This is a genomic window from Pantoea sp. AS-PWVM4 (assembly GCF_000468095.1).
In the GTDB taxonomy this organism is placed as follows: domain Bacteria; phylum Pseudomonadota; class Gammaproteobacteria; order Enterobacterales; family Enterobacteriaceae; genus Pantoea; species Pantoea phytobeneficialis.
This window is the reverse complement of sequence record NZ_ASZC01000005.1, coordinates 173,015-286,716: the sequence shown is the minus strand read 5'-3', so window position 1 is coordinate 286,716 and position 113,702 is coordinate 173,015. Positions and strand designations below refer to the sequence as shown.

General features: G+C 54.5%; 108 protein-coding genes, 3 tRNA genes, 1 rRNA gene and 1 other RNA gene (1 of these 113 cut by a window edge). 63 read left to right on the top strand and 50 right to left on the bottom strand.

Going from position 1 to position 113,702, the window contains the following annotated elements; translation table 11 throughout:
• The first annotated feature begins 8 nt into the window (after nucleotides 1-8).
• Nucleotides 9-124 (top strand): 5S ribosomal RNA (rrf, locus tag L579_RS07235).
• Nucleotides 125-325: 201 nt separating this feature from the next.
• Here rrf and L579_RS07230 read toward each other — a convergent pair.
• The 14 genes from L579_RS07230 to msrP all read right to left on the bottom strand — a co-directional run bounded on the left by L579_RS07230 (nucleotide 326) and on the right by msrP (nucleotide 13,395).
• Nucleotides 326-1,087, bottom strand: a complete 762-nt coding sequence (locus L579_RS07230; RefSeq protein WP_021183610.1) for an amino acid ABC transporter ATP-binding protein — start codon at nucleotides 1,085-1,087, stop codon at nucleotides 326-328.
• An 8-nt stretch (nucleotides 1,088-1,095) separates the two neighbouring features.
• Complete coding sequence (locus tag L579_RS07225) at nucleotides 1,096-2,196, bottom strand: amino acid ABC transporter permease (RefSeq protein WP_021183609.1); 1,101 nt, start codon at nucleotides 2,194-2,196, stop codon at nucleotides 1,096-1,098.
• Nucleotides 2,197-2,211: 15 nt separating this feature from the next.
• Complete coding sequence (locus L579_RS07220; protein WP_021183608.1) at nucleotides 2,212-3,390, bottom strand: amino acid ABC transporter permease; 1,179 nt, start codon at nucleotides 3,388-3,390, stop codon at nucleotides 2,212-2,214.
• Between the two features lie 66 nt (nucleotides 3,391-3,456).
• Entirely contained in the window at nucleotides 3,457-4,482 is a 1,026-nt protein-coding gene (locus L579_RS07215; RefSeq protein ID WP_013510735.1) for an amino acid ABC transporter substrate-binding protein, read from the bottom strand.
• A gap of 545 nt (nucleotides 4,483-5,027) precedes the next feature.
• On the bottom strand, nucleotides 5,028-5,324 hold the full coding sequence (gene fis, locus L579_RS07210) for a DNA-binding transcriptional regulator Fis (RefSeq protein WP_003855228.1): 297 nt from the start codon (nucleotides 5,322-5,324) through the stop codon (nucleotides 5,028-5,030).
• A 24-nt stretch (nucleotides 5,325-5,348) separates the two neighbouring features.
• Entirely contained in the window at nucleotides 5,349-6,314 is a 966-nt protein-coding gene (gene dusB / locus L579_RS07205) for a tRNA dihydrouridine synthase DusB (RefSeq protein WP_036625605.1), read from the bottom strand.
• 293 nt (nucleotides 6,315-6,607) lie between these two features.
• Nucleotides 6,608-7,489, bottom strand: coding sequence for a 50S ribosomal protein L11 methyltransferase (prmA, locus tag L579_RS07200; protein ID WP_021183606.1), 882 nt, complete (start codon nucleotides 7,487-7,489; stop codon nucleotides 6,608-6,610).
• An 11-nt stretch (nucleotides 7,490-7,500) separates the two neighbouring features.
• Nucleotides 7,501-8,946, bottom strand: a complete 1,446-nt coding sequence (gene panF / locus L579_RS07195; protein ID WP_021183605.1) for a sodium/pantothenate symporter — start codon at nucleotides 8,944-8,946, stop codon at nucleotides 7,501-7,503.
• Entirely contained in the window at nucleotides 8,936-9,178 is a 243-nt protein-coding gene (locus tag L579_RS07190) for a YhdT family protein (RefSeq protein WP_021183604.1), read from the bottom strand. The genes panF and L579_RS07190 overlap by 11 nt, the downstream gene beginning before the upstream one ends.
• Before the next feature lie 74 nt (nucleotides 9,179-9,252).
• Entirely contained in the window at nucleotides 9,253-10,599 is a 1,347-nt protein-coding gene (gene accC / locus L579_RS07185; RefSeq protein WP_021183603.1) for an acetyl-CoA carboxylase biotin carboxylase subunit, read from the bottom strand.
• Between the two features lie 11 nt (nucleotides 10,600-10,610).
• A complete protein-coding gene (gene accB, locus L579_RS07180) occupies nucleotides 10,611-11,081 on the bottom strand; it encodes an acetyl-CoA carboxylase biotin carboxyl carrier protein (RefSeq protein ID WP_021183602.1) in 471 nt (156 codons plus the stop codon).
• A gap of 21 nt (nucleotides 11,082-11,102) precedes the next feature.
• On the bottom strand, nucleotides 11,103-11,555 hold the full coding sequence (aroQ, locus tag L579_RS07175; protein ID WP_021183601.1) for a type II 3-dehydroquinate dehydratase: 453 nt from the start codon (nucleotides 11,553-11,555) through the stop codon (nucleotides 11,103-11,105).
• 232 nt (nucleotides 11,556-11,787) lie between these two features.
• Complete coding sequence (gene msrQ / locus L579_RS07170) at nucleotides 11,788-12,390, bottom strand: protein-methionine-sulfoxide reductase heme-binding subunit MsrQ (protein ID WP_021183600.1); 603 nt, start codon at nucleotides 12,388-12,390, stop codon at nucleotides 11,788-11,790.
• Nucleotides 12,391-13,395: a protein-methionine-sulfoxide reductase catalytic subunit MsrP gene (gene msrP / locus L579_RS07165; protein WP_021183599.1), complete on the bottom strand. Its 1,005-nt coding sequence runs from the start codon at nucleotides 13,393-13,395 to the stop codon at nucleotides 12,391-12,393.
• Nucleotides 13,396-13,690: 295 nt separating this feature from the next.
• On the opposite strand from msrP, the gene csrD reads away from it, so the two are divergent.
• From csrD to tldD, 8 genes are all read left to right on the top strand, one after another.
• Complete coding sequence (gene csrD, locus L579_RS07160) at nucleotides 13,691-15,637, top strand: RNase E specificity factor CsrD (RefSeq protein WP_021183598.1); 1,947 nt, start codon at nucleotides 13,691-13,693, stop codon at nucleotides 15,635-15,637.
• A gap of 310 nt (nucleotides 15,638-15,947) precedes the next feature.
• Nucleotides 15,948-16,991: a rod shape-determining protein MreB gene (gene mreB / locus L579_RS07155; RefSeq protein WP_003855260.1), complete on the top strand. Its 1,044-nt coding sequence runs from the start codon at nucleotides 15,948-15,950 to the stop codon at nucleotides 16,989-16,991.
• A 195-nt stretch (nucleotides 16,992-17,186) separates the two neighbouring features.
• A complete protein-coding gene (mreC, locus tag L579_RS07150) occupies nucleotides 17,187-18,212 on the top strand; it encodes a rod shape-determining protein MreC (RefSeq protein ID WP_021183597.1) in 1,026 nt (341 codons plus the stop codon).
• On the top strand, nucleotides 18,209-18,697 hold the full coding sequence (mreD, locus tag L579_RS07145) for a rod shape-determining protein MreD (RefSeq protein WP_013510723.1): 489 nt from the start codon (nucleotides 18,209-18,211) through the stop codon (nucleotides 18,695-18,697). Before mreC ends, mreD begins: the two co-directional genes overlap by 4 nt.
• 8 nt (nucleotides 18,698-18,705) lie before the next feature.
• A complete protein-coding gene (locus tag L579_RS07140) occupies nucleotides 18,706-19,299 on the top strand; it encodes a Maf family protein (protein WP_021183596.1) in 594 nt (197 codons plus the stop codon).
• Nucleotides 19,289-20,758: a ribonuclease G gene (gene rng / locus L579_RS07135; protein WP_021183595.1), complete on the top strand. Its 1,470-nt coding sequence runs from the start codon at nucleotides 19,289-19,291 to the stop codon at nucleotides 20,756-20,758. Before L579_RS07140 ends, rng begins: the two co-directional genes overlap by 11 nt.
• A 166-nt stretch (nucleotides 20,759-20,924) precedes the next feature.
• Nucleotides 20,925-24,740 carry an AsmA2 domain-containing protein YhdP gene (gene yhdP / locus L579_RS07130; RefSeq protein ID WP_021183594.1) on the top strand — a complete coding sequence of 1,272 codons (3,816 nt, stop codon included), beginning with the start codon at nucleotides 20,925-20,927 and terminating at the stop codon, nucleotides 24,738-24,740.
• Between the two features lie 65 nt (nucleotides 24,741-24,805).
• Nucleotides 24,806-26,251 carry a metalloprotease TldD gene (tldD, locus tag L579_RS07125; RefSeq protein ID WP_021183593.1) on the top strand — a complete coding sequence of 482 codons (1,446 nt, stop codon included), beginning with the start codon at nucleotides 24,806-24,808 and terminating at the stop codon, nucleotides 26,249-26,251.
• Between the two features lie 142 nt (nucleotides 26,252-26,393).
• Here the strand turns inward: tldD and aaeR are convergent, their stop codons facing one another.
• Nucleotides 26,394-27,311, bottom strand: coding sequence for an HTH-type transcriptional activator AaeR (aaeR, locus tag L579_RS07120; protein ID WP_036625599.1), 918 nt, complete (start codon nucleotides 27,309-27,311; stop codon nucleotides 26,394-26,396).
• Between the two features lie 269 nt (nucleotides 27,312-27,580).
• Here aaeR and aaeX point away from each other — a divergent pair, with 269 nt between their 5' ends.
• The 4 genes from aaeX (at nucleotide 27,581) to L579_RS07100 (ending at nucleotide 31,140) form a co-directional block, all read left to right on the top strand.
• Complete coding sequence (gene aaeX, locus L579_RS07115; RefSeq protein ID WP_013510717.1) at nucleotides 27,581-27,784, top strand: p-hydroxybenzoic acid efflux pump operon protein AaeX; 204 nt, start codon at nucleotides 27,581-27,583, stop codon at nucleotides 27,782-27,784.
• 8 nt (nucleotides 27,785-27,792) lie between these two features.
• Complete coding sequence (gene aaeA / locus L579_RS07110) at nucleotides 27,793-28,722, top strand: p-hydroxybenzoic acid efflux pump subunit AaeA (RefSeq protein WP_021183591.1); 930 nt, start codon at nucleotides 27,793-27,795, stop codon at nucleotides 28,720-28,722.
• Nucleotides 28,723-28,731: 9 nt separating this feature from the next.
• Nucleotides 28,732-30,684 carry a p-hydroxybenzoic acid efflux pump subunit AaeB gene (gene aaeB, locus L579_RS07105; RefSeq protein WP_021183590.1) on the top strand — a complete coding sequence of 651 codons (1,953 nt, stop codon included), beginning with the start codon at nucleotides 28,732-28,734 and terminating at the stop codon, nucleotides 30,682-30,684.
• Nucleotides 30,685-30,870: 186 nt separating this feature from the next.
• Entirely contained in the window at nucleotides 30,871-31,140 is a 270-nt protein-coding gene (locus L579_RS07100; protein WP_036625663.1) for a barstar family protein, read from the top strand.
• Between the two features lie 57 nt (nucleotides 31,141-31,197).
• Here the strand turns inward: L579_RS07100 and yhcN (L579_RS07095) are convergent, their stop codons facing one another.
• The 4 genes from yhcN (L579_RS07095) to argR form a co-directional block, all read right to left on the bottom strand.
• Nucleotides 31,198-31,461: a peroxide/acid stress response protein YhcN gene (yhcN, locus tag L579_RS07095; RefSeq protein WP_013510713.1), complete on the bottom strand. Its 264-nt coding sequence runs from the start codon at nucleotides 31,459-31,461 to the stop codon at nucleotides 31,198-31,200.
• Between the two features lie 103 nt (nucleotides 31,462-31,564).
• Nucleotides 31,565-31,837 (bottom strand): YdgH/BhsA/McbA-like domain containing protein, encoded by a 273-nt coding sequence (locus tag L579_RS07090; protein WP_013510712.1) that lies wholly within the window; start codon nucleotides 31,835-31,837, stop codon nucleotides 31,565-31,567.
• An 89-nt stretch (nucleotides 31,838-31,926) separates the two neighbouring features.
• Nucleotides 31,927-32,190 carry a peroxide/acid stress response protein YhcN gene (yhcN, locus tag L579_RS07085; RefSeq protein ID WP_021183588.1) on the bottom strand — a complete coding sequence of 88 codons (264 nt, stop codon included), beginning with the start codon at nucleotides 32,188-32,190 and terminating at the stop codon, nucleotides 31,927-31,929.
• A 491-nt stretch (nucleotides 32,191-32,681) separates the two neighbouring features.
• Nucleotides 32,682-33,152 (bottom strand): transcriptional regulator ArgR, encoded by a 471-nt coding sequence (argR, locus tag L579_RS07080; protein ID WP_013510710.1) that lies wholly within the window; start codon nucleotides 33,150-33,152, stop codon nucleotides 32,682-32,684.
• Nucleotides 33,153-33,581: 429 nt separating this feature from the next.
• On the opposite strand from argR, the gene mdh reads away from it, so the two are divergent.
• Nucleotides 33,582-34,517 (top strand): malate dehydrogenase, encoded by a 936-nt coding sequence (mdh, locus tag L579_RS07075; RefSeq protein ID WP_021183586.1) that lies wholly within the window; start codon nucleotides 33,582-33,584, stop codon nucleotides 34,515-34,517.
• 35 nt (nucleotides 34,518-34,552) lie between these two features.
• On the opposite strand, the gene mscM is transcribed toward mdh, so the two are convergent.
• The 3 genes from mscM to rsgA form a co-directional block, all read right to left on the bottom strand.
• Nucleotides 34,553-37,894, bottom strand: a complete 3,342-nt coding sequence (mscM, locus tag L579_RS07070; RefSeq protein WP_021183585.1) for a miniconductance mechanosensitive channel MscM — start codon at nucleotides 37,892-37,894, stop codon at nucleotides 34,553-34,555.
• Nucleotides 37,895-37,908: 14 nt separating this feature from the next.
• The gene (asd, locus tag L579_RS07065; RefSeq protein WP_021183584.1) at nucleotides 37,909-38,805 is read right to left on the bottom strand and encodes an archaetidylserine decarboxylase; all 897 of its coding nucleotides are present in this window, start codon (nucleotides 38,803-38,805) and stop codon (nucleotides 37,909-37,911) included.
• Between the two features lie 217 nt (nucleotides 38,806-39,022).
• A complete protein-coding gene (gene rsgA, locus L579_RS07060; RefSeq protein WP_021183583.1) occupies nucleotides 39,023-40,072 on the bottom strand; it encodes a small ribosomal subunit biogenesis GTPase RsgA in 1,050 nt (349 codons plus the stop codon).
• Nucleotides 40,073-40,174: 102 nt separating this feature from the next.
• Here rsgA and orn point away from each other — a divergent pair, with 102 nt between their 5' ends.
• From orn to L579_RS07040, 4 genes are all read left to right on the top strand, one after another.
• Nucleotides 40,175-40,723: an oligoribonuclease gene (gene orn / locus L579_RS07055; RefSeq protein WP_021183582.1), complete on the top strand. Its 549-nt coding sequence runs from the start codon at nucleotides 40,175-40,177 to the stop codon at nucleotides 40,721-40,723.
• A 162-nt stretch (nucleotides 40,724-40,885) separates the two neighbouring features.
• A tRNA-Gly gene (locus tag L579_RS07050) sits at nucleotides 40,886-40,961 on the top strand.
• Between the two features lie 26 nt (nucleotides 40,962-40,987).
• Nucleotides 40,988-41,063: transfer RNA gene (locus L579_RS07045), tRNA-Gly, on the top strand.
• A 25-nt stretch (nucleotides 41,064-41,088) separates the two neighbouring features.
• Nucleotides 41,089-41,164: transfer RNA gene (locus L579_RS07040), tRNA-Gly, on the top strand.
• A gap of 425 nt (nucleotides 41,165-41,589) precedes the next feature.
• Here L579_RS07040 and queG read toward each other — a convergent pair.
• Nucleotides 41,590-42,729 carry a tRNA epoxyqueuosine(34) reductase QueG gene (queG, locus tag L579_RS07035; RefSeq protein WP_021183580.1) on the bottom strand — a complete coding sequence of 380 codons (1,140 nt, stop codon included), beginning with the start codon at nucleotides 42,727-42,729 and terminating at the stop codon, nucleotides 41,590-41,592.
• Between queG and nnr the strand changes: the two genes are divergently transcribed.
• The 15 genes from nnr to L579_RS06960 all read left to right on the top strand — a co-directional run bounded on the left by nnr (nucleotide 42,728) and on the right by L579_RS06960 (nucleotide 60,677).
• Complete coding sequence (nnr, locus tag L579_RS07030) at nucleotides 42,728-44,245, top strand: bifunctional ADP-dependent NAD(P)H-hydrate dehydratase/NAD(P)H-hydrate epimerase (protein WP_021183579.1); 1,518 nt, start codon at nucleotides 42,728-42,730, stop codon at nucleotides 44,243-44,245. The genes queG and nnr overlap by 2 nt on opposite strands.
• A 3-nt stretch (nucleotides 44,246-44,248) precedes the next feature.
• Complete coding sequence (gene tsaE, locus L579_RS07025) at nucleotides 44,249-44,725, top strand: tRNA (adenosine(37)-N6)-threonylcarbamoyltransferase complex ATPase subunit type 1 TsaE (protein ID WP_021183578.1); 477 nt, start codon at nucleotides 44,249-44,251, stop codon at nucleotides 44,723-44,725.
• Complete coding sequence (gene amiB / locus L579_RS07020; RefSeq protein ID WP_021183577.1) at nucleotides 44,722-46,371, top strand: N-acetylmuramoyl-L-alanine amidase AmiB; 1,650 nt, start codon at nucleotides 44,722-44,724, stop codon at nucleotides 46,369-46,371. The genes tsaE and amiB overlap by 4 nt, the downstream gene beginning before the upstream one ends.
• A gap of 43 nt (nucleotides 46,372-46,414) precedes the next feature.
• Nucleotides 46,415-48,256, top strand: a complete 1,842-nt coding sequence (gene mutL / locus L579_RS07015) for a DNA mismatch repair endonuclease MutL (protein ID WP_036625594.1) — start codon at nucleotides 46,415-46,417, stop codon at nucleotides 48,254-48,256.
• Nucleotides 48,249-49,199, top strand: a complete 951-nt coding sequence (gene miaA, locus L579_RS07010; protein WP_036625591.1) for a tRNA (adenosine(37)-N6)-dimethylallyltransferase MiaA — start codon at nucleotides 48,249-48,251, stop codon at nucleotides 49,197-49,199. The genes mutL and miaA overlap by 8 nt, the downstream gene beginning before the upstream one ends.
• A gap of 102 nt (nucleotides 49,200-49,301) precedes the next feature.
• Nucleotides 49,302-49,613: an RNA chaperone Hfq gene (gene hfq / locus L579_RS07005; RefSeq protein WP_021183576.1), complete on the top strand. Its 312-nt coding sequence runs from the start codon at nucleotides 49,302-49,304 to the stop codon at nucleotides 49,611-49,613.
• 80 nt (nucleotides 49,614-49,693) lie between these two features.
• The gene (gene hflX / locus L579_RS07000) at nucleotides 49,694-50,974 is read left to right on the top strand and encodes a ribosome rescue GTPase HflX (protein WP_021183575.1); all 1,281 of its coding nucleotides are present in this window, start codon (nucleotides 49,694-49,696) and stop codon (nucleotides 50,972-50,974) included.
• Nucleotides 50,975-51,054: 80 nt separating this feature from the next.
• Nucleotides 51,055-52,296: an FtsH protease activity modulator HflK gene (gene hflK / locus L579_RS06995; RefSeq protein WP_021183574.1), complete on the top strand. Its 1,242-nt coding sequence runs from the start codon at nucleotides 51,055-51,057 to the stop codon at nucleotides 52,294-52,296.
• A gap of 3 nt (nucleotides 52,297-52,299) precedes the next feature.
• Nucleotides 52,300-53,304 carry a protease modulator HflC gene (gene hflC, locus L579_RS06990; RefSeq protein WP_021183573.1) on the top strand — a complete coding sequence of 335 codons (1,005 nt, stop codon included), beginning with the start codon at nucleotides 52,300-52,302 and terminating at the stop codon, nucleotides 53,302-53,304.
• A 58-nt stretch (nucleotides 53,305-53,362) separates the two neighbouring features.
• Nucleotides 53,363-53,560 carry a DUF2065 domain-containing protein gene (locus L579_RS06985; RefSeq protein ID WP_013510694.1) on the top strand — a complete coding sequence of 66 codons (198 nt, stop codon included), beginning with the start codon at nucleotides 53,363-53,365 and terminating at the stop codon, nucleotides 53,558-53,560.
• A 169-nt stretch (nucleotides 53,561-53,729) separates the two neighbouring features.
• On the top strand, nucleotides 53,730-55,028 hold the full coding sequence (locus tag L579_RS06980) for an adenylosuccinate synthase (RefSeq protein WP_036625588.1): 1,299 nt from the start codon (nucleotides 53,730-53,732) through the stop codon (nucleotides 55,026-55,028).
• A 191-nt stretch (nucleotides 55,029-55,219) separates the two neighbouring features.
• Complete coding sequence (gene nsrR, locus L579_RS06975; RefSeq protein WP_021183570.1) at nucleotides 55,220-55,663, top strand: nitric oxide-sensing transcriptional repressor NsrR; 444 nt, start codon at nucleotides 55,220-55,222, stop codon at nucleotides 55,661-55,663.
• 16 nt (nucleotides 55,664-55,679) lie between these two features.
• A complete protein-coding gene (rnr, locus tag L579_RS06970; protein WP_021183569.1) occupies nucleotides 55,680-58,118 on the top strand; it encodes a ribonuclease R in 2,439 nt (812 codons plus the stop codon).
• A gap of 110 nt (nucleotides 58,119-58,228) precedes the next feature.
• Nucleotides 58,229-58,963 (top strand): 23S rRNA (guanosine(2251)-2'-O)-methyltransferase RlmB, encoded by a 735-nt coding sequence (rlmB, locus tag L579_RS06965; RefSeq protein WP_021183568.1) that lies wholly within the window; start codon nucleotides 58,229-58,231, stop codon nucleotides 58,961-58,963.
• Nucleotides 58,964-59,048: 85 nt separating this feature from the next.
• Complete coding sequence (locus L579_RS06960) at nucleotides 59,049-60,677, top strand: isovaleryl-CoA dehydrogenase (RefSeq protein WP_021183567.1); 1,629 nt, start codon at nucleotides 59,049-59,051, stop codon at nucleotides 60,675-60,677.
• Here the strand turns inward: L579_RS06960 and bsmA are convergent.
• Both bsmA and L579_RS06950 read right to left on the bottom strand, forming a co-directional pair.
• A complete protein-coding gene (gene bsmA, locus L579_RS06955; RefSeq protein ID WP_021183566.1) occupies nucleotides 60,651-60,977 on the bottom strand; it encodes a biofilm peroxide resistance protein BsmA in 327 nt (108 codons plus the stop codon). The two genes, L579_RS06960 and bsmA, sit on opposite strands and share 27 nt — an antisense overlap.
• A gap of 55 nt (nucleotides 60,978-61,032) precedes the next feature.
• The gene (locus L579_RS06950; protein ID WP_021183565.1) at nucleotides 61,033-62,964 is read right to left on the bottom strand and encodes a methyl-accepting chemotaxis protein; all 1,932 of its coding nucleotides are present in this window, start codon (nucleotides 62,962-62,964) and stop codon (nucleotides 61,033-61,035) included.
• 161 nt (nucleotides 62,965-63,125) lie between these two features.
• On the opposite strand from L579_RS06950, the gene yjfP reads away from it, so the two are divergent.
• On the top strand, nucleotides 63,126-63,875 hold the full coding sequence (yjfP, locus tag L579_RS06945; RefSeq protein WP_021183564.1) for an esterase: 750 nt from the start codon (nucleotides 63,126-63,128) through the stop codon (nucleotides 63,873-63,875).
• Nucleotides 63,876-63,924: 49 nt separating this feature from the next.
• On the opposite strand, the gene L579_RS06940 is transcribed toward yjfP, so the two are convergent.
• On the bottom strand, nucleotides 63,925-64,131 hold the full coding sequence (locus tag L579_RS06940) for a hypothetical protein (protein WP_021183563.1): 207 nt from the start codon (nucleotides 64,129-64,131) through the stop codon (nucleotides 63,925-63,927).
• 388 nt (nucleotides 64,132-64,519) lie between these two features.
• On the opposite strand from L579_RS06940, the gene rpsF reads away from it, so the two are divergent.
• Genes rpsF through rplI form a run of 4 tightly spaced genes read left to right on the top strand, consistent with a single transcriptional unit; the run spans nucleotide 64,520 to nucleotide 65,959 of the window.
• A complete protein-coding gene (gene rpsF, locus L579_RS06935; protein ID WP_013510684.1) occupies nucleotides 64,520-64,915 on the top strand; it encodes a 30S ribosomal protein S6 in 396 nt (131 codons plus the stop codon).
• Between the two features lie 48 nt (nucleotides 64,916-64,963).
• On the top strand, nucleotides 64,964-65,239 hold the full coding sequence (priB, locus tag L579_RS06930; protein ID WP_051337944.1) for a primosomal replication protein N: 276 nt from the start codon (nucleotides 64,964-64,966) through the stop codon (nucleotides 65,237-65,239).
• 4 nt (nucleotides 65,240-65,243) lie between these two features.
• Complete coding sequence (rpsR, locus tag L579_RS06925; protein WP_000135199.1) at nucleotides 65,244-65,471, top strand: 30S ribosomal protein S18; 228 nt, start codon at nucleotides 65,244-65,246, stop codon at nucleotides 65,469-65,471.
• Nucleotides 65,472-65,509: 38 nt separating this feature from the next.
• Nucleotides 65,510-65,959 carry a 50S ribosomal protein L9 gene (gene rplI, locus L579_RS06920; RefSeq protein ID WP_021183561.1) on the top strand — a complete coding sequence of 150 codons (450 nt, stop codon included), beginning with the start codon at nucleotides 65,510-65,512 and terminating at the stop codon, nucleotides 65,957-65,959.
• Nucleotides 65,960-66,005: 46 nt separating this feature from the next.
• Here rplI and L579_RS06915 read toward each other — a convergent pair whose 3' ends face one another.
• Nucleotides 66,006-66,650, bottom strand: coding sequence for an OapA family protein (locus L579_RS06915; RefSeq protein ID WP_021183560.1), 645 nt, complete (start codon nucleotides 66,648-66,650; stop codon nucleotides 66,006-66,008).
• Nucleotides 66,651-66,866: 216 nt separating this feature from the next.
• On the opposite strand from L579_RS06915, the gene fklB reads away from it, so the two are divergent.
• Entirely contained in the window at nucleotides 66,867-67,487 is a 621-nt protein-coding gene (gene fklB, locus L579_RS06910) for an FKBP-type peptidyl-prolyl cis-trans isomerase (protein WP_021183558.1), read from the top strand.
• A 37-nt stretch (nucleotides 67,488-67,524) separates the two neighbouring features.
• Here the strand turns inward: fklB and L579_RS06905 are convergent, their stop codons facing one another.
• Nucleotides 67,525-69,471, bottom strand: coding sequence for a bifunctional 2',3'-cyclic-nucleotide 2'-phosphodiesterase/3'-nucleotidase (locus tag L579_RS06905; RefSeq protein ID WP_021183557.1), 1,947 nt, complete (start codon nucleotides 69,469-69,471; stop codon nucleotides 67,525-67,527).
• Between the two features lie 284 nt (nucleotides 69,472-69,755).
• Here L579_RS06905 and cysQ point away from each other — a divergent pair, with 284 nt between their 5' ends.
• Complete coding sequence (cysQ, locus tag L579_RS06900) at nucleotides 69,756-70,502, top strand: 3'(2'),5'-bisphosphate nucleotidase CysQ (protein ID WP_021183556.1); 747 nt, start codon at nucleotides 69,756-69,758, stop codon at nucleotides 70,500-70,502.
• Between the two features lie 67 nt (nucleotides 70,503-70,569).
• On the opposite strand, the gene L579_RS06895 is transcribed toward cysQ, so the two are convergent.
• Entirely contained in the window at nucleotides 70,570-71,124 is a 555-nt protein-coding gene (locus tag L579_RS06895) for a YtfJ family protein (RefSeq protein ID WP_021183555.1), read from the bottom strand.
• Between the two features lie 318 nt (nucleotides 71,125-71,442).
• Between L579_RS06895 and L579_RS06890 the strand changes: the two genes are divergently transcribed.
• A complete protein-coding gene (locus L579_RS06890) occupies nucleotides 71,443-71,649 on the top strand; it encodes a DUF1107 domain-containing protein (protein WP_021183554.1) in 207 nt (68 codons plus the stop codon).
• Nucleotides 71,650-71,695: 46 nt separating this feature from the next.
• On the opposite strand, the gene L579_RS06885 is transcribed toward L579_RS06890, so the two are convergent.
• Nucleotides 71,696-73,039 carry a hemolysin family protein gene (locus L579_RS06885; protein WP_021183553.1) on the bottom strand — a complete coding sequence of 448 codons (1,344 nt, stop codon included), beginning with the start codon at nucleotides 73,037-73,039 and terminating at the stop codon, nucleotides 71,696-71,698.
• Nucleotides 73,040-73,514: 475 nt separating this feature from the next.
• Between L579_RS06885 and L579_RS06880 the strand changes: the two genes are divergently transcribed.
• From L579_RS06880 to L579_RS06865, 4 genes are all read left to right on the top strand, one after another.
• Entirely contained in the window at nucleotides 73,515-75,230 is a 1,716-nt protein-coding gene (locus L579_RS06880) for an autotransporter assembly complex protein TamA (RefSeq protein ID WP_200864656.1), read from the top strand.
• Entirely contained in the window at nucleotides 75,227-78,997 is a 3,771-nt protein-coding gene (locus tag L579_RS06875) for an autotransporter assembly complex protein TamB (RefSeq protein WP_021183551.1), read from the top strand. The genes L579_RS06880 and L579_RS06875 overlap by 4 nt, the downstream gene beginning before the upstream one ends.
• A gap of 2 nt (nucleotides 78,998-78,999) precedes the next feature.
• Nucleotides 79,000-79,356 (top strand): gamma-glutamylcyclotransferase family protein, encoded by a 357-nt coding sequence (locus tag L579_RS06870; RefSeq protein WP_036625570.1) that lies wholly within the window; start codon nucleotides 79,000-79,002, stop codon nucleotides 79,354-79,356.
• A gap of 147 nt (nucleotides 79,357-79,503) precedes the next feature.
• The gene (locus L579_RS06865) at nucleotides 79,504-80,985 is read left to right on the top strand and encodes a glucosyltransferase domain-containing protein (RefSeq protein WP_021183549.1); all 1,482 of its coding nucleotides are present in this window, start codon (nucleotides 79,504-79,506) and stop codon (nucleotides 80,983-80,985) included.
• A gap of 72 nt (nucleotides 80,986-81,057) precedes the next feature.
• On the opposite strand, the gene ppa is transcribed toward L579_RS06865, so the two are convergent.
• The 3 genes from ppa to L579_RS06850 form a co-directional block, all read right to left on the bottom strand.
• Complete coding sequence (gene ppa / locus L579_RS06860; RefSeq protein ID WP_021183548.1) at nucleotides 81,058-81,588, bottom strand: inorganic diphosphatase; 531 nt, start codon at nucleotides 81,586-81,588, stop codon at nucleotides 81,058-81,060.
• 100 nt (nucleotides 81,589-81,688) lie between these two features.
• The gene (locus L579_RS06855; RefSeq protein ID WP_021183547.1) at nucleotides 81,689-82,138 is read right to left on the bottom strand and encodes a DUF441 domain-containing protein; all 450 of its coding nucleotides are present in this window, start codon (nucleotides 82,136-82,138) and stop codon (nucleotides 81,689-81,691) included.
• Between the two features lie 70 nt (nucleotides 82,139-82,208).
• Nucleotides 82,209-82,622 carry a lysozyme inhibitor LprI family protein gene (locus L579_RS06850; protein WP_021183546.1) on the bottom strand — a complete coding sequence of 138 codons (414 nt, stop codon included), beginning with the start codon at nucleotides 82,620-82,622 and terminating at the stop codon, nucleotides 82,209-82,211.
• Between the two features lie 173 nt (nucleotides 82,623-82,795).
• Here L579_RS06850 and L579_RS06845 point away from each other — a divergent pair, with 173 nt between their 5' ends.
• Nucleotides 82,796-84,355 carry a methyl-accepting chemotaxis protein gene (locus L579_RS06845; RefSeq protein ID WP_036625642.1) on the top strand — a complete coding sequence of 520 codons (1,560 nt, stop codon included), beginning with the start codon at nucleotides 82,796-82,798 and terminating at the stop codon, nucleotides 84,353-84,355.
• A 70-nt stretch (nucleotides 84,356-84,425) separates the two neighbouring features.
• Here L579_RS06845 and fbp read toward each other — a convergent pair whose 3' ends face one another.
• Nucleotides 84,426-85,433 (bottom strand): class 1 fructose-bisphosphatase, encoded by a 1,008-nt coding sequence (gene fbp, locus L579_RS06840; protein WP_021183544.1) that lies wholly within the window; start codon nucleotides 85,431-85,433, stop codon nucleotides 84,426-84,428.
• Nucleotides 85,434-85,602: 169 nt separating this feature from the next.
• Between fbp and mpl the strand changes: the two genes are divergently transcribed.
• Entirely contained in the window at nucleotides 85,603-86,958 is a 1,356-nt protein-coding gene (mpl, locus tag L579_RS06835; protein WP_021183543.1) for a UDP-N-acetylmuramate:L-alanyl-gamma-D-glutamyl-meso-diaminopimelate ligase, read from the top strand.
• Between the two features lie 122 nt (nucleotides 86,959-87,080).
• Here mpl and yjgA read toward each other — a convergent pair whose 3' ends face one another.
• Nucleotides 87,081-87,626 carry a ribosome biogenesis factor YjgA gene (gene yjgA / locus L579_RS06830; protein ID WP_021183542.1) on the bottom strand — a complete coding sequence of 182 codons (546 nt, stop codon included), beginning with the start codon at nucleotides 87,624-87,626 and terminating at the stop codon, nucleotides 87,081-87,083.
• 115 nt (nucleotides 87,627-87,741) lie between these two features.
• Here yjgA and pmbA point away from each other — a divergent pair, with 115 nt between their 5' ends.
• The 11 genes from pmbA to L579_RS06775 all read left to right on the top strand — a co-directional run bounded on the left by pmbA (nucleotide 87,742) and on the right by L579_RS06775 (nucleotide 97,183).
• Nucleotides 87,742-89,082 carry a metalloprotease PmbA gene (gene pmbA / locus L579_RS06825; RefSeq protein WP_021183541.1) on the top strand — a complete coding sequence of 447 codons (1,341 nt, stop codon included), beginning with the start codon at nucleotides 87,742-87,744 and terminating at the stop codon, nucleotides 89,080-89,082.
• A gap of 69 nt (nucleotides 89,083-89,151) precedes the next feature.
• Nucleotides 89,152-89,538: a cytochrome b562 gene (gene cybC / locus L579_RS06820; protein ID WP_021183540.1), complete on the top strand. Its 387-nt coding sequence runs from the start codon at nucleotides 89,152-89,154 to the stop codon at nucleotides 89,536-89,538.
• Between the two features lie 254 nt (nucleotides 89,539-89,792).
• Nucleotides 89,793-90,125: a hypothetical protein gene (locus L579_RS06815; RefSeq protein WP_021183539.1), complete on the top strand. Its 333-nt coding sequence runs from the start codon at nucleotides 89,793-89,795 to the stop codon at nucleotides 90,123-90,125.
• Between the two features lie 19 nt (nucleotides 90,126-90,144).
• On the top strand, nucleotides 90,145-90,507 hold the full coding sequence (locus L579_RS06810) for an SFCGS family glycine-rich protein (protein ID WP_152521872.1): 363 nt from the start codon (nucleotides 90,145-90,147) through the stop codon (nucleotides 90,505-90,507).
• Between the two features lie 2 nt (nucleotides 90,508-90,509).
• Nucleotides 90,510-90,809, top strand: coding sequence for a DUF4312 family protein (locus L579_RS06805; protein WP_013510658.1), 300 nt, complete (start codon nucleotides 90,510-90,512; stop codon nucleotides 90,807-90,809).
• A gap of 27 nt (nucleotides 90,810-90,836) precedes the next feature.
• Entirely contained in the window at nucleotides 90,837-91,613 is a 777-nt protein-coding gene (locus L579_RS06800; RefSeq protein ID WP_021183537.1) for a DUF4311 domain-containing protein, read from the top strand.
• A 12-nt stretch (nucleotides 91,614-91,625) separates the two neighbouring features.
• Nucleotides 91,626-92,267 carry a DUF4310 family protein gene (locus L579_RS06795; RefSeq protein ID WP_021183536.1) on the top strand — a complete coding sequence of 214 codons (642 nt, stop codon included), beginning with the start codon at nucleotides 91,626-91,628 and terminating at the stop codon, nucleotides 92,265-92,267.
• Between the two features lie 9 nt (nucleotides 92,268-92,276).
• Nucleotides 92,277-93,410, top strand: a complete 1,134-nt coding sequence (locus tag L579_RS06790; RefSeq protein ID WP_021183535.1) for an amidohydrolase/deacetylase family metallohydrolase — start codon at nucleotides 92,277-92,279, stop codon at nucleotides 93,408-93,410.
• Nucleotides 93,394-94,515, top strand: a complete 1,122-nt coding sequence (locus tag L579_RS06785) for a DgaE family pyridoxal phosphate-dependent ammonia lyase (RefSeq protein ID WP_021183534.1) — start codon at nucleotides 93,394-93,396, stop codon at nucleotides 94,513-94,515. Before L579_RS06790 ends, L579_RS06785 begins: the two co-directional genes overlap by 17 nt.
• The gene (locus tag L579_RS06780; protein ID WP_021183533.1) at nucleotides 94,512-95,249 is read left to right on the top strand and encodes a 2-dehydro-3-deoxy-phosphogluconate aldolase; all 738 of its coding nucleotides are present in this window, start codon (nucleotides 94,512-94,514) and stop codon (nucleotides 95,247-95,249) included. The genes L579_RS06785 and L579_RS06780 overlap by 4 nt, the downstream gene beginning before the upstream one ends.
• Nucleotides 95,250-95,272: 23 nt before the next feature.
• On the top strand, nucleotides 95,273-97,183 hold the full coding sequence (locus tag L579_RS06775) for a BglG family transcription antiterminator (protein WP_021183532.1): 1,911 nt from the start codon (nucleotides 95,273-95,275) through the stop codon (nucleotides 97,181-97,183).
• Between the two features lie 149 nt (nucleotides 97,184-97,332).
• Here L579_RS06775 and L579_RS06770 read toward each other — a convergent pair whose 3' ends face one another.
• Complete coding sequence (locus L579_RS06770; protein ID WP_013510651.1) at nucleotides 97,333-98,232, bottom strand: LysR family transcriptional regulator; 900 nt, start codon at nucleotides 98,230-98,232, stop codon at nucleotides 97,333-97,335.
• Nucleotides 98,233-98,360: 128 nt separating this feature from the next.
• Here L579_RS06770 and L579_RS06765 point away from each other — a divergent pair, with 128 nt between their 5' ends.
• On the top strand, nucleotides 98,361-99,062 hold the full coding sequence (locus L579_RS06765; protein ID WP_021183531.1) for a pirin family protein: 702 nt from the start codon (nucleotides 98,361-98,363) through the stop codon (nucleotides 99,060-99,062).
• A gap of 29 nt (nucleotides 99,063-99,091) precedes the next feature.
• On the opposite strand, the gene dolP is transcribed toward L579_RS06765, so the two are convergent.
• Genes dolP through L579_RS06745 form a run of 4 tightly spaced genes read right to left on the bottom strand, consistent with a single transcriptional unit; the run spans nucleotide 99,092 to nucleotide 102,685 of the window.
• Nucleotides 99,092-99,664, bottom strand: a complete 573-nt coding sequence (gene dolP / locus L579_RS06760; protein ID WP_021183530.1) for a division/outer membrane stress-associated lipid-binding lipoprotein — start codon at nucleotides 99,662-99,664, stop codon at nucleotides 99,092-99,094.
• Between the two features lie 14 nt (nucleotides 99,665-99,678).
• Nucleotides 99,679-100,266: a DnaA initiator-associating protein DiaA gene (gene diaA / locus L579_RS06755; RefSeq protein ID WP_013510648.1), complete on the bottom strand. Its 588-nt coding sequence runs from the start codon at nucleotides 100,264-100,266 to the stop codon at nucleotides 99,679-99,681.
• Between the two features lie 14 nt (nucleotides 100,267-100,280).
• Complete coding sequence (locus L579_RS06750) at nucleotides 100,281-100,676, bottom strand: YraN family protein (RefSeq protein ID WP_013510647.1); 396 nt, start codon at nucleotides 100,674-100,676, stop codon at nucleotides 100,281-100,283.
• Nucleotides 100,634-102,685 (bottom strand): penicillin-binding protein activator, encoded by a 2,052-nt coding sequence (locus L579_RS06745; protein ID WP_021183529.1) that lies wholly within the window; start codon nucleotides 102,683-102,685, stop codon nucleotides 100,634-100,636. Before L579_RS06745 ends, L579_RS06750 begins: the two co-directional genes overlap by 43 nt.
• 62 nt (nucleotides 102,686-102,747) lie before the next feature.
• On the opposite strand from L579_RS06745, the gene rsmI reads away from it, so the two are divergent.
• Together rsmI and rnpB are read left to right on the top strand one after the other, a co-directional pair.
• On the top strand, nucleotides 102,748-103,611 hold the full coding sequence (gene rsmI, locus L579_RS06740; protein WP_021183528.1) for a 16S rRNA (cytidine(1402)-2'-O)-methyltransferase: 864 nt from the start codon (nucleotides 102,748-102,750) through the stop codon (nucleotides 103,609-103,611).
• 33 nt (nucleotides 103,612-103,644) lie between these two features.
• Nucleotides 103,645-104,023, top strand: an RNA gene (gene rnpB, locus L579_RS23010) — RNase P RNA component class A.
• A 133-nt stretch (nucleotides 104,024-104,156) separates the two neighbouring features.
• Here rnpB and L579_RS06735 read toward each other — a convergent pair.
• The 10 genes from L579_RS06735 to L579_RS06690 all read right to left on the bottom strand — a co-directional run bounded on the left by L579_RS06735 (nucleotide 104,157) and on the right by L579_RS06690 (nucleotide 110,911).
• The gene (locus L579_RS06735) at nucleotides 104,157-105,131 is read right to left on the bottom strand and encodes a glutathione S-transferase family protein (RefSeq protein ID WP_021183527.1); all 975 of its coding nucleotides are present in this window, start codon (nucleotides 105,129-105,131) and stop codon (nucleotides 104,157-104,159) included.
• Between the two features lie 67 nt (nucleotides 105,132-105,198).
• The gene (locus tag L579_RS06730) at nucleotides 105,199-105,609 is read right to left on the bottom strand and encodes a DoxX family protein (RefSeq protein WP_036625565.1); all 411 of its coding nucleotides are present in this window, start codon (nucleotides 105,607-105,609) and stop codon (nucleotides 105,199-105,201) included.
• Nucleotides 105,610-105,819: 210 nt separating this feature from the next.
• Nucleotides 105,820-106,104, bottom strand: a complete 285-nt coding sequence (locus L579_RS06725) for a YqjK-like family protein (RefSeq protein WP_021183525.1) — start codon at nucleotides 106,102-106,104, stop codon at nucleotides 105,820-105,822.
• On the bottom strand, nucleotides 106,101-106,499 hold the full coding sequence (locus L579_RS06720) for a phage holin family protein (protein WP_200864654.1): 399 nt from the start codon (nucleotides 106,497-106,499) through the stop codon (nucleotides 106,101-106,103). Before L579_RS06720 ends, L579_RS06725 begins: the two co-directional genes overlap by 4 nt.
• A gap of 2 nt (nucleotides 106,500-106,501) precedes the next feature.
• Nucleotides 106,502-106,807: a DUF883 family protein gene (locus L579_RS06715; RefSeq protein WP_021183523.1), complete on the bottom strand. Its 306-nt coding sequence runs from the start codon at nucleotides 106,805-106,807 to the stop codon at nucleotides 106,502-106,504.
• 25 nt (nucleotides 106,808-106,832) lie between these two features.
• Nucleotides 106,833-107,207 carry a DUF1090 family protein gene (locus L579_RS06710; RefSeq protein WP_021183522.1) on the bottom strand — a complete coding sequence of 125 codons (375 nt, stop codon included), beginning with the start codon at nucleotides 107,205-107,207 and terminating at the stop codon, nucleotides 106,833-106,835.
• Between the two features lie 172 nt (nucleotides 107,208-107,379).
• Nucleotides 107,380-107,748 carry an EnvZ/OmpR regulon moderator MzrA gene (mzrA, locus tag L579_RS06705; protein WP_021183521.1) on the bottom strand — a complete coding sequence of 123 codons (369 nt, stop codon included), beginning with the start codon at nucleotides 107,746-107,748 and terminating at the stop codon, nucleotides 107,380-107,382.
• Nucleotides 107,748-108,422, bottom strand: a complete 675-nt coding sequence (locus L579_RS06700; protein ID WP_013510637.1) for a DedA family protein — start codon at nucleotides 108,420-108,422, stop codon at nucleotides 107,748-107,750. Before L579_RS06700 ends, mzrA begins: the two co-directional genes overlap by 1 nt.
• A gap of 322 nt (nucleotides 108,423-108,744) precedes the next feature.
• A complete protein-coding gene (gene exuR, locus L579_RS06695; protein ID WP_021183520.1) occupies nucleotides 108,745-109,518 on the bottom strand; it encodes a transcriptional regulator ExuR in 774 nt (257 codons plus the stop codon).
• Between the two features lie 91 nt (nucleotides 109,519-109,609).
• Nucleotides 109,610-110,911 carry an MFS transporter gene (locus L579_RS06690; RefSeq protein ID WP_036625639.1) on the bottom strand — a complete coding sequence of 434 codons (1,302 nt, stop codon included), beginning with the start codon at nucleotides 110,909-110,911 and terminating at the stop codon, nucleotides 109,610-109,612.
• A gap of 396 nt (nucleotides 110,912-111,307) precedes the next feature.
• Here L579_RS06690 and uxaC point away from each other — a divergent pair, with 396 nt between their 5' ends.
• Complete coding sequence (gene uxaC / locus L579_RS06685; protein WP_021183518.1) at nucleotides 111,308-112,723, top strand: glucuronate isomerase; 1,416 nt, start codon at nucleotides 111,308-111,310, stop codon at nucleotides 112,721-112,723.
• Nucleotides 112,724-112,725: 2 nt separating this feature from the next.
• Nucleotides 112,726-113,702, top strand: the 5' portion of a protein-coding gene (locus L579_RS06680) for a tagaturonate reductase (protein WP_036625560.1). It continues 472 nt past the right edge of the window; the window shows 977 of its 1,449 coding nt (coding positions 1-977); the start codon lies at nucleotides 112,726-112,728; its stop codon lies off the right edge, out of view.

The window sequence follows — 113,702 nt, the reverse complement described above, 5'->3', positions numbered from 1 at the left end:
AGAATTTGCCTGGCGGCTGTAGCGCGGTGGTCCCACCTGACCCCATGCCGAACTCAGAAGTGAAACGCCGTAGCGCCGATGGTAGTGTGGGGTCTCCCCATGCGAGAGTAGGGAACTGCCAGGCATCAAATAAGTGAAGAAGCCCTGAACGAAAGTTCAGGGCTTTTTTACGTCTGCGTATTTCGTAGCGGCGCGATTTATCGCGCATTTTTCAGCGTCCGGAACAATAAAAAGCGCGCGATAAATCGCGCCGCAACACCATCAGACAATAAAAAACCCCCTGCCGAAGCAGAGGGTTGGTAAAAAGCATCGCCAGATACTTCTCTTAATGAATAACCTGCGAGAGGAATGCACGGGTACGTTCAGACTTAGGATTAGCAAAGAACTCTTGCGGTGGTGCTACCTCGACAATCTCACCACGGTCCATAAAGATCACCCGGTCAGCCACGGTGCGTGCAAAGCCCATCTCATGCGTCACGCACAGCATAGTCATGCCATCTTCTGCCAGACCAATCATGGTATCGAGTACTTCTTTCACCATTTCCGGATCAAGCGCAGAGGTAGGTTCATCAAACAGCATAATTTTGGGTTTCATGCAGAGTGAGCGGGCAATGGCTACACGTTGCTGCTGACCACCGGACAGTTGCCCCGGAAATTTATGTGCATGTTCAGCAATACGTACGCGTTGCAGGTAATGCATCGCCAATTCTTCTGCCTCTTTCTTCGGCATTTTACGCACCCAAATCGGAGCCAGGGTGCAGTTCTGCAACACGGTCAGATGTGGGAAAAGGTTAAAGTGCTGGAATACCATGCCGACTTCGGTTCTTACACGCTCAATATTGCGCACATCGTCATTCAGATGGATGCCATCGACGACAATACGGCCCTGCTGATGTTCTTCCAGATGGTTGATACAGCGAATGGTAGTCGATTTTCCTGAACCTGACGGACCGCAGAGGACGATACGCTCACGCGGCTTCACCTGTAGGTTAATGTCTTTCAGCACATGGAATTGGCCGTACCATTTATTCACGTTTTCGAGCGTAATCATCATTGCGTCAGCAGAATTAGTCATAGATTGTGTCATGTAAAACCTCAGTGCGATTTACGCCCGGTGTGAAAGCGCTTCTCCAGATACTGGCTATAGCGCGACATGCTAAAACAGAAAATCCAGTAGACGAGGGCAGCAAAAACATAGCCTTCTGTCGACATCCCAAGCCATGTGGGGTCAACGGTTGCCTGCTGCACGCTACTGAAAAGATCAAACAGGCCGATGATGATCACCAGGCTGGTATCTTTAAATAACGCGATAATGGTGTTTACCAGACCAGGAATGGTCAGTTTGAGCGCCTGCGGCAGAATCACCAGAATCTGTGTTTTCCAGTAACCCAACGCCAGTGATTCGGCGGCCTCATACTGTCCCTTAGGTAACGCTTGTAAGCCACCGCGTACCACTTCCGCTACATAGGCAGACTGGAACAAAATCACCCCGACTAATGCACGCACCAATTTGTCGATGGTGGTGCCTTCTGCCATAAACAGCGGCAGCATCACTGAGGACATAAACAGCACGGTAATCAACGGTACGCCACGCCAAAACTCGATAAAAATCACCGAGAGAGTGCGTACAACTGGCATCTTCGAACGACGCCCCAGCGCCAGCAAAATACCCAAAGGCAGGGCACCGGCGATCCCGACCGACGCGATAATTAACGTCAGCGTCAAGCCACCCCACTGACGAGTTTCAACGCGGTCGAGGCCAAAATAGCCGCCATACATCAGAAACCAGACGATGATCGGATAGGCCACCGCCCAGCAGGCGATATAGCGGCCACGTTGTGGCATCGATTTGATGAACATCGGGATGATTGAAAGCAGGCCAATCACCAGCGCCAGGTTTATACGCCAGCGCAGCTCATGCGGGTACAGCCCATACATAAACTGACCAAAGCGCGCATGGATAAACACCCAGCAGGCACCTTCTTTGGTACAGTCGGCACGGGTTGATCCAATCCAGTTGGCCTGGAAGACCAGCCAGTTCAGCGCGGGCGGAATCACGCTCCAGATAATCCAGAAGCAAAGCAGCGTCAGCAGCGTGTTAAACCAGCTGGAGAACAGGTTTTTACGTGCCCAAACCCAGGCTTTGCTGACGGGATTGGTTGGTACTGGCGGTGTTTCGTGTGTGGTAACAGACATAATAATCCCGTTCTCTTAACGCTCAACCAGCGCGATTTTGCGGTTGTAGAGGTTCATCAGCAGTGAAATGACCAGGCTGATGATCAGGTAGACCGCCATGGTGATCGCAATCGTCTCAATCGCTTGTCCCGTCTGATTCAGTACCGTACCGGCAAACAGCGACACCATATCCGGATAGCCGATAGCGGCCGCCAGTGAGGAGTTTTTCACGATGTTGAGATACTGGCTGGTCAGCGGTGGAATGATCACGCGCATGGCCTGGGGAATAATCACCTGGCGCATGGTGACGGGATTTGGCAAACCAAGCGAGCGGGCAGCTTCATTCTGTCCATGGGGTACCGATTGAATACCTGAACGAATCACTTCTGCGATAAAAGAAGAGGTATAAATCGACAGCGCCAGCGTGAGCGAAGCCAGCTCAGGGATCATCACGAAGCCACCACGGAAGTTAAACCCGCGCAGTTCCGGCACATCCCAGTGCGTTGCCGCACCGAACATCGCATGAGCGATCAAGGGAAACAGAATGATCATCGCGCTGGCAATCGGCCAGGTACGGCGCAGCTGACCGGTTTTAAGCTGATGTTTGCGGTTAAAGCGGAACAGTCCCACGCTGACGGCAATCGCCAGCATCAACGCTATAACAAATGGCCAGGTGCCGGGCGCATAGGTCGGCCAGGGGATATAAAGCCCACGATTGCTGACAAATGCCAGATCGAAGGCGTTCAATGCCTGGCGTGGGCCGGGTAGATTACGCAGCACCGCAAAGTACCAGAAGAAGATTTGCAGCAGCGGCGGAATATTACGGAACGTCTCGATATAAATCGTAGAGAGCCTGCGCAGCAGCCAGTTATCTGACAAACGCGCGAGACCGATAAAAAATCCGAGAATAGAAGCGAAGATAATACAGAGTGCGGAAACCAGCAGGGTGTTGGTTAACCCCACCATAAACACGCGCGCGTAAGTATCTCCCTCGGTGTAATCAATCAGATGCTGGACGATACCGAAACCGGCACTACGTTCCAGAAAGCCGAAACCCGATGTGATGCCACGATTGGCCAGGTTGATCACTGTATTGTGGATGAGATATCCCACTACAGCGAGCACGGCCACAATCGCGACGATCTGGTAAAGCCAGGCGCGAACCGTAGGATTACCGAACGAAAAATCCCTTTTTACGGTTGGGCGTTGTGACATGTTGAAACCTCAGTGAAGAAAACGCATTGGGCACCGCAGGGTGCGGTGCCCGACTGGAAGGCAGAATTAACGTACCGGCGGAGCGTACTGGATACCGCCCTGATTCCAGAGCGCATTTTGACCACGCGCGATTTTCAGAGCACTGTCTTTACCGACGTTGCGGTCAAAGCTTTCCTGGTAGTTACCCACCTGTTTGATGATGTTGAATGCCCACTTGTTGTCGAGCTTCAGGTCTTTGCCGAAGTCGCCTTCAGCGCCCAGCAGGTGAGCCATGTCCGGGTTAGACGGTTTGGCTGCCAGCTGATCAACGTTTTTAGAGTTGATACCCATCTCTTCCGCATTCAGCATGGCGTACAGTGACCATTTAACGATGGTGAACCAGTCATCATCACCACGACGTACTACCGGGCCTAGCGGCTCTTTGGAAATCACTTCCGGCAGAACGATAAATTCGTCTGGTTTGCCCAGCTTGATACGCAGCGCATACAGCTGAGACTGGTCAGAAGCCAGGGTGTCACAACGACCGCTGTCGAGCGCTTTCGCTGACTCATCAGAACGGTCGAAAGTCACAGGGGTGTACTGCATGTTGTTGGCTTTGAAGTAATCCGCCACGTTCAGCTCAGTATCAGTACCGGCCTGGATACATACGGTGGCGCCATCCAGCTCTTTAGCGCTTTTGAGACCGGCTTTTTTATGGGTCAGGAAGCCGATACCGTCGTAGTAGTTCACGCCTGCGAACAGGAAGCCCATGCCGCCATCGCGTGATGAAGTCCAGGTGGTGTTACGGGACAGAATGTCCACTTCACCTGATTGCAGTGCGGTGAAACGCTCTTTTGCTGTCAGCGGGGTGTATTTCACCTTGCTGGCGTCACCAAATACGGCAGCCGCAGCGGCGCGGCAGACGTCAACGTCGATACCGGTGAATTTGCCGCTGGCATCGGCATAAGAGAAGCCAGGCAGGCCATCACTGATACCGCACTGAACAAACCCTTTCTTCTTAATTGCATCCAACGTGGTGCCTGCATGCGCTTGCTGAGCAACAGCGAACAGAGAAGCTGCGGCGACCAGGGTGGAGAGCATCATCTTTTTCATAAAGCATCCTGTGTGGCGAAATCGTGTTGTTATGTGGTTGTGTTGCACACTTTTAAGTGCGCTTTTCCTGTCTGTGGCGGTCAGCCATTCCAGACTCTGCAAAGCTGATGCCAGGTTTGCAGAATCCTGAATTCATTAGAAAGATCTCTTCATAACCTGAAGCATTCAGAAAGTTCCGACTACTATCGCGCACCAAAAGGAAGCAAAGCGAGTCGCCTCGATCACAAACAGTGCAAAAAGTTTCACTATATGGAAGCAGTGTGAGCGGGTACGCAGGACAAAATGTATGAATTTGCACGTTTGCGGCTGGAGCGGTTCAGGATCACAGAGAAACAGGGCTGGTGGGCAGAGATGCAGAGAAAAGTCGAGGAGAACTGAGCCAAAATGGGACATTAAGCGAAGGGGTTTCGCCGTGGAATATCACTGGAGCAATTGCAACTAATGTTACCATTATGGTGACAATTGTTTCATGCGTTGTTAACGGCGGGAAACAGAAACAAAAACGCCAGCCCGAGGGCTGGCGTTATCGCAGCAACAAACTGAAATCAGTTCATGCCGTACTTTTTCAGCTTCTTACGCAGAGTACCACGGTTGATACCCATCATCAGAGCTGCACGGGTCTGGTTGCCACGGGTGTACTGCATCACCATGTCCAACAGAGGCTGCTCGACTTCAGCCAGTACCAGTTCATACAGGTCACTAACATCCTGACCGTTCAGTTGAGCAAAATAGTTCTTCAGTGCCTGTTTAACCGAATCACGCAGAGGCTTTTGCGTCACCTGATCCTGTGAGTTAACGGTAGAAACGGTCAGTACGTCAGAATTTACGCGTTGTTCGAACATAGTTCTTTCAGCTCTTTATTTCGTTTACGCAAGATTTTCGAAGTATGCCTCCAACGCCTCCAGCTGTTCGCTGGCATCCTCAATGGCGTTGAATGTGCGCCGAAACTGGTCATCAGGGGCATTTTCCTGCAAATACCAGGAAACGTGTTTTCGGGCAATACGGTATCCCTTGCGCTGACCGTAAAAGTCGTGCAGCTCCCGTATGTGTCCAATCAGCATATGCTTCACTTCAGCCAGCGGCTTCGGTGCCAGCAGCTCCCCTGTGTCCAGATAATGCTGGATTTCCCGGAAGATCCACGGTCTTCCCTGAGCAGCGCGACCGATCATCAGAGCATCGGCTCCTGTATAATCGAGCACTGCTCTGGCTTTATGCGGGTCAGTAATGTCTCCATTCGCGATAACCGGAATGGAAACGCTCTGCTTAACTGTCCGAATGCTGTCGTATTCAGCTTGCCCTTCAAACAAACAGGCGCGAGTGCGTCCATGAATGGTGAGGGCCTGAATGCCACAGCGTTCAGCCAATTGGGCAATCTCTACACAATTACGATTTTCTTTGTCCCAGCCAGTGCGAATCTTCAGCGTAACGGGTACATCAACTGCATTTACTACCGCGGTGAGAATAGACTCAACCAGTTGCGGATGTTGCAGCAGCGCAGAACCCGCCATCTTACGATTCACTTTCTTCGCCGGGCAGCCCATGTTGATGTCAATGACCTGCGCGCCTGACGCCACATTAATGCGCGCGGCAGCCGCCATTTCATCGGGATCACAACCGGCTATTTGCACGGCACGAATACCGGGCTCGTCACTATGCACCATACGCAAACGGGACTTGTCACTGGCCCATACTTCCGGGTTTGATGACAACATCTCGGAGACTGTCATGCCAGCGCCGTTCTCGTAACACAAGGTGCGGAATGGCTTGTCGGTAACCCCGGCCATAGGCGCAGCGATGAGTCGATTACGAAGCTGATAATGTCCAATGCGCATGAAAAAGAAGTGACCCTAACTGTTCGCAAGGCGGCGTATATTACGCATTTTTTCACGAAGATGAAAGGCCAAACTTTGAACAATTAGCAGGTAAAGATCAAGGAAATCGGACCGATCAGTAACAACTATAAGAAATACCTATATTATTCAGGTAATTAAAAAAATACGCTGAAATTGTGAACAAAAGTTTTTCTGAAAACTTGAGCCAAATCACAACATAAAAAACGCCACATCACCGGATTCGCAAGAGATGTGGCGGGGAGTCAAGAGTGAATGGTGCTAATTATGCGGTATTAGCGACGTACACCGGTGATGCGACACCACTCTTCTTTTTCGGCCACCGGGTCGAGAGCAAAACGCTCGGTATAGGCTTCACACACGCTTTCCGCCTGGCTGGCCAGCACGCCTGATAAGCCGAGATGTCCACCGGCTTTTGGCAATACGCTAATCAACGGTGCCAGCTCACGCAGCGGGCCGGCAAGGATATTGGCGACCACCACGTCGGCCTGCAAGTTCTCTGGCTGCTGGTGAGGTAAGTACAGGGACAGGCGGTCGGCGACGCCATTGCGTTCAGCATTATCACGGCTGGCCTGAATCGCCTGCGGATCGATATCAATACCGATCGCCTGGGCTGCACCCAGTTTCAGGGCCGCGATAGCCAGAATGCCGGAGCCACAGCCGAAATCGATCACGGTTTTGCCCTGCAAGTCGAGACCATCCAGCCAGCTCAGGCACAACGAGGTGGTTGGGTGTGTCCCGGTGCCAAATGCCAGGCCGGGATCCAGCATCACGTTGACGGCGTTTGGATCCGGCACTTCACGCCAGCTCGGACAAATCCATAAACGTTCACCGAAGCGCATGGGGTGGAAGTTATCCATCCATTCGCGTTCCCAGTCTTTGTCTTCGATCTGTTCGATTTTATGGCGGAAACCCTGGCCGAGCAGCGGATGCTGGCTTAACTCTGCAACCACGTCGCTCATGTCAGTTTCGGCATCAAACAGGCCAATCACATCGGTATCGCCCCATAAAAGCGTTTCGCCCGGCAGCGGTTCGTAAACCGGGTTATCGTGGGTATCCTGAAAAGTGACGGATACTGCGCCGCTCTCCATCAGTGCATCACTCAGAGTCTCGGCGTGCTCACCAGAGCTGTTAATTTTAATTTGAATCCACGGCATAGCGTTTCTCTTTATTCCAGGGCCGCGTCAGGTTGGTCAGACGCGGTGCCAAACAGATTACCGACCAGAAAGGCCAGCAGGCTAAGGATTAGTGAAGGAACGATAGGGTGGAAGCCCCACAGCTCCAGTTTCAGGCTGGCGAGCAGCGTGTAGCATGCGGCGCCAACCACCATGCCGCTAATCGCACCGGCAGCGTTAGCGCGTTGCCAATACAGACCGAGCACCAGCGGCCACAGGAACACCGCTTCCAGGCCGCCGAAGGCCAGCAGGTTCAGCCAGATGATCATATCCGGCGGGTTCCATGCTGCCAGCAGCAGCAGGATGCCCAGCACAAAGGTAATGGTGCCGGAGAGCAGACGCAGACGCGCCTCATTCTCGCTGTGCTGCGGCGCAATGCGCAGATACAGATCCTTGATCAGGGTAGCGGAGGATTGCAGCAGCTGCGCGTTAATGGTCGACATGATCGCCGCCATTGGCGCAGCAAGAAAGATCCCTGCGGCCATAGGCGGTAAAACGGTGATCATCAGTGTCGGGATCACACGATCGGGAACGGTAAGATCCGGGATGATCGCCCGACCCAGCGCGCCAGCCAGATGCATGCCCAGCATCAGGATCACCACTACAATGGTGCCGAGGATAATGCCGCGATGCATCGCTTTGCTGTCTTTATACGAGATACAGCGCACGGCGGTATGCGGCAGACCAATCACGCCAAAGCACACCAGCACGGCAAACGAACTCAGGAAGGTGGGGGTGATGACATTACCCACCCCTTCTGGTGATACCAACTGTGGATCGATGGTGCGCAGTTTCGTGACGGCCGTCTCCAGCCCACCGGCCTGATGAATAACGGCAAACAGCAACAGGAAGGTGCCAATCAGCATCACCAGCCCCTGCATCGCGTCATTCAATACGCTGGCTCGGAAGCCCCCGACGGCGGTGTAGAGTGCGATGGTGCCACCAAAAATTAGCAGTCCGGTGTCGTAAGGAATGCCCGCAGCGGTTTCCAGCAGACGTGCGCCACCAATAAACTGCACTGTCATCGCACCGATAAACGCCGTCAGTAGGCTCAGGCTGGCCAGCCAAATCAGCAGCGGGCTGCGGTAGCGCCCATATAACATGTCATTGAGCGTCACGGCATTGTAGCGGCGCGCCAGAATGGCAAATTTCTTTCCCAGTACGCCGAGCGACAGCCACACGGCGGGCACCTGAATCATTGCCAGCAGCACCCAGCCCAGCCCATATTTGTAGGCTGCACCCGGCCCGCCAATAAAGGAACTGGCGCTGATGTAGGTAGCGGTGATGGTCATTGCCAGCACAAAGCCGCCCATCGAACGGTTGCCGAGGAAATATTCGGTGAGGAAGTTACCCTCGCGCTGCTTGCGCATGGCAAAAACCGACAATCCGGCGATCAACACCAGATAGGCCAGCAGGGGAAGAATGATTTCACTTTCCATCGTTGTCCTCCAGTGACATATCGCGGAAAACCACCCGCACCATCAGCCAGCACAACGCAATAAACAGCACAGGGGCAAACAGGCAGGAGAGTTCAAACCAGCGTGGCAACCCGGTGATACCGGTGGCATCGCCACCCAGCCAGGCGGAAAGCCCCCAAACGGCGAGATACGCCAGCGCCAGATACAACGCCCAGCGCGCCTCTTTATTCGCTTGCACAAAACGCCAATCCATCATGCAACCTCAAAGGCAACAAAAATGAAAAAGGCCGGTTTAACCGGCCTCAAAGGATCTCTGCGCTGCAAGAATTACTCTTGCAGGCCGAGTTTTTTCTCCAGGTAGTGGATATTGGTCCCACCCTGCTGGAAGTTTTCGTCGGACATGATTTTCATCTGCAGTTCGACGTTGGTCTTGATACCGTCGATGATCAGCTCCGCCAGCGCATTCTTCATGCGCGCAATCGCCACGTCACGGTTTTCACCGTAGGTGATCAGCTTGCCGATCATGGAGTCGTAGTACGGCGGCACGCTGTAACCGGCATAGATATGCGATTCCCAGCGCACTCCGAAGCCACCCGGCGCGTGGAAGCGCGTGATCTTGCCCGGACTCGGCAGGAAGGTGTTCGGGTCTTCGGCGTTGATACGGCATTCCACCGCATGACCGCGGATCACCACATCTTCCTGACGGATGGACAGCGGCTGACCGGCAGCAATGCGCAGCTGTTCTTTGATCAGGTCAACACCGGTGATCATCTCAGTGACCGGGTGTTCTACCTGAATACGGGTGTTCATCTCGATAAAGTAGAACTCGCCGTTTTCGAACAGGAACTCAAAGGTGCCCGCGCCACGGTAGCCGATATCGACACAGGCTTTGGCACAGCGGTCGCCGATAAAGCTACGCAGTTCCGGGGTGATACCCGGTGCCGGCGCTTCTTCCACCACTTTCTGGTGACGACGCTGCATCGAGCAGTCGCGCTCCGCCAGATAGATGGCGTTGCCCTGACCGTCGGCCATCACCTGGATTTCGATATGACGCGGATTCTCGAGATATTTCTCCATGTACACCATGTCGTTGTTGAAAGCCGCTTTGGCTTCCGCTTTCGTCATGTTGATGGACTGCTCAAGATCCTTGTCGCTGCGCACCACGCGCATACCACGACCACCGCCGCCACCGGAGGCTTTGATGATCACCGGGTAGCCGATGCGTTTGGCGAAGGCACGGTTTTTCTCCATGTCTTCCGTCAGTGGGCCGTCAGAACCCGGTACGGTCGGTACACCCGCTTTTTTCATCGCGGTGATCGCCGATACCTTGTCACCCATCAGGCGGATGGTGTCGGCTTTCGGACCGATAAAGATAAAGCCGGAGCGTTCGACCTGCTCGGCAAAATCGGCGTTCTCAGACAGGAAGCCATATCCCGGATGGATCGCGACCGCGCCGGTGATTTCGGCGGCGGAGATCAGGGCCGGAATATTGAGGTAACTTTTGACCGACTGCGCCGGACCGATGCAGACGGTTTCGTCAGCCAGCAGTACGTGCTTCAGGTCGCGGTCTGCCGTGGAGTGAACCGCCACAGTCTTGATGCCCAGCTCTTTACAGGCACGCAGAATGCGCAGCGCGATCTCACCGCGGTTAGCAATGACAATTTTATCCAGCATGGTTCGCCTCGTTATTCGATGACAACCAGCGGCTCGTCAAATTCAACCGGCTGGCCACTTTCCACCAGAATCGCTTTCACCACGCCGGATTTATCGGCTTCGATCTGGTTCATCATTTTCATCGCTTCAACGATGCACAGGGTGTCGCCGACGTTAACTTTCTGGCCGACTTCGATAAAGGCTTTCGCATCCGGGCTTGGGGTACGATAGAAGGTGCCGACCATCGGTGAACGCACGATGTGACCAGTGATTTCTGGTTTGGCAGCTTCAGCGGCTACTGGGGCAGCAGCTGGGGCAACAGCAGCGGCCAGAGGAGCCATCTGCGGTGCAGGTGCAGCATAAGCCTGCTGCATAACAGGATAACCGACATTGGCAGGTGAACGGCTGATGCGAACGGACTCTTCGCCCTCAGAGATTTCCAGCTCAGCGATGCCGGACTCTTCAACCAGTTCGATCAGTTTCTTAATTTTACGAATATCCATGAGTGTGGTTCCGTACTCTGTTTAATTGGAATGTGTCAGGCGTTTGACCGCCGTTTGTAAAGCCCACGAGTATCCATCAACGCCAAGTCCACAAATGACGCCGGCAGATACATCGGAAAGATAGGAGTGATGGCGGAACGGTTCGCGGGCATGCACGTTCGTGAGATGCACCTCGATAAAAGGAATGCTCACCGCCAGCAGGGCATCACGCAGCGCGACGCTGGTATGCGTGAACGCGGCAGGATTGATGATGATGTAATCCACATTGCCTCTGGCCTCATGGATACGATCAATCAACTGAAACTCCGCGTTCGATTGCAGATGACTCAATTTCACATGGTGCTGATCGGCCTGTTGCGTCAGATCGCTGACAATTTGCGCCAGTGTCGTGTGACCATACTTCTCAGGCTCGCGCGTACCCAGTAAATTCAGGTTGGGTCCGTTCAAAAGCAGTATGTGAAATTTGTGCGCCATCTTGCTGCTATCTCCTGCAATTATTCAGGCATCGCGTAAAATACCGCGACATTCTTGCTTTGTCACTCTTCGGAGTGAAAAAGAAGACGTGTCTTGCAATAAAGCCGGGCATTATATCCGTTTCGTCGCAATTCGCAGCAAAATACTGGTCTTATCTGCGAAGATGATCGGATGCGGCCTGAAGGCCACACCTTTTAACAGAAATTGCAGCCGGAAGACAACCTTGCAGGAATTATCTGGACAGGAGTTTTCGCAACTTATTGTAACGCCAGGCTAACAGCAGTAGCGCCAGCAGGGCATAGATCAACGGCTGTGGTGACAGGACTTTAACAGACCAAAGATAGTGAATGGGGGCGAGGATCGCCACCAGATAGATACCATTATGCAGCGTTTGCCAGCGCCGTCCCAGTTTGCGTTGGGCGCGTTGGAAGGAGGTGACGGCCAATGCGAACAGGATCACCCAGCAGATAATCCCCAATGTCAGATAGGGACGGGAAACCAGTTCGCTGCCGAGTAATCGCAGATTATCGACGCCAAGTTCCAGCAGGTAGTAGCTCGTCAGGTGCAGACAGGCCCAGGCAAAGCACCACAAACCCAGCAGGCGGCGGGTACGAATCAGCAGCGGTTGTTTGGCATAGCGGGTTAACGGGCTGACCAGCAAGGTCGCCAGCAACAATTTAAGCGCCATTCTGCCGGTAAAATGTTGGATATCTTTGGCCGGATCGGCACTTAACCAACCCTGATTAGCGGCGAAAAACAACCAGACGAACGGTAAAAAAGCCGCCAGGTGCAGCACCACTTTAAGCCAGGTGATATGACGTAATGTCAGACGCACTCAATAGTTCTCCCGTAAATCCAGCCCGTGATACAACGAAGCGACCTCTTTGGCATAACCGTTAAACAGCAGCGTTGGTTGCCGTTCTACCTTCAAAATACCTCCCGGACCGATAAAACGCTCGGTAGCTTGTGACCAGCGCGGATGGTCAACATGCGGGTTAACGTTGGCATAGAAACCATATTCATTTGCGGCGATCTGGTTCCAGGTGGTGGGCGGCTGATCGTGCGTCAGGGTAATTTTGACAATCGACTTGATGCCTTTGAAACCATACTTCCACGGTACCGTCAGGCGGATTGGGGCACCATTTTGCGGAGGTAACGCTTTGCCATACACGCCGGTGCTGAGCAGAGTGAGCGGATGCATGGCTTCATCCATACGTAGCCCCTCAACATAGGGATAATCCAGTCCACCGCCAATAAAGCGGTCTTTCTGACCGGGCATTTGATCCGGGGCATATAACGTCTGGAACGCAACAAAACGGGCTTTGCTGGTGGGTTCTGCCAGTTTCAGCAGCTTGTTCAGCTCAAATCCCACCCAGGGGATCACCATTGACCAGGCCTCTACGCAGCGCATGCGATATATCCGCTGCTCCATCGCAAAACGTTTAAAGATGTCATCCATATCCAGCGTGATCGGTTTGGCGACTTCACCTTCAATACGTAACTGCCAGGGATCGGTTTTTAATGTCCCGGCATTGGCCGCCGGATCGGCCTTATCCAGGCCAAATTCGTAGAAATTATTGTAGCCTGCGACTTTATCGAATGGCGTTAACGGCAAATCGGCCTGCCAGGCGGGCGGTTTACTAAATTGCAGTGCTTTACCGGCCGGGGCTGCGGGACGATCGTTACCTTTAAACCAACTCAGGACATCGGCCTGGGCGCCGCCCGACAGGCTGGCAGCAACGGTACCTAATCCGAGCGCTTTCAGCACCTGACGACGCTGCATATTAAAGATGCTTTCTGGCGTGACATCAGCTTCAGAAAGGGAATGCTTTGTCTTCATGGAATTCTCCGGCTGCATAAATAAAGCAAGCATGATCAAACCCTGCGCAGCCTGCCAGTAAGTGCGGAAAAATGTGAAATTTCCTGGTTGCGCTTATCTTGAGAATAGGACGAAAAAAATCTGGTGAAAGTCAGGTGGACGATGTTTGTCGTTATACTCGCCTTTGTCTGCACCGCGATCTCGGCGGAACGCTGTTTCAGACGGTGATTTATGCTATTTTGCTCAGGTTTGCGCCAGTGAGGCTCGTGCAGACGGTTCTTTTCCATTCATAACCGCAGTGATTACAGGCACAGGGATGCGATTAACCACGAAGTTTTCTGCGTTTATTACATTATTAAGCTTACTGGCGATGTTACTGATGCTGGTCGGCTGCGCTTTTAGTTTTATCTGGCTATCACAGCAGCGCGTTGAAACCCGCGTACAAACGCTGGCTACCGAAGTCGACAAAGCCCTGCTCACCCAGTCGCCCCAGGATCTGACGCAATGGCTGACGCGTCTGATGCCGGTTATCAATGCTGAACAACTCGAATTACACAGCGGTGACCGCACGTTGTTTCGCCTGGCTCGCCATGAAAACCCGATGCTGGAGGATGAGCCAAACCGCTTTATTCAGTTTGATCTGCCGCTGGTGCACTCATCCGGTCTGTCGCTGCGCGTTGTGGTACTGGACCCGGCCAAAACCTGGTTTCGTTCCTTCACGGGTGCCTACACCTTGATCGTTATTTTTAGCGTGGTGCTGATCATGGCCTCGCTGTTGGTGATGACGCATCGCTGGCTGAACCGTCACTGGCGCAATATGGAGCGGTTGGAAGCGCGCTCGGAACGTATTCTGGCGGGCGATCGTCAGTCGCGCGTTGGAGAGGCGCCGGAATGGCCGCCCAAAGCCAGCCACGCCATTGATCTGCTGCTACATGATTTACGCGAAGCAGGCGAACAGCGACTGCGTATCGACACTTTAATTCGCACCTTTGCCGCGCAGGATTCCCGTACCGGTCTGAATAATCGATTGTTCTTCGACAACCAACTGGCGACCCTGTTAGAAGATCAGGAAGATGTCGGCACGCATGGCGTGGTGATGATGGTACGTTTGCCCGATCTCGAAACGCATCATGAAACCCTCGGTCCGGCACTGGCTGAAGAGTATCTTTTTGACCTGATTAACATGTTGTCGACCTTTGTGCTGCGTTATCCTGGCGCCTTGCTGGCGCGCTATTTCCGCAGCGACTTCGCGGTGCTGCTGCCGCATCGCACCCTGAAAGAAGCAAACAGTATTGCCGATCAACTGATCAATGCGGTGGATTCATTGCCACCGATGCGCATGCTGGATCGCGATGATCTCATCCATATTGGTATCAGCGCCTGGCGCAGTGGGCAAAGCGTGCCGCAGGTGATGGAAAATGTTGAAATGGCGACCCGTCGTGCGGCGTTGCAAGGGGGGAACAGCTGGTCAATTGGCGAGGGCAACCCTCTTGAGATGGGACGTGGCAGCGTGCGCTGGCGCACCTTGCTGGAGAACACCCAGAGCCGTGGTGGACCACGTTTGTATCAGAAGCCCGCCGTGTTGTTGGACGGTAAAGTCCATCACCGTGAAATGCTGGCTCGCGTCTTTGATGGTGATAAAGAAGTGGTGTCGGCGGAGTTCATGCCGTTGGTACAGCAACTGGGCATGGCTGAAAGCTGGGACCGTCAGATGGTGACCCGTATCGCTGCGTTATCAGAGGTGTGGCCCGATGAAACGCTGGCGTTGCCGGTGAATATTGATTCACTGGTACAGCGTTCTTTTCAGCGCTGGTTGCAAAAACTTTTACTCCAGTGCAGTAAATCGCAAAGAAAACGCTTTTTATTTGAACTTGCCGAGGCGGATGTTTGTCAACACATCAACCGTTTAGTGCCGGTTTTCAAAATGCTCAGTGCGTTTGGTTGTCGCATCGCCGTCAACCAGGCGGGGTTAACGGTAGTAAGCAGCGCCTACATCAAGCAATTTCCCGTTGAGTTAATCAAACTGGACCCCGGTCTGGTGCGCAATATTGAACGACGCACGGAAAATCAGCTTTTTGTGCAAAGCCTGTTGGAGGTGTGTAAGTCCACGCCGACTAAGGTATTTGCGGCTGGCGTACGTACGCGTGCGGAGTGGCAAACGCTGGCGGGGCTTGGCGTATCCGGCGGGCAGGGCGATTTCTTTGCGCCGTCGCTGCCGGTAAACAGTAACGTGAAAAAGCATTCGCAACGTTACCGGATATAGTCCTTCTAAGCCTGATAACGACGCTGATAGTTGTTTCCAGGTGTAAACGTGAAGTTTCTCGATCTCCAGCATGATGGGAAATGTTAGATTTTATGTCCAGAATCGCCCGTGCTGGCTGGGCGAATAGCCGTAAAAGCGGCGGCTTAGCGCCGTTTATCGTTAGCTAACCGTGGCATACAATGCTGTAAAATTTAGCTAGCACATTTTTTCACCGAAGCGGAACGTTTTTGCGCCTTGTAGCGGCTTCGCGTGGTTGGTAAAGTAGGCGGATTTTATTTTCCGCCCCCAGCTTGCAGGATTATCCCTTAGTATGTTTAAAAAATTTCGTGGCATGTTTTCCAATGACTTGTCCATTGACCTGGGTACCGCGAATACCCTGATTTACGTAAAAGGACAAGGCATCGTGCTAAACGAGCCTTCCGTGGTTGCCATTCGTCAGGATCGTGCCGGCTCCCCAAAGAGCGTAGCCGCCGTTGGTCATGACGCTAAACAGATGCTTGGTCGTACACCAGGCAATATCGCCGCTATTCGCCCGATGAAAGACGGCGTTATCGCTGACTTCTTCGTGACCGAAAAAATGCTCCAGCACTTTATCAAGCAAGTGCACAGCAACAGTTTTATGCGCCCCAGCCCACGCGTGCTGGTGTGTGTGCCGGTGGGTGCAACCCAGGTTGAACGCCGTGCCATCCGTGAATCTGCGCAGGGTGCAGGTGCTCGTGAAGTATTCCTGATTGAAGAACCGATGGCAGCCGCGATTGGTGCCGGTCTGCCGGTATCTGAAGCAACCGGTTCGATGGTGGTTGATATCGGTGGTGGTACCACTGAAGTGGCCGTCATCTCGCTGAACGGTGTGGTCTACTCCTCTTCAGTACGTATTGGTGGTGACCGCTTCGATGAAGCTATCATTAATTATGTACGCCGCAACTACGGCTCGCTGATCGGTGAAGCGACCGCTGAGCGTATCAAGCATGAGATTGGTTCTGCGTATCCGGGTGACGAAGTGCGCGAAATCGAAGTGCGCGGACGTAACCTGGCTGAAGGTGTGCCACGCGGCTTTACGCTGAACTCCAATGAAATCCTGGAAGCGTTGCAGGAACCACTGACCGGCATCGTGAGCGCGGTAATGGTGGCACTGGAGCAGTGCCCGCCAGAACTGGCTTCCGACATTTCCGAGCGCGGTATGGTGCTGACGGGTGGTGGCGCGTTGCTGCGTAACCTCGATCGCCTGCTGATGGAAGAAACCGGTATTCCGGTGGTCGTGGCCGAAGATCCACTGACCTGCGTAGCGCGTGGTGGTGGTAAAGCGTTGGAAATGATCGACATGCACGGCGGCGATTTGTTCAGCGAGGAGTAAATCCTCATCGGCTGTGACCCTGGTCAAATTGCGCAGGGAATTAGCGCCTGACCCCTTATTCAGGCTGTGGGAGCGCATGTAATCAGCGTACCTGCAATTTGAAGAAAGGGGATATGACTATGATGCGTCCAGCCATGGAGGCGCAGGTCTTAACACCCGCGCTTCTTCCCTGATGTCGAGGAACACGCAGATTTTATGAAGCCGATTTTTAGCAGGGGGCCATCCCTGCAGTTGCGCCTTTTTCTGGCAGTCATTGTGGCGATCGCGATTATTATCGCTGATAGTCGCGTGGGCTCTTTTTCCCAGATCCGCAACTACCTGGACACCTCGGTCAGTCCCTTTTACTTCCTGGCAAACGGGCCAAGAGAGCTGCTTGACGGCGTCTCTGCCACGCTGGCATCTCGCCAGCAGTTGGAGCAGGAAAACAAAGCGCTGCGCCGTGAACTCTTCCTGAAGAACAGCGACCTGCTCATGCTGGGGCAATACAAGCAGGAAAACGCGCGTCTGCGCGAGCTGCTTGGCTCACCGCTGCGTCAGGATGAACACAAAATGGTGACGCAGGTGATCTCCACTGGCACCGATCCCTACACCGATCAGGTGGTTATCGACAAGGGCAGCGTAAACGGCGTTTACGAAGGCCAGCCGGTGATCAGCGATAAAGGTGTTGTCGGACAGGTGGTGGCGGTAGGTCAGGTGACCAGCCGTGTGCTGCTGATCTGTGATGCTTCCCATGCGCTGCCTATTCAGGTGCTGCGTAATGATATCCGCGTGATTGCGGCCGGTAACGGCTGTAATGAAGACCTGCAACTCGAACATTTACCGGGCAACATCGACATTCGTGTGGGTGATGTGCTGGTGACCTCGGGCTTGGGTGGTCGCTTCCCGGAAGGTTATCCGGTGGGTGTGGTGTCATCGGTGAAAGTGGATACGCAGCGTGCGTACACCATTATCCAGGCCCATCCAACGGCGGGCTTACAGCGTCTGCGCTATCTGCTGCTGCTGTGGGGTGCCGATCGTAACGGCGATATGCCAATGGCGCCGGATGAAGTGCATCGTGTCGCTAATGAACGTTTAATGCAGATGATGCCGCAGGTGTTACCGCCCGCCGGTGAAATGGGGCCACCTGCACCAGCCAGTCAACAAATGGGACCACCCGCACCTGCCAATAGTGGCAGTAGTTCGCAGGTAACACCGGCGAACTCGCGTGGAGGCCAGCCTTGAGTAGCTATCGCAGCCAGGGCCGATGGGTTATCTGGCTGTCCTTTCTGATTGCCCTTATCCTGCAAATCATGCCCTGGCCCGAACAAATCTATATGTTCCGGCCATCATGGTTGTTGCTGATCCTGATCTATTGGGTACTGGCGCTGCCACATCGGGTGAATGTGGGTACTGGCTTTGTGCTGGGTGCCATCATGGACCTGGTGGCAGGCTCAACGCTGGGCGTACGTGCGCTGGCGTTGAGTATTATCGCCTATCTGGTAGCCTTTAAATTCCAGCTTTTCCGTAACTTAGCGTTGTGGCAGCAGGCATTAATGGTTATGGTGCTATCGCTGGCGGTGGATGTTATTGTTTTCTGGGCGGAATTTTTGGTGATCAATGTCTCCTTTCGTCCGGAAATCTTCTGGAGTAGCGTTGTCGACGGCATTCTCTGGCCCTGGCTATTCTTATTAATGAGAAAGATTCGCCGTCAGTTCGCTGTTCAGTAAGGAAAACTATGATAACCCTGTACCTGGCTTCCGGTTCACCGCGTCGACGTGAGCTGTTGACGCAGCTTGGCCTGCAATTTGAACGTCTGATCACGGATGTGGAAGAGCAGCGTCAGCCTGAAGAGGCTGCTGAAGCCTATGTCTGCCGTCTGGCGCGTGATAAAGCTTCGGCTGGTGTGAAGGTTGCCCCGCAGGATCTGCCGGTACTGGGTGCTGACACCATCGTGGTTTTGAATGGCGAAGTGCTGGAAAAACCACGCGATGCCGACCATGCTCAGCACATGCTGAGTAAGCTTTCCGGGCAGACACATCAGGTTATGACCGCAGTGGCGTTGGCCGATCGTCAGCGACAGCTGGATTGCCTGGTTGTTACAGACGTGACTTTCCGCAAGATCACGGCAGAAGAAATTGCGCACTATATCGCCAGTGGCGAACCGATGGATAAAGCCGGCGCTTACGGGATACAGGGCATTGGCGGAAACTTTGTCCGCAAAATTAATGGAAGCTATCACGCAGTGGTGGGTTTACCGCTGGTTGAGACCGGAGAGTTGCTCAGCAATTTCCAGTCGCTGCGTGCGCTAAGGGGACAAGATGACGGCTGAACTGCTGGTAAATGTGACACCCTCTGAAACGCGCGTCGCCTATATTGATGGCGGCATTTTGCAGGAAATCCACATCGAGCGCGAAGCGCGCCGTGGCATTGTGGGCAACATCTATAAAGGACGCGTCAGCCGTGTGCTACCCGGCATGCAGGCGGCGTTTGTCGACATTGGCCTTGATAAGGCTGCCTTTCTGCACGCTTCCGATATCATGCCGCATACCGAATGTGTTGCCGGTGATGAGCAGAAGAATTTCAGCGTACGCGATATTGCCGAACTGGTGCGTCAGGGGCAGGACCTGATGGTGCAGGTGGTCAAAGATCCGCTTGGCACCAAAGGTGCACGCCTGACCACCGACATTACCCTGCCATCGCGTTATCTGGTATTTATGCCGGGAGCCTCACACGTTGGCGTTTCTCAGCGTATTGAAAGCGAAGCGGAGCGCGAACGCCTGAAAGCGGTGGTGGCCGCCTATTGTGATGATCTTGGTGGCTTTATCATCCGTACTGCTGCTGAAGGCATTGGCGAGGAGGAGTTGGCGCAGGATGCTGCATTCCTCAAGCGTTTGTGGACCAAAGTCAGTGAACGCAAAAAGCGTAACCAGACCCGTTGCCTGCTGTATGGCGAACTGGCGCTGGCGCAGCGTGTGTTGCGAGATTTCGCCGGGGCCGCGTTGGACCGCATCCGCGTAGACTCGCGTCTGACCTGCGATCTGCTGGTGGAATTCACCGGTGAATATATCCCGGAGATGGCCAGCAAGCTGGAGCTGTATAGTGGCAAGCAACCCATCTTTGATCTCTACGATGTGGAGAATGAGATCCAGCGTTCGCTTGATCGCAAAGTTGAATTGAAGTCCGGCGGTTATCTGATCATCGATCAAACCGAAGCCATGACCACCATCGACATCAATACCGGTGCGTTTGTTGGCCATCGCAATCTGGACGAAACCATTTTCAACACCAATATCGAAGCGACACAGGCAATTGCTCGTCAGCTACGGTTGCGCAATCTTGGCGGCATTATCATCATCGATTTCATCGATATGAGTAACGATGACCATCGCCGCCGGGTGTTGCATTCGCTGGAAAGCGCGTTGAGTAAAGATCGGGTTAAAACCGGGATCAACGGTTTCTCGGCGCTTGGGCTGGTTGAGATGACCCGCAAACGCACGCGCGAAAGTATCGAGCATGTGCTGTGTGCTGATTGTCCGGTGTGCAAAGGACGCGGCACGCTGAAAACGGTGGAAACTGTTTGCTACGAGATCATGCGTGAGATCGTGCGTGTCCACCATGCCTACGATTCAGACCGTTTCCTGGTGTACGTGTCACCGGCGGTGGGGGAAGCGCTGAAGAGCGATGAATCACATGCGTTAGCCGAAGTTGAGATCTTCGTCGGCAAACAGGTGAAAGTCCATGTTGAGCCGCTCTACACGCAGGAGCAGTTTGACGTTGTGATGATGTAATTTTCTTGTTAATGCTGGCCTTGCACGACGTTTTGTCATGGAATCGGGCTAAAAATACCCCCTTTTTTGGGTTAACATGCGCTTTCGTCCCGATTGTTCCGCACTGATAACGGTCAGGGCATGAGAGGTATCGATCCGTAATCCGGCGGAAGACAAGGAGAGGTGTGTGAGGCGGTTGCCGAGGATTTTGTTACTGCTGCTCGCCACAATCATCGTTATTGTGGCGCTGCTGGTCAGCGGGCTGCGCCTCGTCATGCCGCATCTCAACAGCTACCGCAGCGACATTTTGCAAGCCGTATCGCGCGTCACTGGCGTGCCGGTACAGGCCAGTGAGTTGCAGGGCCGGTGGGAAAACTTCGGCCCCACGTTACAGATCCGCGATCTGCACATTGCCCTGAAAGATCAGGGGCAAATGCATATTGGTCGGGTCAACCTGGCGCTGAATATCTGGCAGTCGTTGCTTCAGGGGCGCTGGCAGTTTCGTGATCTCACCTTCTGGCAGATGCGCCTTGAACTCAATCGCCAACTCCTGACCAGCGATGAACAGAAAAACAGCTTCAAACCCACGCAAATCAACGAACTTTTCCTGCGGCAGTTTGACCACTTCGACCTGCGTGACAGCAGTATCCGTTTTCTCACGCCCTCCGGACAACACGCCGAGCTGGCGATCCCTCGCCTGACCTGGTTGAACGAAAAAACGCGCCACCGTGCGGAAGGGGAAGTGAGCCTGTCCAGTTTTACCGGGCAGCATGGCGTGGTACAGGTACGTCTTGACCTCAGCGATAATAATGGCTTGCTGGATACCGGGCGTATCTGGATGCAGGCGGATGACGTGGATGTGCGTCCGTGGATTGGCCGCTGGCTGCGTGATAACACCAGCCTCGAAAGTGCACGTTTCAGCCTTGCTGCGTGGGTCAACCTGCGTGATGGCGATGTCTATGCTGGCGATTTGCTGTTACGTCAGGGCGGGGCGCGCTGGCGTGGCGATCAGGGCGATCATCAGTTGCAGGTGGACGGCTTAACGGCCCATCTGTCGCGCTTCCAGAATGGCTGGATGCTGTCCGTACCACAAACCCGTCTCAGCACCGATGGTGTCGCCTGGGCACCGGGACATTTCTCGCTGCTGTGGAGACCGGAAGATAAACAGTTGCTTGGGGCGAATAACGCGCCGGAAATCCGCGTGCGTGCCACCCAACTGGATCTGCAACGTCTGGCACCGCTGGTGCCGCTGTTCCAGCCCCTCTCTCCGGCGATGTTTGATAACTGGCGGGCGCTACAGCCGCAGGGGCAGATTGAAGCGCTGGCGCTGGATATTCCGTTGCAGCAGCCGGAGCAAACCCGCCTTCAGGCCAAATGGCGAGATTTAAGCTGGCAGCACTGGGAGCTGTTACCGGGCATCAGCAATCTGAGCGGCAGCGCCAGCGGTAGCCTGAGTAATGGCATGCTGGATGTAGCGATGGGGCAGGCAGAAGTGCCCTACGGCGACATGTTCCAGGCTCCGCTACAAATTCAGCAGGTTACCGGCAAGCTTAACTGGCGACATGATGGCAATGGCCTGACCCTGGATGGCCATCAACTGGACGTGAAGGCGCGTTCGCTATGGGCGCGCGGGGATTTTCTTTACCAGCAAAATCTCGGCAAAGCCCCGCGTCTCGATATCCTGGCGGGTATTCGTGTTACCGATGCCGGTGATGCCTGGCGTTATTTCCCGGAACCGCTGATGGGCCACGGCCTGACCCACTATCTCAGCGATGCCATTAAAGGCGGTCAGGTGGATAACGCCACCTTGCTGTTTGCCGGCGATCCGACACTCTTCCCGTTTAAGCATAACGACGGCATGTTTGAAGTGTGGGTGCCGTTACGTCAGGCTACCTATCAATTCCAGCCCGGCTGGCCGGCAATCAATAATCTCGACATTGACCTCGACTTCGTCAATGACGGCCTGTGGATGAAGGCCGAACAGGCGAAACTGGGAGAGGTGGACGCCCGCAATATCAGCGCGATCATCCCGGATTACCTGAAAGAGAAGCTGATTATTGACGGCGATCTGAGTGGTGAGGGCAAGCAGATTGCCGATTATTTCGAGCAAACGCCGCTCAAACCGACGCTGGGGGCCGCCCTGCAACAATTGCAGATTAAAGGCAACACCCGCGGCCATCTCAATCTCGACATCCCGCTGGATGGCGAGCTGGTTCATGCCAGCGGTAATGTGGTGATGAACAATAACAGCTTGCACATCAAACCGTTGAATACCACGCTGAACAACCTGACCGGGCGCTTCCGTTATAACAATGGCAACCTGGAAAGCGAGGAGATGCAGGCGAACTGGTTCGGGCAGCCGGTGGGCGTCAGCTTCAGTACCCAGGAGAACCCGGACAACTTTGGCGTCAACGTTAAGCTGCTGGGCGACTGGCAGCTGGCGAAGCTGAAGATGCTGCCCGCGACAGTCACCAGCCAATTAAGCGGCAACCTGGCGTGGCAGGGGAATGTCGACATCACTCTGCCGCATAAAGGTGGGGCCAGCTACAAGGTTGATCTGAGTGGTGATGGCAAAGATGTAAGCAGTCACTTACCTGCTCCGCTGGATAAGAAAGCGGGAGCGGCGATGCCGGTGACAATCTCCGCCAATGGTAATCTCAACGGATTCGAACTGAGTGGTAGCGTGCTGGGAAATCATCGCTTTAACAGCCGCTGGCTGCTGGAACCTCAATTGCGGGTCGATCGTGGTATCTGGCTCAATGATACAAAAACCACGCCGAAGCTGCCGGAAAATCGCGGCATGGTGCTGAATTTGCCGGAAATTAACGGTGAAGCCTGGATGGGATTGCTGGCAGGCACCGGTGGTTCGCGCAATGCGCAGGGGGAAACCAGTGTCGGTGGTGCGTTGCTGCCGGGTGATGTCACGTTGCATACACCGGCGCTGACCCTGGCGGGCCAGCAGTGGCATGATGTCAATGCGACGGTGACTCAGGGGCCGACCGGTAACACTCAGGTACAGTTGGATAGCCGCGAAGCACGCGGTAGTCTGGTGACTGCGCAAAATGCTCCGTGGCAGCTGGCGCTGAGTTACCTCTATTACAATCCGGAATGGGCAGGAAAAGAGGGTGAAACATCATCACCTTTCAGTGACAACACCACAATTAACTTCTCTGGCTGGCCAGCCCTGCAATTGCGCTGCCAGGAGTGCTGGCTGCGCGGGCAGAAATTTGGCCATATGCAGGCGCTGCTGCAACCGCGTGGCGATACGTTAGCACTTACTAACGGTTCGGTGGACACCGGTAGCTCGAAGCTGAGTATCAATGGTGAGTGGGTGAATAAACCGGGTGAGCAGCGTACTTCTCTGAAAGGGACGCTGAGTGGCAAAAACATTAACGATGCCACCAACTGGTTTGGCGTGAACACCCCGCTGCGTGATGCGCCTTTTAAAGTCGACTACGATTTGCACTGGCGTTCTGCGCCGTGGCAACCTTCAGAGCCGACGCTGAGTGGCACGCTGAAATCCCATTTTGGTAAAGGTCAAATCGCCGATGTGAATACCGGCCGTGCCGGACAGTTGCTGCGTTTGATGAGTTTTGATGCGTTACTGCGTAAGTTGCGTTTTGATTTCAGCGACACCTTCAGTCAGGGCTTCTTTTTTGACTCGATCAACGGCACCGCATGGATTGAAAATGGCGTGATGCATACCGATAACTTGCTGGTGGATGGTCTTGAAGCGGATATCGCCATGCAGGGTAAAGTGGACCTGGTGAAACGCGAGATTGATATGGAAGCGGTGGTGGCACCCGAGATCTCTGCCTCCGTGGGCGTCGCAACCGCGTTTGTGATCAACCCGGTGGTCGGCGCGGCGGTATTTGCCGCCAGTAAAGTGCTGGGACCACTGTGGAGTAAAATTTCGCTATTGCGTTACCACATCAGCGGCCCTCTGGATAAGCCGGAAATCAATGAAGTGCTACGCAAACCGCGCGAAAACGACAAGAAGTGAATTTGACGCCGTCGGGGAATTGCCGCAGGCTATGAAATATCTGAGCGTAAAATGAGTGAGAAACGATGACTCTGAATCTGGTAAGTGAGCAGTTGCTAACTGCGAACAGCATTAATCAGCAGGACCTTTTTTCCCTGTTAGGGCAGCTTTCAGAACGTCGTCTGGACTATGCCGATCTCTATTTTCAGTCCAGTTTCCACGAATCCTGGGTGCTGGAAGACAAAATCATTAAAGACGGCTCGTATCATATCGATCAGGGCGTCGGCGTTCGCGCGGTCAGCGGTGAGAAAACCGGTTTCGCCTATGCTGACCAGATCACCCTGAATGCTTTGCGCCAGTCGGCTGAAGCCGCACGCAGCATCGTACGCGAGCAGGGCAATGGCAAAGCCCATACCCTTTCGGCTGTGATCAACCGCTCGCTGTACGCACCGGTCAATCCGCTGGATAGCCTGACGCGTGAAGACAAAATCGCCCTGTTGCATCGCGTGGATAAAGTGGCGCGCGCCGCTGATCCTCGTGTCCAGGAAGTGAATGCCAGCCTGACCGGGGTTTATGAGCAGGTGCTGGTGGCAGCGACCGATGGCACGCTGGCCGCTGATGTGCGTCCGTTGGTTCGTCTGTCGATCAGCGTTCAGGTGGAAGATCAGGGTAAACGTGAACGCGGCTCCAGCGGCGGCGGCGCACGTACCGGTTATGAATTCTTCCTCGCCGATGAAAGCGGTGAAGTGCGTGCAGATGCCTGGGCGCGTGAGGCGGTGCGGATGGCGCTGGTGAACCTCTCGGCGGTTGCTGCTCCGGCAGGGACGCTGCCGGTGGTACTGGGCGCTGGCTGGCCGGGCGTGCTGCTGCACGAAGCGGTTGGACACGGTCTTGAAGGCGACTTTAACCGTCGTGCCACCTCGGTGTTCAGCGGCAAAATGGGCCAGTTGGTGGCGTCTGAACTTTGTACCGTGGTCGATGATGGTACCATCGAGGGTCTGCGTGGTTCGCTGGCGGTGGACGATGAAGGCGTACCGGGACAGTACAACGTGTTGATTGAAAACGGTGTGCTGAAGGGTTACATGCAGGACAAGCTCAATGCGCGTCTGATGGGCGTCAACCCTACCGGCAATGGCCGTCGTGAATCTTATGCGCACCTGCCGATGCCGCGTATGACTAACACCTATATGCTGGCGGGGAAATCCACGCCGCAGGACATTATCGCAAGCGTAGAATATGGCCTGTACGCGCCGAACTTTGGTGGCGGCCAGGTGGATATCACCTCCGGTAAGTTTGTGTTCTCAACATCGGAAGCCTATCTGATTGAGAACGGTAAAGTGACCAAACCGGTAAAAGGTGCCACGCTGATTGGCTCCGGTATCGAAGCCATGCAGCAGATTTCCATGGTGGGTAACGACTTGGCATTGGATAAAGGCGTTGGCGTCTGTGGTAAAGAAGGCCAGAGCGTGCCAGTGGGTGTGGGGCAGCCGACACTGAAGCTGGATAAACTCACGGTCGGCGGAACCGCCTGATTCAAGCACTGAACCGTAGCGGCGTGATTAATCGCGCTCTTTTGACCTTTACGATGGCAAAAAAACGCGCGATTAATCGCGCCGCTACGAATGAGTACGGATACGCATTGGGCGATAAATCGCGCCGCGACAGTACTTATGCTCAGTTTTTACGGTGCTGCTGATACTGGCGCGCTACCCGTTTGAAATACTCGGTCAGATAGTCGATACACACCTGCACTTTCAGCGGCAGTTTATCTTTTTCGGTGTACAGCGCATAAACCGGTCTGGGGGCCGACTGATACTGTGAAAACAGGATATCGATCTCACCGGTGTTGATCTCGTTTATCACCCACATCAGTGGGACATAGGCGATACCGCACCCGGCTTTCAGCCAACGGATCAGCGTTAGCGAATCATTGGTCACGAAACGTCCCTGCGGCGTCAGACGCGTGACCAGCCCTTCCGGCGCAATCAACTCGAAGGTATTATCCGGGCGCACGCTATATTCCAGCCACGAAAAATTATCGATCTCGCCAGGCTTTTCCGGCGTGCCGTGCTGTGCCAGATAGCTTTTGGCCGCGCATACCACCATCGGCATCGCGCCCAGGCGACGCGAGAACAGATTGGAATCCTGCAACTCACCGACGCGGATCACCAGATCCAGCCCGTTAGCAATCAAATCCGGTGCCGGAATGCCGGTGACTAAATTGACACTCAAACCCGGATATTCGCGTAACATATCGCTGGTCATATCAGCGAGAACATTTTGCGCCATTGTCGACGAGCTGCCGATACGTAAAATACCAATGGGCGTGTTGTTGAAGGCATACAGTTGCTCGTGGACCTGCATCGCCTCTGCCAGCATGCGGCGGCAGCCCTGATAATAAATTCTGCCCGCTTCGGTCAGGCCAATGCTTCGGGTGCTGCGATTCAGCAGCTTGACCTGGAGCTCATCTTCCAGTTTCGCGACTATCTGGCTAATCGACGAAACGCTAAGATGAAGCTGACGTGCCGCGGCGGTGAAGGATCCTAATTCAACCACTTTGGCGAAGATGGACATGCCTTTAAGTCGTTCCATTGTTTACTCTGGCTAAAAAGTGATTTAGCTCACAATATGTAGATAACGTATAGTCAAGCGCGTTACTATACGCACGCTGGGTCATTTCACCGCACCTTAACACGGCAGTGAATCTGCCTGTGTTTGTCAGATGATACGCTATGATTAGCTCAAACGGCCTGAATGTTGCCATCAGTCTACCCGTCATCCCATTATCATCAACCCCTTGTGCCATGTGGCATGCGGGCAGGTATCGGTGCAATCCGGCAAGGTCGAACTAAGGAACCGAAATGAGTGTGCTTCCGGTATTTGTCGTATTTGGGCTGTCTTTCCCGCCCATCTTCATTGAACTCATAGTTTCGCTGGCGCTGTTCTGGCTGGTGAAACGCGTGCTGACGCCCAGCGGATTGTACGATCTGGTTTGGCATCCGGCACTTTTTAACACAGCGCTTTATTGCTGTGTGTTTTACCTTGTATCCCGTTTATTCGTCTGAGGTTTTAAGTGAAAGCGCTAATAAGAAAAATCGCGCGCTACGCGATTACTCTCCTGCTGGTTGTCGTCGCTATCGTGATCATCTTCCGCGCCTGGGTGTTCTACACCGAATCCCCGTGGACGCGTGATGCTAAATTCTCTGCCGATGTCGTGGCGATCTCTCCGGATGTGACCGGCCTGATCACCGAGGTGCCGGTCCGTGATAACCAACTGGTGAAGAAGGGCGATACCCTGTTTGTGGTTGACCGCCCCCGTTACCAGAAGGCGCTGGATGAAGCACAGGCCGATGTCGAGTATTACCAGGCTGTCGCCAACGAAAAACGTCGTGAAGCGGCGCGCCGTAACCAACTCGGCACCAGCGCGATGTCGCGTGAAGCCATTGACCAGGCCAACAACGATCTGACCACCACCGAGCATCAGCTGGCGAAAGCTATTGCGACGCGCGATCTGGCGGCCATCGACCTGGATCGTACCACCATCAAGGCACCGTCTGACGGTTGGGTGACCAACCTTAACGTCTATGAAGGCGAGTTTATTACCCGTGGTTCAGTGGCGGTGGCTCTGGTGCAGCAGCATACGTTCTACGTGCTGGCCTATATGGAAGAAACCAAGCTGGATGGCGTACGCCCGGGCTTCCGTGCGGAAATTACCCCGCTGGGTAGCAATACCGTGCTGCGTGGCACCGTCGACAGCATCGCAGCCGGTGTTACCGACAGCAGCAGCACCAATGACAGTAAAGGCATGGCCACTGTTGATTCCAATCTGGAGTGGGTGCGTCTGGCGCAGCGTGTACCGGTGCGTATTCATCTCGACGATCAGCCTGGCAATCGCTTCCCGGCTGGCACCACCGCTACCGTGGTGATTACCGGTGAGAAGGATCGTAAGACGCAAGCTTCACCGATGAGCAAATTGTTTAATCGCCTGCGTGAGTTTGGTTAAGAGGGCGATATGATTGAGTTCCTGCGTTTCCCGGTGAAGCTGACATTTGCGCTGGTAGCGGCGCTGATTATCGGCTTTCACTTCAATCTGGAAACGCCGCGCTGGGCGGTGATGACCGCCGGGATTGTGGCGGGTGGCACCGCCTTTGTCGCCGGAGGTGATCCCTACTCCGGCGCGCTGCGCTATCGCGGCATCCTGCGTATTATCGGGACCTTTATTGGTAGCGCGGCAGCTCTGACCATCATGATCGCCACGGTGCGTGCCCCGGTAGTGATGCTGCTGTTATGTTGCCTGTGGGCCGGCTTCTGCGTCTGGCTCTCCTCGCTGATTAAAGTCGAAAACTCCTACGCCCTGGGTCTGGCAGGCTACACCGCGCTGATTATCGTCGTCACCGCCGATGCCAGTGGTGGGCTGACGCTGGCTCCGCAGTTTGCGGTTGAGCGTTGTAGCGAAATCGTGCTGGGTATTTTGTGTGCCATTCTGGCGGATATGATTTTCTCGCCCCGTTCGATTAAAAAAGTGATCGACCAGGAAGTGGATTCGCTGCTGGTGGCGCACTACAAACTGCTGCAACTTTGTGTCGCGCACGGCGATAAAGAAGAAGTCGACAAAGCCTGGAGCGCGCTGGTGCGCCGCACTACGGCGCTGAACACCATGCGCAGCCAGTTGATGATGGAATCCTCGCGTTGGAAAAACAGCAGCCGTCGTCTGCAAATGCTGAATACTTTATCCCTGACCTTGATTACGCAGGCCGCTGAAACCTTCCTGATCCAGAATTCCCGCCCGGACTACATTCCGCCCCAGTATCGATTGCTGATCGAGAAAGAGGTCAAAAGCGTTGATGACGTGCACAAGCGCATGAAAATCATGCGCCGGGTAATTGGCGTCAGCAGCAAATCCACACCGCTGACCTTAGCCAGCTGGGTGGGAGCAGCAACCGAATACTTGTTGTTGATTAACGGCGTCAGGAGCAACAGCCGTATCACCACGCTGGAAGACGGTATTCTGCAACGTGAAGTGGTGATTCAGGCGCGTTCTGCCGAAACCCACCATGCGATGATTAACGGCGTACGTACATTTGCGGCGACGGCGATTGGCTCACTTTTCTGGTTGTACACCGGTTGGACCTCTGGCAGTGGCTGTATGGTGATGCTGGCGGTAATCACCGCACTGGCGATGCGCACCCCTAATCCATTGATGATGGCAAAAGACTTCCTCTACGGTATGACAGTCGCAGTGCCGCTGGGTGCGCTCTACTTTATCTACGTCCTGCCTGCAACCCAGCAAAGTATGCTGCTGCTTTGCATCGCGATTGGTCTGCTGGGCTTTATTGGCGGCATCTTTGTCCAGCGTCGCCAACTGGGAACGTTAGGTGCCCTGATTGGTACCATCAACGTGCTGGTACTGGATAACCCGATGAAGTTCGAGTTCAACGTGTTTCTCGACAACGTGTTGGGCCAGGTGATTGGATGTTTTGTGGCGATGATGGTGATTCTGCTGATTCGTGACAAATCTAAGGCGCGTACCGGACGTAAGTTGCTGAATCGCTTTATGTATGCGGCGGTGGCGGCGATGACCACCAATCAGGCACGTCGTCGCGAGAATCACTTACCGGCGCTGTATCAGCAACTGTTTCTGCTGCTCAATCTGTTCCCCGGCGATATCAATAAATACCGTATCGCGCTGACGCTGATTATCGGCCATCAACGCTTACGCAATGCCGAGGTGCCGATCAATGCAGATCTCTCCGCCTATCACCGCCAGCTGCGATCCACTGCTGACCAGGTGATCTCGACGCGTAGCGATGATAAACGACGTGTCTATTTTGAGCAGTTGTTACGCGAGCTGGATGTCTATCAGGAGAAACTCCAGCACTACGCGGCACCGAGCAGCGTAACGGAGCCGGTAAAACGTTTAGCCAGCATGCTGAGTAAGTACCAGAACACCTTGATTCAAATCTGAAACCAGCCACCGCGTGATGCGGTGGCTCACTCTCACAAAACCCACCGGTAATGCCATCTATACTTTCCTGACGGGATGCAAACTGTCAGGGGGAAGGAGGGCATCCACACCCCCGCAGCAACACAAACATATCAACGCAGGCTACCCGGTTTAATGGGCAGTGGTACAGAAAAGAGAGTCGTCATGATGAGAATCGAACGTTTTGATTTCGATGAAATCGTCGATCAGGCGCACTTCTTCCGCCAGTTCAGTGACCGTTTTGCGCTGGCGGATCTGGCGATTACTGATTTGGACGATCTCTGGGAAGTGGTGACAGGCGAGCAAATGCCGTTACCGCTGGAGATTGAGTTTATTCACTTAGGGTCAGGACAGAAGCGTCGCTATGGGGCGTTGATTTTGCTGTTTGATGAAGCAGAAGAGGAGCTGGATGGCCAGCTCCGCTTTAATGTGAAGTAACGCAAAAAGGGCCCCGGCGAGCGGGGCCAAAGGGTTCGTCAAGCAGTTGACGAGGAATTACTTATACAGTTCAGCAGTGATGTGATAGTTGTCGCCGGTGCGGGCTTCAATCACTTTATAGGCGCTGGCACCCTGTTCATCGGCTTTCTGCGACAGCTGAGCACGATAATCCATTGGTGCACCGGCAGTACCACTGATGGTCACTGTCCCCGCAGGCTGCATATTCTGAGCCTGTTCCGCCGTGACCAGTTGTGCCGCAGAGGCACCGAAGGTCAACAGTGAGAGCAGGCTAGCGGTTGCGATGGTTGCTTTGATTTTCATTGTTCGTCTCCTCATTACAATCAACAACCTGCGGTGGTAAGTGGGTAGCGGGTCGTCGATTCATATCCAGGCGCCGTTTGGGCGCCGGATAATCATTTATCGATTATTTGTACAGTTCAGCAGTGACGTGGTAGGTGTCATTCTGATTGTTTTCAATGATGCGATAGTGGCTGGCACCCTGAGCATCGGCTTTGGCGGACAGTTCCTGACGGATGTTGTTCTGGTCGCCATCACGGCCACTCACGCTGATGGTTTGGTTCAGCGGTTGCAGATTCATGGTGTCTGCCTGCTCATTGGTAATCAGGCTTGCTGCGCTGGCACCGAAAGAAAGAACGGAAGCCAGGCTCAGCACTGCGATAGATAATTTAGTTTTCATGATTCACTCTCCTGAATTTGGGTCAGCAACCTGAGCGCAATCGCGTCTCAAATGGGTTGCCTTTCACATTGCGTCTTGTTTCGGCGAACTTATTTATAAAGTTCAGCAGTCGCGTGGTAGGTGTTGTCATTACGCGCTTCGATCACGCGATAAGCTTTAGCACCTTGCTGGTCTGCTTTTTCGCTCAGTTGCTGATGGATATCCATCGGCGAACCAGCCGTGCCGCTGACACTGATGGTGCCGGCCGGTTGCAGATTCATTGCCTGATCAGCATTGATAGAATCTGCGGCGAAAGCGCCAAATGACAGGGCAGATAGAATGCTCATGGTTGCGATAGTAGTTTTAACTTTCATGATTATTTCCTCGTCTTCTGTTTTTTCTCTTTTTGTTTGGTGTGATTTGCATCACGAAAAGAAGTATAGATCTAATCACTCATGAAATTAATATTCTGCTAATAATGTTTGGTTGTTATTCTTTGTCCTTATGACAACTTTTAATAACTGAGTGTTATAAAAACCGCCTGGTTTCTGCACAGCACCTGTTAATTACATGTAAAAACAATGACCTATGTCATTTTATCTTTCTGTGCGAAATATTACGGTTGATCCAGCTGGCTGATACGCTGCGAGTGGGGTATATGGCTGATGTTGATATGTAAAGCAGTGTAAAATAGCGCGAAAGGTTAAGCAGGATAAAAGGTCCTACCAATTGTCACAGGGCGTGAGAACGGACGAGAATATACTTAATGTATTGTTTCTTGAGGATTTTGCTTCAAGCGTGACGGCGGGTAAAGGGAATGGCCGAGTTGTTACCGGCAGGTAATCTGCCGGTAGCGGGCAGGGTTTTATAGCTCTTGTTCGAATAACATCAGCACAGCGTCATGGAGCTGTTTCACGGTAAAAGCACGCGCGGGGGTAATAAAGATGGTGTCATCACCGGCGATAGTGCCGAGAATGCCTTCGGCTTTACCCAGCGAATCCAGCAAACGGGCGATGAGCTGCGCTGCGCCGGGGCTGGTGTGAATCACCACCAGAGCATCGTTGTAGTCGATATCCAGCACTAAATTTTTCAGCGGGCTGGTCGTGGTCGGTACACCCAGTTCGGCTGGCAGGCAGTAAACCATCTCCATTTTTGCGTTGCGCGTGCGCACCGCGCCAAACTTAGTAAGCATACGAGAAACTTTTGACTGATTGATGTTCTCGAAGCCGTCTTCCTGTAACGCCTGCACAATTTCACCCTGAGAGCTGAATTTCTCTTCTTTCAAGAGGGCTTTGAACGCCTTAACCAGGTCGTCTTGTTTAGATGGGTTTCGCATAGGTTACCAATAAAAAGAGGGATGCGTTGGGCAACAAGCCCATGCAGATAAATGATTATGCATTTAAATGAATTTTTATGCAATAAACAGGTGAGGGGTTCGCCGGGATAACCTGCGAGGGCGGCGATCATAACAGAGATTTACCGCTACGCCAAAATCGCGGCGTGGCGCGCAAAAGCGAAGGTTGCAATGTTGTTATATTATTGAAGTGGTAACAACAAAATGACTGATCATTGCCGACCCCTGTCTTCTGGCTGCGACCTATGATCATTCAGGCGACTTCTGAAGTGTGGATGTCTCGGGAGCCGTATTGCGGCGTCAGTGTTAATAGCGCGACGGGTATTGTCGCTATCGCCTGAGAAGTTGATTAAACTCGTAACCCGATGGAAACCCGGCAGATCTCTGCCCCACCTTAATAAGGAGTCCAGGATGAAAGTTGCCGTTCTCGGTGCCGCTGGTGGTATTGGCCAGGCGCTAGCACTGTTGCTTAAGACCCAATTACCCGCAGGTTCAGCCCTTTCGCTTTATGACATCGCCCCGGTTACGCCGGGTGTGGCTGTGGATCTCAGCCATATTCCTACCGCAGTGAAAGTTGAGGGTTTTAGTGGTGAAGATGCCACGCCCGCACTGAAGGGAGCCGATGTGGTGCTGATTTCCGCCGGAGTGGCACGTAAACCCGGCATGGACCGCGCCGACCTCTTTAACGTTAACGCAGGCATTGTTCGTAACCTGATTGAGCAGGTGGCGAGCACTGCACCCAAGGCCTTAATTGGCGTGATCACTAACCCGGTTAACACCACGGTGGCGATTGCGGCAGAGGTGCTAAAGAAAGCGGGTGTGTATGACAAAAACCGGCTGTTTGGCGTAACTACCCTGGATATTATCCGCGGCAACACCTTTGTTGCGGCGTTAAAAGGCAAACAACCCGGCGAGATCGACGTACCCGTGGTCGGGGGGCATTCTGGCGTCACCATTCTGCCGCTGCTGTCGCAGGTCAAAGGCGTTAGCTTTAGTGAGCAGGAAGTGTTGGATCTCACCAAACGTATCCAAAACGCCGGTACGGAAGTGGTGGAAGCCAAAGCCGGTGGCGGCTCAGCGACCCTGTCAATGGGTCAGGCTGCGGCACGTTTCGGCCTGTCGCTGGTACGCGCCATGCAAGGGGAAGCGAACGTGGTCGAATGTGCTTATGTGGAAGGGGATGGCGAATACGCGCGTTTCTTCTCGCAGCCACTGTTGTTGGGCAAAACCGGTATCGTGGAGCGCCGTCCACTCGGACCGCTCAGCGCCTTTGAGCAACAGGCGTTAACCGGCATGCTGGATACGCTGAAGAAAGATATCGCTCAGGGCGAAGAGTTTGTGAAATAAACTGACCAGGTGCGCATCCACTGCGCACCTCATTTTTACAATCCACCCGACTTATAATTACGTGCCGCAGGTGTGCCATTGCTGGCCGGGCTTTTCTTGCCCAGGGTTTCCATACGAACCTGGAAAGGCGGGAAGGGCATTTCGATACCGTGCTCGGCAAAACCATGCAAAATCAGCTGATGCAGTTCATGGCGTAGCGGCATGCGGTGGCCCATTTCGGCGGCGTAGACTCGCAGTTCAAACAACTGGATACCTTGTTGCAGATCGACAAGGAACACGTCCGGGGGCGGCGTATCCAGTACATAGGTACAGCGTTCGGCCGCTTGTTTCAGGATCAAGGTCACTTCGTCGCTATTCACCCCAGCCGGTGCCGGGATAGTCAGCACCACACGCGTCACCGAATCGGAAAGCGACCAGTTAACGAACTGCTCGGTAATAAACGCCTTATTCGGCACGATAATCTCTTTGCGATCCCAGTCGGTGATGGTGGTCGCACGGGTATTGATGCGGGTGATACTCCCGGTGAGATCGCGGATGGTGACGGTATCGCCGATACGAATCGGCTTCTCGAACAGGATAATCAGGCCAGAAATAAAGTTGGCGAAAATCTCCTGTAAACCGAAGCCCAGACCAACACCCAGCGCGGCGACCAGCCATTGCAGCTTCGCCCATTCAATGCCAATCATCGAGAAGCCAATCAGTCCGCCAATCAGCATCAGGATATATTTGGTCACCGTGGTGATGGCGTAGCCGGTGCCTGGCGTCAGGCTCAGGTGCTGCAACAGCGCCAGCTCCAGCAGCGCAGGCATATTGCGCACCAACTGGGTGGTAATAATCAGCACCAGAATGGCGATCAGAATCGAACCGAGGGTAATTGGCTGGATGCTTTCCACACCCTGCACCGTGGTGCTGACATCCCACAGGCGGATATTTTCGAGGAAACCGAACGCCGAGTGAATCTCCGACCACAGCACAATCACTGACACCAGGGCAATCAGGGTCAGGATCGAACGAACCAGGCGCAGCGACTGGGCGCTGATAGCATCCAGATCGATGATGGGTTCATCCGCTTCCACTCCCACGCCCTCAATGCTGGTGGCAGGCTGCTCTTTATCCTCTTCACTGCGCGCACGGTTGGCCAGCATCTCTGCACGACGCTGGCGAGCGCGGTCAAAGGCGATACGGCGGCGTTGGATTAACATCCAACGGCGAACAATATGGTAAATCACCAGCAGGAAGAACCAGATGCCGACGGAAGTTTCCAGGCGTGCCAGCAGTGCCTGCGCAGTCGCCAGATAGCCAATGCAGGAGGCGAGGGCCGCAACCAGTGGAATGGCGATCATCAGGTTCCACAAAATGCGGTTGATAAAGTTATCGCCGTTGCCTTCTTTATCCAGGTACAGCGGGATGCCGGCGCGCTTCAGGCTAACGGTCACGATGCTTAATGCACCGCAAATCAGGATGAAGCACAGCCTGCCAAGCGTCGAGGAGAACTCACGATCTTCCAGGTTGGCAAAAGCGATCAACAGCATGATCAACGGCACAATCAGGCCAACGGTAAGCGAGTAATAACGCATTGCGCGTGCCACGCGCGCCTGAGGCCAGCGGAAATGCACGACAAACAGGCCATTGGGGCGGGCAAAAGAGGCGCTGATCATAAACGCCCACAGCAGAGGCAGCGTGGCGGTGATGCCATCGCCAATTGCCACCGCTATCGGGTAGGGCCAGGCTTCCTGCAAACCATAACCGAGGGCCGCCCATAACACCGGAATCGGCACGGCGACCAGAATCGACCAGAACACCGTGCGCATTGTCAGGCCGAAGTGATCCTGTGTCACCTTGCCCACTTTGCTGGCGGCTCGTGCCAGAAAAGCATGATAGTGGCGGCGTGAACTGATGCTGAACCCAACCAGCAGCACGGCTCCCAGAATCGGTAGCACCGTTTCCTTGCTGGTAAACATCATCGCCAGTGCTTTGCCTAACTGGCCCAGCGTATCAAGCGATAACAGCCTTGCCAGGGCTTGTGCGGTATCCACCGGAAAGCTCAGGTCAACCGCACTGACATCAGCGGTCCAGAACAGATAACGATGGGTGGCATCGCGCACTTCCGTCAGTGCATCCTGTAGCTGGGTATTGGAAACTTTGAGTTTGGTGATTTCCAGAATCAGCGTATCGCAGCCGGAAATTAAGGAGTTAAGCAACTCGCGCTGAGTTTTCAGCTGGGCTTCCAGAATGCGGCTCTGTTCACTGGTGAAAGGCGTGCCATCATCCTGCTTCTCTTTGCGTAATGCCTGCTGACGCTCCAGCAAATCCTCATAACGGAGCCGTTGTACGCGCAACTGGCCCATTTCGTTGTCGATCTGCTGTGATTTGGGCATATCCGGCAGACGCGCCACCTGCGCGCGCAAGGCCTCGCCCAACAGGTTCGATGCGCCCAGCCATTGCGATTGCTCACGCAGGGTGCTCAGCGCCTGACGGACTTGCAACGTCTGATTGGTCGCCAGGCGTTGCTGCGAGGCGACCAAATCCATGCGTTGTGCCTGCTGATTAAGGTCAGCAGACAGCTCACGGTTTACCCGGAATTGTTCGCTAATGGCGCTGGGCAGATCGCCGCTGTTTTCCGCCAGTTGCTCGGTACGTTCCAGTGCCTGTTCAGCCTCACGCTGGCGCTGATTATTCAACTGATTGCGCAGCGCTTGCAGGTAATTATCCAGTTGTGAGGCCTGACGTTGATGCACTTCGGCACGCATGCGCGCCAATTCCTGACGGTTATTGGCGGAGAGTTGCGCCAGTTCCAGTTCATCCACACGCGCTTTGTTGGCGGCGTTCTCCGCCTGACGTGCATAGATCTGGGCCTGTTCCTGCGGGGTGGTGGCGGTTGATGCGCCCTGCACGCGACGGTCGCTCTCCGTCATGGCCCGGCGCGCCTCGGTCTGCTGCTGCGGCAACTGCGACAGCGAATCGCTGATTTCGCGTGCGCGATCCTGCTCCTGCTGTGCCTGACGTCCCTCTTCCAGTAACTGACTGCTGACCTGCAAAATCTCCTGATCCAGTTCGGTGCTGCTCATATTGTTGCGCACCGTTTTGCTGCTCTCAGTGGTCATGCTGGCGAGTTGCTGGCGCAGTTCTCGCGCCAGACGGGGGAAGTCGTCAATTACCTGCTGATATTGCTTTGCCCGCTCCAGCGAATCATCGCGTTCAGCAAGGAAATTGAGTGCCGTTTCCAGTGTCTGAATTTGTTCGGTTTGGGCAGGGGAGCTTTTGGCGGATTTGACGGCATCCAGCTCCTGTTTCAGGTCACTGGCTTGCGGCACGGTGGCCGCAAAAACAGGGCTGCTGAGCCACAAACTCAGCAGCAGGATAAGAAAGGCACGCACAGGGAGTTGTCCTGTTAGTCGGCGAGCGGGGTGGTTTCACCCTGCTGTGGCAGTGCGATAGCCAGCGGCTGACCAAGACGGGTTTTGCTCTCCGCTTCCAGGCTCTCTGCCAGTTTGACGCGCTTCGGGGCAAACAGGTTGATGACGGTGGAACCCAGCTTGAAGCGTCCCATTTCCTGGCCTTTCAGCAGCACCACTGCGCCATCATGATCGGCTGCCGGGTAGTGCCAGCGTTTGATCACCCCTTCGCGTGGCGGCGTGATGGTACCGGCCCAAACGGTTTCGATACTTCCCACGATGGTTGCACCAACCAGAATCTGTACCATCGGACCATGATCGGTATCGAACACACAAATCACGCGCTCGTTACGTGCAAACAGGTTTGGAATGTTACGCGCGGTCAGAGGGTTGACGGAGTAAAGGTCGCCTGGCACGTAAATCATTTCGCGCAGGATACCGTTACACGGCATATGTACCCGGTGATAATCACGCGGGGCGAGGTAAGTGGTGACAAACTCACCGTCCTGGAACTGTTCCGCCAGTGCATCATTACCCGCCAGCAGTGCCTGCAACGAGTAGTAATGGCCTTTGGCCTGGAAAATCTGATCCCCTTCGATGCGACCTAACTGACTGATGGCACCATCGGCAGGCAGAGCCAGCAGCGTGGCATCGGGATCGATCGGGCGAGCCCCCTCTTTTAACGGGCGCACGAAGAAATCATTAAAGGTGCGATAGCTGGCGGTGTCTGGTTTGCTGGCTTCCGCCATATCCACTTTGTAGTACCAGACAAAAATATCGATGACCGCTTTGGTCAGCCAGCCACCACGACGACTGGCACCCCAACCGGCAAGTTCGGTCAGTCCTTTCTTAGGCAGAATATGATTCAGGCCGAGCTTAAAACGATCAAACACCTTAGCCTCCTGGCTTTATTACACATCGTTTATACAAAAGGGGGCGGATTGTAGCAGCGCCCCGGTCAGTTGGCGAATGTGCCGTTGTATACCCTTCATCCTTCAAACGGCAGGTGCGTTGGCTGGGCTCGCTGACCCCAGTCACTTACCTGAGTAAGCTCCTGGGATTCACTCGTTTGCCGCCTTCCTGCCGTTCGAATGATTTTGGGTATAACCGTTAATCTTCGCTGGCGGAAAAGTTTTTACGCGTTTTTACTTGCGCCATACTTTCCAGAATTCGGTGGTAGTTATCGAAGCGAGAAGCATCGATGATGCCGTTCTCTACCGCTTCACGAATAGCACAGCCGGGATCATTGCCGTGCTTGCAGTCGCGAAACTTGCAACTGCCAAGAAACTCACGGAATTCGACAAATCCACGGGTGATTTGTTCCGGCTCCAGGTGCCATAAACCAAATTCGCGTACACCCGGCGAATCAATCACATCGCCGCCGTGCGGGAAATGGTACAAGCGTGCGGCAGTGGTGGTGTGCTGGCCAAGACCTGAAACATCCGACACGTCGTTAGTCAGGATCTCATCACCCGCGACATCGAGGCCCAGCAGCGCATTCAGCAGGCTGGATTTGCCGACACCGGACTGCCCGGCAAAGATGCTGATACGTCCGGTTAACGCAGCCTCCAGCTCATCGAGGCCGTTTTTGGCGCGGCTGGACACCATCAGGACGCGATAACCAATGTGGCGGTAAATCGCCATCTGTTCATCAACAAAAGCACGCGCTTCATCGTCCAGCAGATCGGTTTTGTTCAATACCAGCAGTGGCTCGATCCCCAGGGTTTCACTGGCGACCAGATAACGATCGATGATGTTAAGTGACAACTCAGGCAGGATCGCCGACACGATAATGATCTGATCGATATTGGCGGCGATCGGTTTGACGCCGTCGTAGAAGTCGGGGCGCGTCAATACGCTGGTACGATCGTATACCGCTTCGACGATCCCTTTGCCGCCGTTCTCATTGGCCGCACGCCAGACCACGCGATCGCCGGTAACCAGCGATCGAATGGTGCGACGAATATTGCAGCGATGTACCTCGCCTGCGCTGTCTTCAACGTCTGCGTGCATGCCGAAGCGGCTGATCACTACGCCATCGGTTGGCTCCCCAAACAGGCTATCATCCGGTTCCGGCTTTTCGCTCCGTTGCTTCAGACGACGCTCATGGTTCGCGCTTACGCGACGTTGTTGACCCTTCGACAGTTTATTTTTGCTCACGCATCCTCTCACGCTTTCGCCAGGCTTCGCCCCGCTGGGCAAAACGTCTATGATACACCTTAATTTAGTGTAATGACGACTTTGGCAACGGGCGGAAAATGCATGACAGCTGGAAATGAAAATAATCTGATTTGGATCGACCTCGAAATGACCGGGCTGGATCCAGAACGCGATCGCATCATTGAGATCGCTACGCTGGTAACGGATGCCAATCTGAATATTCTGGCGGAAGGGCCGGTGATGGCGGTACATCAGTCCGATGCCCAGTTGGCGCTGATGGATGACTGGAATGTGCGTACCCATACCAACAGCGGTCTGGTGGATCGCGTGAAGGCCAGCCAGTTTGACGATCGTGCCGCAGAACTGGCGACTATCGAATTTTTGCAACAGTGGGTGCCTGCTAATACCTCGCCGATTTGTGGCAACAGCATCGGTCAGGATCGTCGCTTCCTGTTCAAATATATGCCGGAGCTGGAGGCTTATTTCCACTACCGTTATCTCGATGTCAGTACCCTGAAAGAGTTGGCGCGTCGCTGGAAGCCAGACATCCTGCCAGGCTTCAAAAAAAGCGGCAGCCATCAGGCATTGGATGATATCCGCGAGTCCGTGGCGGAACTGGCGTATTACCGCGAGCATTTTTTGCAGCTTTAATCGCCTTCGGGTGCGCAGGAAAACAGCAGGTTGCTGAATTAATCGGCAAACGCGCAGAAAGCGCAAAATTTTGCTTTCAGGCTCTTGCGATGGAAAGGATTTCTCGTATAATGCGCACCCCGTACCGATGAAGAATTTCGGTGCGGCCAGAACCAAGATGATGCGGGAATAGCTCAGTTGGTAGAGCACGACCTTGCCAAGGTCGGGGTCGCGAGTTCGAGTCTCGTTTCCCGCTCCAAAATTTGGTTCAGCAGTACCTCCTATGCGGGAATAGCTCAGTTGGTAGAGCACGACCTTGCCAAGGTCGGGGTCGCGAGTTCGAGTCTCGTTTCCCGCTCCAAAATTTGTATAGCAGTACCTCCTACGCGGGAATAGCTCAGTTGGTAGAGCACGACCTTGCCAAGGTCGGGGTCGCGAGTTCGAGTCTCGTTTCCCGCTCCAGTTTTGAATATTCATTTAAGTTATTTGTCTTCGGTCACGAGCAAAACTAAAACTGTGGCAGCCAAACCGTTTTCTGGAAAGTTTGCGCAATGCTGCAAAGTCAAAAATTGATGAACTGACGACAGTCGCTGCCTTGATCGGCCAGCAGGTTATCCACAATCTGCCCGGTGCATTCAGACGGCGTTTTACCCTATATGCAAAACCGTTTTGAACAGAGTTATCCACAGGCTCTGGACGATTGCTTATATCTTAATGTATGTATAAATGTTTACGATAAATTTATAATTTATTGATTTTAATCTATTTTTTCATGTTTCAGACTGTTGTTAAACTTACTGGACGATATAACGGGGCATCCCGCTAATCGGCCTGATAATTTTATTCACAGCATGTGGAAAAGGATTTTATCCTGCAAATTTGTTCAATCACGCATCACGCGCCAGACCTTTTTCAATCGCTCGTACCAGACGCAATTTCTGTGCAGGCTGGACCTCAACTTTAAGAGCGGCACGCTTCTCGCGCTGTTGAGCCAGCGCCCAATCGATATGTTCATCCAGCAAGGGATGCTGTCCTGAACGCTGTTGCAGCACGGCGATATTTTCTTCTGACCAGGGCGCATTGCCCAATGCCACCGCTACGTTACGCAACCAACGCAGATGTCCAATACGGCGAATGGCCGACCCTTCAGTCACGCGCAAAAATTTTGCTTCATCCCACATAAACAGCGTGGTGAGCGGTGGTGCATGCAGCACGGCACGCGGTGAAAAATCGTCTTCGTCGGTGAGTTGCCCATAGCGGTTCCACGGACAAATCAACTGGCAATCGTCGCAACCATAGATACGGTTGCCGATCAGCGGGCGAAACTCTTCCGGGATGGCACCTTCCAGTTCAATGGTCAGGTAAGAGATGCAACGTCGCGCATCCACGGTGTACGGCTCGACAATCGCTGATGTCGGGCAGATGGTCATACAGGCGACACAACGGCCACACTGTTCTTCCTGCGGGGTATCTACTGGCAACGGCAAGTCGATCAGCAACTCGCCGAGGAAAAACCACGAACCCGCTTCACGGTTGAGAATCAGTGAATGTTTGCCGGTCCAGCCCAGGCCTGCTTTGGCTGCCAGTGGACGTTCCAGCAGCGGGGCGGAATCAACAAATGGGCGGAAATTCAGCTCGCCACACTGCTCCTGAATCTTTTCCCCGAGCTTTTTCAGTCGATTGCGTAATACTTTGTGATAATCGCGGCCCAGCGCATAGCGGCTGACATAACCCAGTTGCGGATTTTTCAGCGTGCTGGCGAAGGCTGCTTTGGCTGGCAGGTAATTCATACGAACGCTGATCACCCGCAATGTGCCGGGTAGTAACTCATGGGGACGCGCACGCATCATGCCATGACGCGCCATCCACTCCATCTCGCCGTGGTATTGTTTATCCAGCCACGCCTGCAACCTGGGTTCTTCAAGGCTGAGATCGGTATCGCAAATACCGACTTGCTGGAAGCCGAGTTCGCGCCCCCAGAGTTTAATCTGTTGAGCAAGCTGTTGAAGATCGAGAGGGTATGACATGAGAAACCAGGAATTGAACGCTAACACGCGCAGTTTATCACACTCTGTCTGGCCTGCGCAGGCGATAGGAAAACTGGAGCGCGATGCCGCCGACAGCCTGGGACTGACCCTGTATGAACTGATGCAGCGCGCCGGGCAGGCCAGCTATGAACTGGCACGTCGCTTATGGCCTCAAGCCAGCCACTGGTTGGTTCTCTGCGGGCACGGCAACAACGGTGGCGATGGATATGTGGTGGCGCGGCTGGCGCAAGCGGCAGGCATCACGGTCACGCTGCTGGCGTGTGAAGGCAGCAAACCGCTACCGGAAGAAGCGCAGCAAGCGCGCGAAGCATGGCTGGCGGCAGGCGGAGTGATTCATGCAGCCGATGCCTGCTGGCCGGAACAGGTTGAGGTGATCATTGATGCTCTGCTCGGCACCGGGCTGAACCGTGCGCCTGCTGCACCTTATGACCATCTGATTACGCTCGCCAATGATCATGCGGCACCGGTGCTGGCAATCGACATGCCTTCTGGGCTGGTGGCAGCCAACGGTACGGCACCGGGGGCGACTATGCTGGCCGCGCATACCTTAAGCATGATTGTGTTGAAACCCGGACAACTCACTGGCAAAGCGCGTGATTATATCGGGCAATTACATGTCGATGAGCTGGGGCTGTCGGCCTTTCTTGCGGGTAACCCGGCACCGATGCAGCGTGTTGATGCTCAGGACCTCTCTCGTTGGCTGAAGCCGCGCAAAGCCACCTCGCATAAGGGCGATCATGGTCGTTTACTGGTGGTTGGCGGGGATCGGGGGACGGCGGGCGCGATTCGCATGACGGCAGAAGCAGCATTGCGTGCCGGGGCAGGGCTTGTGCGCGTACTGACGCATGAAGATAATATCGCGCCAATACTGACCGCCCGACCGGAACTGATGGTGGATGCGCTGGTCGAAGAACGGCTACAGCAGGCGTTGGAATGGGCGGATGTGATTGCCATTGGCCCTGGCTTAGGCCAGCGCGATTGGGGTAAACAGGCGCTGAAAACGGTTGTAGCCTGCGAAAAGCCGATGCTTTGGGATGCGGATGCGCTCAACCTGCTGGCAATCAATGCGGATTACCGTCAGAATCGCATCATTACGCCGCATCCCGGCGAAGCGGCGCGTCTGCTGGGCGTCAAGACCAGCGAAATTGAGAGCGACCGCATCCATGCCGCCCAGACATTGGTCAAACGCTACGGCGGCGTCGTGGTGTTGAAAGGGGCGGGTACGGTGATCGCTGATGACCAGGGAGACCTGGTCATTGCCGATGTTGGCAATGCCGGTATGGCCTCTGGCGGTATGGGCGATATATTAAGCGGCATTATTGCCGCGCTGATGGGCCAGAAACTGGCCCTGTTTAATGCGGCCTGTGCAGGCTGCGTGGCGCATGGTGCAGCAGCGGACGCCGTTGCCCGCCAGCGCGGTACACGCGGTATGCTGGCCACTGATTTGTTCGAGCTGCTGTGGCAGTTTGTTAATCCAGAGATGATCCAACAATAAAGAATGAAGACCTGTGTTATTTCTTTGCCCGATGAAGCGGCAACTCTTGAACTTGGCGCGCAGCTGGCTCGCGTATGCAACAGCGCGCTGGTGATTTATTTATATGGCGATTTGGGCGCGGGTAAAACGACATTCAGTCGTGGTTTTTTGCAGGCGCTGGGCCATCAGGGCAATGTTAAAAGCCCGACTTATACGTTGGTCGAACCCTATACGCTGGATAGCCGTACGTTATACCACTTCGACCTGTATCGTTTGGCCGATCCGGAAGAACTGGAGTTTATGGGAATTCGCGACTATTTCAGCGGCGATGCCATTTGCCTGGTTGAATGGCCACAGCAGGGTGCGGGTGTCTTACCTGAACCGGACCTGGCGCTGACATTGCGTTACGTTGACAATGCGCGTGAAGCAGAACTCCAGGCAGTTTCAGCGCAGGGCGAAACCCTGTTGCAACAGTTCCAGCAGTGCAGGGATCAGGCATGATGTCACGGATGAAAATGGCGTTGCTGGCGCTGCTCTGTCTGTTCTCCACCTCGGCGCTGGCCGCCACATTAGCCGATATCAAAGTCGATAACGGTGACAGTCAGGCGACGGTCACCCTGAGCTTTAATGGCCAGCCTGTTTATGGTTTCTTTCCGTTGCACAACCCCGATCGCGTGGTACTGGATATCCGCCAGAGCGGCAATATTCAGGGATTGCCGCTGACGTTCAGCGGCGAAAATATCGTTAAGCGTATCCGTAACAGTAAGCCACAAGATAAGCAGAGCATTCGTCTGGTATTTGAATTAACCCAGGCTGCGCGTACCCGCGCAACGACTCAGCGTGATGGCAATCAGTATCGCGTGGTGTTCACCATTCGCGGTACGCAAACGGCGAAACGCAATGCGGCACCGGTCAGCTCGGTGCGCGAAACCACGAGCAGCAGTCAGGGAAATCCGTTTAACGCTAACCCGGTAACCACGGTCAGCAGCAGTAATACCACCATCCGTCCCGGTGGCGCGGTGAGTCGTAACGAACCGGTGATCGTCGCGATTGATGCCGGTCACGGCGGCCAGGACCCCGGTGCGACCGGGCAGCGTGGTTTGCATGAGAAAAATGTCACCATCGCCATCGCACGTAAATTGAAAGCATTGATGGATCAGGACCCCATGTTTAAACCGGTCCTGACGCGTACCGGTGACTACTTTATCTCGGTGATGGGCCGCTCTGACGTTGCGCGCAAAGAAAACGCCAACCTGCTGGTATCCATTCACGCCGATGCGGCACCCAGCCACTCAGCAACCGGCGCCTCGGTGTGGGTGCTATCCAACCGTCGCGCGAACAGCGAAATGGCAAACTGGCTGGAACAGAAAGAGAAACAATCAGAACTGCTGGGCGGCGCAGGCGATCTGCTGGCGAATACCCAGGCCGATCCCTATCTGAGTCAGGCGGTATTGGATCTGCAATTCGGCCATTCGCAGCGCGTTGGCTATGATGTGGCGGTGAAGGTGTTGCAGCAGTTGCGTGGCATCACGCCGTTGCATAAACGTCTGCCTGAGCATGCCAGCCTCGGCGTATTACGTTCACCGGATATCCCTTCTTTATTGGTCGAAACCGGCTTTATCAGTAATTTGACTGAGGAGCGGCTGCTGGGCAGTAGCGCTTATCAGGAGAAGATTGCCCAGTCGATTTATAAAGGGTTACGTAATTACTTCCTGGCGCACCCGTTGCAATCGGTCCCCAGGGAAGAAAACCGCCCGCTGGATAACGCGCCAGTGGTAAGCGTCGCCAGTAATCCGGCGACAGGCACGGTGCAATATACGGGTGCGACACAACGCCATACCGTGACGCGTGGTGAAACCTTGTCAGGTATTGCCGCAAAATACGGTGTCAGTATGGCAACGCTGCGCGAGATGAACAGCCTGAAACGTGATGTGGTTTGGGTTGGGCAACGCCTGAAGGTGCCGGCGAAATCGACCGTCACCGCAAGTGCCTCGCGTGGTCCGGTTCGCCATAAGGTAGTGCGCGGTGACTCGTTAACCGCAATTGCCGCCCATTATGGCGTTAGCCCCAATGCCATCATGCAGGCCAATAATATGAAGTCCTCTAACGTGATGTTGGGGCAAACTCTGAAAATCCCGCAATCCTGATTGCTGGCCCCTGGTGGGCCAGCCAGCTACAAGGATCACCACCATGCCTATACAGATTTTACCGCCACAGCTGGCAAACCAGATCGCCGCAGGCGAAGTGGTGGAGCGTCCGGCATCGGTGGTGAAAGAGCTGGTGGAAAACAGCCTCGATGCCGGGGCCACGCGTATCGATGTGGACATCGAAAAGGGCGGCGCAAAGTTAATCCGCATTCGTGATAACGGTTGTGGGATAGCTAAAGATGAACTGGCGATGGCACTGGCGCGACATGCAACCAGCAAAATTGCCTCGCTGGACGATCTCGAAGCCATTGTCAGCCTGGGCTTCCGTGGCGAAGCGCTCGCCAGTATCAGTTCGGTGTCCCGCCTGACGCTCACTTCACGTACCGAAGAGCAAACCGAAGCCTGGCAGGCCTACGCCGAAGGGCGGGATATGGCGGTCACGGTTAAACCGGCGGCACATCCGGTTGGCACCACGCTGGAAGTCCTCGACCTGTTTTACAACACCCCGGCCCGCCGCAAATTCATGCGTACGGAGAAAACCGAGTTTACCCACATTGATGAAGTGATTCGTCGTATTGCGCTGGCGCGTTTCGATGTGGCGATCTCGCTCAGCCATAACGGTAAGTTGATGCGCCAGTACCGTGGTGTGACTCAGGATGCACAGCGTGAGCGCCGACTTGGGGCGATTTGCGGCACCACCTTTATGCAGCATGCGCTGAGGATTGACTGGCAGCATGATGATTTGGCCCTGCGCGGCTGGGTGGCTGATCCGGCCGGTTCACGTCAGGTGACGGACCTGCAATATTGCTACGTCAATGGCCGTATGATGCGCGATAAGCTGATCAATCACGCCATTCGCCAGGCCTATCAAACCCAGTTAGGTGATGAGCAGCAACCGGCTTACGTGCTTTATCTGGAAATTGATCCGCACCAGGTGGATGTTAACGTTCATCCGGCCAAGCACGAAGTCCGTTTTCACCAGTCACGTCTGGTCCATGATTTTATCTGGCAAGGGGTGATGAGCGCCTTACAGGCCAGCCGTGCTGCTGAATTACCGATTGCACACGCAGAAGAACCTGCGCCACAGTGGCAGCCGGAGAACCGGCAGGCGGCGGGCGGAAATCATTTTTCCCAGCCAGCGGCAACGCCACGTCGCTCAGGCGCGGCGGGCGGTGGCTGGCAGTCGCAAGAGCCAGGCTATAGCACGCGTGAAGGGGCGGCCTATCAGAAACTGATACAAACGCCGGTCAGCGTGCCGACGCCGGCAAAAGCGCCATCCGTCCCGGCCCCCGTGCCTAAACCCGCAAGCGAAACACCGCTTGCGGCTCATGTGCAAAGCTTTGGGCGGGTACTGAGCGTAGTTCGTCAATGTTATGCCTTGCTGGAGCGTGGCGATACGCTGCAATTACTCTCTTTACCGGTGGCCGCGCGTTGGCTAAAACAGGCCCAGTTGCAACCTGGAGAAGAAGGGCTGAAACCACAGCCGTTACTGATCCCTGTCAGGCTGAAAGTCGCGGCGGAGGAGATGGCGGTAATTGACCGACAAGCGGCATTGTTAACGGCGATGGGCATTGATTTACAACGGGAAGGGCAGCATGTGACGCTCCGCGCGGTGCCTTTACCGTTACGCACACAAAATTTACAAATCTTGATTCCAGAACTGTTAGGCTATCTCGCCCGGCAGCAAGAGGTTTCTGCGTTCGCACTGGCCCAGTGGCTGGCCCGTCGTGACAATGCAGAAGCCCCGCACTGGAATCACTCGCAGGCGATTACGTTGCTGGCGGAGCTGGAACGGCTATGCCCGCAACTGTTAAAGTCGCCGCCTTCTGGCCTGTTACAGGCCGTTGAGATTGAGAGCGCGATTAACGCGTTGAAGCATGAGTGAACTGAACCAGGCTAGCCGGCCTAAGGCAATTTTTTTGATGGGCCCGACTGCCTCCGGTAAGACGGCGCTGGCAATTTCTTTGCGTCAGCAGCTTCCGGTGGAACTTATTAGCGTTGACTCTGCCTTAATCTATCGCGGGATGGATATTGGCACGGCGAAGCCGTCCGAAGAGGAGTTAGCGCAGGCACCCCATCGCTTGCTGGACATTCGCGACCCGGCGGAGGCGTATTCCGCTGCCGAGTTTCGTCGTGATGCGTTGGCAGAAATGGCGGAAATCACCCAAAGGGGTAAGATTCCGTTGCTTGTTGGTGGAACCATGCTCTACTTCAAGGCGTTGCTTGAAGGATTGTCGCCGCTGCCCTCGGCCGATCCGGACGTGCGTCAGCGGATAGAGCAAATGGCGGCGGAGAAAGGTTGGGATGCCTTGCACCGTCAGCTGTGTGAAATCGATCCGGTCGCCGGTGGTCGTATTCATCCGAATGATCCGCAGAGACTTTCGCGAGCACTGGAAGTTTTTTTTATTTCGGGTAAAACTTTAACGGAACTGACAAAAACATCCGGTGAAGCGTTACCCTACGACGTGTATCAGTTCGCAATCGCTCCGGCGAATCGCGAATTGCTACATCAACGCATTGCGTTGCGTTACAACCAGATGCTGGCGTCAGGGTTTGAAGCGGAGGCTCGCGCTCTGTTTGCACGAGGTGATTTGCATACGGATATGCCTTCCATTCGCTGTGTTGGTTATCGTCAAATGTGGTCTTACCTCACTGGCGAAATCGATTACAACGAAATGGTTTATCGGGGAATTTGCGCAACCCGGCAGCTCGCGAAACGCCAGATGACCTGGTTACGTGGCTGGCCTGACGTGCACTGGTTAGACAGTGACGAGCCAGATTTAGCGCGTAATGCGGTGCTTCAGGTTGTTAGTGCGAAGCAGGGATGATTGTGTACAATTGATCCGTTATCGTGCGCAAATTTTTTACGCAGTTTTTCTGAACCACGGTTCAAAAAGTAACAAACAACAAGCATATAAGGAAAAGATAGAATGGCTAAGGGGCAATCATTACAAGACCCGTTTTTGAACGCACTGCGTCGTGAACGTGTACCGGTTTCGATCTATTTGGTGAATGGTATTAAGCTGCAAGGGCAGATTGAATCCTTCGATCAGTTCGTTATTTTGTTGAAAAACACAGTTAGCCAGATGGTGTATAAGCACGCCATCTCTACAGTGGTTCCTTCTCGTCCGGTATCGCACCATAGCAACAATGCGGGCGGCGGAAGCAGTAACTACCACCACGGCGGAAGCAACCAGGCCGCTCAGTCGCAGCCACAACAAGACGGCGATAACGCAGAATAATTTTTGTGTTGCCGTGAAGCCAGGGCTGGAGAGCGCGAACGTTTTCCCGTCCTGGTTATTTATTTTAGCGAGGTTATAGCTTGTTTGACCGTTATGATGCCGGTGAGCAGGCCGTACTGGTACACATCTGGTTCTCCCAAGACAAAGAGCTGGAAGATTTGCAGGAGTTTGAAACTCTTGTCTCTTCTGCGGGCGTCGAAGCGCTGCAGGTTATTACTGGCAGCCGTAAAGCGCCACATCCCAAATATTTTGTCGGTGAAGGAAAGGCAGTTGAAATTGCCGATGCGGTGAAAGCGAGTGGAGCATCGGTCGTTTTATTCGATCATGCCTTATCCCCTGCTCAGGAACGAAATCTTGAGCGGCTGTGCGAATGTCGCGTTGTCGATCGCACCGGCTTAATTCTCGATATTTTTGCTCAGCGCGCCCGTACCCATGAGGGTAAATTGCAGGTCGAGCTGGCACAGCTACGCCATCTGGCAACGCGTCTGGTTCGTGGCTGGACGCACCTTGAGCGCCAGAAAGGCGGTATCGGTTTGCGTGGTCCGGGTGAAACCCAGCTGGAAACGGACCGTCGTTTGCTGCGCAACCGTATCAGTCTGATCCTTTCCCGTCTTGAGCGCGTGGAAAAACAGCGTGAACAGGGACGACAGGCGCGCGCTAAAGCCGATGTGCCAACCGTTTCGTTGGTGGGATACACCAACGCCGGTAAATCCACCCTGTTCAACGCCATCACGTCAGCGGATGTTTATGCTGCGGATCAGCTGTTTGCGACGCTGGATCCGACCTTACGCCGTCTTAATGTGGCGGATGTGGGGGAAGTGGTGCTGGCAGATACGGTAGGTTTTATTCGTCACCTGCCTCACGATTTGGTGGCGGCGTTTAAGGCAACATTGCAGGAAACGCGTCAGGCCACCTTACTGATGCATGTGATTGATGCGGCTGATTTACGCGTCAATGACAACATCGAGGCAGTTAATGAAGTGTTGGCAGAGATTGAGGCCGATGAAATCCCTTCCCTGCTGATCATGAACAAAATCGATATGCTGGATGGTTTCGAACCGCGTATCGACCGTGATGAAGAGAACAAACCGATTCGCGTCTGGCTTTCCGCGCAGACCGGTGTCGGTCTGCCATTATTATGGCAGGCACTATCAGAACGTCTGGCGGGTGAAATTGCGCAGTATGATCTGCGTTTACCACCGGAAGCCGGGCGTCTGCGCAGTCGTTTTTACCAGTTACAGGCGATTGAGAAAGAGTGGAATGAAGATGATGGCAGTGTAGGTTTACACGTACGAATGCCGATTGTGGACTGGCGTCGTTTATGTAAACAAGAGCCGTCGCTAGCCAGTTATATTGTTTGACCGTTGCCCAACTCATTTACCGGAACAGCCTGTACATCGGCTGTAAGGTAAAACGTAAATACAATAAATGGAGTAGAGACATGGCGTGGAATCAGCCCGGTAATAACGGACAGGACCGCGACCCGTGGGGAAGCAGCAATAATCAAGGCGGCAACTCTGGGGGAAACAAAGGAGGTCGCGATCAGGGACCACCTGATCTGGATGATATCTTCCGTAAACTGAGTAAAAAACTCGGTGGACTGGGCGGTGGCAAACAGAGTGACAACAACGGCCAGCGCAGCGGTGGTAGCGGTGGCAAATTGGTTGGCATCGTTGCCGCTGCGGCAGTGATCATCTGGGCGGCCAGCGGGTTCTACACCATTAAAGAAGCGGAGCGCGGCGTCGTCACCCGTTTCGGCAAATTCAGCCATCTGGTTGAGCCTGGTCTCAACTGGAAACCTACTTTTATCGACCATGTCCAGGCCGTCAACGTGGAGGCGGTGCGTGAACTCGCCGCTTCTGGCGTGATGCTGACGTCGGATGAAAACGTGGTGCGCGTGGAAATGAACGTGCAGTATCGCGTGACCGATCCGGAGCGTTATCTGTTTGCCGTGACCAGTGCTGACGATAGCCTGCGCCAGGCAACTGACAGCGCGCTGCGTGGCGTGATTGGTCGTTCCACTATGGATCGTATCCTGACGGAAGGCCGTACCGTGGTGCGTAGCGATACCCAGCGTGAAATAGACGAAACCATCCGTCCATACAACATGGGTATCACGCTGCTCGATGTGAACTTCCAGGCGGCACGTCCACCGGAAGAGGTGAAAGCCTCATTTGATGATGCGATTGCCGCGCGTGAAAACCGCGAGCAGTACGTACGTGAAGCAGAAGCTTATGCTAACGAAGTACAGCCGCGCGCGAATGGTCAGGCACAGCGTATCCTTGAAGAGGCGCGCGCTTACAAAGAGCGTACCGTGCTGGAAGCGCAGGGTGAAGTGGCGCGTTTTGCTCGCATGTTGCCGGAATATAAAGCCGCTCCGCAAATCACCAGAGAGCGTCTCTACATCGAAAGTATGGAACGCGTGCTCAGCCATACCCGCAAAGTGCTGGTTAACGATCGTGGCAACAACCTGATGGTCCTGCCGCTGGATCAGCTGATGCGTGGCGCTCAGGCAGCCCCAGGCCAGCCTGGCCAGAAAAATACCGATTTGATGAAGCTGCCGCCGGTTTCAGATAGCAGCGCCAGCAATAGCGACACTTCATCGTACAGTCCGAGCAGCATCATGGATCAGCGTCGCGCTAATGCGCTGCGTAACGATACCCAGCGTATGGGGAGGGAATAATCGATGCGTAAGCCAATTATCGCCGTAATTATCGTAGTGCTGGTGGTGCTTTACGCGTCACTGTTCGTGGTACAGGAAGGCCAGCGCGGTATCGTGTTGCGTTTCGGCAAGGTTCTGCGTGACAGCGAAAACAAACCGCTGGTGTACGCGCCGGGTCTGCATTTCAAGATCCCGTTTATTGAAACCGTGAAATCGCTGGACGCACGTATTCAGACGATGGACAACCAGGCAGATCGTTTTGTCACCAAAGAGAAAAAAGATCTGATTGTTGATTCCTACATCAAATGGCGTATCAGTGATTTCAGCCGTTACTACCTGGCAACGGGTGGTGGTGACGTTTCGCAGGCTGAAGTGCTGCTGAAACGTAAATTCAGCGACCGTCTGCGTTCTGAAATGGGACGTCTGGACGTGAAAGACATCGTGACTGACTCCCGTGGTCGTTTGACCACTGATGTTCGCGATGCGCTGAACACTGGTAGCGCGGGCAACGATGACGAAGTTCAGACGCCAGCGGCCGACGACGCGATTGCCAACGCGGCAGCACGAGTGGAGCGTGAAACCAACAGCAATGAACCGGCACCGAACCCGAACAGTATGGCGGCGCTGGGTATTGAGGTGGTCGACGTACGCATTAAGCAGATCAACCTGCCGACAGAAGTGTCTGACGCTATTTACAACCGTATGCGCGCTGAGCGTGAAGCGGTTGCGCGTAGTCAGCGTTCACAAGGCCAGGAAGAGGCGGAAAAATTGCGTGCTCAGGCGGATTATCAGGTAACCCGTACGCTGGCTGAAGCGCAGCGTCAGGCGTTGATCACCCGCGGTGAAGGGGATGCTGAAGCGGCGAAACTGTTTGCTGATGCATTCAGTCAGGATCCGGATTTCTACGCCTTTATCCGCAGCCTGCGTGCTTACGAGAACAGCTTTGCGGATAATCAGGATATTCTGGTTTTAAGCCCGGATAGCGATTTCTTCCGTTATATGAAGGCCCCCTCTAACGCCACGCGTTAATAACTGATATAAATTTAAGGCCGACAATGATGTCGGCCTTTTTTTTGGGGAAAGAATGATGAACACAACCATCTGGATGGCACTGGCTTTGGTGCTGGTTCTGGAAGGGCTGGGACCGATGTTTTTACCGCGTATCTGGCGGCGTATGATTCTGGCAATGGCACAGATGCCGGATCGTTTGTTACATCGGTTTGGTGGTGGACTGGTGGTTGCTGGTGTGGTGATTTATTACATGGTTAGCGTCCATGCGAGCTAAAAATGCGCGTTCTGACTGAGCGGCATTGTGTCTCGCAGTCAATTTTCCCCCAAGATGTTGTATCGATCAAAACTCAGGCAAAAAACCACGCAATCGTATGCTAAAAGAGCTGAAAGTGAGAAAATCAGGTGGTAGAATCCATTTTTAAGCAATCGGTGATTTTGAAAAAATGGGTAAGAACGTCGTCGTACTGGGCACCCAATGGGGTGACGAAGGTAAAGGTAAGATCGTAGACCTTCTCACAGAGCGCGCGAAATACGTCGTGCGCTATCAAGGTGGTCACAATGCGGGCCACACGCTTGTCATCAACGGTGAAAAAACCGTCCTCCACTTAATTCCATCTGGCATTCTGCGTGATAACGTAACCAGCATCATTGGTAACGGCGTTGTTCTGTCGCCTGAAGCGCTGATGAAAGAGATGAAAGGCCTTGAGGAGCGCGGTGTACCGGTACGTGAACGTCTGCTGCTGTCTGAAGCTTGCCCGTTAATTCTGCAATACCATGTTGCAATGGATAAAGCGCGTGAAACTGCGCGCGGTGCCAAAGCTATCGGTACTACCGGTCGTGGTATCGGCCCGGCGTATGAAGATAAAGTTGCACGCCGTGGTCTGCGCGTTGGCGACCTTTTCAACAAAGAAACCTTCGCCGCCAAGCTGAAAGAAGTGGTTGATTACTACAACTTCCAGTTGGTGCACTACTACAAAGAAGAAGCCGTTGATTACGACAAAGTGCTGAATGATGTGATGGCGGTTGCCGACATCCTGACCAGCATGGTGGTTGACGTGTCTGAACTGCTGGATACTGCGCGTCAGCGTGGCGATCTGATCATGTTTGAAGGTGCTCAGGGCACGCTGCTGGATATCGACCACGGTACTTATCCCTACGTGACTTCATCGAACACCACCGCAGGTGGCGTGGCAACCGGCTCAGGTATTGGTCCGCGTTATGTGGATTATGTGCTGGGTATCGTGAAAGCTTACTCAACGCGTGTGGGTGCAGGTCCGTTCCCGACTGAGCTGTTTGAGGAAACAGGTGAATTCCTGTGCCAGAAAGGTCACGAGTACGGTGCCACTACCGGTCGCCGTCGTCGTACCGGCTGGCTCGATGCGGTTGCTGTACGTCGTGCTGTACAGATCAACTCATTGTCAGGTTTCTGCATGACCAAACTGGACGTGCTGGATGGCCTGAAAGAAGTGAAAATTTGTGTGGCTTATCGCATGCCAGATGGTCGCGAAGTCACCACTACGCCGCTGGCTGCTGAAGGCTGGGAAGATATTGAGCCGATTTACGAATCAATGCCGGGCTGGAGTGAAAACACCTTTGGCGTGAAAACGCTGGAAGGTCTGCCGCAAGCCGCGCGTGATTACATTAAACGTGTGGAAGAGGTAACCGGTGTGCCGATAGATATTATTTCTACTGGCCCTGACCGTGAAGAAACGATGATTTTGCGCCATCCATTCGACGCATAATCCCCTCAGGCCGGACTCTGTCCGGCCTCTGTTTATCTGCTCTTTGACTCCGCTCACACCATTTTTTCTTGCAAATATCGATAGTTGCCTGAAAAAAACGCACCGGCCTTCACACACTGGTTTATCATCATAATTAAACACCACGCCCGCTGGCGCATAACAATAACATCTGATGATTTACTGAGGTAAATGTGCAGCTTACAAGTTTTACTGATTATGGTCTGCGCGCTCTGATTTACATGGCGACGTTGCCGGAAGGCAGACAGACCAACATTACCGAAGTGACCGATACCTACGGGGTGTCGCGTAATCACATGGTCAAAATCATCAACCAACTCAGTCGGGCCGGGTTTGTGGCCGCAACGCGCGGTAAAAACGGCGGAATTCGTTTAGGCATGGACCCGGAAAAAATTGTCATTGGCGACGTTGTAAGAAAAATGGAGCCATTACAATTGGTTAATTGTAGTGAATGTTCGATTACGCCAGCCTGTCGCTTGCGTAAAGCCTTGAACGATGCGGTCCAGTTATTTCTGAAAGAACTGGATAACTACACCCTGGCCGATCTCGTCAAAGGTAACGACCCTTTGTACCAAATTTTATTGTCCGAACCGCCGGTGGCAATCCATCAAAAATGACATCGGAGGAACCGTAATGTCAAAAGACCCTTTTCAGGACAGAGAAGCTGAAAAATATGAAAACCCGATTCCAAGTCGGGAATTTATCCTCGCGCTATTAGAAAAGCGTGAAAAACCTGCCAACCGCGAGGACATCGCGCAGGAACTTAACATCACCAGCGAGGAGCAGCTGGAAGCGTTGCGTCGTCGTCTGCGTGCGATGGAACGTGATGGTCAACTGGTATTTACCCGCCGTCAATGTTACGCCCTGCCAGAACGTCTCGATCTGCTACGCGGTAAAGTCATTGGTCACCGTGATGGCTATGGTTTCCTGCGTGTGGAAGGACAGAAAGATGATTTCTATCTCTCCGCAGAGCAGTTGAAATTGTGTCTGCACGGCGACGTGATTCTGGCACAACCTGGCGGTGCGGATCGTAAAGGCCGCCGCGAGGCACGCGTGGTGCGGGTACTGGAACCGCGCAACAGCCAGATTGTTGGTCGTTACTTTACCGATGCCGGTACGGGGTTTGTGGTGCCGGACGACAGCCGCCTGAGCTTTGATATCCTGATCCCGCAGGACCAGACGCTGAATGCGCGTATGGGATCCGTGGTGGTGGTGGAGATCACCCAGCGACCAACACGTCGTACCAAGGCATTGGGTAAAGTCACCGAAGTGCTCGGTGACAACATGGGAACCGGTCTGGCCGTTGATATGGCGCTGCGCACCCATGAAATCCCCCATGTTTGGCCGGAAGCGGTAGAAAAGCAGATCGCCCAACTGAAAGAAGAAGTACCAGAAGCGGCGAAGAAAGGCCGTGTCGATTTGCGCCAACTGCCGTTAGTCACCATTGATGGTGAAGATGCACGCGATTTCGACGATGCGGTCTACTGCGAGAAAAAACGCGGTGGCGGCTGGCGCTTATGGGTAGCGATTGCCGATGTCAGCTATTACGTGCGTCCGGGCACCGCGCTGGACAACGAAGCACACCAGCGCGGCACGTCGGTCTATTTCCCGTCCCAGGTTGTCCCGATGCTGCCGGAAGTGCTGTCGAATGGTCTGTGCTCACTCAATCCGCAGGTCGATCGCCTGTGTATGGTGTGTGAAATGACCATCTCCGCCAGCGGTAAACTCACCGGTTACAAACACTATGAAGCGGTGATGAATTCACACGCACGTCTGACCTACACCAAAGTGTGGAACATTCTGCAAGGTAACCCGGAGCTGCGTGAGCAATATGCCCCACTGGTGAAGCATCTTGAAGAGTTGCATCGGATGTACCAGGTGCTGGAAAAGGCGCGTGAACAGCGTGGCGGCATCTCGTTTGAAACCGAAGAAGCCAAATTTATCTTCAACGCCGATCGCCGCATTGAACGTGTCGAGCGCACGGTCCGTAACGATGCGCACAAGCTGATTGAAGAGTGCATGATCCTCGCTAACATCGCTTCAGCGCGCTTTGTTGAGAAGAACGAAGAACCCGCGTTGTTCCGCGATCACGATCGTCCCAGTGATGACAGCATCACCAGTTTCCGTACCGTGCTCAACGAACTGGGCCTGAGCCTGCCGGGTGGCAGCAAACCGCAGCCGATCGATTATGCCGAGTTGCTGACGCAAATCGCCGATCGACCGGACGCGGAAATGCTGCAAACCATGCTGCTGCGTTCGATGAAACAAGCGGTGTACGACCCGGAAAACCGCGGCCACTTTGGCCTTGCGCTGGCGTCGTATGCACACTTTACTTCGCCGATTCGCCGCTACCCGGATCTGCTGCTGCATCGCGCTATCAAGTATCTGCTGGCGAAAGAGCAGGGTGAAGAGAAGGGCAACACCACGGCTACCGGTGGTTATCACTACGACATGCAGCAGATGCTGCAACTCGGTCAGCACTGCTCGATGACTGAGCGCCGTGCTGACGAAGCCACCCGTGACGTCGCCGACTGGCTGAAATGCGACTTTATGCAGGATCAGGTGGGAAACGTCTTTAACGGTGTGATCTCCAGTGTGACCGGTTTCGGTTTCTTCGTGCGTCTCAACGATTTGTTTATCGATGGTCTGGTGCATGTGTCATCGCTGGATAATGATTACTATCGTTTCGATCCGGTGGGCCAACGCCTGATCGGCGAGTCCGGCGGACGTACTTATCGTCTCGGTGACGCGGTAGAAGTACGGGTTGAAGCGGTGCATATGGATGAACGCAAAATCGACTTCGCGCTGATTTCCAGCAAGCGTGTGCCGCGTGGTGAGGGCAAAACCGTCCGTGAGCGCGAGAAGCGTGGCGGCAAACCTCCGGCGAAGCGTCGCCGTGACGCCGGTAAAAGCGTGAATTTCGAGCCGGATGAGGCTTTCCGCAGTGGCAAGAAAAAACCAGCCAAAGCGAAAAGCGAGAAAAAAAGCAAAAAAGTCTCCGAAAAAACCCGTAAAATCGCCGCCGCCACAAAAGCGAAGCGTGCGGCGAAGAAGAAAACCAGCGAAGCCTGATGCCATAAAGTTCCGGCACATTTCGTAGCGGTGCGACTTATCGCGCAGATTTTACAAAGCGCGCAATGAATTGCGCCGCTACTGTTCGACATCCAACCTTGAGCTAAGTAATGAGTGAAATAATTTTTGGTATCCATGCCGTGCAGGCGTTGCTGGAGCGTGACCCCCAGCGTTTTCAGGAAGTCTTTATCCTCAAAGGCCGTGACGATCGTCGCCTGCAACCGCTGATCGCGGCATTGGAAGCTCAGGGAATTGCCGTGCAAGTCGCGAACCGCCAGTGGCTCGATAGTCAGGCAGAAGGCGGGGTACATCAGGGTATCGTGGCGCGCGTGAAGCCGGGTAAAAATTATCAGGAAGGGGATCTCCCGGATCTGCTGGAATCCATCGAGAATCCGTTCCTGTTGATCCTTGATGGTGTTACCGATCCGCATAACCTCGGTGCCTGCCTGCGCAGTGCCGATGCGGCTGGTGTACACGCGGTGATCGTGCCAAAAGATCGCTCGGCGCAACTGAATGCGACGGCGAAGAAAGTGGCTTGTGGTGCCGCAGAAAACGTCCCGTTGATTCGTGTCACCAACCTGGCGCGCACCATGCGTCTGCTCCAGGAATATCAGATCTGGATCGTCGGTACCGCCGGTGAAGCCGATCATACGCTGTATCAGAGCAAGCTGCCGGCGTCCCTGGCGCTGGTGATGGGTGCGGAAGGTGAGGGCATGCGCCGTCTGACCCGTGAACATTGCGATGAACTGATCAGCATTCCGATGGCGGGCAGCGTCTCCTCCCTCAACGTCTCGGTAGCCACCGGCATTTGCCTGTTTGAGGCCGTACGCCAACGTCAGGCGTGATCCCCGCCGCAAATTAGTTTCTGTGCCAGGCATAACTGCGCGTCGTCCTCATACTTAGTGTGACGGGTAAGCGCGAGGAGCCGTTATGACCTGGACCACTCACAACGTTTTCAATCAACCTCAGCCACTGAGCAACAGCAACCTGTTCACCCGCGATCTGCCGTTATGCGAAGCTGTCGCGCGTGAAGGTGCCAGCTGGGATCGAGAGTGGCTGGCCTCTGTGGGCCTGCAACTCGGCAGTGCCGAATCACTCGAACTGGGGCGACTGGCCAATGCCCAGCCACCGGAATTGGTGCGCTATGACGCGCGCGGCGAACGACTGGATGAGGTGCGTTTTCATCCTGCCTGGCATCTGTTGATGCAGGGATTATGTGCCAGCCGCCTGCATAATCTGAGCTGGCAACCCGATGTACAACCCAATGCGATGGTCGCGCGCGCCGCGCGTTTTATTTTGCACGCGCAGGTGGAAGCGGGCTCTCTTTGTCCGGTGACCATGACCCATGCCGCCATCCCGCTGCTGCAAAACTATCTACCCGAACCCTACGCCGACTGGCGCGATGCGTTACTGAGCGACCGTTATGATGCGCATCATCAACCCGGTAATAAAAAGCGCGGTTTGCTGATTGGCATGGGGATGACCGAGAAGCAGGGCGGCACTGATGTGCTGAGCAACAGCACACGCGCGGAACCGCTGGGAGGGCGTGGGCCAGGTGAGGCTTATCGTATCGTCGGGCATAAATGGTTTTTCTCGGTGCCGCAAAGCGATGCGCACCTGATCCTGGCACAGACCGCGGGTGGCCTGAGCTGCTTTTTCCTGCCGCGCCTGTTACCGGATGGCGAGCGTAACGCCATTCGGCTTGAACGTCTGAAAGACAAACTCGGCAACCGTTCCAATGCCAGCTGCGAAGTGGAATTCCAGGACGCCATCGGCTGGTTAATGGGCGAAGAGGGCGAAGGCATCCGTCTGATTCTGAAGATGGGAGGAATGACGCGTTTCGATTGCGCGCTTGGCAGTCACGGGCTGATGCGTCGCGCCTTCTCCATCGCCCTGTATCACGCGCAACAACGCCAGGTGATGGGCAAAAATCTCAGCGATCAGCCCCTGATGCGCACGGTGCTGGCACAGCAGGCGCTCCAGTTAGAGGGACAAACAGCCCTGCTGCTGCGTCTGGCTCGAGCCTGGTCAACCCCGGTCAGCGAGCATGAGCGCCTCTATGCGCGGCTGTTCACCCCCGCAGCCAAGTATGTTATTTGCCAGGCCGGGATACCCTTTGTGGCCGAAGCTATGGAGGTGCTCGGCGGCATTGGTTATTGCGAAGAAAGCGAACTGCCACGCCTGTATCGTGAGATGCCGGTCAACAGCATCTGGGAAGGATCCGGCAATGTGATGTGCCTGGATGTGCTACGGGTTCTGAACCGGCAATCCGATATGCTGGCGATGATCAGTGACGAACTGGAGACAGTCAAAGGCTGCAACCGTCATTTCGACCGTCGCTGGCGGCAACTGCGTTTGCGTCTCGGCAATGTGCAGGAGGGGCAAGCGCGCGCGGTCACGACGGAATTGTTGCAACTGGCCACGGCGGCCATCCTGCTCAAAGTGGCTGAACCGCCACTGGCCGATGGCTGGTGTCAGCAGTTTCTTGATACGCGCGGGCAGCGGCCATTAAGCTACGATCTTAACTCGCGGTTACTGCTGCGAGCCTGTTCCGGTTGAGGGGCCATAAAGGATGGCGGTGGCGTACCAGAAACCGGGCAAAACCGTCTCATCCAGCATCAAAACCTGATAATACGTCGCACCCAACTGATTCGCTCTGGCGGCGATAGCGCGCTGGGCATCATCCGGCGAGCCGCGCACCTGAGCGCTGATGGTACCGAGTTTGGGCAGGCCGTAGCTCTGCGCTCGATTAATTTCCTGAGCATGTGTGGTGGGTGGCGGTGGCGCTTTGGGAGTTGGCGTCAGTGCCGAGCAGCCGCTCAACAGCAGGCTGAAGGCCAGAAATAACGAAACGCGCATGGTAGCTCCGGTTCAGGGAAGATGGCTCAAGTGTATGCCATCTTCCCGTGCCGCATTATGACTTGAGATGAAAAATACTCACCAACTGGGTCAGATGATGGCCCTGCTGACTGAGACTTTGGGCGGTGGCCTCAGATTCAGTCACCAGATCGCTGTTCTGATGGGTAGCCTGGCTGATGTGGTTCATCGCCAGATTCACCTGACCAATGCCTGCGGCCTGTTCCTGTGCGGCAACATTGATCTCACCCATCAGGGCTTTTACCTGCGTGATATGTTCCACAATGTGTTGCATGGCATCACGCGTCTGCTCAGACAGGGCATGACCTTCCGCTACCTTACTGATGGAGCTGGTGATCAGTCCGTCAATCTCTTTGGCTGCCTGGGCGCTGCGCTGCGCCAGTGCGCGAACTTCCGCCGCCACCACGGCAAAGCCTTTACCATGCTCACCGGCTCGTGCCGCTTCTACCGCCGCATTCAGTGCCAGGATATTGGTCTGGAACGCGATAGATTCAATCACATGGGTGATATCGGCGATGCTTTGCGAGGCGACGCGTATTTCGGTCATGGTGCTGACCGAACGTGATACGGTTTTGCCACCCTGGGACACGGTCTGGTCAGTCTCACCCACCAATACCAGCGCCTGGCGCACGTTGGCCGCAGTTTGCGCTACGGTTGCGCCAAACTGTTCCATGCTGGCGGAGGTTTGTTCCACGCTGCTGGCCTGGCGACCAATCTGTTCGCTGATGTTCTGGCTGCTGGCGGCAATATTGTCGGTGCCCTGGCTGATCTGCTGTGCAGTCTGGCGCACCTGACCGACGATCTGCTCCAGGCCATCACCAATGCCGTTAATCGCCGCCACTAACTGGCCAATTTCATCATGGCGAGTCGAGTCGAGATGCGCCTGGAGATTCCCTGCCGCATACTCCTCGGCTAAATGGATCACCTGATGAAGCGGGCGGGTGATGGCCCGGCGGCTGTACCACATAAAGCCGATGGCAAAGGCAATCACCAACGCCAGACCTATAGCGATAAACAGGTTACGGCTTTGGGTAATCGGAGCCAGCAGGCTGGCCTGGCTGACTTCCCCGGCAATAATCCAGTTCCAGCCCGGCAACTGCTGCCAGGCCAGAAGTTTGGTTTCACCGTCCAGCGGAATGGCGACCAGACCTTTTGGCTCGTTCAGCAATTGTTGCTGTGTCGCCGCACTCCACTGCGGCAATTTGCCTTCGCGCTGGCTATCAAACAGATATTGTCCCTGAGTGGCACCGGCTGCACCGTTCAGCACAAAGAAGCGCCCGCTGTCGCCGAGATGGCGGGCCAGCACTTTTTCGCGCATCAGCGCGTACTGTTTATCGATTTGTACCCCGACGAACAGGATGCCGATCACCGCACCGCTGTCATCGGTGACGGGCTGATATTGCGTGATGTAACGGTGACCAAACAAGGTAGCCAGGCCACGATAAACGTTGCCCTGATTGACGTTACGCCAGGCGGCGCTGCTGCGGTCCAGTCGGGTACCGATCGCACGGTTGCCGTCTTCCTTCTTCAGCGACGTTGCGATACGGACATAATCATCACCGTCACGCACGAAAACAGTCGACACGGCACCGGTACGATCGAGGAAATCATCCACCGCAATCTGGTCAAGGTTGAGGGTTTTCAGCCCGGCACGCAGGGTCGGCGTGCTGATGTCACCCACCTGGATGCGGGCGCTTTCATCGCGACTAAAGCGCTTCGGCAGAAAACTCTGAAACAATCGGGTGTAATTCGCCACCTCGGCAGAGAGGGTGGTATTAAACATGGTGGCCATCTCGCTGATGCCCTGCACCTGATTTTGCATATCGTCAGTCGCCAGTTGCTCCAGCTGGCGAGCGGCGTTGTGGCTCAGGGTCAGGGTGAGGGTCAGCAGTACCACGGCTACGCTTAAAGACGTCAGTACAGACAGCTTGATGCCGAGACCCATTGCGCTGAGAGAGAGACGCTTCATAAAGTACCTATGTTGATGTGGATGAAGGGATACAAGATCAACGGCAAATTGGGCAAAAGGTTTAGGGTGGAAATTATTCGCACAAAAATGTGAAGTGACTCGCGTTTTGAAGTGCAGGGTTTACACTTGAGCAGGTGATAATCATTCTCAACGGAGGCGACATGATTGAACTGGCGACGGAAACGCTGGCAGGAATCCAGTGTATCCATGCGGCACCCGCGGGACAGCGCCAGGCGCGTTTACCGACCGTGCTGTTTTATCATGGCTTCACCTCGTCGAAAGAGGTGTACAGCTACTTTGCGGTTGCCCTGGCACAAGCGGGGTTTCGTGTGGTGATGCCGGATGCGGATATGCATGGCGCGCGTTATAACGGCGATACCGAAACCCGCATGACGCATTTCTGGGAGATTCTCAGACAAAACATCGACGAAGTGCCGCTATTGGAAGCGGCACTGCGGGAAAAAGACTGGATTGCGGAAGAACGCTTTGCTGTGGCGGGGGCGTCGATGGGCGGGATGACGGCGCTGGGAGCAATGGCACGTTATCCGCAGATCCACAGCGTCGCCTGCATGATGGGGTCGGGCTACTTTATGCAACTGAGCCATACGCTGTTTCCACCGCTGGTGGCGCGCACGCCGGAGCAAAAAGAAACTTTTGCCACACGTCTGGCACCGCTGGCCCCTTATGATCCCAGCCAGCACCACGAAAAACTGGCGAACCGACCTCTGTTGTTATGGCATGGTGAAGCTGATGAAGTGGTGCCGTTTGCCGAAACGGTGCGGCTGGAGAAGGCATTACGTGAAGCGCAACTCGACGGCAAGTTAACCTTTCTGTCGGAGAAGCAGATTGGGCACAAAATCACCCCTTCAGCGTTGTGCGCGCTGGTGAGTTTTTTCAAACATCATCTGTGAAATGAATTCGGGCTGGCAATCCACCGCCAGCCCGTTACGACACACCGGACTACAATTGAGACGATAACCGTTCAGCCGCGCTGCTATTGGCGCCGGTGTGGTTATCACTGGGTGCGCCCAGCCGGTTGACGTAGACAGGGCCTGATGCCGCTTGGCTGCTGTTGCTTCGCATCTGCTGCGCATAATCAGTAGTGCTGGCAACCGCGGGAGTAGACAGGAAGAGACCCAGTAAAGCAGCGATAACGAAAGTTTTCATAATCGACTCCTCACTACAGGGAATTCACTCTCAGACGCCAACGACAAGCCGAACCGTTGCGCCCATAAATAGTTTAGTTCTTCACCAAATTGCTGCCAGCCAGGCCTGTTGAACCTGTTGTTCAGCCTTTTTCTCGTCACACCGCTTAACCCACTGAATTACCATCGTTAGCACAAAATGACGCCTTGCCTGGCACGTAGCACGCCATTTGATGAATTGTGCGCTTGAGTTTAGCGGACAACGTCAGTATGATTACGCGTCAATTTTTCAGCTGCATTCAGAGGTGTGTTTCATTTATCGGATGAATCACAACCTATAACGTTCCTTGCTTCCGTGGGCCGCAGCTGACCCTGACAGGAGGCTGAATAATCCGTAAGGAGCAATTTCGATGCGTCATTACGAAATCGTATTTATGGTCCATCCTGACCAGAGCGAACAGGTTCCGGGCATGATCGAGCGTTACACTGGTGCTATCACTGGTGCTCAGGGCACGATCCACCGTCTGGAAGACTGGGGCCGCCGTCAGCTGGCTTACCCGATCAACAAACTGCACAAAGCACACTACGTTCTGCTGAACGTAGAAGCGCCGCAGGAAGTGATTGACGAGCTGGAAACTAACTTCCGCTTCAACGACGCCGTTATCCGCAGCATGGTTATGCGCGTTAAGCACGCGGTAACTGAAGCATCTCCGATGGTTAAAGCGAAAGACGAGCGTCGTGAACGCCGTGAAGATTTCGCTAACGAAGCGGCAGATGACTCAGATGCTGGGGATTCTGAAGAGTAATCCAACGTGACGACCAATCGACTGCGCCTCTCTGGCACTGTGTGCAAGATGCCGGTTCGAAAAGTCAGTCCGTCAGGAATTCCTCACTGCCAGTTCGTGCTTGAGCACCGTTCCATGCAGGAGGAAGCCGGGTTTCACCGGCAAGCCTGGTGTCAGATGCCGGTGATTATCAGCGGCAGCGCCCATCAGGCGATTACTCAACATATAACGGTCGGCACGCAACTCATTCTCGAAGGTTTTATTAGCTGCCATCAGGCACGCAACGGCCAGAGTAGAATTGTGTTACATGCCGAGCAGATTGAATTGATAGATTCTGGAGACTAGCCAAATGGCACGTTATTTCCGTCGTCGCAAATTCTGCCGCTTCACTGCGGAAGGCGTTCAAGAGATCGATTACAAAGATATCGCTACGCTGAAAAACTACATCACCGAAAGCGGTAAGATCGTACCGAGCCGTATCACCGGTACTCGCGCTAAATACCAGCGTCAGCTGGCTCGTGCTATCAAGCGCGCGCGTTACCTGTCCCTGCTGCCGTACACTGATCGTCATCAGTAATCGGCCGCCGTCAACCACGACTTTAAGAGGATAAGGTAATGCAAGTTATTCTGCTTGATAAAGTAGTAAACCTGGGTAACCTGGGTGACCTGGTAAACGTTGCAGCGGGTTACGCACGTAACTTCCTGTTCCCGCAGCAGAAAGCGGTACCAGCTACCAAGAAAAATCTGGAGCAATTCGAAGCTCGTCGCGCTGAACTGGAAGCCAAACTGGCTGAAGTTCTGGCAGCTGCTAACGCGCGCGCTGAGAAAATCAATGCTCTGGGCAGCGTTACCGTTGCGTCTAAAGCAGGCGACGAAGGTAAACTGTTCGGTTCCATCGGTACTCGCGACATCGCTGACGCTGTAACTGCAGCTGGCGTTGAAGTGTCTAAGAGCGAAGTTCGTCTGCCGAACGGCGTTCTGCGCACCGTTGGTGAGCACGAAGTTGACTTCCAGGTTCACGGCGATGTGTTCGCGAAACTGGTTGTGAATGTCGTTGCTGAGTAATTTTACTCGGTAATGCGGAAAAGCCGGCCTTGTGCCGGCTTTTTTGTTATTGCGCGCGGATAAAGCTGCCGTCTGGCTGACGGGTAAACAGCACCGGTCCGTTGCCGCTGTCCACGGTTAATCCTGTCACCACACCCTGGGCATTCTGACGAATTTTCACCTGCTGACCACTTTGCAACGCACTTAGCGGTTGATCGTTGCCTTCCACTCGTGCCATCGCAAACACATCATTCACCGGTAAATTGTTATCGCGAAACAGCTGCGCCAGCGTCTGGCCGGAGGCAACGGTATAGGTGTGCCACTCACCCTGTGAATCAGCGGTTGGTGTGCTCTTGTTGTCATAAATCTCCGCCTGCATCGGTACTTCTTTGGGAGCGCTTTCGCTGACCGGGCGTTCCACCGGATACTGCGGCGTGCTGCTGGGCCACAGAAAGGCTAACAGGATGACCAGCAGCGCAATCACGATACCGCGCCGGTGCAGCGCGGGCAGGGGATCCATCCAGCGAACATTGTCCAGCAGATGCCAGACGCGGTGCAGACCGCCAACAAAGCGGGAAGGGGTAGCAGAAGCCATTCGTGAAACCTCCTCACTGGCGGCCTGGCGTTTACCTTGCGGCAGCCAACGTTGCAACCAGGGTAAAAAAGTACGCGGTGCGCGCGTCCTGCGACGTCGTGGGGCGATCTGGCCCATGTATTCTCTCTTATCTCGACGGAGGAAAGGCTCATCCTCTCCTCTAGTGTAGTATGGGCAATGTGGGCACGAAGTGCCTGCCAGCATTGAAAAATTTGACGTCTGTATTGTTTCTCTTTCCCTGAGAAATGTCATCTGTGATGCGCGAGATTTTACGCCAGCGGCCTGCGCTGTTATGCTGCCGTTTCTATTTTTCTCCGGGATTAAGGAAACAAGATGACAACCCCTTCATTCGACAGCGTCGAAGCACAAGCAAGTTACGGTATCGGTTTACAGGTAGGCCAGCAGCTGCTGGAGTCCGGACTGCAAGGTTTGCAGCCGGAAGCGCTGCTCGCGGGCCTGCGCGACGCGCTGGAAGGGAATTCACCGGCAGTTCCGGTTGATGTGGTTCACCGCGCCCTGCGCGAAGTACACGAGCGTGCTGAAGGCGTGCGTCGTGAGCGCGTACAGGCGATGGCGGCAGAAGGTCAGAAGTTCCTTGAGCAGAACGCACAGCGTGAAGGCGTAAGCAGCACCGAATCAGGTCTGCAATTCAGCGTGATCAAACAGGGTGATGGGGCTATCCCGTCTCGTCAGGACCGCGTGCGTGTGCACTACACCGGTAAGCTGATTGACGGCACCGTGTTTGATAGCTCTGTGGCGCGTGGCGAACCGGCAGAATTCCCGGTAAGCGGCGTGATTGCCGGCTGGATTGAAGCTCTGACCCTGATGCCGGTTGGTTCCAAATGGGAACTGGTTATCCCTCATAACATCGCCTACGGTGAGCGTGGCGCGGGTGCCTCCATCCCGCCGTTCAGCACCCTGATCTTTGAAGTAGAGCTGCTGGAAATCCTGTAAGGCTCAGGCAGGGCGGCGATTTGCCGCCCGCCATCCCTCACTGCTGTTGTAAATTTACCTGCCAAATCGCAAAACCAATCTCGTCACTTCCTACCGCTTTCATCGGATAATCCGCGTGTTGCTGGATAAAGCCGGTAGCTTTCGCGCCAGGTGCGGTTTCGAAACGGATATCTAACGGCGTAGAAGTATGAATCGCTGCCAGACGCCAGTTATGATCCGCCTGCGGTTTCATCTCGCCATGCGCTTTGGTTTCGCTGCTGATATAAGCCGCTACCACCGAGCGGTTCTCATCGGGCGAAGCAAACGCCACGAACTTATCTCCTGTCCCCGCAAATTTGCCGCCGTAAGCGCGATAGTTATTGGTTGCCACCAGGAATGTCATGTCAGGATCAATGGGTTTGCCCTGCCAGGTGAGATCCTTAATACGTGAGGCATCTTTATTGATCAGCTGACATTCGTTGTCGTAGCGCGCCGGTTGGGTGACATCAATCTGGTACTGCACGCCGTCAATGACATCAAAGTTATAGGTGCGAAAATCCCAGTTGATCAGCGATTGTGGTTTAGCGCTGTGTGGATCGATCTGGTTAAACTGCCCGGCAGAGCACTCCAGCCACTCCTTCACCTGCGCCCCGCTGACCTTCATTACCACCAGGGTGTTGGGATAGAGATAGAGGTCTGCGGCATTGCGGAAGGTCAGATTGCCTTTCTCCACTTCCACGTAGCTGGCCGGATCGTTTTTGCGACCACCCGCTTTGAAAGGGGCCGCCGCACTCAGTACCGGCAAGCGGCTAAGATCGGGATCGCCCTGAATAAAATGTTCAACATAGGCACGCTGGGCGTTATTGACGATCTGCACCGTAGGATCGTCCTGTACCAGCGAGAGATAGCTGTACATCACATCAGCGGATTTGCCGATCGGTTTGGCGACAAAGGCGCGCGTAGCACGATGATCCTGTGCCAGTACTTTCACCAACCCGGCGTCCTCAGCAGCCAGTGATTTTTTGGTCACACTGTCATAAATCGGACGCGCCTCGGCTTTGCCCTGCTTCACCTGCCAGTGACCGCTGGCGTTATCCAACACCAGATCGACTACACCGAGGTGATCGCCCCACATGCCAGGCATCACGGCAGGCACGCCATTCAGCGTCCCCTGTGCAATGTCTGCACCTTTAATGGCGGCAAAATCTTTACTCGGGAACACCGCATGCGCATGCCCAAACATGATGGCATCAATGCCTGGAACCTGGCTGAGGTAATAAACCGAGTTTTCCGCCAGGGCGTGATACGGCTCACTGCTTAAACCGGAATGTGGGATAGCGATGATTATTTCAGCACCTTTTGTACGCATTTCCGGCACATAACGCTTCGCTGTTTCCGTGATGTCATCAACGCGAACTTTTCCCTGTAGATTGTTGCGATCCCAGATCATAATCTGCGGCGGAACGAAGCCGATGTAACCGATTTTTAACTTTTGTGGCTTCCCGTCCCGGTCAGTGACGGTAGTTTCTTTAATAAGATAAGGGGTAAACAGCGGTTTTCCGCTTTTCAGGTCAATAATGTTGGCGTTCACATAAGGAAAACGCGCGCCCGCCAGCGCTTTTTTCAAATAAGGCAGGCCATAATTAAATTCGTGGTTGCCGAGATTACCAACGCTGTAATCCAGCGTATTAAGCGCTTTGTACACCGGATGGACTTCGCCGGGTTTCAACCCTTTCGCTGCCATGTAATCACCGAGCGGGCTGCCCTGAATGATGTCGCCATTGTCCACCAGCACGCTATTTTTGACCTGCGAACGCGCCTGATGAATCAGCGTGGCGGTACGTACCAGGCCAAACTTTTCTGTTGGGGTGTCTTTGTAATAGTCAAAGTCCATCATATTGCTGTGCAGATCGGTGGTTTCCAGAATGCGCAAATCCACCGTTGCGGCCTGTGCCAGAGCGGCTGAAAGGCCGAATGTCAGTAACGCCATGCTCACTTTGAACATGTTGCCTCCTTGTTGCTGTCCAATTGGCCTCTCAAAATAATGTAAAAAGGTGACAAATTGTCAGATGAAAACGTGATGTGCTTCAGGGTTTTGCCATGTGGCTGTACCGATGCTACAGAGCATCAGGTCACAGATGACGGCATGCGTTGAACTATGATATTGATATTAAAATAGATTGCGCTCGCCCCGGCGTGTGCCTCGGGTAACACGGGTCGCCTGCTAAAATGGATACAGGTTTACCGTTGGCAGCGAGTAAGCAGAATCAGCAGAAAAAGAGGTGAAGTATGTTAGAGCAAATTTGCCAGCTGGCTCGTGAGGCGGGCGATGCGATTATGCAGGTTTACAACGGTGTACAGCCGATGGATATCGAACGCAAGGCTGACGACTCTCCGGTCACGGCAGCTGATCTCGCCGCGCATAAAGTCATTGTGAGCGGGCTGAATAGCCTGACGCCTGACGTACCGGTGTTGTCAGAGGAAGATCCACCAGGCTGGGAAATCCGTCAGCACTGGCAGCGTTACTGGCTGGTCGATCCGCTGGACGGTACCAAAGAGTTTATCAAGCGTAATGGTGAGTTCACGGTAAATATCGCCCTGATTGAAAAAGGAAAACCCGTGCTGGGTGTGGTGTATGCGCCCGCCATCGGCGTGCTTTATTCCGCTGCTGAAGGCAAAGCCTGGAAAGAAGAAGGGGGCAACAAAACCCAGGTGCATGTGCGCGATGCACGCCCGCCGCTGGTGGTGATCAGCCGTTCCCATTTTGATAAGGATGAGGAACTGAAAGAGTATTTGCAGCAGTTGGGTGAACATCAGACGACGGCCATCGGCTCATCACTAAAATTCTGCCTGGTAGCAGAAGGGAAGGCCCAACTCTACCCGCGCTTTGGACCAACTAACATTTGGGATACCGGTGCCGGACACGCCGTCGCGATCGCCGCAGGCGCGCATGTGCATGACTGGACCGGCAAAACCCTTGACTATGCTCCGCGTGAATCGTTCCTCAATCCCGGCTTTCGCGTGTCGCTGTTTTGATCCGCAAACCGTAACGGCGCAATAGATCGCGCCGTTGAAGGTCCAGGGCGCGCGATAAATCGCGCCGCTACTTCAGCAGTTGATGTAACAGCGTCATCACCTGCTGTACTTCTTGTTGCGTCAGTGCACCATCTTTGGCGAACTGCACATGCCCGCTCTTATCCAGCACCACCACCGCTGAACCGCCACTTTCCAGTTGCCAGGCTTTACGCGCGTTGCCGTTGCTATCGACGATAAATTGCGACCACGGATATTGCTGCTTATTACTTTCGATGCTGCTACGTACAAACATACCGGTGCCTGGAATGGCATCGTCAGTGTTGACCACGGTGGTGGTCTGGTAGCGGTCATGTGGCAGACCGGCGGCTTTAATGGCTTCAACCAATGCCGCATTTTGTTCTTTAGCTGATGATCGCCCGGCAATATGCTGGATGACCCGCACTTTGCCGATGAGCTGCGCGCTATTCCACGGGCGATAACTAAATTTATCCTGCTGCCAGAGCAATTCTCCTTTGTCATTGATACCGACCGCAGGTACGCGCTCCCCCTGTTTGAACAGGTGTGCCGCCGCGAGATTAGGTAAAAGTAGCGCCAGTGCAAACACCAGATGTGGCAATCGCATGAAAGTTGCTCCTGAGTGATCAGACCAGTTGGTCATGTTCCTGCAATAATAAGCGTGGATGATGCGCCCTGTCGCGGCGAGTTCACAGCTTTGTAACCAACGCCACAATTCCTTAATGTCCGAAGGTTTATACTGGATTGTGTGACCGTGATAACAGAGTGTTCTGTAATGATGTGTCAATTCAGTAAAAAATTCATTTTTTCGGAACATCCGCAACGCAGGATGTTCTATAGTTTAGGCCTCATTTGCGCTTCATGGGTTCGTACCGATTTTGGCAACGGCGAAGCGTTTTACATCTGTACAGGAGTTAAGAACAGCATGAAGATCTTCCAGCGTTATAATCCGCTGCAAATTGCGAAATACGTAAAAACGCTATTTAAAGGAAGGTTGTACATCAAGGACGTTGGCGCATTCGAATTCGATAAAGGGAAGGTGCTTATCCCGCGTGTCAAAGACGTGCAGCACTTAAGTGTGATGTCCGAAATCAATCGCCATGTGCTGCGGCTACAAGCCGAGTACAATTAAGCAGAAGAAAGGGCGCCGATGGCGCCCTGAATTTTTTATCGCGTGGTTACGATGAGGGATTTTCAGCATCAGCGGCGGCGTTTTTCGCCACATTCAGCACCGGCGGGCGTTCATCAATACGCGTTACCAGCAACTGGTCGATGCGATAGCTGTCGATATCCACCACTTCAAACTTATAACCCGCAAATTTCACAAAATCAGTACGTTTCGGGATCTTGCGCAGCATATACATCATAAAGCCGCCGATGGTTTCATAGTTGCCCGACTGTGGGAACTCATCGATATGCAGCACGCGCATCACGTCATCAATCGGCGTACCGCCTTCTACCAGCCACGAATTCTCATCACGCGCCACAATCTGTTCTTCCAGCCCCTGGCCGACCAGATCGCCCATCAGGGTAGTCATCACATCATTCAGCGTGATAATACCGACCACCAGCGCGTATTCGTTCATGATCACCGCAAAATCTTCACCGGCGGTTTTAAAACTTTCCAGTGCTTCGGATAACGTCAGCGTATCCGGCACAATCAACGCCGAGCGAATTTGCACGCCGCTGTTCAGCGTCATGCTTTGATTACCCAGTACGCGCAGCAGTAACTCTTTGGAATCGACATAACCGACAATATGGTCAATATCGCCATCGCAGACGAGGAATTTGGAGTGCGGGTGCTCGGCGATTTTCGCTTTCAGGCTGCTTTCATCTTCGTGCAGATCAAACCAGACGATATTTTCACGCGACGTCATGGAAGACGGCACGGTGCGTGACTCCAGCTCGAACACGTTCTCAATCAGCTCATGTTCCTGCTTACGCAGCACCCCGGCCAGTGCACCGGCTTCTACCACGGCGTAGATGTCATCGGAGGTGATGTCGTCCTTACGCACCATCGGCAGGTTAAAAATACGGAAGAAGACGTTCGCGAGTCCGTTAAACAGCCATACCAACGGGCGGAACACCAGCAGGCAGAAGCGCATCGGATTGATGATACGCAGCGCAATGGCTTCCGGCGCGATCATGCCAACCCGTTTCGGGGTTAAATCGGCAAACAGAATGAACATGCTGGTGACGATGGTGAAGGAGCAAATAAAGCTCAGTTGATCGGCCAGCTCTGGCGAAACAAAACGGGTAAACAGCGAGTTAAAAGCGGGGGAGAAGGCCGCATCGCCGACGATACCACCGAGGATCGCCACCGCGTTCAGGCCAATCTGCACCACGGTAAAGAACATACCCGGCGTCTCCTGCATCTTCAGGACACGCTGAGCATTAATATTTCCTTCATCGGCCAGCAGCTTAAGCTTGATCTTGCGGGCAGCCGCCAGCGAGATTTCCGACAGAGAAAAAAAGGCACTGATAATAATCAGTAAAAGAATGACAAGTAAGCTATCGAGCATAAAAGGTCCGTTGGGTTAATCACTTGTCATTTTTGGCCTGGGCAGCTCAGAAAGGGCGTACATCCGGTACTTACCAGTCAAACAGGGCTATCCGTGCCAAAAATGTCTGCGCCAATTCGACAAGTCAGTAAACGTCGGGGCAGAAATGAAAGCAGGCGATGCCTGCCGGACGGTGATTATAGCAGCAGCGCTCATCATGCCGCCAGCGGAGACGTAACAGCGCTTAAGATTAGTCTGAGTGCTTGTCAAGAACCCGCAGAAGCGCCGCTTCGTTGTTGTATCGCTCCGGTCATTTGCCGACAATAGACACGATTTGGCTTAATTGCCGTTTTTACGCAGCTGTTCGGGGAAAAGAGCGGCTATGCTGATGGGTATGCCTGCACGGGTTTTACCCGCGAAACAAAAAAATGCCCCTGCGGAATAGGGGCAGGCATTATTAACAGGAGTAAGCGTGCCACGATTTCATATTTATTGCATGGCCAGCCTGTTGCTGGTCGCACCTGCCCTTCATGCGGCCAAGGTGCGATTGCAGCTGGAAGGCTTATCCGGGGATTTAGAGAAAAACGTCAGGGCGCGCCTCTCCACCATTGGTAGCGACGAGGTTTCCAACGACGGTCGTTTCCGCGCGCGTGTTGCCGTAGCGGTTAAAGAGGGGCTACGCGCCCTGGGTTACTATGAGCCTCAGATTGATTTCGAATCGCGTCCGGCACCGCCGCAGGGGGGACGCCCGGTATTAATCGCGCGCGTCACGGCCGGAGAGCCCGTCAAGATTGGCGGCAGTACCATCGTGGTGGAAGGTGCCGCGAAAAACGACCCCGACTACAAAGCCTGGGTTAAGCAGGGCACCCCGAAGGTGGGTACTCAGCTCAATCATGGTGATTACGACAAATTTAAAAGCGGTTTCTCCAGCCTGGCGCTGCGTAATGGTTATTTCGACGGTGACTTTAAGCAGAGCCAGCTTGGCGTGTCAGTGGAGCGTCGTGAGGCGTTTTGGAACATCGATTATGACAGCGGCCCACGTTATCGCTTTGGTGATGTAACTTTTCAGGGATCGCAGATTAATGAAGCCTATCTGCGCAATCTGGTGCCGTTTAAAGAGGGCGATCCCTACAGCTCGCGCGATTTGGCAGAACTAAACCGCCGTCTCTCCGCCACAGGGTGGTTCAACTCGGTCGTGGTGGCACCCGAATTTGATAAAGGGCGGCAAACCAAAGTGTTGCCGCTCAATGCCGTTGTTTCTCCGCGCACGGAAAACACCATCGAAACCGGTATCGGTTACTCCACCGATGTCGGGCCGCGTCTGAAAGGCACCTGGAAAAAGCCGTGGATTAATGACAGCGGCCATAGCCTGACCACCAGCGCCTATATTTCCGCGCCGGAACAGCAGCTCGATCTCAGCTATAAAGTCCCGCTGCTGAAAAGCCCGCTGGAACAATATTATACCTTCTCCGGTGGGGTAAAACGCACCGACCTGAACGACACCAAAGCTGACACCACCACGCTTGGTGTGTCACGTAACTGGGACAGCAGCAGCGGCTGGCAAAGAGCCGTCAACCTGCGCTGGAGTCTTGACCACTTTACCCAGGGTAGCGTCACCAACACCACCATGCTGCTGTATCCCGGCGTCAGCCTTAGCCGTACCCGTTCGCGTGGTGGCTTGATGCCAAACTGGGGCGATTCCCAGCGCTATTCCGCAGATGTGTCGGATACCACCTGGGGTTCAGATGTCGACTTCCTGATCTTACAGGCGCAAAACGTCTGGATCCGCACGCTGGGTGAGAAGAATCGCTTTGTGCTTCGCGGCAATCTTGGCTGGATTGAAACCAACGATTTTGAAAAAGTCCCGCCCGACTTACGCTTCTTCGCCGGGGGTGACCGCAGCATTCGCGGTTACAAATATCAGGGAATTTCACCGCGCGATGACAACGGTAAGCTGACCGGCGCCTCGAAACTGGCGACCGGCTCCGTCGAATATCAGTACAACGTGACCGGAAAATGGTGGGGAGCGGTGTTCATCGACTCCGGCGAAGCGGTGAACGATATCAAACAAAGCAACTTTAAAACCGGCGCGGGCTTTGGCGTGCGCTGGGCCTCTCCGGTCGGGCCAATCAAACTCGATATCGCTCGTCCGATTGGTGATGATGAGGAGCATGGATTGCAATTTTATATCGGACTGGGGCCTGAACTATGAAGCTGTGGAAAAAGGTCCTGATTGGTTTTGGTATTTTTCTGCTGCTGATTTTCGGCAGCGTGGCGTTTCTGATTGGCACCACACCGGGTTTGCATCTGTTGTTGAAAGGGGCCGATCGCTGGGTGCCGGGATTATCCATCAACAAAGTCGAAGGTGGCTGGCGCGATCTGACGCTCAGTGGCGTGAAGTATGAAATGCCGGGCGTCAGCGTGGATGCCGGACGCTTCCATCTGGCGCTCAACCTGAATTGTCTGCTGCACTCCTCGGTGTGTGTCGATGACATCGGATTGCAGGATGTCAGCGTGGTGGTGGATAGTAAGAAAATGGCACCGGCCAGTGCGCCTGCGCCGGAGCCGGAGAGCGGGACGACCAATCTCAGCACCCCCTATCCGATCACCCTCAGCAAAGTCGGCCTGCATAACATCAATGTCAAAGTAGATGACACGGCGATTTCGCTGCTGGATTTCACTACCGGCCTGCACTGGCAGGAGCGTGCGCTGACACTGACACCAACCCATATTGAAAGCCTGCTGATTGCGCTGCCTAAAGCAGCCAAAGTCGTCGACGAGCAGGTGGTGCAGCCGAAAGTTCAGCAACCGCAGCCGGAAGAGAAACCGCTGGGCGAGACGCTACAGGCGATGTTTGCTCAACCGCTACTGCCTGCGTTACCGGACTTTGCACTGCCGCTGGATATCACCGTGCAGGAGCTGAGCGGTAAACAACTGCGACTGACCGGCGATACCGATGTCACCATCAACAGCCTGCTGCTGAAAGCCCAGACGAACGATCGCCATCTGCAACTGGAAACCTTTGATGTGGATTCCACCCAGGGGCAGGTCAACGCCAGCGGTGAGGCCACTCTGGCCGATAACTGGCCGGTCAATTTTGCGCTCAACGGTGCGGTGAATCTCGACCCGATTAAAGGGGAGAAGATCAAACTGAACCTGAGCGGCGCGCTGCGTGATGAGTTAAAGCTGGCGCTTAATCTTTCTGGCCCGGTGCAGGCGCAGTTAGATGCTGCCGCCCAGCCTGCGGTGGTGGGGCTGCCGTTGTCGCTGAAATTTACCAGCCCGCAACTGCGTTGGCCGCTGACCGGCCCGGTGCAGTATCAGGCGGATAAGCTGGATTATCAGTTTAAAGGCAAAGCCACCGATTACGTGATGTCATTGCGTACGGCGGTGAAAGGAGAAGGTGTCCCACCTGCTGACATCTCACTCGACGGCAAAGGCAATGTGCAGCAGTTCAACCTCGACAAGCTGCGGGTGGCGGCGTTGCAGGGCAATATCGACCTGACCGCGCTGGTGGACTGGAGCAAAGCGATCAGCTGGCACAGTGAACTGACGCTATCCGGCATCAACACCGCCAAACAATACCCGGAGTGGCCAGCGAAGCTGGATGGCAAAATCACCACACGCGGTAGCCTGTACGGCGGTAGTTGGCAGCTGAGCGTGCCGCAGCTACAGCTGAAAGGGAATGTGAAAAATAATGCGGTCAGCGCCGATGGTTCTCTCACCGGCAACAGCTACAACCAGTGGAAAATCCCCGGAATCAATCTGGTGCTGGGGCGTAACCATGTTGATGTCAAAGGCGAGCTGGGTGATGCACTGAATCTGGACGCCGTCATTGATGCGCCGCACCTCGACAATGCGCTGCCAGGGTTGGGCGGTGTGGTGAAAGGCAACATCAAGGCACGCGGAACGCTTAAGGCACCGCAGGTGCTGGCTGACCTTACTGCTACCGGCTTGCGCTGGCAGGCGTTGAGCATTGCGCGTGTTGCGTTGCAGGGAGACGTGAAATCCAGCGACCAGGTGGCGGGTAAACTGCAACTGCGCGTTGAGCAACTGAAGCAGGATACGCTGGCGATCAATCTGCTGACGCTCAATGCTGACGGCAACGAAAAGCAGCATCAGTTGAAACTGAACGTGCAGGGTGAGCCGGTTTCCGGTCAGCTGGCGCTCAACGGCAGCTTTGACCGCAAAACGCAGCACTGGCAGGGGACGTTGAACAATACCCGCTTCGACACCCCGGTAGGCGAGTGGCGTCTGACGCGGGCGATGGCGATTGATTATCTCAACAGCAAACAAACCGCGACTATCGGGCCACACTGCTGGCAAAACCCGAATGCGCAGGTGTGCGTGCCGGAGCCGATTGAAGCGGGTGCCAGTGGTCACGCCCATGTGGTGCTGAGTCGTTTTGATTTAGCGATGATCAAACCTTTCCTGACCGATGAAACTAAGCTGACCGGCGTATTCAGCGGCGATGCACGCGTGAACTGGACGGCCGACGGCGCACTGCCGACCGGCACCGTTGCACTGAAGGGCAATGGCGTGAAAGTCGAACAGGATGTGCAGGGTAATACCCTGCCGATTGCTTTCGACACCCTGAACCTCAATGCCGCCATGCACAACGGTCGTGCCCAGCTCGACTGGCTAATTCGCATTGTGAATAACGGGCAGTTAAGTGGCGATGTGCAAATCGCTGACCCCGAGAAACGTCGTCAGCTATCGGGTAACGTCAACATCAGCAATATTTCGCTGGCGATGTTCAACCCGGCATTGATGCAGGGCGAGAAGATCAAGGGCAATCTCAACAGCGCCCTTCGGCTCGGCGGCAATCTGCAACAGCCGCAGGTGTTCGGCCAGTTGGCGTTGAGTGGCGTGGACGTTGAAGCCAGTTTTATGCCGGTTGACCTCACCGCGGCTAACCTCAACATGGTATTTAACGGGATGAGTTCGACCCTCAATGGCTTGATCCAGACCGCCCAGGGCAATATCAATCTTAACGGCAATGCTGACTGGAGCCAGCTCGATAACTGGCGTGCGCGCATTGCCGCGCAGGGCAGCCGGGTACGCGTCACCGTACCGCCAATGGTGCGTATGGATGTGTCGCCAGACCTGGTGTTTGAAGCGACGCCAGCGGCTTTCAATCTTGATGGCCGGGTGGATATTCCCTGGGCGCGCATCACCGTGCAGGAAGTGCCGGAAAGTGCAACTGGCGTGTCCTCGGACGAAGTGATGCTGGACCAGAATCTGAAACCGATTCAGCCGAAAACCACCGCCATCCCGATCAACAGCAATCTGGTTATCCACGTCGGAAACGATGTGCGTTTGTCAGCCTTCGGCCTGAAAGCGAAGCTGAATGGCGACCTGAAGCTGGTGCAGGATAAAACCGGTCTTGGTCTGAACGGGCAGATTAATATCCCGGACGGTCGTTTCCGTGCTTACGGTCAGGATCTGATTGTACGCAAAGGCGAGTTGCAATTCGCCGGACCGCCTGATCAGCCTTATCTGAACCTCGAAGCCATCCGCAACCCGGAATCGACTGAGGATGATGTCACCGCCGGGATTCGCGTGACCGGGTTAGCCGATGAACCTAAAGTTGAAATCTTCTCCGACCCGGCGATGTCGCAGCAGGAGGCGCTTTCTTATCTGTTGCGTGGTCAGGGACTCGATGCCAACGGCGACAGCAATGCACTAACTTCTGCGTTAATTGGCCTGGGGGTTGCACAAAGTGGGCAGGTTATGGGTAAAATCGGGGAGACATTTGGCGTCAGTAACCTTGCGCTTGATACCACCGGTGTTGGCGACAGCCAGCAGGTGCAGGTAAGTGGTTATGTGTTGCCAGGTCTGCAAGTAAAATACGGTGTTGGCATATTTGATTCACTGGCGACCTTAACCTTGCGTTATCGCCTGATGCCCAAACTCTATTTGGAAGCCGTGTCTGGCGTTGATCAGGCACTGGATTTGCTCTATCAGTTTGAGTTTTAGCAATGCGAATAATTGTCTACGGCAGTTTACGGCGCAAACAAGGAAACAGTCACTGGATGACGAATGCGCAATGGCTTGGTGACCATCAGATTGAAGGGTTTGAACTCTACAATCTGGGTCACTACCCGGGCGTGGTTGAAGGGGAGGGAAGCGTCTATTGCGAAGTCTATCGCATCGACGCCAGCACCCTGGGCGAGCTGGATGCTTTGCGCACCAGGAATGGCGAATATAAACGCCAATTGATCCAGACGCCTTATGGCAGCGCCTGGCTTTACGTTTATCAGCGCTCAATCAAAGGACTTACTCGTATCCCGAGCGGTGACTGGTTGCAGCGCGAGGATCTGCCAAAGGATGAGTAACCTGAAGGGTTAACAGTTATTAAAAAGGGTCATGTCGTACATGGCCCTTTTTTACAGTTCAGACCGGGCAGATAGACAAGCGATTGGTCTGGTGTGGTGAGTCATCCCGTTCACAGGGTTGGGACAATAATATAAACGAGAAGGGAAATGAAAAAGTATTATAATAGTTATCTTGTTGCTGCTTTTCTTTATTGTCTGCCATTGCTTATCGCTAATATTTATTATATTGATGATAACGGGAGAGCGACGCTCGGGTATACTAATTGGGGAGGAGATGGCAGGCCACTGGCTGACATCATTATGAAAATGATGTTTCTGAGTAGCCATGTGGCGGATATATTCCCACTTCCATTAATCATTTCAATTGCGCTGCTGGCCTTCGTTTTCTCTCTTTATCATAAACAAAACTTCAGTTCTTTGCCGGGCTGGATTGGTGCATTAGCGACCCTGAGCTTTTTTGCAAACCCTTATCTTGCGGAAGTTTTCTCCTACCGTTTTGATGTATTGACACTAAGTTGTGCCCTGGCGCTAAGTTTAGCGTGGGTGCTTTTGCCGCCTTTACACAGAATCGTTCGTTTTGTTATTGGCATTGCCAGCATTATCGCAATTTATAGCCTTTATCAGATTGCCGTCAATGTTGCGGTGATGATGGCCCTGGTGGTGACGTTCAGGCAAATAATAAATAATGATCGTCCTGCGGTTATCTTTATGTCTTTGCTGCAACGTGGTGTGGAAGTGCTGGTGGCATCGATAATTTATTTGAAGATTGTTCTGCCATCGACATTTTCAGGCGATCACCCGGCTAATCACCCGAATATCGCAGGTAATCAGTTATGGCTGACCATCAATCATAACGTACAGGCTTACTGGGATTTCATTAATCAGACCTTCTATAAAGACGGTAAAGGAATGGCGGTGCTGGTCGCCATTCTTATTCTGGCTGTTATCTCCGCCGCAGTTATTGCGCTGCGTTATATCAGAGCCGGGATGAAGCATTCACGCATAGCAATCGGTTTATTAGCACTGTTATTACCCCTGGTTGCGTTTGTGATGATTGCCGGTAACTTGTTGTTTTTGGAAAATGCGCTGCTCGTCCCGCGCGCTTTGCTTTCAATCAGTGGATTTATGTTGTTTAGCGCCACGTTGATGGCATGGGCATTCCGAGGGAAAATGTGTTTTGTTTTCGCTGTTATGGCCGTGCCATTGCTTTACGCCGTGACCAGTATTTATGTTTACGGTAACGCGATCAAACAGCAGGATAATATTAATCAGGGTGTCGTTTATCAGTTGAAAAATGATACCACGACGCTCGCTGATCAAAACTTTTATATGCAGTTTGTTGGGACATCACCTCGTGCCCAGGTGTATAAAAATTCATTGAGAAACTATCCGGTTTTGGGTGTGCTGATTCCAGAGTATTTTGCCAACTGGTGGTTCCCTTTCCCGTATATGGCGCTGAAAGGCTATCAGGTGCTTAACCCGTTGAAAGACGACCTTACCGTGACGAATGAGAATCTGCACGAGGGATTGTGTCAGGGAGAACGCATTGCCCACCATCAGGATTATGATCTGTATAAGTATCAAAATCGCCTGACGGTCGACTTTACGTTGCAGGGTTGCCAGCGTTAGGCAGGACAGACGAAAAAAAACAGGCCCGAAAATCGGGCCTGTTTACAGGATGTCTTCCGCTCGCTTTACAGATTATTTCTTCTGTGCGCGCTCGAAAGAGGAAATGATCTCAGCTTTGGCGGCTTCTGCGTTGTCCCAGCCGTCAACTTTCACCCATTTGCCTTTTTCCAGATCTTTGTAGTGCTCGAAGAAGTGGGTGATCTGCGCACGCAGCAGTTCCGGCAGGTCGTTCACATCTTTGATGTGATCGTACTCTTTGCTCAGTTTGGTGTGCGGAACCGCAACCAGTTTGGCATCTTCACCGGATTCGTCGGTCATTTTCAACACGCCAACCGGACGGCAACGGATAACGGAGCCCGGCTCCAGCGGATACGGGGTCGGCACCAGTACGTCAACCGGGTCACCATCCAGAGACAGGGTGTTGTTGATGTAACCGTAGTTGCACGGATAGAACATGGCGGTAGACATAAAACGGTCTACAAACAGGGCGCCAGACTCTTTGTCTACTTCATATTTGATCGGATCGGCATTGGCAGGGATCTCGATGATGACATAGATATCTTCTGGCAGATCTTTACCTGCGGGCACCTGGTTCAAACTCATCTGGCTTTCCTTCATTAGTCGTAAGTTGAGTGTCGGCTATTATAGCCAACTGACTCCGAAAGTATGCCCTCTTTTTGGCGTTTCGGAATGGTCCAGCCGGTTACTTCGCTGCGACAAACAGCGAGACAATGCCCGCAGCAATCAATGGTCCGACCGGAACGCCCCGGAAGAACGCCACACCAATCACCGTCCCAATCAATAAGCCGCCAATCACCGAGGGTTGCGCGCTCATAAAGTGCACGCCGCGCCCCCCTAACCATGCCACAAACACCCCGACCAGAATCGCCACAATCGATTGCCAGTTGGCAAAAGATTTAATCAACGAAGACGCTGGCAGCGACCCACTGGCCAGCGGTGCCATGACCGCCACAGTCAAAATAATAATCCCGAGTTGAATTCCCTGTTTTTCGACATAAGGGAAGAACTGCGCCAGCGGGGTAATTTTAATCGCCAACAGAATCAGAATGGAGATGGTGACGGCGTTGTTGTGGACGAAATAACTCAGAACGGCGAGGCAAATCAGAATGATGGTCGAGGCATAAGCAGCCATGATTTCTCCCTGAGAATTGATGGGGCGTTGACAATCGCCAACGCGAAGCGGTTTTTACCGCCCCCATTTATCAACAATCATCGGGATTCGCGCAACTGCCTTTGTTAATAGATTGCAGCATCAGTGCCTGATTGCGTACCAAATCGACCCCTTGTGCACCAAGCGAAAGCATCGCCATAGTGCCCTGATTGGCGGAAAAGTAGCTCTTGCTGGCATCAAGCCAGCTATCACGATAAGCCAGCCAGGCACGCTGGGCGTTTTTTAGTTTGGCTTTAGGTGCACCAGTTAATTTTTTCATCATTTGGTTGTACTGGTTGTTCATCTCCTGATCCCACGCCTTATTAGCCGCGTCATAACATTGAGACATCCCGACAGTACTGGATTCGCTGTTCAGACAACGCTGCAATTTCTGATCGATGGGATTGTCCTGTGCACCCGCATAACCACTCAGCAACAGACAGGCAACCGGGAGCCATTTTTTCATTCTGGAATTCCTCAATCGGGGTTGGGGTAACGTTAGCATTATTGAAGATCAGGTGATCATCAGTAGATTGACCATCAACAATGGTTAAAGTTTAGCGAGGTGACAGCCGATAACTTATCCGTTTTAGGGCTGCTGGATTTCTGCCTTTTTCTACACACACGGGTACTAACATGATCAAAAATTTATCAGTACGGACCGGTCTACTCACACTACTCGCCTTTATGACATTGCTGCTGTTGGCGGTCAGCACCCTGGGGATTTACGCCATCAATGCCGGCAATCAGTCGCTGGATGTGATCAATCGTATTCAGGGCATTGAACTCAATAGCCTGTATCAAAGCAACGCTGATCTGATGCGCGCTCGCGCCAGTGGTGCGCTGGCGGTGCGCAAAATCGAAATTGGCCTGCTGGATGAGGGGGCCGCAGTGACCAAACAGGCCCAGGCTGATGTTGTCACCTCGCAAAAGCATCTGAAGGATTTTGTCGATGCAGGCACCGTGACGGCCCAGGGCAAAATCCTGGCTGATGCGGTGGCAGCCAGCTTTGGCGCTTATCTGCAACAAGGGATTGCGCCGATGATGGATGCGCTGCAAAAGCAGTACACCGATGAATATTACACGGTACTGGAAGGCAATCTCTCCACTCTGGCGGCCAACTACGCCAAAGCGGTGAACGATTTCAGCTTGTACGCCGATCAAGTCTCTGCTGATCGCCTGGCGAAGGCGGCGCGTAATGAAACGCAGATGAAAATCCTGATTGGCATTGCTATGGTGCTGACGGTGGTGTTGATCGTACTGGCGTGGCAGATCCTGCGTCGTCTGTTGCTGACACCGCTGGAAAGTGCGATTGGCCATCTGCAACGGGTAGCTGAAGGGGATCTGTCACAAACCCTGCCCGAAACCACCCACAATGAGCTGGGACGCCTGAATCAGGCGCTGGAGGTGATGCAGTTGGCCCTGCGTGATTCCGTCAGCCAGGTGCGTGAAGCCAGCCTGCAAATTGATGTTGGCAGCCGTGAGCTGGCGGCCGGGACGGTGCACCTTTCCCAGCGTACTGAGGAGTCGGCAGCGTCGCTGGAGCAAACTGCTGCCAGCATGGAGCAGCTCACCGCCACGGTACGACTCAACGCCAGCAATGCCCAGCAGGCGCATCAATTGGCGAATAGCGTTTCTGACACCGCCGATCGTGGCGCGGAAGTGGTGTGCTACGTCATTGAGAAGATGCAGGAGATCACCCACAGCTCCGATCGCATCGCCGATATTCTCAGCGTGATCGATGGCATCGCATTCCAGACCAACATTCTGGCTCTGAACGCGTCAGTGGAAGCGGCCCGCGCCGGTGAACAGGGGCGTGGTTTCGCCGTGGTGGCAAATGAGGTGCGTACCCTGGCGGGACGCAGTGCCACCGCCGCGAAGGAGATTCGTGAGCTGATCAGCGACTCGCAAACCCGTGTCAAAGAGGGCAGCGTCATGGCGACGCAGGCGGGTGAAACGATGGATGAGATCTCCAGTGAGGTGATGCGCGTGACCACGCTGATGAAGGAGATTTCGGTTTCCTCTGAAGAGCAGAGTCGCGGTATTGAGCAGGTCAATCAGGCGGTGACACAAATGGACGAGGTGGCGCAGCAGAATGCGGCGTTGGTGGAGGAAGCCAGTGCGGCAACCCAATCGCTCGAAGCACAATCGCAACAATTGCAGGAGTCGATGGCGCAGTTTCGGATAGCCACGGCATAAATTTGTAGCGGCGCGATTCATCGCGCGCCTTTAAACCTGCGCGATAAATCGCGCCGCTACATGCTATCCATCAGCCCTGGTGATCATCCGGGAACTCGCGCAGGAAGCGCTCGACGTCATCCACCATCGCGTCATTACCGCAGAAGAACGGGCAGCGCTGGTGCAGGGTTTCTGGTTGAATATCGAGAATACGTTGTTTACCGTCGCTGGCTTTACCGCCTGCCTGCTCGGCAAGGAACGCCATCGGGTTGCATTCGTACAGCAAACGCAGCTTACCTTTCGGGTGGCTGGCGGTGCTTGGGTAGAGATAAATTCCGCCTTTCAACAGGTTACGGTGGAAATCTGCCACCAGTGAACCGATGTAGCGTGAGGTATAAGGACGTTTAGTCGCAATATCCTCTTCCTGGCAGAACTTCAGATATTTTTTCACGCCCTGCGGGAAGCGAATGTAGTTTCCTTCGTTGATGGAGTAGGTATAGCCCTTCTCCGGGAAGGTCATACGTTCGTGGCTCAGGCAGAATACCCCAAGTGACGGATCGTAAGTAAAGGCGTGAACGCCAACCCCGGTGGTGTACACCATCATGGTAGACGAACCGTAGACCACGTAACCTGCGGCAACCTGCTTGTGACCCGGCTGCATAAAGTCAGCTTCGGTAACCGGTGTTCCCGGCGGTGAAACACGGTGGTAGATCGAGAAGATTGTGCCAACGGAAACGTTAACGTCGATGTTGGAAGAACCGTCGAGTGGGTCCATCAGCACCACGTATTTACCGTGCTCAACGCCTTCAAAGATGACGAACTCATCTTCTTCTTCAGAGGCGATACCAGCCACAATGCCGCGCGCTTTCAGTGCCGCTTTCAGCTTTTCGTTCGCGAACAGGTCCAGCTTCATCTGCTGTTCACCCTGGACGTTTTCCACGCCACTGGCGCCAAGAATATCCACCAGACCCGCTTTGTTGATGTCGCGGTGGATAATTTTAGCTCCCAGCTTGATGGCTGAAATCAGCGCCGTCAGTTCACCTGTGGCGTGAGGAAAGTCGTGTTGCTTCTCGACGATAAATTCGCCTAACGTTTTCATAACACATTCCCTGAATCTACGATGGAGTGGCAGCCACTGTAACAAACTGCCAACGTATGCGTACGCAGTTTAGCCGATTGAACTTCAAAAACCATAGGCCAAATCCGTTTCTTCCACTTGCACTCGGGGTTAAACTGAGCGCCGGACTTATGAGTAATGGAACAAATTTATGCGTATTCACATCCTTGGGATTTGTGGCACTTTCATGGGCGGCCTGGCAATGCTGGCCCGCTCGCTGGGCCACCAGGTGACCGGCTCTGACGCCAATGTCTATCCGCCAATGAGCACCTTGCTGGAGCAGCAAGGCATTGAATTAACGGAAGGTTATGATGCCAGCCAGCTCGATCCTGCACCCGATATGGTGATCATTGGTAACGCCATGACACGCGGAAATCCCTGTGTGGAAGCAGTGCTGGAACGCAACATTCCCTACCTCTCTGGTCCACAGTGGCTGCACGATTTTGTGCTGCGTGACCGCTGGGTGCTGGCAGTGGCCGGTACTCACGGCAAAACCACGACAGCCGGCATGGCGGCGTGGATTCTGGAGGCTTGTGGCCTTGAACCTGGCTTCATTATTGGCGGTGTGCCGGGAAATTTCGATGTATCAGCAAAATTAGGAAAAAGCCCGTTCTTCGTTATCGAAGCGGATGAGTATGACAGCGCCTTTTTCGACAAACGCTCCAAGTTTGTTCATTACTGCCCGCGCACGCTGATTCTTAACAATCTGGAGTTCGATCATGCGGATATCTTTGACGATCTGCGGGCGATCCAGAAACAGTTCCATCATCTGATCCGTATCGTACCGGGCCAGGGGAAGATCCTGCTGCCGGAACACGATCACAACCTGAAGCAGGTGATGGCGATGGGTTGCTGGAGCGAACAGGAAACGGTGGGCGACAACGGCCACTGGCAGGCGAAAAAACTGACGCCGGATGCCTCACACTGGGAAGTCTGGCTCGATGGTGCCAAAGTGGCGGAAGTGAGCTGGGGCCTGGTGGGCGAACACAACATGCATAACGGTCTGATGGCGATAGCCGCCGCGCGTCATGTCGGTGTGAAACCCGAAGATGCGGGCGAAGCGCTGGGGCGCTTTATCAACGCGCGCCGTCGTCTGGAATTGCGTGGTGAAGTGAATGCCATCAAGGTCTATGACGATTTTGCTCATCACCCCACGGCAATTCTGGCTACCCTGGCTGCGCTGCGTAGCAAAGTCGGCGGCACGGCACGTATTCTGGCGGTGCTGGAGCCGCGCTCCAATACTATGAAGATGGGCGTCAGTAAGAATGAACTGGCTCCGTCACTGGGGCGTGCGGATGAGGTGTTCTTGTTCCAGCCACACCATATTCCGTGGCAGGTGTCGGACGTGGCTGATGCCTGTATCCAGCCTGCGCACTGGAGCGCGGATATCGATACGCTGGTGGAGATGGTGGCGAAGGTGGCACAGCCGGGCGATAACATCCTCGTGATGAGCAACGGCGGGTTTGGTGGGATCCATCAGAAACTGCTGGAGAGGCTGGGTCGTTAATCCGTAACGGCGCGATTTATCGTGTCTTTTTTTGTAGCGGCGCGATTTATCGCGCAGTTCTGTGCCGGTGGCAAGAAAAGACGCGCGATTTATCGCGCCGCTACGGTTCAGCAGTTTGAAGCTTATTGTGCTTCAGCCAGCTCACGCAAATACTGGAAAATCTGACGCGCGGATTTCGGTGGCTTGTTACCGGCTTTCTCTTTCTGCGCATTACGGATCATACTGCGCAGTTGCTGGCGATCCGCCTGCGGATAGAGGTTGATCACCTCGGCCATCACATCATCACCTTGCTCAATCAGACGATCGCGTAAGTTTTCCAGTTTATGGAACAGCGCAACCTGCTGGTTGTGGCGGTTTTTCAGCTTATCCAGTGCCTGGCGGATCGGATCTTCATCGCGCGCGCGCAGCATTTTGCCGATCAGCTGCAACTGGCGGCGGCGACCTTCTTTCTTAATACGCTGCGCCAGTTCAATCGCGGCACGTAAATCTTCGTCGAGTGGAATTTTATCGAGGGAGTTTTTCCCCAGATCAACTAACTCGGCACCCAGGCGCTTCAGCTCCTCGGCATCGCGTTTAATTTCGCTTTTACTGACCCAGATAATCTCTTCGTCTTCTTCTTCCTGATTATCCGGCACATCATCGAGCCAGTCTTCGGGCTGCTTGGTCATCTCTTGGCTCCCTAAAAAAAGAGGCTAATCCTACCAGTTTATCGGGTGACTGCGAAATTGTTCTCTGAGTCTGATAGACTCAAAACATTCATACATAAGATTAGACGGCAGGTCGATGAACGTATCTACTCAGGTTGCAGAACAACGTAAAGTGTTGGAACAGGCTGTCGCACAGGCGCTGGAACTGGCGAAAGCCAGCACCGATGGCGCAGAAGTGGCGGTGACCAAAACCACCGGTATCGGTGTCAGTACCCGCTACGGCGAAGTGGAAAACGTCGAATTTAACAGCGATGGCGCACTCGGCATCACCGTTTATCATCAGAATCGCAAAGGCAGTGCTTCCTCGACCGACCTCAGCCCGGATGCCATCAAACGCACCGTGCAGGCGGCGATCGATATTGCCCGCTACACCTCAAGCGATCCCAATGCTGGCCCGGCGGATCGCGATTTGCTGGCGTTCGAGGCACCGGATCTCGATCTCTACCATCCGTGGGAGATCGATGCCGATCGCGCCATTGAGCTGGCCGCGCAGGCGGAACAGGCTGCGCTACAGGCTGACAAGCGTATCACCAACACCGAAGGCGGCAGCTTCAACAGCCACGTCGGTATCAAAGTTTTTGGCAACAGTCATGGCATGTTGCAAAGCTACTGCTCCAGCCGCCACTCGCTCTCCAGTTGCGTGATTGCCGAGCAGAACGGCGAGATGGAACGTGATTACGCCTACACCATTGGCCGTGATATCAACGATCTGCAAAGCGCGGATTGGGTCGGTGCTGAATGCGCGCGTCGCGTGCTGTCACGCCTGGCGCCACGCAAACTCTCCACCATGCAAGCGCCAGTGATTTTCGCCCCGGAAGTGGCAACCGGATTGTTTGGCCATCTGGTGGGAGCCATCAGCGGCAGCAGCGTCTATCGTAAATCCACCTTCCTGCTGGATGCTTTGGGCACGCAGATCCTGCCGGAATGGCTGACCATCGAAGAGAAACCGCATTTGCTGAAAGGGCTGGCCTCAACGCCGTTCGACAGCGAAGGGGTACGCACTCAGGCGCGTGACATTATCAAAAATGGTGTGCTGCAAAACTGGCTGCTGACCAGCTACTCCGCGCGCAAACTCGGTCTGCAAAGCACAGGCCATGCGGGCGGTATCCACAACTGGCGCATTGCCGGTCAGGGCCACAGCTTCGCAGATTTGCTGAAGCAGATGGGGCGTGGCCTGGTGGTGACCGAGCTGATGGGGCAGGGGGTGAGCGCCATTACCGGTGACTATTCACGCGGTGCTGCCGGTTACTGGGTGGAGAACGGTGAGATCCAGTACCCGGTGAGCGAAATCACCATCGCCGGCAACCTGAAGGATATGTGGCGTAATATGGTCACTGTCGGCAACGATATTGAAACCCGCAGCAACATCCAGTGTGGATCGGTGCTGCTACCGGAGATGAAGATCGCCGGTCAATAATGACATCGCTTCCTGAAGGCAGCCCGCAAGGCTGCCTTTTTTGTCAGTAAAATAAAAAAGGAATAAACGATGCGTAAGCATGTGATTGCAATGTTGTCTCTGTCGTTGTTGTTCTCCAGTGCCAGCTTATATGCGGCTGACCTGGAAAAAGATATGGATACCCTCAAAGATGGCCTGAGCACGGTTAAAAAAACTGATGATGCGCAGGAGATGCAAACCGCACTGGGCAAGATGCGCCAGGCGGCGGAGGATGCCAAAAAATCCACGCCGGAAAAGCTGGAAGGTCAGCCTGCTGATAGCGCCCAGATCAAGGATTTTCATGCCGGACTGGATTCATTGATCGCCCAGATTGATGTGGTCGACCAACTGGCGAAAGCCAACAAACTGGACGAAGCCAAAACCGAAGCGAAGAAACTGGAAGATATTCGCAACGCCAACCATAAGAAATTCCGCTGATAGTCAGGCCAGCTAATTGGCTGGCCTTATTTCCCTGGTCATATCTGACTGCCTGAATGCGTTAAATCCATCATTCTGTGTAAAACGTGATGCGTTTTGCATTATTCGTGCATCCTGCGATCTGGCGCACAGTTGCTCGCATGATTTCCACTTTGAGGTGGAAAAGATGCGTCTCCACAGCCAACAGCGAACAGCGTAATTTCTTCTCAACGCGAATTAACTGTCATTGTCCGCTGTAAACAGGAGTGAGCCAGGTGAGTAGTGAAGCTGTTCCGCTGAAACAAAGCACGCCGGAAGCGATTCAGGCGCTGGCGGATAACGTGATGATGCAGATTGCCGCGCTGTATGCCGCGCACCACATTGAACCCAATGCGGTGCAGCAGCAGATGCTGGCCTCACATGTGCGAGCAATGGCCTCGCGCTCCCTGACCGGTGAAGCGTTACCGGAAGTGGAAGCGGAGCTGTTTGAGGACATCTCGCCCGAGACCATGGCGCTGGCGCAGCAGGTGGTGGATCTGTTTGGCAACCTGCCACGCGAAGAGGCGTGGTTGCTGTCCGTCCACATTGAAGTAGCAAGATCGAATTAAGTCAGCAATCAAAGAGGAATTGAACATGGTAACGGTAGTCATTGGTGATCGTTTGGGTAAAGGGCAAAAAGTCGCGGCTGGCGTAGAGAAAGCCGGTGGGCGTGCCGTGGTGGTGCCGGGTGTAGCGGCAGATATGAAGCTGGGTGACGTCATGAAGGCAGAAAATGCGGATTTCGGCATCTCCTTCTGCGGCAGCGGCGGTGCGGGGGCAATTACCGCGCAGAACAAATATGGCTACAAATCGAAGCACGGTATGCGTTCGATTGATGAAGGCGTCACGGCGATTAACGAAGGTGCCAATGTCCTCGGTTTTGGTTTTATGGATAAAGAAGAGCTGGGTGAACGGCTGGTACAGGCCTGGAACAAAAAATACGGCAGCTAAGTATGAAACAACAATACGTGACTCAGGTAACGGTACAGGGCAAAGGTGACAGCAAAGCCAAAGCCTTTGCCGATGCCCTGAGTAAGGTGCAGCAGCAGGTGCTGCGCACCACACAAAAAATTCTGCTGCGCATCGAACCCCAGGATGTCCGGGTGCTGCGCGCGCAGGAGCGCGTTAAGACAGAGAAGTTTTTGTTCTTTTTCCTCGCGCGTGAGCGACGGAACTACAGCGTGGAGCTGGAGATTACCGTCAGCGTCACCGTGATCGATACCGAACAGGTGGAATTCACGGCGGCACCTTAACAACAGACGAAAAACAAAGGTAAACGCATGTTTTTAATTATTTTGTTTAAGTCGTTAATCATTGGCGGGTTGGTAGGGGTTGGCGTTGGAGCAGGTGCGGCGCGCATGTTCCATGCTCCTACCACGCAGGGCATGGGCGCGTTCCGTACGCTGGGCGAGCTTAACTCCTGTGAGGGCGATCCGGCATCGCACTTCTCCTTTGGTCTCGGCTTTTTCTTTAACGCCTGGGCTTCATCCGTTGCAGCGGGTTCCTTCACTCAGGATGTTGACCATCGCATCCTGCCGAACTGGGGCGCGGCGGCCCTGATGGTGAAAAACCGCAACGTAGCAGAAACACTACACAACCCGAAGAAGATGGCGATTGCCTGCGGCATCATCGGCATGATCGTCGTCGCCTTCCTGAACAGCACCGCTTCTGCCGTTCCGGCAGCGTTGCAGGTTACGGCGGTAAAAGTATTGGTACCGGCGGCCAACCTGCTGGTGAACACCGTGATGCCGGTGATTTTCTGGCTGGCAGCGATTGATGCCGGTAAGAAATCGGGCTTCTGGGCCACCATTTTCGGCGGCCTGGCGCAGCTGATTATGGGCAACGCCGTACCGGGCCTGGTGCTGGGTATTCTGATCGGTAAGGGTGTCGAGGAGAGCGGCTGGAACAAAGTCACCAAGGTGATGATGACCGCCATTGTGCTGCTGTTCGTGCTGAGCGGTTTCTTCCGCGGCTTTGACATGAAACTGCTGCAATCCTTCCAACTGGGTATTCCCGGCTGGCTGGACATGATTCACAACAGCCTCAGCGGCAAATAAGGAGCCATCAGCATGAACGAAAACAAAGGGTTCTGGTACGCCGACTGGTCTTTCCCGATTTTTGTCGGCCTGCTCTCCGCCGGGGTGTTTGCCGGTACGCATATGTACTACCTGTACGGCATTGGTGCTTTTAACGAAGTGGCGTTTGTCTCCATGCTGCGTTCCGGCATGGAAACCGGGGTCTACGGCGCGGTAGCGGCGTTCGGTGCCAGCTTCCTGTTCGCCCGTATCATCGAAGGTTCGCTGGTGGGGATTCTTGATATCGGCGGGGCGATTCAGACCGGCGTTGGTCTGGGGGTTCCGGCGTTGTTACTGGGCGCGGGCATTGTCTTCCCGGTCGCGAACTTCGCCGCCTCGCTGGCAACCGGTCTGGTGATTGGCGTGGCGATTGGCTACATCATCATCCTGGCGCGTAAGTTCACCATCAATCAGAGCGACTCCACCTACGGTGCCGACGTGATGATGGGGGCGGGTAACGCCTCTGGCCGCTTCCTCGGTCCGTTGATCATCCTGTCGGCAATGACCGCGTCAATTCCTATTGGTCTTGGTTCGTTGGCGGGTTCGTTGCTGTTTTACCTGTGGAACAAGCCGATTACCGGTGGTGCGATTCTCGGTGCGATGGTGCTGGGCGCGATCTTCCCGGTTTCTCTCTAAGGAGGGGGTATGTTTGATGTCATTCTCCGTCGTGCGCGTCTGTGCGACGGACAGCTGGTGGATATTGCGTGGCAGGACGGCAAAATCGCCGCACTGGGTAGCGTAAGCGGTCAGGCGGCACAAGAACGCGACCTGGCCGGGCGCTACTACCTCAGCGCAGGCTGGATCGACAGCCACGTTCACTGTTATCCCAAATCGCCGATTTATCACGACGATGCGGATGCCATCGGTGTGGCACAGGGGGTCACCACGGTGGTGGATGCCGGCAGCACCGGCGCTGATGATATTGACGATTTTTATCAGCTTACGCGACAGGTCACGACCGACGTTCGTGCGCTGATCAACATAGCCCGCACCGGCATTGTCACGCAGAACGAGCTGGCCGATATGGCGCAGATCGACGGTGAGGCGGTGGTGCAGGCTATTCAACGTCGTCCCGATTTTATCGTCGGCCTCAAAGCGCGTATGAGCAGCAGCGTAGTGGGCGAAAACGGTATCCAGCCGTTAATCCGGGCCAAAGCCATTCAGCAGGCGGCGGGTGATCTGCCGCTGATGGTGCATATCGGCAACAACCCGCCGATGCTGGAGGACATTGCCGATCTGCTGACTTCCGGCGACATCATCACCCATTGCTACAACGGCAAACCCAACCGCATTCTTACGCCGCAGGGCGAGCTGAAAGCCGCGGTGAAGAATGCGTTAGCGCGTGGTGTGCGGCTGGATATCGGCCACGGCAGCGCCAGCTTCAGCTTTGAGGTGGCGCGTCAGGCGATTGCGCAGGGCATTTTGCCTGACACCATCAGCTCCGATATCTATTGCCGCAACCGTATCAATGGCCCGGTGCACAGCCTGGCGCATGTGATGTCGAAATTCTTCAGCATTGGCATGACATTGCCGCAGGTGATCGACTGCGTGACACGCAAAGCCGCTGAAGGTCTGCGACTGAAAAACAAAGGTTGCCTGGCGGTCGGTTACGACGCCGACCTGACCATTTTTACCGTCAAAGAGGAAGCCCGCCCGTTCGTCGATGCTGAAGGCGAACAGGTGCTGGGTGAGCAACATCTGGTGCCGCTGGCCGTCGTGGTGGCGGGGCAATGGCATCTGACTGATGAAGGGAAAGCCAATCATGTCTTCGATTTATGAAAAATATGGCCTGAAGCAGGTCATCAATGCCTCTGGTCGCATGACCATTCTTGGCGTATCGACCCCGGCAGCAGACGTGGTCGATACCGTGAAATACGGCCTTAACCACTACTTTGAGATGAAAGATCTGGTGGATAAAACCGGGGCGTATATCGCGCAACTGCTTGAGGTGGAAAGCGCAGTGGTGGTTTCCTGTGCGTCGGCGGGCATTGCGCAAAGTGTGGCGGCGGTGATCGTGAAAGATAACGCCTGGCTGCTGGAAAACCTGCATGCCGCGCCACTCAGCGTACCGCACGATATCGTGATGCCGAAAGGTCATAACGTCAATTTTGGCGCGCCGGTTGGCACCATGGTGGCGTTGGGTGGTGGACGCCTGGTGGAAGCAGGCTACAGCAACGAATGCTCGCCAGAACAGCTGGCAGCGGCGATTACGCCGACGACCGCCGCGTTGCTGTACATCAAATCACACCATTGCGTGCAGAAAAGCCATTTCAGTGTCGAACAGGCGGCAGTGGTGGCGCGTAAGCATGGCATCCCGTTGATTGTCGATGCGGCAGCGGAAGAAGATTTGCAGTGCTACTACCAGATGGGCGCTGACCTGGTGATCTACAGCGGGGCGAAAGCGATTGAAGGACCAACCAGCGGTCTGGTGATTGGCCGCACCCAATATGTTGAGTGGGTGAAGCGCCAGAGTAACGGCATCGGTCGTGCGATGAAAGTCGGCAAAGAGGGCATCCTCGGCCTGACGCAGGCGATTGAAAACTATCTGTCGCAGGAGAAAACCACCGGCGCAGAGATGGTGGAAAAAATGACGCCGTTTATCGCCAACCTCAACACCCTGAAGGGCGTCAGCGCGCGTGTGGTATGGGATGCTGCCGGACGTGACATCGCCCGTGCCGAAATCAAGTTCGACGAAGCGCAAACCGGCTGGGCCACTGGCGAGCTGGTGCAGGCACTGAAAACCGGCGCTATCGCCATCTATTTCCGTGGCTATAAAGCCAATGAAGGCATTATCGAGGCCGATGTGCGTAGCGTCAGCGCCGATCAGCTGCATACCATTTTTACCGCCATCGAGGCGCTGCTCAGCGGGGAGAAACACGCATGACTCTGACTCCAAAATTTTATCAGGGCCGTCTGTGCCTCAATGTGCTGGCGGGTTCTAAACAGAATGCGCGCGATATCTGGGAAGCGGCGGATGGTTATGTGTTGGTGGGCGTGTTGTCGAAAAACTACGCCAGCACTGAGGCGGCGATTGCCGATATGCGCGAATATGCTGCGCTGATTGATAACGCGATTTCGGTTGGACTGGGTGCCGGGGATCCCAATCAATCGGCGATGGTGAGTGAGATTGCAGCTGAGCTGCAACCGCAACACGTTAACCAGGTGTTCACCGGCGTCGCGACCAGTCGCGCGTTGCTCGGACAACATGACACCGTGGTCAACGGCCTGATTTCCCCCACCGGCACGCCGGGCCTGGTCAAAATCTCCACCGGACCGCTGAGTGCACAAGGGCCGGATGCCATCGTGCCAATCGACAGCGCGATTCGCTTGTTGCAGGACATGGGCGGCAGCTCGGTGAAATACTTCCCGATGGGGGGATTGAAAGCGGTAGCGGAGTACCGCGCGGTGGCGGAAGCCTGTGCGCGTAACAACTTCTGGCTGGAACCCACTGGCGGTATTGATCTCGACAATTTTGAAGAGATTGTTCGCATTGCGCTGGAGGCGGGCGTCAGTAAAGTGATTCCGCACGTCTACAGTTCGATTATCGATAGCGCGACTGGCGACACACGCATTGACGATGTGCGTCAGCTTCTGGCAACGTGCAAAAAGTTGTTGTAACAATTAAGTAACAGGTGAAGCCCGTGAGATTTCCCAACCAGCGTCTGGCCCAACTTTTCGCTGCGCTGCAAACCGAAACGCTGCCGCAGGATGAGCTGGCGCGACGTTTTTCCGTGTCCACTCGCACGGTGCGCACCGATATCACGGCGCTTAACGCGCTGCTGGCGCAGCATGGTGCGCAGTTCGTGCTGGCGCGTGGCGAGGGTTATCAACTGAAGGTGGAGGACGCGCTGCGTTTTGGTCAGCTCCAGGCACAAACCGCGGCACCGCTGCGCGTGCCGCGTACTTCACAGGAACGGGTGCGTTATCTGCTCAGTCGTTTTCTCACCGCTGCATATTCGCTGAAGCTGGAAGATTTGTCGGAAGAGTGGTTTGTCAGCCGCGCGACCCTGCAAAGCGACATGGCCGAGGTGCGTGAATGGTTCGGGCGTTATCATCTGAATATCGAAACCAAACCGCGTTACGGAATGAAGCTGTTCGGCAGCGAAGCGGCGATTCGCACCTGCCTGACTGATTTGCTGTGGCAAATCGACCAGGATACGCCGGACAGCCCGCTGTTAACGGTGGAAACGCTACACAGCGGCATGCTGGAGCAGTTGCAACCGCTGCTTCAGCATTGTTTCTCGCAGCACGCCATTCGCCTCAGCGATGAAGGTGAACGCTATCTGCAAATCTATTGCGCGGTAGCAGTACGGCGCATCAGCGAAGGTTTTCCGCTGAACGATCCGGGTGCGGAGGATGTCGGCGAGGAGGTGCGTGAAGCCGCGCAGCAACTGGTTAACCTGATGCGGCCGCTGGTGGGCAAACCGATCTCTCAGGCGGAAGAGAACTGGCTGCGCGTCAACATCGCTGCCCGCCAGATTCAGGCACTGGCCCCCAGCACCATCAATGCCGATGATGCGGATGCGCTGGTCGATTACCTGCTGAATTACATCAACACGCACTACAACTATCGTCTGCAACAGGATGAACAGTTGCGTGCCGATCTGCTCACCCATATCAAAACCATGATCACCCGGGTGCGTTACCAGATCCATATCCCCAATCCGCTACTGAGTAATATCAAGCAGCATTACCCGATGGCCTACGACATGACGCTGGCGGCGGTCACCAGTTGGGGGAAATATACCCCTTACAGCATCAGCGAAAACGAAATCGGTTTTCTGGTGCTGCATATCGGCGTCGGGCTGGAGCGTCACTATGATGTGGGCTATCAGCGTCACCCCCAGGTGTTGCTGGTGTGTGACAGCGGTAACTCTACCTTGCGCATGATTGAAGCGATGCTGCTGCGTAAGTATCCCCAGTTGCAGGTGACGGGCCGCCTGTCGCTACGTGAATACGAGGCGCTTGCGGTTATTGATGAAGATTTTGTTATCTCAACCACCCGCTTGCGTGAGAAAAACAGCCCGGTGGTGGTGATGTCGCCGTTCCCAACGGAATTCCAGCTTGAGCAGCTCGGCAAACTGGTGCTGGTGGATCGTACCCGGCCTTATATGCTGGAAAAATACTTCGATGCACAGCATTTTCTGGTGGTGGACCAGCCGATGACGCAATCGGCGCTGTTCCATCAGCTGTGCAACCAGCTTCAGCGTGAAGGCTATGTGGAAGACGATTTTTATCCCTCGGTTGAGGAACGTGAAGCGATTGTCAGCACCATGCTGGGGGAGGGGATTGCGCTGCCGCACTCGCTGGGTCTGCTGGCGAAGAAAACCGTGGTGTACACCGTGTTGGCACCGCAGGGCATCAGTTGGGGCGATGAAACCGCCTCGGTGATTTTCCTGCTGGCCATCAGCAAAAGTGAATATGAAGAGGCGATGGCGATTTATGACCTGTTCGTCACTTTCCTGCGCGAACGCGCAACCGCCCGGTTGCGTGACTGCGGCGATTTTGTCAGCTTCAAGGCCGTGGCGATGGATTGTTTGAGTCGCCTGTAACGGCGCGATTATTGCGTAATGCGTTGTTCGTAGCGGCGCGATTTATCGCGCGGATTTTTCCTGCATCGCGCACGGAACCGCGCGATAAATCGCGCACGGAATTGCGCGATAAATCGCGCCGCTACGGAAAGGTTAATCAGCGATGCTGATTAACCTTTCTTCGCCAGCAAACGCGGGATCTCGCGCAGGCACCATGCTTTCGCTTCACCCATGCTGTCGCGGCGCCACGCCATAATGATATCCACCTCGCGGGTATATTCCGCACTCACCACGCGCAGACGTCCTTCGGCGATATCCTGCTCCACCAGCGAATAAGGCATGGTCGCCACACCCAGTCCGGCCAGCAGCGCTTTGCGTTTGTCTTCCATGCTGCTCACCGTCAGGCGCTGTTGCTTGTCCAGCAACTGCACGGTCAACACCGGGCGCTCGCGCGCGGTATCGGCCACCGCAATGCCGCGATACTTCACACGCGTCACCTCAGATTGTGGCTCCGCTTCCTGATGAATGGGATGGTCCGGGCTGGCGACATACACGCTCATCATGCTGTACAGCTTGCGGGTGTTGATTTCCGTTGAGGCGCGGAAATGCATATCCGGCGCAATGACGATATCGGCACGCCCCTGCTCCAGCCGCTCCCAGGCACCGGCCAGCACTTCGGTCACCAGGGATATTTGGGTATTGGCTTTGTCCGCCAGTTTGGTCACCAGCGGGAACAGGTGTTCGGTGGGCACCAGCGCCTCGGTGACGATGGTGAGATGGGTTTCCCAACCGCGCGCCAGCGCTTCGGCGTCGGTGGTGAGTTTGTCGGCGGCTTCCAACAGCACGCGGCCACGTTCCAGCAGCATGCGTCCTACGTTGGTGAATTTAGTGCGGTGACCGGAGCGGTCAAACAGCACGACATCCAGCTCCTCTTCCAGCTTCTGCATGGTGTAGCTCAATGCGGAAGGTACACGTCCCAGCTCGTCGGCCGCAGCCGCAAAGCTGCCGCGCCGGTCAATAGCATCCATCACACGTAAAGCTTCCAGGGTTAACGCGCGCTCTTTTGCCATGCCGATTCTCTGTCAGGAAATTTGAACATGCCAGGCAGATTAACTGGCTAACAATCCGGCGTCCAGCCTTTTACCATAATCCTATAAACCTGCGGCCGTATCATCCCGCAGAGCGTCGGAGGTAAATCATGATGACAACCCGCTGCGCGTCAGCATGTGGCCAGGCCGATTTCGGTTGGTTGCAGGCGCGTTACAGCTTCTCATTTGGCCACTATTTTGATCCGAAACTGATGGGCTATGCCTCACTGCGCGTGCTCAATCAGGAAGTGCTGGCACCCGGTGCTGCCTTCCAGCCCCGCACCTATCCTCAGGTTGATGTCCTCAACCTGGTACTACAGGGCGAGGCGGAGTACCGCGACAGCGAGGGCAACCATATTATCGCCCGTGCCGGTGAAGCGCTGCTGTTGTCGGCGCGCCAGGGCGTGAGCTATAGCGAAATCAATCTCAGCAAAGATCAACCGCTGACACGTATGCAACTGTGGCTGTCGGCGTGCCCGGAACGCGAGAATCCGTTGTTGCAGAAAATGTCGCTGCCCGAGCAGACCTCTTTCCTGTTGGCTTCGCCAGACGGTGCGGAAGGCAGTTTACAGCTGCGTCAGCAGGTGTGGATTCATCAGGTAACGCTGGCTCCCGGCGAGCAACATAGCGTGAAGCTGAACGGTCCACGCGCCTATCTGCAATCGATCCACGGATCGCTGGATGTGCAGGCGAGCAGCGCGCATCAGGAAAAGCTAAGCTGTGGCGATGGGGCATTTCTGGCAGAAGAACAGCAGATTACGTTGCAGGCGAAAACGCCGTTACGTGCGTTGGTGATTGATATACCGGTGTAAAAAAGGGCGGCTGATGCCGCCCTGAAGGTTTATTTCAGAATGGTAAAGGCGGTGGTGACGTGCTTCACACCGCTTACCCGGCTGGCGATATCCGCCGCCGCTGCCGCTTCCTGTTGTGTCACCAGACCCAGCAGGAACACTTCGCCGTTTTCGGTGGTCACTTTCACGTTCGACGATTTCACCTGATCGCTGCCCAGCAGTTGTGAGCGGATTTTGGTGGTGATCCAGGTGTCATTAGAGGATGTACCGAGGCTGACTTTCTGACCGGTACGGATTTCGTTGTACACCTCAGTCGCGCCATCGACACCCATCGCGATCTGTTTCGCGCGGCTGGCGAGATCCGCCGACGGTGACTGACCGGTCAGCAGCACTTTGCCCTGATAGGCGGTCACTACGACGCGTGCCTGGTTTTTGATCTGTTCATCTTTTGCCAGCGCGTTGCTGACGCGTAACTCCAGCGTACCGTCATCCACCTGGGTGCCCACGGTGCGGGGATCGGTGGCGGTTTTGGTGGCTACTGCGGCACCGCCAGCGACGACAGCAACGCAGCCCTGCAACATCATGGCGGTGAAAAGAATGGCGACAGCGTTCAATGCTTTCATCTTAGCTCCTTCAGTCATTCCTGGTGGGGGAACAAGGTGTTATCGATCAAATCGCACAGGCAGTTCAGCGTCAGCATATGCATCTCCTGAATACGCGCACTGCGATGTGACGGAATGCGAATTTCCACATCGTGTGGGCCGAGCAGGCCAGCCAGCTCACCGCCGTCGTAGCCGGTCAGCGCCACGATGGTCATATCGCGTGTAACCGCAGCTTCAACCGCTTTAATAATGTCACGGGTGTTGCCACGGGTGGAAATGGCCAGCAGAACATCACCGGCCTGGCCAAGCGCTCGCACCTGCTTGGCATAAATTTCATCGTGCAACCGATCGTTACCAATCGCCGTCAGCATTACGTTGTCGGCACTGAGCGCCAGCGCGGGCAGGCTGGGGCGTTCGGTCTCAAACCGGTTGATCATACTGGCGGCAAAATGTTGGGCGTTGGCCGCTGACGCGCCATTACCACAGCTAAGGATTTTGTTACCGCTCAGCAGCGACTGCACCAACGTCATGGCCGCGCGGGAAATGGCATCCGGCAGCGCCTCGGCGGCAGCGATTTGAGTCTGAATACTTTCGGTAAAACACGCTTTAATTCTGTCCTGCACAAGACCACCTGGTTCTACACATCGGCATGAAAGGCATCGGGCAGCCACTCCAGCTCGCGCCCGGTAATGGCTATGATGTCAAAGCGGCAATTTACCGTGTCAAAACTGCCGTTACGTCCCAGCAGCCATAGCGCTGCGGTACGGAGTAGCTTTTGTTGTTTCTGACGCGTTACGCTGGCGGCTGCACCGCCAAAACGCGCATCGCGTCGATAGCGCACTTCGACAAAGACCCAGCAGTCGCCATCCTGCATGATGAGGTCAATCTCACCGCTGCGACAGCGAACATTGCTGGCAATCCATTGCAGCCCGGCGCGCTCCAGATAGCGGCGCGCCTGCTGCTCTTGCTCAGCGCCAATGCGCTGGCGATTTACTGTACCGGAACGATTTGTCCCTGACGATACTGGTTCCATGCCAACTTCCTGTTGATCACGCAATCCGGGGTGGCGCTCAGCTTGCCGGTGTTGCCATCAATGGCAAAGCCAGGAACCTGGCGCATCTGGTTAAAGTGGTTCGCCAACGTCCAGGCATCAATGCCCATTGCGTACAGGCGTACCAACGAATAATCATTGTTAAACGACTTCGCCGCTTGCTGCATCAGCACCGGGTTGCTACCCGAAAGCAGCGGAATGTCACTGAATTGTAAGCCATCCATCTCCAGACGGAAGTCCGGACCTGCACCGGCCTGGAAGCTACGTGAGCTGGCGTACAACGCGATATTGTTGCGGCTGCTGGTACGCATCGCAATCATCGGCTTGATCAGCTGTAGCTCATCCTGGTTGGCGACGATATACACCGCATCAAGGCTGCCACCGCTGGTATCGGCTACCGGGGCGCTGGTCTGCGGCGCCGGGATGTTCAATCCGGCAATCGATACGCCCTGTGGCTGTGCGGGTTCCACCACCAGCGGCGTGCCACTCAGGTTGATACCGGCACCGCTGTTGATACCCTGTTTCAGCTCGCTGACGGAACCAAAACGCTGTTGCAACACGGTCGAACCACCCAGCGTCTGCCACTCTTGCGCAAAGGCCTTACCAACACGATCGCCATAACTGTTACGCGGCAACAGCAGCAGCGGCTGGCGTTTGCCTTGATCCCACATATGGTGGGCGGCATCGCGCGCTTCGTCTTCAGGAGAAAGCGCAAAGTAACAAATATTCGGATGGTTCTGGATCTGTTCCGGCTCGTTCAGGGCCAGTACGTTAAGCGGCGAGTTGCTGTTAGCGACAGTCTCTACATCACTTTTCAACAGCGGGCCGACGACGATGGTTGCGCCATCCTGCTGCGCCTGCTGCATCACCTGCTGAATCGGCTGACTGCTGGTGTCATACACCTTGACCTGGGCATTGCTATCGCCTGCGCTGGCTGCCGGGGCAGGTGCAGCAGCAGGTTGCGGCTGGGTGCTTTGATCCGGGGTGATGGCAGCAGCGGCCGGGCTGACTACGGTATTGGCGGTCGCATCTGGCGTTGCAGCGGCTGGCTGCGGCTGGGCGCTGGCATCCGCGCTGGCCGGGGTCGCTGTCGGCTGTGGTTGTGGGGTTGCGGCCGGGGCGGCAAGCACACCGTTTTTCGCATCGTTAAAGCCTTTCTGAATGGCGTTGGCGAAGATCTGCGCCTGACCATTCAGCGGCAGCAGCAACGCGATGGTGCTGGTCGAAGCTTTGCTAAAGTTCTGCACCTGGCTCAGGGCGGTCGGCAGGGTTTTGGCACCCGGATTGAGCGGATAGCGTGTTTGCCAATCTTTGATGGCGGCTTTCAGCATTTCCGGGTCCTGGCTGTTGGTATGCCAGGTGTTGAGCAGATCCAGCCAGCCCTGCAAGGTATTCTCGTCGGCATTGATCACCAGGCTGTTGAGCTGATCTTTGGTCATCTGCGTCAGCGCCTGCCAGGTGGCGTCAATATTGCTCTGGTGATCGGCCGCTTTCAGCAGCGGTTCCTGAGCGATATAGGCGCGCAGCAATGCCAGCGAGGGACGATTCTGGGCGGCTGCGATTTGCAGGCCGTAGAAGCGCGCCTGTTGATCCTGCGACAGACCGTCGGTTTTCACCTGGCTCAACAGTTGCTGTGCACCGTTGAAATCCTGCTGACCAATCTGCATCTGCGCCCGCAGCAACTGTAATTCCTGCTGCTGCACATCAGAGAGCTGCTGCGGCAATTGTTTGATCTGATCGCTGGCCTGTGGATACTTTCCTTCCTTCAACAAGGCACGGATGGCAAGTAATTGCCAGTCGGTCTTGCTATCATCGCTGCTTTGCTGCACCTGTTGCAGGTAATAGTCAGACTGGGCCGTGATCGGACCCTGAACATTGACGGAAGACGTTTGCTGTGGTCCCTGACCGCTACAGGCGGCTAAAATTAGCCCAGCGAGAAGAACAGGTACAAAGCGTCCTGCTTTACGACGTAAGACTTTTGAAGGAAGCATACTGTATCCAGTGATGTTTTTTTCTAGATGCTCAATATTAAATCGGCAATTCGGATGAAACAATGAAACAACTCGATCGGGCAGACATTTCTGCCAGCACGCTCTATATCGTTCCTACCCCGATCGGTAACCTGGGTGATATTACGCAGCGTGCGTTAACGGTGCTTGCGAGCGTCGATCTGGTCGCTGCGGAAGATACACGTCATACCGGGCTGTTGCTACAACATTTCGCCATCAATGCGCGACTGTTCGCACTTCACGACCACAATGAGCAGCAGAAAGCCGAAGTGCTGCTGGCCAAATTGCAGGAAGGCCAAAGCATTGCGCTGGTTTCTGATGCCGGAACGCCGTTAATCAACGATCCCGGTTATCATCTGGTGCGTCGTTGCCGTGAAGCGGGTATCCGCGTGGTGCCCTTACCGGGTGCCTGCGCGGCGATTACAGCATTAAGCGCAGCGGGATTACCGTCCGATCGTTTCTGTTACGAAGGGTTTCTGCCGGCGAAAACCAAGGCGCGCTGTGATGCTTTACGTGCTCTGGCGCAGGAGCCGCGCACCCTAATCTTCTACGAATCGACCCACCGTTTAATCGATAGCTTACAGGATATGGTCAGTGAGCTGGGGGCTGAACGTTATGTGGTGTTGGCGCGGGAAATTACGAAGACCTGGGAGTCATTGCACGGTGCGCCAGTGGCCGAGCTATTGGCCTGGGTGCTGGAAGATGAAAATCGCCGCAAAGGAGAGATGGTGCTGGTGGTGGAAGGCCATAAGGCCGATGAAGAAGCCTTACCGGCAGATGCGCTGCGCACCCTGGCGCTGCTACAACAGGAGCTGCCCTTGAAGAAGGCGGCTGCGCTGACGGCGGAAATTCACGGTGTGAAGAAGAACGCACTGTATCGCTACGCACTCGATCAGCAAGAGGCGTGACAAACGACGGCGGATCGCCTATTATCCCGCGCCGAAGCTGACCAGACAGTCGCCGCTTTGTCGTCGTCCCTCTTCGGGGGGAGACGGGCAGAGGGGAGGAAAGTCCGGGCTCCATAGGGCAGGGTGCCAGGTAACGCCTGGGGGGCGCAAGCCTACGACCAGTGCAACAGAGAGCAAACCGCCGATGGCCCAGTAATGGGATCAGGTAAGGGTGAAAGGGTGCGGTAAGAGCGCACCGCGCGGCTGGTAACAGTTCGCGGCACGGTAAACTCCACCCGGAGCAAGGCCAAATAGGGGTTCACAAGGTACGGCCCGTACTGAACCCGGGTAGGCTGCTTGAGCCAGTGAGCGATTGCTGGCCTAGATGAATGACTGTCCACGACAGAACCCGGCTTATCGGTCAGTTTCGACTTTTTAATGCAAAAACCCCGCTTCGGCGGGGTTTTTGTTTTTCAGCATGCACTGAACCGTAGCGGCGCGATTTATCGCGCTATTCCGTGCGCGGTACCAGAAAAATCCGCGCGATAAATCGCGCCGCTACGAATTTATCCCCGTCCGTGCGGCTCATCCCAGTTAAATGCCGGTCCAAGCGAGATCACCCCACTCGGGTTAATGGTCTTATGGCTGCAATAATAGTGATGACGGATATGCGGCAGATTGACGGTTTCGGCAATCCCTGGCATTTGGTAAATATCACGCAGAAAGCCGCTGAGGTTGCGATAATCGCTGATCCGGTGGCGATCGCACTTGAAATGCGTGACATATACCGGATCAAAACGTACCAGGGTGGTCCACAGGCGCAGATCGGCTTCGGTTAATTGATTGCCGGTCAGATAGCGATGCTGACCCAGGATCTGCTCCAGGCGCGCCAGTGAATGGAACAGCGCCGTTACCGATTCATCATAAGCAGCCTGCGAAGTGGCGAAGCCCGATTTATACACGCCATTGTTTACCGTGTCGTAAATCCAGCTATTCAGCTCATCAATTTGTGGCCGCAACGCCTCGGGGTAGTAATCGCCAGCGCGTGCGCCCTGCGCATCAAACGCGCTATTCAACATCCGAATGATGTCGGCCGATTCATTGCTGACAATGGTGTGCTGATGTTTGTCCCACAGCACTGGCACGGTAACGCGCCCACTGTAGTGAGGATCGGCATGCAGATAGAGTTGATACAGGTATTCGTTCTGATATAGCGAATCGCCGGTAGCGTCGGGGAAATCGTCGTCGAAGGTCCAGCCATTTTCCAGCATCAGCGGATGTACCACCGACACGGAAATCATCTCTTCCAGTCCCTTCAGCTTGCGCATCAGCAGAGTACGATGCGCCCACGGACAGGCGAGTGAAACGTATAAATGATAGCGGTCGCGTTCGGCGGCAAAACCGGCTTTCCCGGTGGGACCCGCGCTGCCATCAGCGGTAACCCAGTTACGCCACACCGCTTCTGTACGTTTGAAGCGGCCACCGGTTGACTTCGTATCGTACCAGGTGTCATGCCAGACACCGTCAATCAGTTGTCCCATAAGCCCTCCATAAAAAAATGGGGCGAGGAATATCCTCGCCCCTTTTCAGTATACGCTGCTTGTGTACTTAGCGTGCGGTTGCAGTCTGGAAACGCTGACGAATCAGACGGTCGATGCTGTATGCGCCTGGACCAACCAGCCCCAGCACCAGGAAACCACCAGCGATTGACAGGTTTTTCATAAACATCAGCTGGTTAACACCTTCAGCGAAGTTACTGTGGAACAGGAACGCCGTCAGAATGGTGAAGCCGGCAGTAAACAGTGCCGTGAAACGGGTCAGGAAGCCGAACAGAATCGCCAGACCGCCACCCAGTTCCAGCAGAATCACCAGCGGCAACAGGAAGCCAGGGACGCCCATTGACTGCATGTACTGTGCGGTGCCTGCATAACCGGTCAGTTTGCCCCAGCCAGCGGTGATAAACAGAATGGTCATCAGAACGCGTGCCAGTAACAGGCCAGAATCTTCGAATTTTTTCATCATCTACTCCAACAAGGTTTTTATTGCAGGTTGCTGGCCTGCGGCAATGTATCCCGTCGAATCACGTCTTGTGATTCATTGGGCTGATGGCTAGAGATGATAATCGCGGGTTGGAAAGGTTGTAAGCGAGATAATCTGTCGATGTTGTTCAGGAATTCTGATTAAAGGAAAAACGGACCTGAAAAAGGTCCGTTGTCAGAAGGAGTTAGCCTAACGTGGTGGCAGCGCTGATTTGATCATCCGCCAGGTGCTCCACAGCCCAAAGCCGCGTTTCGCCCAGCGTAGTAGCCGATTAGGGCTGCGAATTGACCAGATTGCCAGCGCGCTGCTACCAATCGCCAGATAGCGGCGCACACTGAGGAAAGTGAGCCAGCCCCGATCATACTGCGCGGTGCTCTCCAGCCAGTCACGCCTGGCTGCGCTCAGATCCAGCCGTTGCTGTTGTACCTGATTCAGCAATGCGTGGATGCGTGCTTCGCGCTCGCGGCGGCTCATGAGCGATGCTCCTCCAGCAGTTTGCGATCGGTATCCAGCTCTTTGCGCGTATGGCGCAGCAGTGTGGACTGGCGGGATTTACGCAGTGTCCAGACACCAAAAATCAGCGCCAGCAGGAACAGGACGGCAGTGGTAATCGCAATCGCCATCAGCCGATATTGCGCATCCACCGCCCAGATGATCAGCACCATCAGGCTCATTAACCCGAAAGCGGTAAACAGCATGGTAAGGCCCACCATCATCAGCATCTGAATCAGGTTGGCTTTTTCCTCTTCCAGTTCCACCACTGCCAGGCGGACGCGTGTCTCAACGATACTGACCAACGTGGTAACGATACGTTGACCAATGTTGATGACCCCTTTGCCCGGGCCGTGGCTTTGCTGACTGTCACTCATCATTAACGCCGTGAAAGCAGAATGCCGATGACCACACCCACCGCAGCACCAATACCGACGCCGTGCCAGGGATTTTCACGCACGTAATCATCTGCCTTATGTGCGGCTTCGCGGGTGGATTGCGCCAGGCGTTCGCCAGACTCGCCCAGGCGTTCACGCGAAGTGTCGAGGGCTTCGCGGGCTTTCTGACGCAATTTATCCAGCTCAGTTTTTGACTTCTCGCCGGTGCTGCTCAGTACTTCTTCCAGGGTGTCGGCCAGGTTTTTCAGTTCGGCACGCAAATGTTCTGATGTTGTGTCTTTAGCCATGAAAATCTCCTTTTACATCATAATATTAATAGCGTTCAGCTTCGAGTTGCTTTAACTCGTGCTGCGCTTCTTCCAGCTTGCGCTCGCGTTTAGCGATCTTCTCTTTGTCATTACCTTCCTGGCGCTCTTCTTTCAACTCACGCTCACGTTCGGCGACATCATGCTTTTGCGCCTCAATACGCTCATGATGTGCAGCTTTCAGTTTTTCATCGGTACAACTGGCGCGCACTTCGGTTAGCGCACGCTCCAGCCCGTTTACCCGGCGCTGGTTATCATGCTGCTTTGCCATACCAATTTCGCGCTGAATGTCCTGCTCCTTCTGCTGACATAGTGACTCTGCTGCCAGAAGTGAGCCGGAGAGGGAGAGGAGAACAGCACCCAGGAGTAATTGACGTTTCATCAGGTAAAACCTTCCTTTGTGAATGACCTGCCGCAAACCGGGCAGGAGAGGCTTCCCAGCTTGTCTTGTGCTCGCGCTACCTTTAAGCATAGACAGCGGATGAAAAAATTCAAAGAAGACGCGGGGATAGCGAGGGTTGTGGTCGCCCGGACGAGTATCCGGACGACGCAATTTAGCTGTAAGTCAGACGACTGGGGTCCTGATTTTGCTGCGATGCCTGATGACCGGCGGCCACAACAAAACCCTGTGGCAGCAGGCGACGCAGTACCTTCTGCGCGGCCAGGCTTTGCTCTTCGTTTTCGAAATGAATCACCAATGCATCACCAGAAGGCGTGATGCTTTTAATGCGCACGCCCTGGGCGGAGAGTTGCTGATACAGATAGAAGCCATCCGGCAGCGGGGTGCCGCTGTTGGCAACGCGAATCTGCACCACAGTTTCATGGCTCAGCAGCGCAGGGGCGAAACTGATGGCAACGAGAGCCAGCGCAGCGCCCAACAACCAGGGCAGAAGACGCCTTGGGATGCGGGTCAGAATTTTCATCACTGTGATTTCCCATTCTGATCAGACTGACGTTTACGCCACAACACCACCAGTGACCCGACAAGACCAAACACCAGCAACACCAGGGGAAGCATCATCAGGCAAAACATCAATTCGTCTTCATAGCGACGGAAAATGGGGGTTTTGCCAAGTGCGAAACCGAGCACTGTAAGGATCACTACCCACAGCAAACCGCTCACCCAGTTAAAGAACTGGAAACGCGCATTGCTGAGGCCAGATAACCCGGCAATGGTTGGCAGCAGAGTGCGCACAAACGCGATAAAACGGCCAATCAGCAGGGCGGAAAGCCCATGACGATGGAACAGGCTGTGCGCGCGTTGATGATATTGCGCGGGTAAATGGGAAAGCCATTTTTGTACCGTGGGGGTATTCCCCAGCCAGCGTCCCTGAATGTAGCTAACCCAGCAACCGAGGCTGGCACCGGTGGTCAGGACCAGAATGGTGAGTGGAAAGTTCATGGTGCCTTTGGCGATCAGCACGCCAACCAGAATCAGCAAGCTATCGCCGGGCAGAAATGCAGCGGGCAGCAGGCCGTTCTCAAGGAAGAGAATCATGAACAGCACGCCATAAATGGCCCACACCAGTGTCGGGTCGGAAAGGGTTTCAAAATCCTGCTGCCATAGGGCATGCAGTAATGCCTGCAAAATATCCATCAATCGGTCCTGAACATCATTGTTAAACGTGCCCGAAGGGCTGGAGCACTAGCTGGCAGTTTGGTTATGCATTTTAGGAGCGCAGCTGAGCCGGATTTTCCGGATCCTTCCAGAATTGATTGTTAAATCAGCAACTTTTTAATGCCCTGTCGCAAAGGGTAAGAAAAGGGCGATAACTGTAACAAAAATCATGGATCTGAGACAGTAGAAAGTTCCCGCAAGAGAGGAGTTTTACCTTTAGATGCAACTGGTCAAAAGGAGCTTTACATGAGCTGACACTATTGCAGATTAACTGACTTTCCTGCCGGAAAAATCAGCAAAATTAGCGGGAATTATCAGTGCCTTCCGGCAGGATGACCGGGTTTTCAGCAAACATGTAACGATCGACATTAAACTCAAAATCGTCTGCGGTAGCGTTAAACAACATCTGTTTAGTATTTTCCAGATGTTGCCACATAGCCAGCTTACTGGCGGCGGGATCTTTGCGGATGAGTGCTTTCAGAATCTGATCGTGATCATCGCACCAACTGAGGATGTTGCGCTGATCAATATGCTCATGCAATTTCAGCCAATAGGGGTTATGCAGGCGGTGCAACCACATCTTCTCGACAATGGCGGCTAAGGCGCTGTTCTGCGTCGATTGTGCAATGCGGACGTGGAACTGCATATCCCATTCAGAATCGCGGAAGTGGTCTTCCTGGCGGGCCTTCTCCTGAATGGCCATCAGCGCGATGATATCCTGGCGAGTCACCTGGGTTGCCGCGAACTCCGCGACATTACTCTCAATCAGCTGACGTGCCTGCAACAATTCAAACGGACCAAAACTGGCGAATTCCAACTGGCTGGAGGTCACGATACGGTTTTGCTGTTGGCTGGCAATAACGTGAATGCCTGAACCTTTGCGCACTTCCACGTAGCCTTCGACTTCCAGCATGATGATCGCTTCACGTACCACGGTACGGCTGACCTGCATCTCCTCAGCAATTAAACGCTCGGCAGGAAGTTTATCACCCACCGGGTATTCTCCGGCTTCAATGCGGCGTTTCAGCTCGCTGGCCAGTTGTTGATAAAGACGTCGGGATTCGGTCAGGTCCATTGCGCGGTTCCGCTATGCAGGTAAACGAGGAGTTGTTATACCACTTCGGCCGGGCGGAAGAAATGGGCTGGCTCACACCAGCCCAAAGAGATTAACTACGGACCGCCGCAGTTTGTACGGGTGGTGCGCTTTCCATTTCGGAAACCGGTTTGTTTTTCAGCACACTCCAGATAACGACCGCGCCGATCAGGTCAAACACCGCCAGAGCAGCAAACAGCGGGCTAAAGCCGAGGGTATCGGCCAGGGCACCCACCACCAGGGCAAACAGGGTGCTGGCGGTCCAGGCTGCCATACCGGTCAGGCCATTAGCGGTTGCCACTTCATTGCGACCAAACACGTCAGATGACAGGGTAATCAGTGCACCGGACAGGGCCTGGTGAGCAAAACCGCCGATACACAGCAGACCAATTGCCACATACGGACTGGTAAACAAGCCGATGGTACCGGGGCCAATCATCAGCACTGCACCCATCGTGACCACCAACTTACGTGAGACGATCAGATTGACACCGAACCAGCGTTGAAACAGCGGCGGTAAATAACCCCCCAGGATGCAGCCGAAGTCAGCAAACAGCATCGGCATCCAGGCGAACAGCGCAATCTCTTTCAGATTGAAGCCATACACCTTAAACATAAACAGCGGAATCCAGGCGTTGAAGGTGCCCCAGGCAGGTTCAGCCAGGAAACGTGGCAGCGCAATGCCCCAGAACTGGCGATTACGCAGAATCTGACCAACCGACATTTTGCTGTTGTTACCGGTTTGATGCTGCACTTCCTGGCCGGCAATAATGTAGTGGCGTTCTTCCTCGCTCAGCTTGGTTTGCTGCTTCGGATGTTTATAAAACACCAGCCAGCACAGCGCCCAAATCATGCTCAGCACCCCGGTAACGATAAACGCCATCTGCCAGCTATGTGCCACAATGGCCCAGACCACCAGCGGCGGTGCCAGCATCGCACCTATCGATGAACCCACATTGAAGTAGCCCACCGCCACAGAACGTTCTTTGGCTGGAAACCACTCGCTGCTGGCTTTTAATCCTGCCGGGATCATGGCTGCTTCTGCGGCACCGACCGCACCACGCGCCAGCGCAAACCCACCCCAACTCCCTGCTAACGCAGTGGCGGCGCAGAAGATAGCCCAGAGTATCGCAAACACCGCATAGCCGACCTTCGTGCCCAGCATATCCAGCACATAACCAGCGACCGGTTGCATCACGGTGTAACAGGCCGAATACGCGGCGACGATATATGAATATTGCTGGGTGGTGATGTGAAGCTGGGTCGCCAGCGTGGGTGCTGCTACGGCAATAGTATTACGCGTCAGGTAGCCCAGAACGGTGCCCATCGTCACCAGTCCAATCATGTACCAGCGTAGCCCTTTGATCTTACGCATCATTAACCTCTTCCAGTTTGTCGTTGCGGCGTTGCCGCTGTTGTTATCTGGAGCGGGACTGCTCGTGAGACAGCTCTCTTCACGCCCGCAGACGCTGAAACGCGCCTTTATTTCCTTGCCTGTGCCATCGGTCTGGCATCAATGGAGCGAGAGGTTAACTTGTTATACAACTTTAAAAGTTGAGAGCCATCACAAAAACCCTTCAAGGCGTGTGTGATACTGTTCTTCGACGTAATAACAGCAGGTTAGCGGTGTTTTTGCGGCTTTTTTGTCCATATCCACATCAAAGATCTGTCATTAATGTGAGGTTCGTCGCAAAGAATTCCGCCGTTTATCAAAATTGGTATGATAACTTTGTGTCATTAGCCAACGGGCTACAAAAATGAGGAAGCAGGTATGTCGCGTTTTATGACTGAGGATTTTTTACTGGAAAGCGAATTTGCGCGTCGTCTTTATCATGACTACGCCAAAGACCAGCCGATTTTCGATTATCACTGTCACTTGCCGCCACAGCAGATTGCCGAAAATTACCGCTTTACCAACCTCTATGACATCTGGCTGAAAGGCGATCACTACAAATGGCGAGCGATGCGCGCCAATGGCGTACCGGAAGCCCTTTGCACCGGCAACGCCACCGACCGTGAAAAATTCAATGCCTGGGCGCGTACCGTGCCGCACACCATTGGTAACCCGTTGTATCACTGGACGCACCTCGAACTGCGCCGCCCCTTTGGCATCACCAATGTGTTGCTGTCTGAGCAGACGGCAGATGACATTTGGGATCGCTGCAATGCGTTGCTGGCACAGGATGCCTTCACCGCACGCGGCATTATGCAGCAGATGAAGGTGAAAATGGTCGGCACCACCGACGACCCGCTTGACGATTTACAGCATCATCGCGCCCTGGCGCAGGATGACAGCTTCAGCGTCAAAGTGCTGCCGAGCTGGCGTCCGGACAAAGCCTTTAACATTGAGCTGGAAACCTTCTTGCCGTGGATCCACAAGCTGGAGCAAGTGGCGGATGTCAGCGTGCAGCGTTTTGACGATCTACGTCGTGCCTTAAGCAAACGCCTTGATCACTTTGCCGCTCACGGCTGCAAGATTTCCGATCATGCGCTGGATGTGGTGGTGTATGCCGAAGCTGATGAGGCCACACTTGATGGCATCCTGACGCGTCGTTTGCAGGGTGGTTCCCCATCCAGCGAAGAAACCGCGCAATTCAAAACAGCGGTGCTGGTGTGGCTGGGCAGTGAATATGCCCGTCGCGGTTGGGCGCAGCAGTACCACATCGGTGCGCTGCGTAACGCCAATCGTCACCACTTTGAGCTGCTGGGACCGGATACCGGTTTCGATTCTATCAACGATGCACCGCTGGCGATCCCGCTGGCTCGTCTGTTGGATGCACAAAATCGGCAAAACGCATTACCGAAAACCATCCTGTATTGCCTAAACCCGCGCGACAACGAAGTACTGGCGACGATGGCCGGGAATTTCCAGGGTGAAGGGGAACCGGGCAAGATGCAGTTTGGCTCGGCATGGTGGTTCAACGATCAGCTCGATGGCATGCAGCGTCAAATGACGCAACTGGCGCAGATTGGCCTGTTGAGCCGTTTTGTCGGCATGTTGACCGACAGCCGTAGCTTCCTGTCCTATACCCGTCACGAATATTTCCGCCGTCTGCTGTGCCAGATGATCGGCAATTGGGTGGAACGCGGCGAAGCACCTGCCGACGAAGCACTGCTGGGGCAGATGGTACAAAACATCTGCTTCAACAATGCCCGTGATTACTTCGGCATTGAGTTAGGAGCCTGATGATGCAGCGGCTAAACCGTCACGACTTTCCCGGCCCGCGCTATACCGACCGCGTAATCCAGTTTGGCGAAGGGAATTTTCTGCGCGCCTTTATTGACTGGCAACTCGACTGGCTCAATGAGCATCAGGGTACCGATGCCGGTGTGGTGGTGGTGCGGCCGCGTAACCGAGAAGTGAAAGACTCTCTGAATCAGCAGGATGGGTTGTACACCACGCTGATTCGCGGGCTGAATGCGGCGGGTGAGCAGGTGAGCGAAACCCGCCTGATTCGCAGCCTCAACCGGGAAATTCAACCCTATCAACAATTCGACGATTTTCTGGCCCTGGCGCGCGCGCCAGAGATGCGTTTTGTGTTCTCCAATACCACGGAAGCAGGCATTGCCTTTGCCGAACAGGATCAACTGACCGATGCGCCAGCCTCCTCCTTTCCTGGCAAGCTGACCCAGCTGCTGTGGGCGCGTTACCAGCATTTTTCCGGGGACGCTGCTAAGGGCTGGTTAATCGTTCCCTGCGAATTGATCGACTACAACGGCGATACGCTCCGCGCGCTGGTACTGCGCTATGCCGACCACTGGCAGTTACCGCAGGCATTTGCCCACTGGGTACAGCAGCATTGCGCGTTCTACAACACGCTGGTTGATCGTATCGTCACCGGCTTCCCGGCCGACAGTGAAGCTATCGCTACCCAACTGGGTTACGAAGATCGTTTCCTGGTGGCGGGTGAGGTGTATTACCAGTTTGTGATTCAGGGACCGGCGGCACTGGCACAAGAGCTGAAGCTGGCCGTGCTGGCACCTGAAGTGAAGCTGGTGGAAGACATCACCCCTTACAAGGCGCAAAAAGTGGCGATCCTCAATGGCGCGCACACTGCGATGGTACCGGTGGCGTTCCAGTCCGGTCTGGAGAGCGTCGGAGAAGCGATGGACGATGCGCAGATCGCGGGATTTGTTGAAGCGTTACTGCGCGATGAAGTGATCCC

What these genes read in the sequence shown, in the direction of transcription:
- L579_RS07230 (WP_021183610.1), bottom strand. Translation starts at nt 1,087, where the DNA reads ATGACACAATCTATGACTAATTCTGCTGACGCAATGATGATTACGCTC.
- L579_RS07225 (WP_021183609.1), bottom strand. Translation starts at nt 2,196, where the DNA reads ATGTCTGTTACCACACACGAAACACCGCCAGTACCAACCAATCCCGTC.
- L579_RS07220 (WP_021183608.1), bottom strand. Translation starts at nt 3,390, where the DNA reads ATGTCACAACGCCCAACCGTAAAAAGGGATTTTTCGTTCGGTAATCCT.
- L579_RS07215 (WP_013510735.1), bottom strand. Translation starts at nt 4,482, where the DNA reads ATGAAAAAGATGATGCTCTCCACCCTGGTCGCCGCAGCTTCTCTGTTC.
- fis (WP_003855228.1), bottom strand. Translation starts at nt 5,324, where the DNA reads ATGTTCGAACAACGCGTAAATTCTGACGTACTGACCGTTTCTACCGTT.
- dusB (WP_036625605.1), bottom strand. Translation starts at nt 6,314, where the DNA reads ATGCGCATTGGACATTATCAGCTTCGTAATCGACTCATCGCTGCGCCT.
- prmA (WP_021183606.1), bottom strand. Translation starts at nt 7,489, where the DNA reads ATGCCGTGGATTCAAATTAAAATTAACAGCTCTGGTGAGCACGCCGAG.
- panF (WP_021183605.1), bottom strand. Translation starts at nt 8,946, where the DNA reads ATGGAAAGTGAAATCATTCTTCCCCTGCTGGCCTATCTGGTGTTGATC.
- L579_RS07190 (WP_021183604.1), bottom strand. Translation starts at nt 9,178, where the DNA reads ATGGATTGGCGTTTTGTGCAAGCGAATAAAGAGGCGCGCTGGGCGTTG.
- accC (WP_021183603.1), bottom strand. Translation starts at nt 10,599, where the DNA reads ATGCTGGATAAAATTGTCATTGCTAACCGCGGTGAGATCGCGCTGCGC.
- accB (WP_021183602.1), bottom strand. Translation starts at nt 11,081, where the DNA reads ATGGATATTCGTAAAATTAAGAAACTGATCGAACTGGTTGAAGAGTCC.
- aroQ (WP_021183601.1), bottom strand. Translation starts at nt 11,555, where the DNA reads ATGGCGCACAAATTTCACATACTGCTTTTGAACGGACCCAACCTGAAT.
- msrP (WP_021183599.1), bottom strand. Translation starts at nt 13,395, where the DNA reads ATGAAGACAAAGCATTCCCTTTCTGAAGCTGATGTCACGCCAGAAAGC.
- csrD (WP_021183598.1), top strand. Translation starts at nt 13,691, where the DNA reads ATGCGATTAACCACGAAGTTTTCTGCGTTTATTACATTATTAAGCTTA.
- mreB (WP_003855260.1), top strand. Translation starts at nt 15,948, where the DNA reads ATGTTTAAAAAATTTCGTGGCATGTTTTCCAATGACTTGTCCATTGAC.
- mreC (WP_021183597.1), top strand. Translation starts at nt 17,187, where the DNA reads ATGAAGCCGATTTTTAGCAGGGGGCCATCCCTGCAGTTGCGCCTTTTT.
- L579_RS07140 (WP_021183596.1), top strand. Translation starts at nt 18,706, where the DNA reads ATGATAACCCTGTACCTGGCTTCCGGTTCACCGCGTCGACGTGAGCTG.
- rng (WP_021183595.1), top strand. Translation starts at nt 19,289, where the DNA reads ATGACGGCTGAACTGCTGGTAAATGTGACACCCTCTGAAACGCGCGTC.
- tldD (WP_021183593.1), top strand. Translation starts at nt 24,806, where the DNA reads ATGACTCTGAATCTGGTAAGTGAGCAGTTGCTAACTGCGAACAGCATT.
- aaeR (WP_036625599.1), bottom strand. Translation starts at nt 27,311, where the DNA reads ATGGAACGACTTAAAGGCATGTCCATCTTCGCCAAAGTGGTTGAATTA.
- aaeX (WP_013510717.1), top strand. Translation starts at nt 27,581, where the DNA reads ATGAGTGTGCTTCCGGTATTTGTCGTATTTGGGCTGTCTTTCCCGCCC.
- aaeB (WP_021183590.1), top strand. Translation starts at nt 28,732, where the DNA reads ATGATTGAGTTCCTGCGTTTCCCGGTGAAGCTGACATTTGCGCTGGTA.
- L579_RS07100 (WP_036625663.1), top strand. Translation starts at nt 30,871, where the DNA reads ATGAGAATCGAACGTTTTGATTTCGATGAAATCGTCGATCAGGCGCAC.
- yhcN (WP_013510713.1), bottom strand. Translation starts at nt 31,461, where the DNA reads ATGAAAATCAAAGCAACCATCGCAACCGCTAGCCTGCTCTCACTGTTG.
- L579_RS07090 (WP_013510712.1), bottom strand. Translation starts at nt 31,837, where the DNA reads ATGAAAACTAAATTATCTATCGCAGTGCTGAGCCTGGCTTCCGTTCTT.
- yhcN (WP_021183588.1), bottom strand. Translation starts at nt 32,190, where the DNA reads ATGAAAGTTAAAACTACTATCGCAACCATGAGCATTCTATCTGCCCTG.
- argR (WP_013510710.1), bottom strand. Translation starts at nt 33,152, where the DNA reads ATGCGAAACCCATCTAAACAAGACGACCTGGTTAAGGCGTTCAAAGCC.
- mdh (WP_021183586.1), top strand. Translation starts at nt 33,582, where the DNA reads ATGAAAGTTGCCGTTCTCGGTGCCGCTGGTGGTATTGGCCAGGCGCTA.
- orn (WP_021183582.1), top strand. Translation starts at nt 40,175, where the DNA reads ATGACAGCTGGAAATGAAAATAATCTGATTTGGATCGACCTCGAAATG.
- nnr (WP_021183579.1), top strand. Translation starts at nt 42,728, where the DNA reads ATGAGAAACCAGGAATTGAACGCTAACACGCGCAGTTTATCACACTCT.
- queG (WP_021183580.1), bottom strand. Translation starts at nt 42,729, where the DNA reads ATGTCATACCCTCTCGATCTTCAACAGCTTGCTCAACAGATTAAACTC.
- tsaE (WP_021183578.1), top strand. Translation starts at nt 44,249, where the DNA reads ATGAAGACCTGTGTTATTTCTTTGCCCGATGAAGCGGCAACTCTTGAA.
- amiB (WP_021183577.1), top strand. Translation starts at nt 44,722, where the DNA reads ATGATGTCACGGATGAAAATGGCGTTGCTGGCGCTGCTCTGTCTGTTC.
- mutL (WP_036625594.1), top strand. Translation starts at nt 46,415, where the DNA reads ATGCCTATACAGATTTTACCGCCACAGCTGGCAAACCAGATCGCCGCA.
- miaA (WP_036625591.1), top strand. Translation starts at nt 48,249, where the DNA reads ATGAGTGAACTGAACCAGGCTAGCCGGCCTAAGGCAATTTTTTTGATG.
- hfq (WP_021183576.1), top strand. Translation starts at nt 49,302, where the DNA reads ATGGCTAAGGGGCAATCATTACAAGACCCGTTTTTGAACGCACTGCGT.
- hflK (WP_021183574.1), top strand. Translation starts at nt 51,055, where the DNA reads ATGGCGTGGAATCAGCCCGGTAATAACGGACAGGACCGCGACCCGTGG.
- hflC (WP_021183573.1), top strand. Translation starts at nt 52,300, where the DNA reads ATGCGTAAGCCAATTATCGCCGTAATTATCGTAGTGCTGGTGGTGCTT.
- L579_RS06985 (WP_013510694.1), top strand. Translation starts at nt 53,363, where the DNA reads ATGAACACAACCATCTGGATGGCACTGGCTTTGGTGCTGGTTCTGGAA.
- L579_RS06980 (WP_036625588.1), top strand. Translation starts at nt 53,730, where the DNA reads ATGGGTAAGAACGTCGTCGTACTGGGCACCCAATGGGGTGACGAAGGT.
- rnr (WP_021183569.1), top strand. Translation starts at nt 55,680, where the DNA reads ATGTCAAAAGACCCTTTTCAGGACAGAGAAGCTGAAAAATATGAAAAC.
- rlmB (WP_021183568.1), top strand. Translation starts at nt 58,229, where the DNA reads ATGAGTGAAATAATTTTTGGTATCCATGCCGTGCAGGCGTTGCTGGAG.
- L579_RS06960 (WP_021183567.1), top strand. Translation starts at nt 59,049, where the DNA reads ATGACCTGGACCACTCACAACGTTTTCAATCAACCTCAGCCACTGAGC.
- bsmA (WP_021183566.1), bottom strand. Translation starts at nt 60,977, where the DNA reads ATGCGCGTTTCGTTATTTCTGGCCTTCAGCCTGCTGTTGAGCGGCTGC.
- L579_RS06950 (WP_021183565.1), bottom strand. Translation starts at nt 62,964, where the DNA reads ATGAAGCGTCTCTCTCTCAGCGCAATGGGTCTCGGCATCAAGCTGTCT.
- yjfP (WP_021183564.1), top strand. Translation starts at nt 63,126, where the DNA reads ATGATTGAACTGGCGACGGAAACGCTGGCAGGAATCCAGTGTATCCAT.
- L579_RS06940 (WP_021183563.1), bottom strand. Translation starts at nt 64,131, where the DNA reads ATGAAAACTTTCGTTATCGCTGCTTTACTGGGTCTCTTCCTGTCTACT.
- rpsF (WP_013510684.1), top strand. Translation starts at nt 64,520, where the DNA reads ATGCGTCATTACGAAATCGTATTTATGGTCCATCCTGACCAGAGCGAA.
- priB (WP_051337944.1), top strand. Translation starts at nt 64,964, where the DNA reads ATGCCGGTTCGAAAAGTCAGTCCGTCAGGAATTCCTCACTGCCAGTTC.
- rpsR (WP_000135199.1), top strand. Translation starts at nt 65,244, where the DNA reads ATGGCACGTTATTTCCGTCGTCGCAAATTCTGCCGCTTCACTGCGGAA.
- rplI (WP_021183561.1), top strand. Translation starts at nt 65,510, where the DNA reads ATGCAAGTTATTCTGCTTGATAAAGTAGTAAACCTGGGTAACCTGGGT.
- L579_RS06915 (WP_021183560.1), bottom strand. Translation starts at nt 66,650, where the DNA reads ATGGGCCAGATCGCCCCACGACGTCGCAGGACGCGCGCACCGCGTACT.
- fklB (WP_021183558.1), top strand. Translation starts at nt 66,867, where the DNA reads ATGACAACCCCTTCATTCGACAGCGTCGAAGCACAAGCAAGTTACGGT.
- L579_RS06905 (WP_021183557.1), bottom strand. Translation starts at nt 69,471, where the DNA reads ATGTTCAAAGTGAGCATGGCGTTACTGACATTCGGCCTTTCAGCCGCT.
- cysQ (WP_021183556.1), top strand. Translation starts at nt 69,756, where the DNA reads ATGTTAGAGCAAATTTGCCAGCTGGCTCGTGAGGCGGGCGATGCGATT.
- L579_RS06895 (WP_021183555.1), bottom strand. Translation starts at nt 71,124, where the DNA reads ATGCGATTGCCACATCTGGTGTTTGCACTGGCGCTACTTTTACCTAAT.
- L579_RS06890 (WP_021183554.1), top strand. Translation starts at nt 71,443, where the DNA reads ATGAAGATCTTCCAGCGTTATAATCCGCTGCAAATTGCGAAATACGTA.
- L579_RS06885 (WP_021183553.1), bottom strand. Translation starts at nt 73,039, where the DNA reads ATGCTCGATAGCTTACTTGTCATTCTTTTACTGATTATTATCAGTGCC.
- L579_RS06880 (WP_200864656.1), top strand. Translation starts at nt 73,515, where the DNA reads ATGGCCAGCCTGTTGCTGGTCGCACCTGCCCTTCATGCGGCCAAGGTG.
- L579_RS06875 (WP_021183551.1), top strand. Translation starts at nt 75,227, where the DNA reads ATGAAGCTGTGGAAAAAGGTCCTGATTGGTTTTGGTATTTTTCTGCTG.
- L579_RS06870 (WP_036625570.1), top strand. Translation starts at nt 79,000, where the DNA reads ATGCGAATAATTGTCTACGGCAGTTTACGGCGCAAACAAGGAAACAGT.
- L579_RS06865 (WP_021183549.1), top strand. Translation starts at nt 79,504, where the DNA reads ATGAAAAAGTATTATAATAGTTATCTTGTTGCTGCTTTTCTTTATTGT.
- ppa (WP_021183548.1), bottom strand. Translation starts at nt 81,588, where the DNA reads ATGAGTTTGAACCAGGTGCCCGCAGGTAAAGATCTGCCAGAAGATATC.
- L579_RS06855 (WP_021183547.1), bottom strand. Translation starts at nt 82,138, where the DNA reads ATGGCTGCTTATGCCTCGACCATCATTCTGATTTGCCTCGCCGTTCTG.
- L579_RS06850 (WP_021183546.1), bottom strand. Translation starts at nt 82,622, where the DNA reads ATGAAAAAATGGCTCCCGGTTGCCTGTCTGTTGCTGAGTGGTTATGCG.
- fbp (WP_021183544.1), bottom strand. Translation starts at nt 85,433, where the DNA reads ATGAAAACGTTAGGCGAATTTATCGTCGAGAAGCAACACGACTTTCCT.
- mpl (WP_021183543.1), top strand. Translation starts at nt 85,603, where the DNA reads ATGCGTATTCACATCCTTGGGATTTGTGGCACTTTCATGGGCGGCCTG.
- yjgA (WP_021183542.1), bottom strand. Translation starts at nt 87,626, where the DNA reads ATGACCAAGCAGCCCGAAGACTGGCTCGATGATGTGCCGGATAATCAG.
- pmbA (WP_021183541.1), top strand. Translation starts at nt 87,742, where the DNA reads ATGAACGTATCTACTCAGGTTGCAGAACAACGTAAAGTGTTGGAACAG.
- cybC (WP_021183540.1), top strand. Translation starts at nt 89,152, where the DNA reads ATGCGTAAGCATGTGATTGCAATGTTGTCTCTGTCGTTGTTGTTCTCC.
- L579_RS06805 (WP_013510658.1), top strand. Translation starts at nt 90,510, where the DNA reads ATGAAACAACAATACGTGACTCAGGTAACGGTACAGGGCAAAGGTGAC.
- L579_RS06800 (WP_021183537.1), top strand. Translation starts at nt 90,837, where the DNA reads ATGTTTTTAATTATTTTGTTTAAGTCGTTAATCATTGGCGGGTTGGTA.
- L579_RS06795 (WP_021183536.1), top strand. Translation starts at nt 91,626, where the DNA reads ATGAACGAAAACAAAGGGTTCTGGTACGCCGACTGGTCTTTCCCGATT.
- L579_RS06790 (WP_021183535.1), top strand. Translation starts at nt 92,277, where the DNA reads ATGTTTGATGTCATTCTCCGTCGTGCGCGTCTGTGCGACGGACAGCTG.
- L579_RS06785 (WP_021183534.1), top strand. Translation starts at nt 93,394, where the DNA reads ATGTCTTCGATTTATGAAAAATATGGCCTGAAGCAGGTCATCAATGCC.
- L579_RS06780 (WP_021183533.1), top strand. Translation starts at nt 94,512, where the DNA reads ATGACTCTGACTCCAAAATTTTATCAGGGCCGTCTGTGCCTCAATGTG.
- L579_RS06770 (WP_013510651.1), bottom strand. Translation starts at nt 98,232, where the DNA reads ATGGCAAAAGAGCGCGCGTTAACCCTGGAAGCTTTACGTGTGATGGAT.
- L579_RS06765 (WP_021183531.1), top strand. Translation starts at nt 98,361, where the DNA reads ATGATGACAACCCGCTGCGCGTCAGCATGTGGCCAGGCCGATTTCGGT.
- dolP (WP_021183530.1), bottom strand. Translation starts at nt 99,664, where the DNA reads ATGAAAGCATTGAACGCTGTCGCCATTCTTTTCACCGCCATGATGTTG.
- L579_RS06750 (WP_013510647.1), bottom strand. Translation starts at nt 100,676, where the DNA reads ATGGAACCAGTATCGTCAGGGACAAATCGTTCCGGTACAGTAAATCGC.
- L579_RS06745 (WP_021183529.1), bottom strand. Translation starts at nt 102,685, where the DNA reads ATGCTTCCTTCAAAAGTCTTACGTCGTAAAGCAGGACGCTTTGTACCT.
- rsmI (WP_021183528.1), top strand. Translation starts at nt 102,748, where the DNA reads ATGAAACAACTCGATCGGGCAGACATTTCTGCCAGCACGCTCTATATC.
- L579_RS06735 (WP_021183527.1), bottom strand. Translation starts at nt 105,131, where the DNA reads ATGGGACAACTGATTGACGGTGTCTGGCATGACACCTGGTACGATACG.
- L579_RS06730 (WP_036625565.1), bottom strand. Translation starts at nt 105,609, where the DNA reads ATGAAAAAATTCGAAGATTCTGGCCTGTTACTGGCACGCGTTCTGATG.
- L579_RS06725 (WP_021183525.1), bottom strand. Translation starts at nt 106,104, where the DNA reads ATGAGCCGCCGCGAGCGCGAAGCACGCATCCACGCATTGCTGAATCAG.
- L579_RS06720 (WP_200864654.1), bottom strand. Translation starts at nt 106,499, where the DNA reads ATGAGTGACAGTCAGCAAAGCCACGGCCCGGGCAAAGGGGTCATCAAC.
- L579_RS06715 (WP_021183523.1), bottom strand. Translation starts at nt 106,807, where the DNA reads ATGGCTAAAGACACAACATCAGAACATTTGCGTGCCGAACTGAAAAAC.
- L579_RS06710 (WP_021183522.1), bottom strand. Translation starts at nt 107,207, where the DNA reads ATGAAACGTCAATTACTCCTGGGTGCTGTTCTCCTCTCCCTCTCCGGC.
- mzrA (WP_021183521.1), bottom strand. Translation starts at nt 107,748, where the DNA reads ATGAAAATTCTGACCCGCATCCCAAGGCGTCTTCTGCCCTGGTTGTTG.
- L579_RS06700 (WP_013510637.1), bottom strand. Translation starts at nt 108,422, where the DNA reads ATGGATATTTTGCAGGCATTACTGCATGCCCTATGGCAGCAGGATTTT.
- exuR (WP_021183520.1), bottom strand. Translation starts at nt 109,518, where the DNA reads ATGGACCTGACCGAATCCCGACGTCTTTATCAACAACTGGCCAGCGAG.
- L579_RS06690 (WP_036625639.1), bottom strand. Translation starts at nt 110,911, where the DNA reads ATGCGTAAGATCAAAGGGCTACGCTGGTACATGATTGGACTGGTGACG.
- uxaC (WP_021183518.1), top strand. Translation starts at nt 111,308, where the DNA reads ATGTCGCGTTTTATGACTGAGGATTTTTTACTGGAAAGCGAATTTGCG.